Here is a 115,343-nt window from a genome sequence, read left to right on the forward strand (position 1 = left end):
TAACCCGGTTCAATTTCAATCCGCTGTGCACAATGACTACAAACCTCTTTTGTATGCTGAATATTCCAACCGTACATACTGCCTGTAAAAATATCACCTCTACGGCAATGCGGACATTTACAATGTATAATAGCGTAAAGCTTGGATGTTCCCATTAATAATGTCCTTTTACAGAAATAATATAAACAATATCTGAAGAGACTTCATAAACTAAACGATGTTCATTATTTATTCTTCTCGACCAGAATCCGGAAAGGTTATGTTTTAAAGCCTCTGGTTTGCCTGTACCTTCAAATGGATGTTCAGAAAGTTCGGTTAATAAATTCAGGAGTTTCTTTAAAACAGCCTTATTACCTGCCTTTTTATGATCATCTATCTCACTTTTAGCTTGATCGGAAAAATCCAGATGAAAACTCATTATAAACCCAATAAAGCTTTCAGATCTTCCTTTTCTACTCTTGTTACCTTACCAGCTACAACCTCTTGTTTACTCCGTTTGATTTTGTTAACAAATTCTGAGTTATATGGTGTTTCAGTTACTTCAAAACTTATTTCCAGGGCTTTAGCAATAGCTTTTAAAGCTGTTAATTGTACTTCATTTTTAGGGTGTAAAATAAGTGTTTCCATAAGTACAAACTTACATATTCAACGAATTGTGTTTAAAATCAACTGCTAGTTTAAATTAAATGGTTCTTTCTTCATATCAAGATGGACGTTTTTCTTGCGATATTTTTTATACCAAACCACACCAACCACAATGGCCATGAGGTACGGAATGGCCAGAAGATAAATTACACCAGTGTTTAAACCGGCAGAAACAGTGTTACCGTTTTTATTACCCTGCTCTGCATTGATACTGCACATGGCGCACTGGGCGTTCGCTTGTAACACCGTTACAAAGTTTAGCGCCGCCAGAAATAAGACAAAAATAATTTTCCTTTTCATGTTCACAAATATACTGATTTAACGACTGGAGGAGGTTAAAAATTATGTCATAAAATCGGCTTTTAAAGGTTTCGTCTACCAAAAAACCTTCGTGAACTTCCAAAGGAAAATATGTAGCCGCTGAAAAGGTAACCATATAGGGAAATTTTCCTAATTTTCTGTATCCATAGGCTTGTTTCTATTACAACTATGCAGCAGCAACTAAATTAGAGCATTCCTACTATTAGATTACCTTTTAAACTTATTAGCTATTCAATGTTTTGTAACTATTCAACCAGATAGAATTATATTAACTGGTTGCCTCAAGAAATGAAAGCCAATATACGACCTCGAAGTGAAAATACCTAGATAGGACGTGTAATGCAAATTGTGTCAGTTCAGATTGATTTGCCAATAAATACACAATTAAATAAATACCTCTTCAAAATAGAGGCGTTCTGTAATGGAATTTGATATAAAAATACTTAGATCTAATTCTACCACCAATTAGGTATAGGAAGTTCTTCAAATTCTCGCCAAGGTTTTATTAATAAATAATTTACGGCTTCTTTGCCAATGCCTATTTTCATAACGTTTCCATCACTGAAAGCGTAAACATTATCTAATTCATCAATTGCTAAATACGAAGAACCATCTATATTGCCTATAGGTATAATACTTTGACAACCTATCAATTTTGGGTAGTCTTCAATAATACATAATCATATCGAATAGCTTCTTTTATGTCAAAATTTATTTTTCAGTTATTTTCATTAACATCAATATCTAAAAATAAATTTCCAAACTCTTTGTAAAATCGAATAAAAGAAGACGATAGAATATACCCTCTTTTCTCTAAAATTTCTATATCACTATCTATTTTTATACTTCTATTGGGATACCAACCTGCTTTTTTAAGAGTATCTATTATTTGACTTTCCATAATTAAACTTTTTATGGCTTCCTTATTTTAAAATGCATTTAGAAGTTCTAACGCTATTCTGTCAAAATCTACCAATTATTATAATTATCAATATCAGTTAATACAATAACTTGTGGAAAATCATTTTCAATTTCTTTAATTGTTGTTAGAGTAACTTTTACCGAATTTATAGTTTTTTCAAACTTCAATAGTCCTTTTTGTTTATTATAAAATAATCCAAATTCCTCATCTTCTTCGGTTTCAACAAAGCCCAATAGAAAAGTTGTATCTAAATTCAAATCCTCATCTAAAGCAATATTTCGAATATCTTGCCATTCTGTTAATAAAAGATTAGTTAGTTCTTTTACTTCTTGTTTATATAAATTAATATCTAGCATATTACTTCTTATTAGAGCCTGTTTAAATTTTAATTCAAATTAATTTTTTAGAAGGCAGAGACACGTTACTTGAGAATAACCAAATTTTCTCTCCACACACCATTATTAAAATCTATAAATTTTTTAAACAGTTTCTTAATTCTTTAGATTCAGGATGATCTAATTGTTATCGCTATGTACCTATTCTTATGAATTCCGTTCATAAACTTAAATACATACATTAATATTCAAGAAAAAACCAATTGCTCAATTAAAAGAGTTGATGGGTATATAATTCATAGGTTCATCAAATTTTCCTTTCCAACTTTCATTTGGCAGGTACTCTTTAACTTCAATATCGTAAAATCCATTAACGTAAATTTTACTGTCAAAATCAATAAAAAATGTAATTCTGGAATCTTCCGAAGAAAAATTATCAACTATATTGATATATTCAGTATTTGAAATTTTGTCCTCTTCAATAGCATCTAAATATTCTTGTATTTTATTATCAAGCACATTTAAAACACCTTGTCTAAAATTTTTAAAGCCGCTTTCATTTAACTGAATAGTTGGATCATATTTTACATAGTTTAAAATCCACCATGCAATCGGCATTAGATATAATGTAAATTCATTGTTATATTTTATACAACCTAATATAAAATTTTGTTTAAATTTTTCTTTAAATGTTTTCATCCAACTTTAGTTTTTAGGGTTGTTCAATTTTTCCACTTCCTTTTATAGCTTGAGCTTCGATTTTTTTTATATATTCTTCTGGCAATCCAAAAGCACCAGATGATTTACTTGGATCTGAAATTTGAGGTTTATTCATCTTTTAAACAAAGTCCGGCATAGAATCATTTTAATCGTTACTCTTTATCCAAATTATTGTTTTTCATAAAATCACGTAATTTTTTCAGATAAGTAAAAATCTCTTCATTAGAAAAGCTGACTTTGGAAAATATTGGAGAAATACTTTTAAAATCATAATTTGGGTTAGACATTGCCCATTCAAGAGCTTCAAACTGTTTTGTTCTTCTTTCGAAATCATAATCTCTTCTAAACAGGATAACATCTGTTGTGTCGTAGGTGATGTCTTCTATTTGTCTTTCTGTAATAAGACGATACATGGGTATAATTAATTGTCCTTTCATAATTGTATTTTAATAACCTTCTATTTTTATATCTGTTATATCTACTTCTCTACTTTTAAGTTCTTCAAGTACCTGAGCATTTGTTCTTTGATCAGGTTGATAATGACCACTTCGATTCGAAATTTCCGTTACCTTACCATTATCTACAACAATTTCTCCAGCTCCGGCAACAGGTTTGCCACCACCCAAACTAGAGTGATGAAATTCTCCCACAGCATGGGTTTTTGACGCATAGATTCGTCCATTTTCGTCCATTACAAAAATGGATTTTCCTTTACCACTATGTGCTGTTCCTGCATTTTTAGTGTCGTACAAATTACCCTTCGCATCAACTATTTTTCCATCTTTAACAAAAAGTTCATATGGAGCCTTTTCTGCAGCAGACAAATATTTAACTTTAGTACCAAATGGTTCTACCCAACCCTCACCCAGTTCTTCCCCTATATAATCATTCTCTAGTGCTTTAGTTTCATATACCGATTTCTCATGCGCCCCATTACCCTTTTTCTGGCTTTTTAGCCTTTCTCTAAAGTCTCTAGCTGCATTTTTTGCTTTTATAAGTTCATTGGCTACTTTCTCACCTGCATTCTTCCAACTATCTACTGCTGCATTTCCTTGTGCCTTTACATCAGCCAGCCCATTGGCATCTTTGCTATTCCTTCCAGCAGGTATGCCACCTAGACTTAATAATAGCGCTATGCTTTGAGGATCTCTTTCGGTAACGGCATGATAAGCTGCCATCTCTGCAAACCCAAAGCTTTTACCTGCATCTGTAAATACTTCTTCTGCATGAAAACCCTCTGTACTGGAATTAGAATAGGCACTAAAACCACCCCATGCGCCAAAAACTGTACGCCCTGCAAAACCAGCCACAGAAACAGTCTTTAAATAATTTACACCAAAATTAGCAAAAAACTGTAGTGGTTTGGTAATCAACATTCCTGCTCCTCTAAATGCATATACATACATAAAGCCTTCGAGACCTGTCATTAAGGTGTTTCCTGCAAACAGAACCAGTGCATGAAATTCACTTTTTACATTAGGTACGTAGGTTATCTGGCCTGAAAATGCATTACAGATCATGTGTACACCGGGTTTGTTTGCCACGGCATTGTGTTCCCCTAATTGCGCATCAGTTTTTATAGCCACCCAAACCCGCATAATTGCCGCCATATCTCCACACATTGCAGCACCCAATGCAGCCCCAACACCAGCTCCAATTATGGCTGCTAAAAGTACCCATCCTGCAGGGCAGGATAATAATAATGCTAATGCAGCAGCAACAATGGCATATAGCAGTGCAACCCATTTACAGGAAAAATCGATAGCGTAACATTTTAAGCTATATTCGGTTAAGTAGTACTTGCCGTCTTCTCTCTTAACAATGTTTTGATTACTCTTCATCGATGCGGGTTTTAGCCCACCGGAGCATACAAAGTAATGGCTTTCATCAAATATCTCATCCATAATTAAGGCATTTGTATGATCTGAAACTTTAATTTATGGTATAGCAAACTGGAATTGACCGTTTCTTCCAGATTAACGTAAGCTTCTTTTATAAAACCTGTTACCGGATCAAATTTATATTCTCCCTCAATTTTAAAATTTGGCGTAAATGGTATTCCTGTTAAAAAGGGCATTTTTCCATAGGCTTGATCAAGCCATTTATTATCTGGCTTAAAAAAACCATTTACCGACATCGTAATGCCGTCTGAATTGGTTTTTGCTTCGTAATCCATCTGCCAGTTTATCTGGTTTGATCGAAATGCATTATCTCTTTTGATCTGCTTTCTACGTTGAAAGGAATGTCCGTAATTTGCCAAATCGAAAAACAGAAAGAAAAACTCCTGCTCATTAAGCATCTGTTTCCAGAAGCTTTGATTATTCATTGTTTCATCATTTAGCTTGAAGAAACTTTCTATATCTGTACCCTCATTAAAATAGGTTACCAGTTCGTTTTTGATCTTTTTCCACTTCTGCTGTAAAAAATCTAAATTTTTAATTTCGATTATTTCACCTGACTGATTAATAACCGCTTCAAACTCGTCATATAATTTTTCAAGCTGTCTGGTTACCAGAAACATTTCTTTGAAGCCCTGATTGTTACAGGAGATCATCTCTTTATCATAACTGATCAGATTTAAAAGAATCTCTCCGTCGTCAAAAATATTCTTTAAATGAAAGATTAGATTGTTTTCTACCTTGCTCGTAGTATTCATGGAGTTAATCTGCAATTCTCCAACAAGAGTTATTTTATATTTTTGGATTCCAGTTTTCCGAAAATTTATCGTTTTTCTTAAAATTTCGTTTTCAGTTTTTTTAGATGCATTATCTTCTGAAGGATTGTCGGTATTTTGGTCATCCTTATCATCAAAAAATAGAAAGCTGAATTTCTTTTCATTTGGTTCATTCATATTCTTTTTTTTAATTGATTATAATTTTTCCACCTGCCCAGTTTCCTTTTCCTTTGATTTGAACATCACCACCACTAATTTCAATGTTCGCGCTAGATAATGATATTTTATCAGCAGTAATCTCAATCATTGACCCTGCTACAACGAGGGAGATATTTGTCTCTCCGGTAATTGTTAAATTCCCTGCATTGTCCATTTTAACCACACTTTTTCCCTCACCCACATTAATGGTTTTGGTTGTTGCAGCATTGGTGGTGGCATTACCTGCCCCATCAAAATGAAGGTTAGCGCTTCCTTTGTCCATTAAATTTATGCTGCCATCATTATCATTTAACAGCAATTTATTACCACTTCTTGTTGCAATGCTTTTTAGGTGGTTTTCATTCGATCCACCAGAGCCATTCTTACCATGGAAGACAGACCCCAGGACAATTGGGCGCGCAACATTGCCCTCTTCAAAAGCAATCACAACCTGATCTCCTTTTTCAGGCACAAACGCAAAACCACGGTTCTTGCTTACCTTCTCACTGCTCCCTGCATCTGGCGTAATTACCCTCAGCCATTCGGTAACGTCATTTGTTTTACACTCCCATTTAAATTTCACTTTGATGCGGCCATTTCCCTGCGGATCAGCATTGTCGATCACATCGGCTAGTTGCATGTCAGGATTTGGCTTATCATAATTTTTAACCAGAATCCGTTCGGTGTCAGAGACCACACCTTCGAAAGTGTTGTGATATTTACCAGTTCCATCCAGGTTATGGGTAATGCTCGTAATTAAAAATCGACCAAGGCTTTCAGTCGCGAATGCAACGTCTTGCCTAATGCTCATGGTAATTTCAGCCAGTGTACCGATGCCGAGTTCACAATTATCTCCACTAGCATTTACTTTTAAAAGTTCGCTGATATGTGCCTTTTCTTCGTTTTCTACATGGCTTTTAATGTCGCTGCTATTATCAACCCTGATCATGGATGGCTGATTAAAGGTTTTGCTGTACATTAGGTTTGATGCATTTATCGCATGTGCCAGATCAGGATTGCCATTTGCTTTACCACTGCTTTCGCTTTGCAGCATTTCATCCTGCTTAGGGTTATAGGCAAAACGTTTGTTTTTAATGGGCGAAACCTCCATGGCATATTGCAGGTTGTGTACATCCCTGCCATAAAACAGCGCGATATCCTTCTGATCGTCTGGCTTCCCGAAATTGAGTTGCTGACCATCATAATACAACCATTCATGGTATTCGCCCGATAAACGGTTCAGAAATTCCCAATCGCTTTCCTTATACTGTATCAGGTAATCAATAGTGGATTGGCGGCTGGCATTCGCAACAATTTTCAAATCGTTGGCTGGCGTATCATTGGTGGCTAGTTTCACAATCGTATCCAAATCTTTATCCAGATAAGAACCCAAATCTTCGCCACGATCTATTAAAATCGTCGGACTATACCCGCTCACAATTAATACGCCATGATAGCCATGGCTTTGAGCCAGCTCAACCCTTGTGACCAAACCCATAAAATTTTGAAGATGCTCCTGGGAATAACCAAAAGACGCAGTTAAGGTTTTCCCTACAAAACCGCGACTATCATCCAAATTAATTAAACCCGGTGCACCCATTTGATCGTGGTTAAACCGCAATTCGAAATAATGGTGACTGTTAAATGCCTGTTGCAGGCTGAAGCTGGCGAAATGAGTAATGGCCTTATCTTCTATGTTAATGTCGGTGATGAGTTTCTGTTCCATATTTATTTCAAGCTTGGTTGGAACAATGATGAGAAAACCTCATTCTTTTTTGTTGTTCCATCTACCAGTGTAAAATGAAATGCAAGTCATTTCATGTGCAAGTGAGGTTCTATATAAAATCTAATATCCAACTGATGACCGTTGGAAAAAAAATGTAATAGGGATGCAATATCTGGTTAAAGGGGACATGAGTAGCGGGTTAATTTAGATAAGCATTATCGATAGATAAAACTAGATGTGTAAACTAAAAAGAGACTGGCATTACCAGTCACTTTTTAATTTATAATATTTTGAAAATTATGCTTTTGGCCAGTCATTCTCGTGTTCTGCATTACCCAGCTTCAGTTTTCTGGCTGATACCACGAAAGTAAGCGTCATTGGGGTATTGTCATTTACGGCAATACCTTCGCTGTATTGAACGATGTAACCATCTTCGAAAGTTAGTTCCTTCATCTTGGAATCTTCTTCCCCTTTTTTGAAGGTAATGGTTCCTGATTGTGGTTTGTACTGGTTGTTTACCATTGATTCAATCACCGAAGTATCTTCAGTTGATTCGATTTCAATGTTGATTGTTCCGCCATATACACCTGATGATGGACGACCTTTTGCATCTACATCTCTGTTTAATGAAAAACTGCACTGTAATACATCAAATTCTTTCGAACCTAATGTTAATCTGGTTTTAAATGCCATAATAATTTCTTTTAATAATGAAAAATAAATGTTTTTGAAGTAATTAAAGGTTGAATTGGTTAGCGGGTTAGCAGTTTAGACAATTACTAATCAATACTAAATTTTAAGTGGTTAGCGGGTTAGATTGATTTCTAAACTATCCTAAACCCTAACCAATACTAAACGTTTACGTGGTTAGCAAGTTAGATCGATTTCTAACCTATCCTAAACCCTAACCAATACTAAACGTTTACGTGGTTAGCAGGTTAGATCGATTTCTAACCTACCCTAAACCCTAACCAATACTAAACGTTTACGTGGTTAGCGGGTTAGATTGATTTCTAAACTATCTAAACCCTAACCAATACTAAACGTTTACGTGGCTAGCAGGTTAGATCGATTTCTAAACTATCCTAAACCCTAACCGATACTAAACATTAAGTGGTTAGCAAGTTAGATTGATTTCTAAACTATCCTAAACCCTAACCAATACTAAACGATTAAAGAGGTTAGTGAGTTAGAAGTATGTATCTAAACAATCCTAACGCTCAACCCTAACCAATGCTAAACTTTTCAAACCTACGCCTTCGGCCAATCGTTTAAATGCTCTGCGTTTCCAAGTTTCAGCTTTCTGGCTGAGATCTGGAATTTAAGCGTCATCGGGTGATCGCCGATAATGTTGATCCCCTCGGAATACTTTACAATGTAGCCATCTTCAAAATCAACTTCTTTCATTTTGGCATCTTCTTCAGATTTCTTAATCAGAAGCGTTCCGGTAATGGGCTTGTACTGGTTATTTACCATTGCTTCGATAATGGAGGTGTCTTCGGTTGACTCGATCTCAATATCAATGGTACCGCCGTAAACTCCAGAAGAAGGTCTTCCTTTAGCGTCTACATCGCGGTTTAACGCATACGCGCAATGAAGTACATCGTACTCCTTGCCCGAAAAATTCAATCTAGCTTTGAAAGCCATAGTTTTAGGGTTTTGGTTAAAAATTTGTTCTTTATAGCTTACGCTACTATGCTAAAAGTTAACCAAATATCAAGCCATCAATACTTTAAGTTAATAAAACGGGAAAGGGAAATATTACAAAAATTGGAAAAAATCGGAGTAATCGCCTTTTACGACTTATTGAAGCGAAACTATTAGCAAAACAAATGTGTATAAGTTTTACAAAAATTTTATTGATTAACATACATGACTTAAAAGATAAGCACACAAAAGCGTAGTAATTCCACACAAATTGTAACACTTTAGGGAATATTTTCTACAATAAATCTAATATAATGAGATTTATGATATACTGATTTAACGATTGGAGGAGGTTAAAAATTATGTCATAAAAAAACCCTCGCTGATGAGCGAGGGTTAGTTGAGAGACAATTAATGAAATTAATTTAAAATAAAGATCCGGAAAAGGTGAAATTCGGATTTTGTACGCTTCTAAACTGTCCTAGAATTTCACCCGTTGTCGGGTTTGTAAAATATGAAAGCGTAAAAGTATCTGCATTAATCCGTTGTGTAGTTAACGGAGCCATTTGCGTTACAATTAATGAAGCATTTCCAGTTGGCGCAATGCCAGTGAATTTATAAAGGCCAGCAGTTGTTTTTGTAAATGTATAAGAGAAATCGGCAACAAATCTATTTGCACCCTGATAGATATCGGCACTCAATAACATGGTATTATTAATGGTATTGAAATTAAAAACCATCCTGTCTAATCGCAGATTATATCCAGATGCTAGGGTTCCTGCAGCGGCAGCGGCTCTGCGGGTAACAAACTCTGTTCCCCAGCCAGGATAATTTGTAGCGTTCGGAACCACTATTGCAGAATACTGTATCCCGATTAATAAATGTAATGGATAGAGCGAAGTTGGAGAAGACAAAACTTCAAGTCTTGCTCCATCTACTGTGGTAAAGAATAGGTTTTTTACCGGGTCCCAGGTGAGTTCTTTTATAGATTTACCTTTGTAAATTAAAGCTTCCTTAAATCTAATACCCGTTAATGTGAATGCAAATCCCGTTGAAGCAGTACTTACACCTCCACTTCCATCATCCCAAATGAGTGTGATTACTTTTTGATTATAATTAATGGAGGTTTGAACTTTTATTGCATCCACTAATGTGAAGTACAGGTTATTGTTATTGTCCACGTAATCAACTGAAGTTAAAATAGAATTGAGTAAGCCTTCAGCATTATAGAGATTTTTCTCTGCCAAAGTAGCCTTTACCAACACCAGTTTACTTTTCAGCAATTTACCAGTAAGCATAATGGAATCACCCACCTGCTTATCAAATGTAAATTCGAAATCGGAAAAAGAACCCCAGCCGGCAACACCTCCAAAAGTACTTGGATCAGGGTCGGCCAGAATATGCAGATAGCTATAAGTATCGAAGGATAATGTTGGGTTTTGTAATGCTTTTACCCTGAAGGTACTCTCCATACTTTCTCTAGCCGGATCAACATCCAAATCAGCATACATGCTAACTTTATTGTCTTTGGTAAAATTGAAGTAGAACGAATAACCTGCTCCGCCTTCCGGGTATAAAAATGCCTTCCAGCCATTGGTGCTTCCGGTTAATTCGTTGGTGTATTTGTTTACTGCCGCGGTAGTTCTTTCTTCTGGTCTTTCACCATCTATCAGTACCTCTTCCTTTTTACAGCCCGTAAACAAGGCTAGAGATAAGAGTGTATATATTAATATTTTTTTCATGTTAATTCCCTCTTAAGTTATTGACCCATTGTACCATAAAAATATGAATTGGCATTAGTGGTTTTATAGAATGCACCTAATGAACCTACAAAGCCGATATTTCCCGGAATAATTTGATTAATCCAGTTAATTCTAAATGTTCCGGTTGTTAAATATGTATTTATGGAAGACACCCCTGGTCTTAAGGTATTCATATTACCATAGGTAGCAGCAGTGGGCTGTGTAGCATTCAAAGTTATTAAAGCCACTCCGGTCGTTCCGTTTACTACCATAGTATAGTCTGCATCTGCTTGTACAGCAGCACCAGTCGCATTGAGATAGTTATATCTAACCGTAAGTAAATTATTTGCCCCAAAAATTAATTGCATATTGATTAACTGCCTACCTGCTCCTCCAATTGCAGGTACAGCTGTTTTTGCTGTATTCCATGCAGCTAAAAATTCAGCAGACTGGTTCGGATCTACTGATGGGTTGGTTAATAGCGTTGTATAACCAATTCCCGGGCCTAGCATTCTATGTAAAACCGGAGGCGAAATTTTGAAAAGCGCTTTCTGTACCTCCCCTTGTAACTGATAGAAATCAATATTAAATGCGGTTTTGAAATAATCTACTACATACTGCTCCTTTTTCTTCAACTTAACCTGAGCATCGGCCGGTAAGGTGGCTACAATTGCATTATATTGAACCCGTCCCATCATCAACATATTAGATGACTGTTCTGCAAAATCTTCTCCGGGAGAAACCCTTGCATATTGCGTAATGAAACCTAAAGAATATGCTTCTGCTAAAGATCTCTGTGTCCAGTTGGCTTCATAACCACCCCGGGAAACGGTTTGATATTCCGTAGAGAAATCAACAGTTTGATTTAATATATGCGTATACTCATGTTGAATAACCTGAATCATCTGCTTTACTGCAGCCAGACTCGTTTTATCAAAAGAGTTAATCACATAAAGAACAATTTTTCTTCCACCTTCAGCAGTTCCCAAAGTGATGGTTCCATTACTGTTGTATTCTGCACTACCTGCTAAAACAAACTGCTTTGGGGATATTTTCTTTATAAAATCTGCCCCTCCTGCAGCTTCGAAAGGCCTGATCCATACATCGCGAACCATTTCCATTGCAGGAATAACCTGCTCAACTACTGGTGGCGTAATGTTTTTTCCGGAAGGCAGTTCAAAGCGATCAAATCTATATTTCGCTTCAATATTGTACGGATTTAAAAAGTTTTGGTCTAACCAAATGTCTGTACTGTTTTTATTAGTAATAATGTTTTGATCAATAGCATCTAAATTCGCATTCAGCGTTTCTTCTTTTTTACAAGATGCAAGGACTGTTAACATGGTTAATGCAACAAATCCATTTTTTAATATCTTTTTCATAATTATCTTGGATTTTGGGCTATACCAGAAAGTGTAACCTGATTCGGTAACTGAAATAACTTACGTGGATCATCTTCTGTAAGGGTAATCGTTTCAAATGAACCATTAACCTTATACACCCTGTGCTGCACCGGCAATTTGTATCTTAAAATGTCAAACCATCTCAGTCCCTCTTGTGTAAATTCCTTCTTTTTGAAATCTAATATTGTAGCGATTAAACCTGCTTTTGGATCAGCTACACCATAAAAGGCAGCAATTTTCGCCAAGGTAACAGCATGTGTTGTTGAATTATAATTTAAGATCCTTGTACTACAATAGGTATTTAAATCTGCGAGAGCGGAAGCATTTTGTCCGGCAGATGCATAAGCTTCAGCCCTATTTAATAAAGCTTCATCTGCAGTTAATACTGGCACGATGCTATATGGGAACCCAATTGTAGCGTTCGGGCTTGTTCTTACAAAGTATTCATTCCACTTTAACATCGTATAATGTGGCACTCCATAATAGGCAGATTTGTAAGCCCAACGTGCTCCGGTAACATTTGGCGTAAACATTTCATCGTTTTGAATCTGGCCAAAACCATATCTAGGCGAGGTTGTCCTTGCCCATGCTGACGCTGTTTCTATTAACAATAAGGTTGATGGTTCACTAGCCTGGGTAAAGTTGATGACCTGTTCATCTAAAGTGTAAGTATTGTATCGGGTGTTCCATGGCCTGAGGATTGTTGCAAAAGCATTACCTGGCGAAACTGCGCTTGCATACTGAATCACTTTTTCATAATCCTTCTTGAACAAGAAAAACCTTGCTGCAAATGCATTTGCAGCTGCTACGTTGAAATGATATTTGGCTACTTTATAAGCTGTATTCCTGATTAAAGGTAAGCCTTCCAGTAAATCTTTTTCAATACTGGCATAAACGGAAGCAACTGTACCCCTGTTGTATTGAGCAGAAACCACTTTCTCTGGCGTGGTAACATAAGGAATACCAGGAGAATCATTACTTCCTGCCGGATCATAAGCCTTTGAATATAAGGTCACCAGCATAAAATGAGCGTAAGCACGGGCGACCAATGCTTCACCTTTGTATGGAAGTACAGCACTTCCTAAATTGTTTAGTTCAATTGCTTCTAATGCCGCATTTGCTGCCGCTATAGCTTCATAACAAGAATTCCAATATTGTGTTGGCGTATCTTCGACATTATCATCATTATCCAACCAATAGTATGGCTGCGTAATCGTTCTGCCTTCTGTACCGATTCCAGGACCTTTATCTTCAGCATTATCAGAAGAAGTTTCCGTAAATGCGATGTAATTACCTTCGGGGTAAGCACTGGTAAGCAATTCCGCAACCTTTTCAACAGTATTTATTTGAGTTCTTTGATCTGGAGCCTGCTCTAAAAACTTTTTACATCCAGTGGTAGATATAAGTGCTAAAGCAATGATCGATATATATATTTTTTTCATGATATTTTATTTAGAATCCTACCTTTAGAGATAATGTGAATTGACGAGGTATTGGCAAGGCTACACCTCCCGATCCAAAGAATTCAGGATCCTGACCGTTCAATTTTTTATCGGAATAGATTAAGAATAAATTATTACCAACAGCACTAATTGAGGAATTAGTTAAGCCTAATTTTTTGGTATACTTACTTGGAATATTATAACTTAAGATAATCTGTTTCATCCGAACAAAGCCACCATCTGCAACACGTTCTGTAGAATAATTATAGTTATTATAAGCATAATTGCTACCAAAGGCCTGCGCTTCCAATACATCTAAAATAGATGGAACATTCGTTAGTAACTCATCTCCTTGCATTTCCCAGCGACTTAAAAAAGCCTTTGGCATTGCATCAAGATCAGTATAACTTGTTTTAAAAGATGGTGTTAAACGCACTTTATTTCCAGCAGCAAACGTAACCAAAGTTGATAAGGTGAAATTTTTATACCTGAATGTATTGGAGTAACCACCGGTATATCGCGGATCAATTGGTCCTTCATACTTTAAGTATTTAATTACGTCACTTTGCAAATAAACATCACCACTAACAATGCCTTCATCATTAATAAATTTTGGAGAACCGTTTAAAGGATCTAAACCCTTAAAATCAAGCGAAAACAAACCCCTTTGAGAATAACCCTCGAGTGGACCACCATCAGGACCAATTAAACCGAAAATAGAGGGTTGGTTTTTTAGGTTGGTAATCTCGTTACGGTTGTAACCAAATATTAATTGTGTAGACCAGTTGAAATCGGAAGAAGTAATCACTTTTGCGCCTAATGCAGCTTCTATACCTTCTGATTTCATATCAGCATAGTTTGCTTGTTTAATTGCTTCTCCACCTATACCTGAAGTTCTAAAAGCGCCTATCAAATCAAAACTTTTTCTCTTATAGGCATCAACCGTTAATGTTAAACGCTCTTTAAACAAACCTAAATCCAGGCCAATATTTAATTCATTTAATTTTTCGAAGGTTAATTCAGAGTTTTCAAGACCTGAAATGTATAATTTCGTTTCTTTTTCACCTAAATACGGACGGCGGGTACCCATACTTTGTACCACTAAACTAGAGTTTGTTGCAGAGCCCATACTTGCCACCAAACCATAGGTTGCTCTCAAGGTAGCGCGGCTAACAATGCGTTTAAGCCGCTCGTTTTGCATAAAGTTTTCGGTATCGATATTCCAGGCTCCAGAAACATTCCAGGTAGGTAACCATCTTGCTGTTGGTGATTCTCCTAATAAATTCGAACCATCATAACGACCGGTAGCATTGATGCTATATTTTCCTTTATAGGAATAAGCTGTTCTTAATGAATAGTTTAAATAACGTTCATAACGATAATTCATGCTGTAGTAGTTAAAGCCACCTTCAACATTTTGTTTCACGATGTTCGGATCAATAAAAGGAACTCCCCCTTTATCATATTGATATCCATAACCATCGAAAATTTTGTTCTGACGATTAATGTAACGCATCTCCTGAGCTGCAAAAACATTGAATAAATGATCTTCATTAAATGTCTTATCGTACTCTAAACTGTTACGCACATAATAGTTAGTAATGTTATCATCGTTGGTTTTATAAAACCCACCATAAGGCAATACAGATACGGGTAAAGCATTTGGATTATCAGGATTGCGATATAAAAATTTATTACTATTTCTCACAGTTGCATCATCAGGACTGATACCTGCACGGTATGCCTGCGCCATGTTGGAGTTTTCAGTAATTTTATGCTCCTGACTGGTTTTAGCAAAACGATAAGCCCCGTCAAATGAATATTTTAAATTTTTGGTGATTTTGTATTTTACCCCCCCTTGTACTTTAAAATCAATAAGTCCAAGCTCCAAAGTATTATTCTCTAATTCATTAAGAATATTAAATGGGGCATAATTTTGAGTGAAGAACTCTCGATTGCCATTCGCATCATAAGGTGTTAATGCGCGACTGGTATTTAAGGCATAGCTAAACGGATTAATATCAAAATCACGATCGTATGTGCCATAAACAGGATTACCGTTTCTACCCAAGGTACCTGGCGCTTGCTGATCGCGGATTGATCCTTGCGTAATTAATTCGAAACTTAGCTTGTTGTTAATTTCAAAATTTCCACGAAAATTTCCAGTGAACCTTTTTACCTGATCAGCAATTGTCCAACCGTTATCCTGTAAAAAACTTGTTGAGGCATAAATTTTTGATTTTTCAGTTCCTGTAGCTACACTAACTGAATGTTCTTGCATTAGCGATTGCTTAAATAATACATCGAACCAATCAGTATTGGCATTTGCGTAACGTTGCAAAAATTGTTTTTGACTTTGCGCATCGTTTTTTAAACCATAGGTTCCTGTTGCAGCATCATACTTATACATTTCGTTGTACATTTTGGTAAATACACCACCATTCGCACTACGCGATGAACTCGAGTGGTTTAACCAACCCTTATTTTGCATTTCCAGATAAACATTCATCTGATCTGCAGAATTTAAAATATCGAAATTATCATATGATGGTTTCATGTAACTGGAGAAGTTACCTGTATAGGAAATAACTGGTTTTCCATCTGTATTTCTTCCTTTTTTAGTGGTAATAATAACCACACCATTCATGGCTCTCGCACCATATTGAGCTGTTGCTGCAGCATCCTTCAAAATATTGAAACTCTCAATATCATCAGGATTAAGCCCTGCTACCGAAGATCCAACCAAAGTTGAAGGATCACCTGTAGACAATTGTTCGTTGGAAATATTGACTACATCTTCGAGTATAATCCCGTCTACTACCCATAATGGCTTATTATCACCAGAAATAGAGGTTGCGCCACGAACCCGAATTTTAGGTGCCGCACCAAAGGTTCCGGATACGTTTTGAACAGACACACCAGCCACGCGACCTTCCAGCATTCTGCTTACATCTGTAATACCATCTCTTTTTACATCAGAAGCCTTTAATGATGTAGCAGCCCCGGTAAATAACTTTTTATTCAATTCCTGGTAACCGGTAGATACTACATTAACTTCGCTAAGCTGTTCTGCATCCTCTGCTAAAACAACGTTTACAACTGTCTTACCATTAACAGGAACTTCCATGGTTTTATAACCCACATAACTAAAAACTAAAACAGCACCTTCTTTTACGGTGATGGTATAATCTCCGTTTGTAGTGGTAGATACTGCATTTGCGGCTCCTCTTTCTCTAACGCTAACACCCGGAAGTACAGCGCCAGACTTATCCTTCACCTTACCTGTAATCTTTACAGCAGCAAAGTAATCAACCACCTGATCTAAAATTGATTTATCCTCATGTTTAATCAGTATGGTCTTATCTTCAATAGTATAAGTTAAATCCCTACCGGAAACGATTTTGGCCATTACCTCGGCGATAGTTGATTTATTGAAGTCTGCATTAAATGTAGCTGTACTTTTGATCCTATTGGTTGATAATAAAACATCGTAACCAGATTGCTTTCTGATTTCTTTGATCATTCTCTCCAACGTAACATTTCTTTCCTTTAAGGTAATCAGTTGACCAAACGAAGCTGCACTAACCTGCATCAGGGAGGCAAGCAATATGACCGTAATTAACTTCATCATCAATAGCAATTTAGGTATGTAGCGGCGATGCGTACATAAAATTCTTATATAAATTTTGTACATTTAATAGTCTGTTTTTTTTTGCGGGACACAATATTGTTTAAGCGCATTTTGTGCCTTTCGCGGTTATCCAAGAAATAATTAATATTAAATCGATTCCGGTTTACCGGAATAGCCAGACAGATAAATTAAAGGGGTGTTGCAAGCACTCCTTTTTTTATCTCATTGGCTTTCGAACGTCAGTGCTGTTGTCGAAGTTTTTGCATAGTTTGTTTGGTTTAGGTTAAGGTTGATTGTTAATAGTATTTTTAGAGATAGCAGTTAGTTACTCTACCATCTTTTCTTCGTTAATCTTTGTAAACAATAAGCTTGTTTCCCTGCATTTCGAAACGAACTTCGCCGGTTTGTTCAAATTTTCTTAACACCTGAGAAATTTTATCAAATCTGCTTACTGTACCATAGTACATTACATCTTTGGCTTCTTTATCGGCATATTCTACTTTGACATTATACCACCGGGCAATTTTACGGAGGATACTCTCTTGCTTTTCGTTGTTAAACATAAAATATCCATTTTTCCAAGCTACAGATTCATCAGTATCTACCGCCTTAATTTTAATTCCATTTTCAGATAATACCGATTGCTGACCTGGTTTTAAAACCTGGTATTCATTTAAGTTCTGAATTGCTGAAATCCTTACACTTCCTTCCAGCAATGTTGTTTTAGTCAGACTTTCGTTCGTATAACTATTGATGTTAAAATGCGTACCTAAAACTTCTAATTTTTGTTTATCCGTTTCAACTATAAAAGGATGCTTGCTGTCTTTAGCAACCTCAAAGTAAGCTTCGCCTTTCAATTTGACTTTCCTAACGGTTGTTGTGCCAATGTTTAGTGGGTATTCCAGTGAAGAAAGTGCATTCAGCCATACCAGGGAACCATCAGGTAAACGTATTTGCCACTCTCCACCATTTGGCGTTGAGATCACATTAACCTGTTGATCATCCGCTATAGCACTATTTTTTTCAATATTATATACCAATTGTCCATTAGTGGTTTTGGAAATAGATAAGCCCGCTTCTTTAATCAAATCGCCATTAGCGATATCGTTTAAGGAAATTTTCCTGCCATTGGCTAGTGTTAAGGTAGCCTTATTCCCGCCAGGAGCAATATCCGTTAAGAAAACATGCTTTTTTGAGCTGTGGTTTTGAATGCGTAATGTTACGGTTAATGCAAGTGCGAGCACAGCTGCTGCAGCCAACCCCTTATAGTAGATCTTGATTGATCTTTTTTTAGGAGTCACCAGCCGATCTACCGATAAAATGTGATTAATTACCTGGTTCCATTTATCGAAGTCAACATTTTCCGAATCTGATGTGGCCTGAGTAGATTCAAATGCATTAAGCATATTGGTTATTTCTGCAGATACAATGGAGGGGTATTCGTCTATCAAACTAAGTAATTCAGTTTTCTCATCCGTAGCCAATTGACCAGACTCGAATTTTTTAACCAGAAATATTACTCTTTCTTCCATAGATCTTATACTAAGAAGCCAAGGAAATGATTTAGGACTATCGGAAAATTATTTTTTTATTGTTTTTTTTCAAAGATCTCTAGCAAAAACAATAAACTTAACGAAATACCATGCTGAATCAGGTTTTCCCGAATGGTTTTCAGGGCAATAACCAGGGCATTTTTAACGGTGCTCACTGATAATTCTAAAATCTCTGCAATTTCAGGAATAGTTTTACCCTCACCCCTGCTTAATTCATAGATTTTTCTTCTTTGTTGGGGTAATTTCCCTACTGCAGATGCAATTAATTTATTTATTTCATTCAGATGAATAGCATCCAGCGTAACATTATCAAAATCGGAGTGGCGGCTCTTTAATAAATCAATAGCCCTATCTTCTTTTAATTTCTTCCGAAGATAGCTCAGGCATTCATTAGATACATATTTATATAAGTAGGCTTTTACGTTTTCAACGTGTTCTAACTTATCGCGGTTTAGCCAGATCCGAAGAAAAGCATCCTGAATAACTTCTTCTGAAGCATGTTCAGACTTCGTAAACTTAAAGGCAAATGATTGTAAAACAGGAAGATAATTAAAAAATAGAATCGAAAATGCTTTTTCACTCCCCTCAACAATTTCTTTAATCAGTTCTCGCTCTTTATCACAATCCTTAAAAGCCATATTTCAATTGGTCATCATTCGTTTTAAATAAGTAAATCACGAGGATATCAAATGAGATATACCTAAGCGATCTGAATAGAAGGCCTAAGCAAGTACCAATAATACAAAATATTGTCTATTGTTTAGTAAAAAACAACATTAAAAACCTGAATATTTTTAATGCTGATAATATGGTGAGATCATCAGGTAAACCACTACACCTGTAATGGCTACATATAGCCACAAAGGGAACGTAATTCGTGCAATTTTGCGGTGTTTATCGAAACGTTGAGCTAAAGCCCTTACGTAGGTAACCAAGACCAATGGAATAATCGCGATAGAAAGTAAAATATGCGTAAGCAGGATAAAGAAATAGGCGTATTTAATTGCCCCCTCACCACCAAATTTAGTAGAGGGTGTTGTCATATGGTAGGCAATGTACATTACCAGAAATAATAAGGAACAACCTATGGCAGATTTCATTAAATTCTGATGAAGTACAATCTTCCCATTTTTAATGGCCCATACGGCAATAACCAATAATACAGCAGTAATACCATTAATGGTGGCATAAATAGGCGGTAAAAAAGGAAGCGTAGGTGCATCGATCCCCAAATCCTTAAGCTTCACTACAAACAAAAATGCAACTGCTACGGGTATGAAGATGGAAAGAATAATAATCCATTTGCTATATTTTTTCTCAATTGAAGAATTTTCCATGAGTTTAAGATATTAATATTTTATAGTACTGGTCGAGAACAATTGCATTGATATGGTTATCTGATCATCGTGAAATGATAACTGTAAACTCCTAATTGAAAACTGTTAACTAAAAACTGCCAACTGAAAACTGTTAACTGTTAACTGTTAACTGAAAACTGCTATCGTCCGTCTTTAACATTCCTCAGATACTCGGCAATCAGCACTTTAATTTCATCTTCCAGGCGGGCGGTAGATTCCGGGCTATCGGTTTCGTAAACACCCCTTATACGATGCTGCACATCGATCAATAATATTTTATTGCTAAAAATATAACGCGGTTTTTCCTGACTTTCATCGCTCACTATATCTAATAGAAGACCCTTGCGGATGAGCGGATAAGTAATGCTGGTATCTCCGGCAAGTACATTCCACTTGTCCGGCTTAGCACCCAGTTGAGCAGCATAAGCTTTAACGTTGGTTACATCAGCAGGATTTACAGACAAGCTTAAAAACTTTACCAGCGGCTTCTTTTCATAGCCTTCTGCTAAGGTTTGGAGATACTTAGTTACCCCTGCATTTGGTGCTTCGGTATTAACCAGGTTTAATACGGTGATCTTATCTTTCAAAGTTGCCCAGGAAACGCTGTCGCCACTTTGATTGATGAGTTTAAAATCAGGTATCTGATGATAAATCGTATCAGGTATCTTTTTACCCTTTACGGTATGAAAAGTTGAGGCAACGACCTTCTCTCCAAAAACTGGGAGGCTCTTATATCTGTTCTTCGCGAACTGAGGCAATAAGTAAAAAAACAAAAATCCCGGTACAGCTAATGTGCTTACCAGGATTATTGCTTTTTGGATGGATTTCCCTTTCATTAATGATTCATCATGTGGATATTCAAAAATCCACCTTCAATTAACATTAAAACAATAAAGTAAATAATGAAAATTAACGATAATGTTAAAGAAAGCTGAAAACCTAGTTTCTCATATTTCAGGTGCATAAAATAGGCAACAATATAAAATGCTTTTACTAATGTTAAAGCGATATAAACGAAGTTACCGACTGAATGACTCATGTAACGGTTTGGTAAAACCCACAGTGCTACTATGAATTCGATTACTGTGATCAATAAAAGGATACCAAACACTTGCCAGATTTTACCTTTTGATAAACCTGCGTGCTCTTCGTGCCCTTCTGTATGTGTGTGATGTTCTGACATGATAATATTTTATAAATGTGATGAATTAAACCAAATAGAAGAATGTAAATACAAACACCCACACTAAATCTACAAAGTGCCAGTATAAACCAACTTTCTCAACCATTAAATAATGACCTCTCTTTTCAAACGTACCGTTGATAGTCATGATCAACACAATAATGTTAATGATTACGCCACTGAATACGTGGAAGCCGTGAAATCCGGTAATGGTGAAAAACAAGTTAGCAAATTGCTGTGCCGCAACTACAGAAACATCGCCAGTGAAGAATTCCTTCAATTTCTCAGCTGTTGGAATTTGAGCAAACCAAAACCCTTCATGGTGTAAGTGTGTCCATTCTAAAGCCTGACAGCCCAAGAACATGAAACCACCAATAATGGTTGCAACCATCCACCAGATTACTTCTTTCTTTGCTCGGCGGTGTCCAGCCTCTACAGCCAAAACCATGGTTACAGAACTCATGATCAGGATGAAGGTCATAATCCCCACAAATACTAGTGGAGCACCAGAATCAGTGATACCTGGAACGGATTGGAAAACCAAATCAGGATCAGGCCATGTTAATTTAGAAAAGCGCTGCGCACCGTAATAGATTAATAAAGATGAAAAGGTAAAAGCATCTGACAAGAGGAAAAACCACATCATGATTTTGCCATATTCTACCGACCACGGAGAACGGCCACCATTCCATGGCCCGGTTTTAACTTGATCTAATTGTGATACTGAATTCATTTGGAAATAGTATAATAGTTTGTTAACAAATTTAACGGTTCAAAAGTAAAAAAACATACAGATATATCCATAATATATCTATAAAATGCCAAAAAATAGAAGCAATTTCCATTCTATATTTGCTTTTAGCAGGTGAGATGTTCTTGTAGCTACCTACCAGGGCATTGATAATGAGTCCAACGCCAGCTATAATGTGCAGTAAGTGTAAACCAGAAACCACATAGATAAATGAAATTGCGGCGTTATTGCCTACTAGTGTTGCTCCGGTTTTAACCATACTGCCCCATGCATTAAATTGCATTACACCAAAAGCAATCGCTAAAATTACGGTTAGCCATAATAGGTTGCGCTGCAGGCTGAAGTTTAGTTTCCTCATCGCTTTAGCTGCGAGAACAAGTGAAATGCTACTGGCAATAATAACCAGGCTGCTATAAATAAAGGCATCAGGCAATACTAAACCATGACCTTTACCTTTAGATGCTGCAAATACGAGGTAATAACTAGTAAACCCACCAAACATAATGGTGGAAGAAACCACAAAAAGCCACACAATAAACTTGCGGGGTTTTGGGTCAAATGTATCTTGGATCTTTTCCATTGTTAGCACCATAAAATTATTTTGCTATAAAATTTAATAATAAACCCAACTGTACAGCCGGGATGTAAAAAAAAGAGCAGAACATTACTTTCCTTGCATCTGCAAGATCCCTGCTCAATAAAAGTTTCAATGCAAGCCAGCTAAAAATGAGTCCGGCAATTAGCGATAAGCCTGCAATGTAATAACCTCCAAAACCATAAAAGGTTGGAAGCAGACTCACCGGAATTAAAATTAGCGTAGTTAAAAAAGTAAGCAGAGCTGAAGTCTGATCTCTTTTTTTAGTAGGCAACAGTCTAAAACCAGCTTTTTTATAATCGTCATCCAGTACCCAGGCAATCGCCCAAAAATGCGGAAACTGCCAAACAAACTGAATCAGGAATAGAATTCCGGCAATATAATAATCAATCTCATGAAACATTTCGGCCTTCAAGCTACCAAATGCAGCCAAATAACCAATTAGTGGTGGCAAAGCTCCAGGGATAGCGCCTACAAATACTGCTATTGGAGATTTTCTTTTTAGCGGTGTATAAACAAATGCATACAGCAAGATAGAGAATACGGAAAGCAAACCTGTTTCGAGATTTAGTTTTCCTAACAACCAGGTACCCAAAAAAGCCATAAAGACTCCAATAATTAAGCCCTGCCCAGTCGTCATCCTTCCTGCAGGCATTGGTCTATCCTTAGTTCTAGACATCAACTTATCCAGATCCTTTTCAATAATCTCATTAAAACAATTGGCTGCAGCAGTAACCAAAAAGCCACCTGCGATAAGTATCAACCAATCTCCCCAATTTATTGAAGGAATATGTTCCCTTCCTACCTGCATCTTCTGCCCGATCAAAAAGGAAATTGATGCCGAAAACACGACCGTAAACGATAGCCTGAATTTGATGAGCTTAGAAAAATCTGAAAAAAACTGTTTCAACTTCCTTAAATATTATTGCTTATAAGTACTGGTACGGTAAACCAACAAGTACAAATAAAACTGTAAACTAAATAACAACGTAGAGAATAATATATGCAATGCCTGTGCTGCTGGTGGAAACGAAAAATAAGCAAGCGCAAAACCACTTAATAACTGAATCAGCAACGTAGCCAGAATAAATCTTGCCGTTAAAAGCGGTGCTGCTTTCCCACTAAAACGATCAATTACCATTTTATATACAATCACATTTGCGATCACGACCAATATGGCCAAATCTCTGTGGTATTTAAAAATGGAACCTAATCGTGAAATCCAGGTATCCCTTAAACCATTTGATAGCGATTTCGCTACTACATCAACAGACTCTCTTACCTCTGTACCTAAAACAATCTGAAGGATACTTAAAAATACGGTGAACAATAAAAAGCCCTTCAACCAAAGAATCCGGTACATAATTACCGAAGGTGTTTTATTCAGTTGCTTCGCGTAATTGTAGGTATAAATTGCTATTGCTAAAATAACCAGCGCTAAAAGCATGTGCACCGTAACCACCCATTGCGCCAGGTTTGTAGAAACTACTATCGAACCTAACCAGGCCTGATAACCAACTACTAAAATATTCAGTCCGCTTAAAATAATAATCCGCTTCGCAGTCTTTCTATAGGTGAAAGAGTAAACCAATGTTAAAAGTAAGAAGAGCCCAGCCAAAACGCCTGCCAACCTGTTGACATACTCTACCCAGGTTTTAGTTGCATTAAATTCCTCAGGCACCGTAATGCTTTGATCGTGTCTGATCGAATCTGCCAGAGCCACTTTGCCCATACTCTCTAAGTACTTGGCAAACTTTTCATTCTTCTTTAACCGGCCTGCTACGTACTTTTCTTTATAATCTGCAGGTAACTGCGATATATCCGTAGGCGGAATATACCGATCGAAACATTTTGGCCAATCAGGACAACCCATGCCAGATCCTGTACTTCTTACAATACCGCCGGCAAGAATAACCATTAGCGTAACGATAATAGTTATTAAATTAATCCTGATGAATCGTTGTTCTGATCTGCTGATCATTATACTTTTTTATGTGAAAGGGGTATCTGGATAAGCAGAAACTTAATCAGATACCCCTTTTAAATTGTATTAAAGCTTTCTAATTAGCCTTTATTTTCTTCAATCGGATTAGCCAATTCCCAATCTTGCTGTATTTTTTCTGCTTCTGCATTACCTTCAAAATCGTGAGGCAAGTTAGAACTCATTGTTTGAGAGAAAGGAACCGTTTGCGGAATAAAATCTACATCATGACCAGGTTTACTGTAGTCATATGGCCATCTGTAAACTGTAGGAATTTCTCCCGGCCAGTTACCGTGAAGATGTTCCACTGGTGCTGTCCACTCTAAGGTATTTGCTTCCCAAGGATTTTGAGGAGCTATTTTTCCTTTGAAAACGGAATAGAAGAAATTAAATAAGAAGGCTACTTGTGCTAAGGCGGCCATAATTGCTGCCCAGGTTACAAATACGTTAACTGTTAACCATTTTTTCATGAACTCGAATTCAGTGAAAGCATAGTAACGACGAGGTACACCATCTAAACCCAAAAAGTGTAATGGGAAAAATACCAGGTAAGCTGCAATGAAGGTTAACCAGAAGTGTAAGTAACCCAATTTAGGATTTAACATTCTGCCGAACATTCTTGGAAACCAGTGATAAACACCCGCAAGCATACCGAAGATCGCTGCAGAACCCATTACCAGGTGGAAGTGGGCAACAACAAAGTATGTATCGTGTAAGTTAATATCTAATGATGCGTTACCTAAGAAAATACCAGTTAAACCACCTGAGATAAAGAATGAAACTAAACCGATTGCAAATAACATCGCTGGAGTAAAACGAATATTACCGCGCCATAAAGTAGCCAGGTAATTAAAGGTTTTTACTGCAGATGGTACTGCAATAATTAAAGTGGTAATCATAAATACACCACCTAATAAAGGATTCATACCTGTTACAAACATGTGGTGACCCCACACAATGAACGAAAGTACAGTAATACCAATTAATGAGTAAACCATTGCATGGTAACCAAAGATCGGCTTACGGGAGTTTACTGAGATTACTTCTGAAGAGATACCCAATGCTGGCATAATTACTATATATACCTCAGGGTGACCTAAGAACCAGAATAAATGCTGCCATAAAATTGGAGATCCACCTTCATTAGGTAGAATATCAGTACCCATAACAATATCAGATAGATAGAAACTGGTACCAAAACTACGATCGAATACCATTAACACTACCCCAGCTACAAGAACAGGGAAAGATAAGATACCCAGGATAGCAGTTAAGAAAAGTGCCCAGATGGTTAAAGGCATTTTCCAAAGATCCATCCCTTTAGTACGCATGTTTAAGATGGTACTTACATAGTTAATACCACCCATTAAAGATGAGGCTACAAAAAGAACCATACTCACTAACCATAAGGTCATCCCCATACCTGATCCAGGCATTGCCTTCGCAATAATAGATAATGGCGGGTAAACTGTCCAACCACCAGATGCCGGTCCGGTTTGAACAAAGAATGAAGACATCATAACCACACAAGCCATAAAGAACAACCAATAAGAAAGCATGTTCAAAAATGGCGATGCCATATCTCTGGCGCCTAATTGTAGTGGAATTAATAAGTTACTAAAAGTACCACTCAACCCCGCTGTTAACACGAAGAATACCATAATGGTACCGTGAATGGTTACTAAGGCTAAATAAAAATCAGACTTGATACGACCGCCTTCAGCCCATTTTCCCAAAAATGTTTCTAAGAAAGGGAAGCTTTTATCTGGCCATGCCAATTGAATACGGAATAAAATTGATAAGCCCATCGCAATCACTGCCATGATAATACCTGTAATTAGATATTGCTTAGCAATCATTTTATGATCCATGCTGAAGATATACTTGGAAATCAAAGTTTCCTTGTGGTGTCCATGATCAGCGTGATCGTGATTGTGTTCGTCGTGTAATGCTATTGTTGACATAATTCTTTCGCTCTGCGGTAATATTATTTATTTAAAGCCATTTGGTTTGTTTTCACAGCTGATGAATCAGTAGCTGATGAATCTGAAGCCGCTTTAGGGGCAGCAGGAGCAACCGGCAAATTAAATTCTTTTCTCAAATCGTCATTTAAATATGTTTTCTGTTCTGCCAGCCACGTTTTGTATTCTGCATCAGAAACCACCCTTACTACTTTCTGCATGTTGTAGTGACCAGATCCGCAGATTTTAGCACAAAGAAGAATAAACTTAAAATTAGGATCGTTTGTTTCTTGCTGCACCTGTGCAGTAGTTTTTGTTGGCGTAAATTCAAAGAATGTTCTCATACCTGGTACAGTGTTCAACTGAATTCTGAAGTGAGGCATATAGAAACTATGAATAACATCTTTACTAGTTAAGATCAATTTAACTGGTTTTCCAACCGGAATAACCATCTCATCAGCCATTTCATCATCACGAGAGTGAATATCTTTGAAATCGATACCTAACTGATTCGTAGCTGTTGTAAGTTTATAATTTTTCTCACCGACAATTCCATCAGCTCCAGGATAACGGAAAGACCATTTAAACTGCTCTGAAGTAACTTCAATTTGTAATGGCTTATTATTTGGATCTTCTGTTTTGAAGAATATTGATCTCCAGGTCAAGAAACCCATTAATACCAATACGGTTAAAACCAATGCAGGAACAATAGTCCAGATTTTTTCGATCGTATTATTGTGTGGGTAATAATATGCTTTTCTTTTAGCAGAATATCTGTAGATATAAGAAAATCCGAATAATAGAATGTGTGTGAAAACGAAAACGATGGTCGTAATAATCAACGTAAGGTTGAACATTTCATCGATTTTCTTTCCATGTTCAGAAGCCGCATCAGGAAGCAACATTGAACCATGAACGGTATATTCCCAATACACACCGTATAAACCTAAAACCAGGAACAATGCAAATAAACTCGCATGAACCCTGTTCCAGTTAATACCTACCGGCTTACCTTGCGCTTCGCGGCTTAACTCATATACTTTTATTGATTTCCCAATAATGGCAATGAATAAACATACGGCAAGGAAAATCAGAATATAAAAAATTACTGACTTATAGATCTCACCCATATCAACTTTCGGTACCGCGGCGGCACCTGCTACTGATGCGTCCTGCGCAAACGCGCTCGTGTTCGCTAAAACAGTAAGTAGTACTGCTAAAGCTGCGGTCGTTTTATTCGTGATAAACTTTCTTAAACTCATTTTCTTAAAAGTAGTACGCTGTACTGCTAATTATAATAATAATATAAATATTTGCCCTTATAATGTCACCTGCTAAAGTTGGTGATGCAAACTTTCTTGTAATAATGGGTGATTTTTTGCAATCAAAGGTTTTTTACTCAATGATGTTAAAACCGTAAAGGTAAACAATCCTACGAAACCAACTGCAGTTCCGATCTCGATTACACCAAATCCATTATGACCATCTTCTACTGCACCTGGCATAATCATTTGATAATAATCAACCCAGTGGCCCAAAAGAACTACAATAGATACGAACAATAATTTCACATCTGTTCTTTTATTATCTCTATCCATTAACAATAATACAGGAGCTAAGAAATTCATGGCCAGGTTTAAGAAAAACCAAAACTTGTAATATTCAAAACGTCTGTAGAAATAAACGGTTTCTTCAGGCATGTTTGCATAGTAGATTAATAAGAACTGTGCAAACCAAACATATGTCCAGAAGATAGAGAAACCAAAAATAAACTGACCTAAGTTATGTAAGTGGCTATTGTTAACCCATTGCATATAACCAGCTCTTCTTAATAAGATCAGGATAATTGCAATCGTAGCTAAACTACTTACCCACATGGCAGCAAAGTTATACCAACCAAACATGGTAGAGAACCAGTGTGCCTCTAAAGACATGATGGTATCAAAAGCAAAGATCGGTGTAGTAAATCCGTAGATTACTAAAAAGATACAAGCATTTTTAAATCCTTTTCTATATGACTCAAGTCCACCTGCTAAATCTTCATTATAGGATAATTTAACAAAAAGCATTGCAAATATGCTATATACACCTAAAAATACAACCTGACGACCTAAAAAGAATGGAACATTTAAGAAAACGGCTTTACCTGCGATTAATGAATCATAGTTAGGGCTGTTTGGATCTGTTAATCCATCTGCATGCCAGTGATGATATAAGTTGTGCGTAAATAGACCTGCCGAAATAATTACAATCAGTAATACAGCTGCAATAGGCAAAGTTTTAGCCATTGCCTGCGGTACACGTAAAATAGATGCAGACCAACCAGCCTGCGCTACATATTGAACAGCAAGGAAAAACATACCAGACATACAAACGCATGCGAAGTAGTATCCCATAAGCAACAGGTTGGCAAAAGTACGCTCGTGCATTACTTTATCTCCAGCAATGAAACCGTAAGCAACAGCAGCAACACCTAAAGCGATACCGATTATACTTAAAGTTTTTACTTTACCTGTAAACTCAAATTGTTCACTAAAATTAATATTGTGAGTTCCCATTTATATTCTGCTTTACTATTGTCCTTTTTGTAATTGTTGAACATACATCACTACTTTCCAACGATCTGTTGGCGTAATTTGTGAAGCATGCGAGCCCATGTTATTTACACCGTAAGTAATGGTGTGATAAATTTTACCTGGTGTAAGATCTACCATGTTACCACCCCTTGATGAAGCACCTGTTTGATAAGCCGGAACACCGCTAAATTTCTCAATTTTTACTAAATGTCCTTGTCCATCTCCCTTATCGCCATGGCAAGGGCTACAAAACACGGTAAACAAATGTTTACCATCGGCCAGATTGATGGTATCAACTGGTAATGGATTTACCATGCTCACACCTGCTGCTTCATATCCTTCTTTGGTATTAGGATACTCATCGTATTCTGTAAAACCTACTGGTTTTGTATTTGCTGGTGGTAATTGAGCAGCATGCCCGCCAAAGCTTGGCACATGTGCGGTATCTACTGGCTGATCCGGATTTAAAGCAATCGGATCATACATATTTCTGGCATACTCTAAACCAGTACTGCGTTTATCTTTACAAGCTGTGAAAGTAGCTGCAAAAGCGATAGCTAAAAACGCGGTATAAACAAATTTATTCTTATTCATAGCTAATGTACTTCCTTTCATTATACTTTACTTCTAAAGCACCTGCATCTTTTAATAATCCATCAATAACAGTGTGTGCTGCATTATCCTTTGCATCAATAGCGATAACAAAACGATCGTCAGTTGCACGAAGATCCATTACTCTTGGCGATCTTCCTGGAAACAAATGCGTAGAAGCATAATAAGTTAACACCATTCCGAAAGCACAAAAAAGTACTGTTAATTCGAACATTATTGGAATAAAATCTGGCAAGGCAAAAGATGGCTTACCACCAATATTAACTTTCCAATCAATCACTGCACAGAAATAAATCAATGCAAATGCTGCGCAGGTTCCGGTGATACCAAAGCAAAATGCTGCAATATCAATTCTAGATCTTTTAATTCCTAATTTGGCTTCTATTCCGTGGATAGGCATTGGGGTATATACATCATAAATACTGATGTTATTTTCCTGAAGCTTTTCGATGCCATGCATCATTTCGTCAGGATCGCCAAAGCTGCCTAAAATATATTTGATATTACTCATTGTTATATTTTTGCGTAATCTTCTTGTTTAACACTATCAAATTTTTGTAAAGACTCTACGTATTCTGCAACGTATTCTTTATTCTCATGCCCTTCTTTAATCTGTTTCATCTTCGCTTGCTCACTTGCAGATTTCAATAATAACTTAACCTCTGCAATAGCAATTGATGGTAATACCCTTAAGAATAATAGGAATAAAGTAAAGAATAAACCAATCGAACCTACGAACACACTTACATCAACCCAGGTAGGCGAAAACATTGCCCAACTTGATGGAATATAATCACGGTGTAATGAGGTAACGATAATTACGAAACGCTCAAACCACATACCGATATTTACCACGATTGATAAAATCCAGGTTGCTCTGATGCTTAAACGGATTTTCTTAAACCATAGTAACTGCGGAGAGATTACGTTACAAGTCATCATCATCCAGTATGCCCACCAGTAAGGACCAGTAGATCTGTTAATGAAGGCATATTGCTCATATTCTGAACCTGAATACCAGGCAATGAAGAACTCGGTTAAATAAGCCACACCTACGATAGATCCAGTTAAGATGATGATTTTGTTCATCGATTCGATGTGGAACATGGTGATGTAATTCTCAAGACCTAACACTTTACGAGCCACCAATAATAAGGTTAATACCATGGCAAAACCGGAGAAAATCGCCCCTGCTACGAAGTATGGAGGGAAGATTGTCGTGTGCCATCCTGGAATTACCGATGTTGCAAAGTCCATGGATACAATCGTGTGTACCGATAGTACCAGTGGTGTAGAGATACCTGCTAAAATTAATGATACAGCTTCGAAACGTTGCCATGTTTTAACACTTCCACTCCATCCGAAAGAGAAGATAGAATAGATTTTTCTGCGGGTACCCACTGCACGGTCACGAATGGTTGCGATATCCGGTAATAAACCTGTGTACCAGAATAATAATGATACAGAGAAATAAGTGGAGATGGCAAACATATCCCATACCAGTGGTGAGTTAAAGTTTACCCAAAGTGATCCAAACTGATTTGGCAATGGTAAAACCCAGTAAGCTAACCATGGACGGCCCATGTGTGATACTACATAAGTTGCTGCGCAGATTACGGCGAAGATGGTCATCGCCTCTGCAGAACGGTTAATAGAGTTTCTCCAGTTCTGACGGAAAAGTAATAGTACTGCTGAAATTAGTGTTCCAGCGTGACCGATACCTACCCACCATACGAAACCGGTGATATCCCAAGCCCAACCAACTGTTTTATTTAAGCCCCAAGCTCCGATACCATTCCAGAAAGTGTAACTAACAGCTACTACCCAAAGTAAAGCACCTAAAGAGGCAACGATGAAACCAATCCACCAAGCTTTGTTTGGCTTGTTTTCTACCGGGCTCAAAATATCATCCGTAATCTTAGCATACGTGATATTATCGCCGGTAATTAATGGTTCTCTAAGTATTGATTCGTTATGTCCTGACATAATTTGTATTTTCTTTATGCTAAAGCTTACGCTTGTACTTTTGTATCTGTGTTTCTAATTTTAGTCATATATCCGATACCAGGTTTCACGTTGATTTCTTCTAATACGTAGTAAATACGCTCAGAACGTAAAGCTTTTGAAACTTCTGAATTAGGATCGTTTGAATCACCAAATATGATTGCATTTGCTGAACAAGCTTCCTGACAAGCCATTTTGATATCGCCATCTTTTAATGGACGTTTCTGCAACTTAGCTTCTAATTTACCTGCCTGAATACGTTGAATACACATTGAGCATTTCTCCATTACACCACGTGAACGTGCCGTAACATCAGGATTTAATACCAATTGAGTAAACTCGTTATTTAAGTAGTTATCGAAACGTGAATCATTCCAATAGTTGAACCAGTTGAAACGACGAACTTTGTATGGACAGTTATTTGCACAGTAACGTGTACCTACGCAACGGTTATAAGCCATGTGGTTTAAACCATCAGATGAGTGAACAGTTGCCAATACCGGACAAACCGTTTCGCATGGTGCGTGATCACAGTGCTGACATAACATGGGTTGGTGAACCACAGAAACGTGATCTAGATCTTCCAGATTAGCAATTTCCTTCTCTTTGGTTACATCACCTTCTGGTGTTTCGTAGCTGTAATAACGATCGATACGAATCCAGTGCATTTCACGACGACGACGAACCTCATCACGACCTACAACAGGAATGTTATTTTCTACGTTACAGGCAACCACGCAAGAACCACAACCGGTACAAGCATTCAAATCAATTGCCATTACCCAGTTATTACCTGGTTTTTCGTATTGATCCCAAAGATCGTAATCTTTATGCTCACCTTTTTCGTTACCAGCTGCAGGATCTTTTAAGAACTCTTTGAAAGTTGCTTCTTTAATTACTGCACGACCTTCGAAAGAGTGGTGTGTTTGTGTTTGTGCCAATTCGTAGTAACCGCCTGTTGGAGTAATGGTTACTGAAGTAGCATATTGCATCGTTCCGTTGGTGAATGAAACAAAAGGGAAAGCATTTTTACCTACATCGTTACCCGCTTTACCAACTTTGGTACGGCCATAACCTAAGGCAATTGATGCAGTTCCTTGTGCTTGTCCAGGTTGGATCAATACAGGAAGATCTATAGAATATCCGTTTGCTCCTTTAACAGAAACCACATCAAATTCTTTAATTTTTAATTTCTCAGCATACTTTGGCGCCAGGGCAACATAGTTATCCCAGGTTACTTTAGAAACCGGATCAGGTAATTCTTGTAAAAACGCATTGTTCGCATTTTTACCATCACGCATTGGGATGTTTTCGTAAACCTGTAATTCGATATCTTTAGCTAAAGATTTACTTCTGTTTAAAATGGATGCCGCAACCGGCGCAACAGATTGTGTAAATGAATAAGCTGCAGCAGGTTTCGGTGCAATTTTGATTACCCCTTTTTCTAAAACATCATTCCATTTTAAGCCAAGTGCAGGTAGCATTTTGGTTTCCCAGTTGCTACGAACAAATTGGTAATAATCTTTAACCGGAGCATCAGCCCAAACCAATAAGCTTTCTTCTGCCTGGCGGCTATTGAAAACAGGATTGATAGTAGGTTGAACGATTGAATAATAACCTTCGTATGCATTTGCATCACCCCATGACTCCAAATAGTTATGGTTAATGGCAACAGCATCACAAAGTGAAGCCGTTTCATCAGCACGATCGGCGAAAGAAATTTTAGCAGGAACACTTTTCAATGCCGTTTCGAATTTCTTTGCATCAATATAATCATAAACAGGATTACTGTTTAAAAATAATACTGCACCAACTTCTCCACGACTCATTTCGGCAACTAAGCTGTTAAATTCAGCATCGTTACCAGCATATAAATAACAAGGATTATCTAAATCAATTGTGGTACCGTAGCTTCCGATTGCACTGTTAATTGCGTTTACAAGAATCTGTGTAGACACATCATTTGATCCACAAACTACCAGTGCTTTGCCTTTATTTTGCAATAATTCTTTCGCAGCTAGCTTGATTACTTTATCAGCAGTGGTATTGTTACCTAATGTTCCACCAGGTAAAGACTGACCAGTAACTGCATTGTATAAAGCAATTAAAGCAGGACCTTCTTCTGATAATTTAATCGGCACACGGGTATCTGCATTAGTACCTGTTAAGCTCATACCACTTTCGAATTGAATGTGGCGGCTCATTTTTTTGCTTTCTAAAGATTTGTAGTTACGGTTAGCAGTATATTGAGAAGTAAACTCTTCTCCGCTAATCCAGGTACCTAGAAAATCGGCACCAAAACTTAGAATTAAATCGGCCTTGTCGAAGTTATATTTCGGTAATACGGCTTTACCAAAACTGTTTTGATTGGCCTGGATAATACCTGTATAAGAAACAGCATCATACTGAACCAGTTTAGCAGCAGGATATTTGGCAATAAACTGTGCTAAAACAGCATTTGTTGAAGGACTGTTAACTGTTGAAGCAACCACACGGATTTTCTTCCCTGAAGCTTGCGCTTTAGCCAGTTCAGTTTTCACAAAACCATCTAGTTTAGCCCAGGTTGTTTCTCCATTTTTAAGAAGTGGTGTTTTTAATTTAGAAACATCATATAAATCTAAAACTGAAGCTTGTGCTCTTGCGTCTGTTCCACAATTAAACTCACCTGCATTAGGATTTGGTTCAATTTTGATTGGACGGCCTTCTCTTGTTTTAACTAAGATACTCTGGCCGTTAAAGCTCGAGGTATAATAGTTAGGAATACCTGGAGTAACCTCTTCAGGTTTTACCAGGTAAGGGATAGATTTATGAATCGGGGCTGTTTGACATGCAGCCAAAGTAACGGCACCTAAACCAAAACCTAACGCCTTTAAAAAGTCGCGGCGTGGGGTAACGGTACTTAACCCTGCTTCATTTAAAACATCTTCTATTGGAAGTGGCTCGGCAAATTCGTTTTTGTTATTCTTAACAAAATCGGGTGTATTGTTATACTCCTCTAGGCCTTTCCAGTATTTTTTGTTGCTTTCCATTTAAGCTATATTACTGTTTATTCGAACGTTCTTACTAAACTCTATCTATTAATAGTGGCATTTACCACACTCTAAACCACCCAATAACGCTGGTGTGATTTTCTCGCCTTTTTTAATTTTCTCATGCGCTTCGATAACCTTAGCGTAGAAAGCATTATTTTTCTGACCAGAAATATCAGTTTCCTTGTGGCAGTTGATACACCATTTCATGGTTAATGGAGAATATTGATAAATTTCTTCCATCGTATTAACCGGACCATGACAAGCGAAACACACTGGTTCTGTTGGCTGAAGACCTTTTGCCTTACGAATTGCATCTTCTGCAACCACTACGTGTTGTGAGTGATTGAAGTAAGCAAAATCAGGCAAATTGTGCACACGTACCCACTCCATTGGTTTTGATTTGCTCTCATCGTATTTCTGAGTTTCAGGATCATAACCTAATGCATTGTAGATCTTTTTGATTTCCGGAGAAATTTCACCATCATATTTATCTCTTGCCTGTACTGCTTTGTGGCAGTTCATACAAACGTTTAATGAAGGAATCGTTGCATTTTTAGATTTAAACGCTCCATTGTGGCAATACTGACAATCAATCTGATTGATCCCGGCGTGCAACTCGTGAGAGAATTTAATCGGTTGTACTGGTTGGTAACCGGTATGAACACCAGTATTCCACATACCCATCCAACCAAATGAACCTAAGGCGATAATTAAACACAAGATGAAGAACATCACGAACTTCTTGTTTTTGAACATCTTGCGAATTCCTACTTTCAAAGGCACATCTTCTTCCATTTCGATGCCTTGTTTTTGTAGAATTAAGCGTTCCAGTAACTTACTGGCACGACCTAAGATCACTAAAATAACAATTGCAACAATTACAATGGCAATGATACCTGCAAGCGATAAACCTGAAGTTCCTTCTTCTTTCGCAGATGCACCAGCATCAGCAGTTCCAGGAGCTGGTTTAGGCTCACCCTCTTGAATATAAGCTAAAATGTCTTTTACTTTAGCTTCATCCAACTCAGGGAAAGAAGTCATTGCTACTTTACCATTGTCGTTGAATAATTTAACCGCCTCCGGATTTCCCGATGCGATCATCGCCTGAGAATTTGGAATCCATTTTAAAAGGAACTCTTCTGAATGGCGATCGGTTACTCCAGTTAAGGCAGGACCGACTAATTTCGCATCTAAGGCGTGGCATGACGAACATTTAGCTTTGAAAAGCGTTCTCCCCTCTTTAGCATCCTGCGCGTTAACAGTCGAAACTGCTATTACAGAAATTGCTGAAAATACGAATAACGACTTCCAAACACTTTTTAAAATCATCGAGATATCTCTCATAATGAACACTTTATACTTATTTAATTTACTTTTTGTTGTGAACTTGATGCATGAGCTATGGTAGCCCCATCAAAACTTGAACAAAAGTATAACTTATTAATAAATCCCATGACATAATAGTGACCGGAAATACAATTTATAATCATTCTAAACAAATGCCGATTCTGGCCCTTCAGGCAAGAAAAATGCCCATTTTTGACCTTTATCTCAAATGGGCATGATGAAATCTATTTGCTTTATTCGATTTTCCTTTTTATTGTTTCAATATCCAGGCGAACATTAACGGTGCAACGATAGTCGCATCACTTTCCACAATAAATTTTGGTGTATTGATATCTAATTTTCCCCAGGTAATCTTTTCATTCGGAACCGCACCCGAATATGAACCATAAGAAGTAGTGGAATCTGAGATCTGGCAGAAGTAGCTCCAGAAAGGAATATTTTCCATTTCCATATCCTGATAAAGCATCGGAACTACACAAATTGGAAAGTCGCCGGCAATACCACCACCAATCTGGAAGAAGCCAATTCCTTTGCCACCGCTATTTGCAATATACCAATCGGCCAACCAACCCATATATTCGATCCCACCTTTAACAGTGGTTGCGGTTAGTTCTTTTTTCATTACATAAGAAGCGAAGATATTCCCCATAGTAGAATCTTCCCATCCTGGTACAACAATTGGTAAATTCTTTTCAGCCGCAGCCAGCATCCATGAATTTTTAGGATCAATTTCATAGTACTGCTCTAAATCTCCGCTTAAAAGCATCTTGTACATAAATTCATGTGGAAAATAGCGTTCGCCAGCGGCTTCTGCATCCATCCAGATTTTCTGAATGTGTTTTTGCAAACGGCGGAAAGCCTCTTCCTCCGGGATACAAGTATCCGTAACGCGGTTATAATGGTTTTCTAAAAGATCCCACTCATCCTGCGGACTTAAATCGCGATAATTTGGTACACGTTTATAATGAGAATGTGCAACCAGGTTCATAATATCCTCTTCCAGGTTAGCACCTGTACATGAAATAATAGCTACTTTATCCTGACGGATCATTTCTGCAAGTGAAATTCCCAATTCTGCAGTACTCATCGCGCCAGCAAGGGTGATCATCATTTTACCACCTTCATCCAAATGCGTTTCGTACCCTTTAGCCGCATCCATCATTGCCGCAGCATTAAAATGGAGGTAATTACGCTCCATAAACTGAGATATTGGTCCTCTAGTATTGCTCATTTTGTTTTGTCTTATTTGCCGCAAAAATAGGCATTTAGCTTGAAATTTAGCTGTAAAGGCCGCAAAGTTTTTAGTGATACTCAGAAAAAGAATCATTTAAGTAAGCTATATTAAGATTTTATGCAGATGAGATATAAACTTGCAACAAGTGATCAGGGCTATTAACCAATGGACTACTGCCTAATGAACTATTGACCAATGACTAGTGAACTAATAAATCTTAAATAAAATTTCAGTTAATTTGCGGCGATGAAAAAATATTACCTGATCGTTGTTCTCGCCTTAATTTCAGGAAGCTCATTTGGACAAATGAAATTGATTAAAAAGCTACTTTCAAACGAAAAAGATACGCTGCGTAAAGCTAGTTTTTTACCCCTCCCCTCCTTTGGATATGCACAGGAAACAGGCTTTCAGTTCGGCGTTGGTGCCATATTGGGTTTTTATACGGACCGGATAGATACTACAAACCGTCCATCTTCGGTAACCCTCAATTTAAACTATTCAACATTGAAAGCTTATAACATGAGTTCGATGATTGACATCTGGGGGAAAGGAAACAAATTCCACTATATTGGAGAATTGCGATTTAAAAGAATGCCCTTCGATTTCTATGGCATTGGTAACAGCACTAAAGAAGCAAACGAAGACAAGTTAATTCAGCAACAAATAAAGGTGCTCTTTCAGGCCGAAAAACAATTATTACCAAAGGCTTATACAGGCGCATCAATAGGTTTTGAAAATTATAAGTACCGCGATTTGGTAGCCGATGGCATTTTTAGTCGCGATCCTTATTATAACAATAGACGGGGAAGTGTTTTTTATCTAGGCGTATCGCAGAGCTATGATTCTAGAAACAACAACAACTACACCACTAAGGGTCTTTTTGTAAGGGGAACCTACCAGTATGCACCCGATGTATTTTCGGATGGAAACTTTACCGGCAGCCAGATTAAAATCGACGCCAGAAATTTCTGGTCTTTAAATAAAAGCTTCGCTATTGGCGTACAAGGGCTATACAATACGGTTATTGGCAAAAACACGCCCATATATTTACTTCCGCAAATAGGAAATGATGAAATGATGCGTGGTTATTATGGTGGCCGTTACCGGGATGAAAATTTATTAGCCTTCCAGGCAGAATTGCGTTACCGTTATAGCAGTCGGTTTGGCGCAACGGTTTTTGGTGGTACGGGAACGGTTTGGGGGATTGACAACTTCTCTACCAAATCATTTAAACCCAACTACGGTGCAGGCTTCAGGTATTTCTTCGATCCTGAAAAAGGCATCAGCATTCGTTTAGATTATGGCGTTGGCGAAAAAAGGCCTAACGAAAAACGCCAGAGCGGGTTTTATATTAGTATAGCGGAGGCTTTTTAATAACCAAGAATATCTTTGCGAAGAAGAACAACTCGACAATCTTGTTCGGCAAATTTCATTTAAGCAATGAGGTTGCCACCAGCGATAACAAATCATTTATCGTTCCACAGCCGTCATTATCGGGCAATGAGTTGTGTACACTAATCAGTTTAATTGTTTCGCCTTCGCTCCTCCTCATTACCCATTTTCCGATCCGTTTGTTTCATCTTCTCGTTTCCAAAATTGAACCGGGCAGTAATTCTTAACTGTCTGGCATCGTAATAATTATCGTAATTCTGTTTAATATTATTGATTAAACTGCTAAACCGATACCTATTGGATTTCAGCAAATCGTTTGCACTTAACGATAACTGGAGTTTTTTATTGAGCAGCAAAGTCTTCACTCCAAAATCTAAGTTATACTGGCTTTTAATTTCATTTAACCCTTCAGCTGTCGGAAATTGATACCAAAAATTAACATCAGCAAAAAAAGTTTTCGATTTATTTAACGCAAATTGATTTAAGGTAGAAAAGTATGCGCCCATTCTGCTCAAATTCAGTTCTGTTTCCAAAATTGCCGACTTCGATACATTGTAAAAAACATCAAACTGATTAATGGTTTGCCAATTTCCGAATGGGTTCGACAATAGAGAATTACTAAACTGGTAACTATATCCGGTGATAAAGTTTACGGGTTTAGTGGCTTGGGTATTCGAATTTACATCGATAAAATTTACATCAGCAAAACCATTGGTGGCCCCGCTAAATGAAAAAGTACTGGTGAGCGCACTTTTGTAAGTGTGCGAAAGCTCGATGTTGTGGATATAAGACGGCTGCAAAAAAGGATTACCTTCAGTATAAACATATTGATTGCTGTACCACCGAAAAGGGTTTAACTTGCGGTAGGCTGGTCGGTTAATTCTACGCCCATAATTAATGCTCCATGCACTTTGATCGCTAGCACGATAAGTTGCATAGAAAGTAGGAAACAACTGCAGATACCTAGACTTTATTTCTTGATTGATTGAATTTCCATTTATCTGGGTATATTCCGAACGCAGGCCAAGTTGAAAATCCCACTTTTTAACGGTCTTATTCACATTAGCGTACAAGGCCTGAGTGTTTTCATGATAGGTAAATAAATTACTTTGACTCAAATCGACGGCAAAAATGTCATTCCGTTTTCTATAAAAAGCAATATTACTTTCGTTTCTAATAAAACTAAGTTTGGTACCGAACGAAACCTTGAAACTTTTATAGGGCAAATCAACATCAGCTTTTAGCGTATAGAGTGTAATTCCTTGTTTGCTCGTTGATAAATATTCTGCAAAAGATCCAGGGATTATAGTACCATCACCGAAAAAACTCTTGTTATTGAAAAACCTGTTTTTATCGTCGGCAAAAGTAAACCAGTCTGCATGTATGTTAAGCTGTTTGCCTGTTGAATCTAACGTTTGTTTTAAAAACAGATTTGCAGAATGATAGTGGGAGCTAATTTTTGCATTTGCGTCAGAATTTAGAACAGAATCTAACTGCTGATTGACGTTGGTTACCCTGGTTTTTATATTTTCTCCCGAATGAAAATTTGTATAACCGCCATTGTACGCAGCACCAAGCATTGTTTTTTTGGAAATGTTATAATCCAATCCAATTTGGCCACTAGGTACCGTTCTAAAATTTCGGTCTTTGTTAATTACATTCCAGCTTTGCGAAGGGTAGAAAATAGTACTTTGTTCGAAAGGTACAATGGAACCTTCTCTGATGTTAAATGTTGAATTGACGGTAATTTTATCTTTTCGATAACTCACATTTCCACCCATCGATGCCGTTGGATGTGATGCTTGGGTAAAAACTGTATTAACGGAACCTTTGAAACCTTCAGCTGTTGTTTTTTTTAGCACGATATTGATCAAGCCGTTATTCCCCTGTGCATCGTATTTTGCCGGAGGATTTGTAATCACTTCTATTTTCGAAATTTGATCAGATGAAATAGATTTAAGGTAATTTGACAAATCATCCTGACTCAGCTGTACCAATTTATCATTCACCATCACATTTACACCACCCTTGCCCACGAGTGAAACCTGATCATTTGCTACCCGAACGCCTGGAACTTTGGCTAATAATTCAAGCGCATCTGTACCGATTGCGGTTACGCTATTTTCTACATTAAAAATGGTTCTATCGATCTTTTTTTCAATTAGTGGCTTTTTAGAATTAATTTGAACATCGGCAAGCTCATTCGAAGCCGTTTCTAGTTTAATGTCAATAGAAGTATCTCTTCGTAGCTGAAAACTTTTCTGCTGTGTTTTAAAGCCAATCGCCGAAAAAGTAACTAAATACTTGCCTGCACCGAGGTTTGAGAAAGAATACCTACCCAAGGTATCTGATTGAGTATAAATTACCTTATTGTCAAGATCTGCCAATTTTATGGATACATTACGCTGAGAGGTAATATTATCATTCTCAACTTTTCCTGAAATTTTGAACTGTGCTTTACCTTGAAAAGCAAGCAATAAAATCAAAAGTGATAATATCAATTTTATCATTATCGATCTAGATCAGTGCCAAATAACTTAGCCTTCGATGCGAAAGTCATAATAAATACTATCTGCTTTAATAGGCTTTTGGTTTTTTAAGATAATCGTTGCATTGATTGCTTTAAGTAATCGGTCGGCAGAATTAATGAGAATTTTGCTACCCTTAATTTTTGTCTCATCGACCGAAGCTTCTGCATGCCCATAAATGTATGCTATTGACTTCCTCTTGCTAACTCTAACAGAATCTCCTTTATAATAAACTTTCGAGCGCTCAGTAAACGATTTGGATCGTATTTTTCTGATATCTATTTCTTTAAAATCTTGTTTACCCGAAAAGACTTTGTAATTTCCTTTATCTAAATCGAAAATAAATAACTTTGCAACAGTTTTATCGCCCAAATCATTGGTTAGCGAACCATTTCGAGCGGTTAAAATGTTCGTCACTTCATTCCATTCTACGCTTTCAGCCCTCAAAACATCCGATTTTATTTCAATCACCGCATCATGGATCAAAGAAATTTTGGTTTTGGTATCTCCAGTTATCTTTTTGAAAGACTTAATTTTAGGAATAACGGATCTTGATGATCTCTTTGCCGAATCACTTCGCAATATCTTTTTGATTTTTTGTTTCTGGTTTAAAATAGTATTTGACCTGGCTTGTGCTGAATCTATCACTTTAACATCTCCACTTTTCAATTTGTATTCGGGAACGACTCTTTCAGCGTAAACTACTTCCACCGACAATAGCCAAACCAGACCAAATACCACTGGCAAAGCCAACAAATACACTAACTTTTTCATACCCTTAGATTTTGAATTGAATAACATTTTGATCCGATCTTTGAGCGGGTTTTTAACAAAATTGAGCACCAATGGCATCTCGTTTTTAGTGATCGCTAATTTCAATAATAAATTTGCATAAGCATGATTGCCTACGTTAGCTGATGTCATTTCATCCGCCTCATATTCGTTCACTTGTTCCAAAGCCCAATCATAAAAATAAACAATAGGATTAAACCAAAGCAGCGATTTAACCATCACCAGCAGAAGCTTATCTACAGCGTGAAACTGTCTTGCATGAACCTGTTCATGCGTGATTAAAGCCTCTAATTCGGTCTCACTTAAACTGTCATGATCAATAAATACATAATTAAAAAATGAACAATTGGTAAAGCCAGTCTTTTTTGACACCAGTTTTAAACCTGCTTCATTTTTCACATAATTAGTTGTATACTTCAAGAGCATAAACAACTTGAGCAAATGGCTGAAAAGTATAAGTAGTCCAATTGCTCCATAAACATAAGGAAGCCATCCGAACCAATTTATCGGAGCGTTTATTTCATTATATTCAACTTTTAAAGGCTGACTGTGCTGTAAGGATGTGGCATTGTTAAATTTTAATTCGGGATGATAGGGTAAAACTTCTGCCTGTTTCACTGCCAATTCGCGCTGTAAATTAAACTGTAACGCAGGAATAATAAAACTCATTAACAATGTTCCCAGCAGATAAATTCTATTAAACCTGAAGAAAGTGAGTCTTCTCAAAACCAGGAAATAAAAGCCAAAAAACAACGTGGTGCAGGCGCTTACTTCAAGCAAATATTTTAACCATTCCATGCGATCCGTTTTAAATTAACAACCCGTTTTTACAAAAGACACGAAGCCGTCTAAAATGAGATTGCTCATCTTGCGGACGTTCTGCTTATCATTGATGAACTTTAAATTGCGCTCATCAGAAATATTACCCATTTCGATCAATACCGCAGGCACCTTAGATTCCCTTAACAAAAGTAAATTGGCATCCTTCAAAGCAGGTTTTACTTCAATGCCTTTCAGTTCATTTAGCTTGTTTAATATACCTGCACCGAGATTTTCGGCCACTTTAATGTTGCTGTTCAATTTTGAAACATAAACCTCTATCCCCTTTGAAGTTGTCTGATCATCAAGCGTCGCATTGTGGTGAATAGAAATAAAGGCAGTAGCTTTTTGCTTTGGCAGGCGATCTCGAAGTGATAAAAACTGATCATCAGATCTCGTTAAAATAACCTTTATCCCTCTTTTGGCGGCCTCTTCTTTCAAGATTTTAACCGCACGAAGGTTTAAATCTTTTTCCTTTTGTCCATCTAATGCGGTAACTGCATCATCCTTTCCTCCATGCCCGGCATCCACAACTAAAATCATATCCACCTCTTTAAAAGCAGATGCTGCGCTTGGATTCAAGTTAATGGCATGTTCAGAATAATCCATCGGGCTAACATTTACACCAGTTACTTCATCCTGATTTTTTGCAAACGCAGGCTTGCTAATCTCTACATCTTTGCGGTTTACAAAGGCAACCGAACAAACCAGGATCACTGGCACTATCAATAAATACGCAAGCTTTTGTAGCTTCGAATTGGATTCTTTGTACATCATCATAATCCTATTTTTTAATGGGAGTTTACTAAAATTATTGGTTGAAAAATGATTAGCAGGCATGGCCAGATTTAATAGTAAAGAAGCATAGGTATTTTTATCTGCTATCTTTGAAATCTCCCGGTCGGCCAAAAATTCATGGTTGTGGTCAATAGCATTTCTCCAGAAATAAATAACCGGATTAAACCAGAGCACAGCGGTAGCCAGATTAACCAAAACCTTATCAAGCGCATGGAATTGCTGCACATGAACGGTTTCATGTTTAATAACCAATGCCTTTTCACCGGGAGGCAAAGCCGAATCAATCACGATGGTATTGAAGAAAGAACAATTCTTTAGGGTTGATTGAGGATGAACGAATAAAGCGTCACCTTCCTGTGCTATGGTATGCTTGAGCAACTGATTTTTAATGTGGAAAAACACGAAAAGCCACCTCATTATGAAAATCGTAAAAACGATTACATAAAGATAATTAAAGATTTCCATCCAGTTTAACCCAGGATTTACTAAACCGCTTACTTCAATAACATCCTTTTCAAATCCGGGCTCATTACTATATAGCACTTTAGATTTAACCTCATTATCAGTCTTTTCAACATCGTGTAACCGTTCTACCGTTAATGCTGGAATGGTAAAACTCAGGAGCAACATCAGCAACAGGTAAATCCTATTTAAATTGAAAAATGTAAGCTTCACCAAAAACAGCTGGTACACCGCAAAAAACATTGCTGTACATGCAGAAACCTTTAGGAGATAGAATAAAATCATAGGTTCTGATTTTGGTTGATGATTTTCTTGATTTCTTCTATATCGCTTTCACTTAATTTTTCTTCTTTCACCATAAAGGATAAAAGGCTCGCTGGCGAATTATTAAAATAACCTGAAAATAGCTTAGAAAAAGTTGTCTTCGTATATTGATCTTTAGTAATGGCAGGGAAATACTCGTAAGTTTTGCCATAAGCTTTATAGTTAACATAACCCTTTTTTTCCAAAAGCCGAACGATTGATGAAATGGTGTTGTAAGGAGGCTTTGGCTCATCATCAAGTTCATCGATAATATCTTTTACAAAAGCTTTTTTTAGCTTCCATAAAACCTGCATAATGCGCTCTTCCGATTTGGTTAATTCTTCCATACCCAAATATATAACTTATTTTTCAGTTTTACAACTTAAAAATAAGTTATATAATTGAAAAATCAGTTTATAGTAAAAGCAGACTTAAAACAGATTGCAATAGGGGCATTAACGATATAGAGAAAAGCATGCCCAAAATCCAGATCATTTTCTCCGGTTCTTATACAATTGACAGGAATAACCTTTCTTCGCAAAATATATTTTTTACCACTCGCTGCCATAAAAAATCGCACAATCCTAATATATGTAATCATAATTAACTATATTAGGGTAATGAAAGGCGCGACCAATCCTGTTGACCATTAGTATAAGACAATCGGGTTATTTTGGCAACAGCCTCATACTCAAGTCCACCTCAAATCCACATTAAGTCCACCCTTAGGCTATTTATGCTTCATAACTACGTTACCTGTAACTAACGTACATCTGGGGATTAACCAACATGTAGCGCGCGAATAATCATATCTGCAAAGACATCGTGTTTTAAGATTGCATCATGCCTCCCAACGACGGAAATGGTGTAAAAACACCCAATATTATTGTTACGTTACAATTGGGAAGGAATTAGTGAAGCCGGACAAATCACCCCACCTTTCAGGCACCCCACCAGACGAGGGAAATTGCAATGCGTAGATAGCGATTGGTATAAATAGCTAGTAAAGCCAAACCACTGTTTCTTCGTTCTGCTCTTAGACTGGCATGGTCAATTTTTCGGTTGGCACTGACCCAGCCCCACCTACTGACTTCCATAGAAAAATTGTGAGCCGGCACTCTTGTTTCTTTTGGTGCCAGGAGAAAATAAGCCCGTCCGGCAAGGACAAAATAAAATTTAATTGCGGCAACCTGGGAAGGGATGTCGTTCGATAATTGATCGTTCAAAGTTTTATAGCTCACAGATGCTTCGTGCAACAGCATGCGATTGCTATAGCGATCGCATTGAGATTGCTTCGTCGGTGCGCCATGAACATCCGAATAAACACCTCAATTAATTTACTTTCCCAATCCTGCCAATGCATTAATCGTCAACGCCACAATTACCGTATTAAAAACGAATGCAATTAAGCTGTGGAGCAGCGATAATCGCCTGATTTTGCGAGAAGAAATCTCTACATCAGAAACCTGAAAAGTCATCCCAAGCACAAATGAAAAATAAGCAAAGTCGATAAAATCTGGCGCATCATCGCCTGGAAATTCAAGTCCGGATCCTTGTTTAGATGCGGATGGTTGATCGCTATCTTCATAAAAAAGATGCGCATAACGCATACTGAAAGTCGTGTGAACCAAAAACCAGGATAAAAACATTCCTGAAATAGCAATTACCAGATCAAGCGGCTTAACATCATGGTTGATCAATAATAAAACCACAGCAAGTAAGCCAGCAAAAGTAGATACTAAAACGATAGCGAAAATCTCGCCCCTGGTTTCGTCTTGCTTTACAGCCTTTAAACGGGTCTCTGCAGTAGAAGTATTGAAAAACATATACCAATGCAGGCTAATTAACATCAGACAGAAAATATCCCAGCCAAACATGATGTGCGTAAGTGTTTCTGTTTGAAAAAGCAGTGACGCAAAGAAACCTGATACGCCAACAAAAAGACTAATCAGCAATATATATAGCGCCGATAACTTTTGAATGCCTTTTAATTTGGGTTCGATTTTCACTGCTTAAATTTTAACTTGAAATGTTCTTTTGCCTGGCCTTTCTTAAAATACACCAGACCAATCCAGAATAAATCTACCGTTACGGTAACATCTGGATGGTTTTTAATTTCTGCCCAGGCTTCCTTCATGCCTTGGCTCCAATAAATATCATCAAAAATTAGCAAAGAATCTTCCGTTATTTTAGGTAAACACCATTTAAAATAATTCAGTGTGGCATCCTTTCTATGGTTGCCATCAATGTAAACAAAATCCAGGCTCGGTTGCCTGGCAATAATATCTGGTAAAATGCCATCGAAATTTCCTACATGAAGTTCGATATTATTTAACTCCAGGTCGTTAAAATTTTGCTTGGCTACTTCAGCTGTTTGCGGACACCCCTCTATGGTAACAATTTCTGCATCTGGGCAAGCTTTGGAGAGATATGAAGTTGTAATCCCTAAACAGGTCCCCAATTCAATTGCAGTTTTAGGCTGGATATCTTTAGCTAAACGATAAATTAACTTCGCTAAACGCGGACTTTTTAACGCATTTTTAGCGATCTGATTAACCTTCTTTGTTCTATTTTTATTAAGGTGAGAACCCGCACCCAGATCGGTAACCATGATAACCGATTCGTCAGAAAAAAGTTTTTTTCTTTGCTGTTCTATATTTTTGTATTCAGATTTGTCTGTAAAATCGTAAATTACCTCATCAGCGAGCTTGTACACAAATGGCGAGTGCGTTCCATGTCTGGTTTTAGCTGTTAATTGGTGTTTTAAGTAATCGGTAATGAATTGAAATAGCATATTGCAAAAGTAATTAATCGCCGCATACGGGTTATATGTTTTATGGAAAATATCACAGAGATAAGTGCTTTAGTTAAATTGCTCGATGATCCTGATGAAGAGGTTTATCATCATGTAGAGAAAAAACTGCTTGAATATGGTGGCGAGGTGATCCATTACCTGGAAAATGCCTGGGAGCAATCTTTCGATGGGCTTTTGCAGGAACGTATTGAAAACATAGTGCACCAGATTCAGTTTAGTGCAGTTAAAGAAGACCTCAACTTATGGTATTTAAGTGGTGCATTTGATTTGCTCCAGGGTGCCATGATTATAAATCGTTATCAATATCCCGATCTTGATGAACAAAAAATAATCAATCATATCGAAGAAATTAAACGGGATATCTGGCTAGGCCTGCAATATGAAATGAGTTCGGTTGAGAAAGTTAAACTCATTAACCATGTTTTATATCAGCAATATGGCTTCGGTGGAAACACAAAAAATCACCATGATCCTCAAAACTCTTACTTAAACCAGGTTTTAGAAAGTAAGAAAGGAAATCAGATCTCATTGGCAATTATCTATTCTACCCTCGCTCAAAAGTTAGACTTGCCAGTTTATGGAATCAATTTACCTCAACACTTCATTTTAGGATATATTGATGATAGCAAGCAGCAAGGAACAGATTATAGTGTTTTATTTTATATCAATGCTTTTAACCGTGGAAATATCTTTGGCAAACACGATGTAGACCAATTTCTTCGTCAGCTGAACTTAGAACCACTTCCTGAATATTACAAACCTTGCAGCAACACCGATATCATCCGCAGGGTGATCCGAAATTTAATTTCTGCCTATGAAAACGCCAGTGCGACAGAAAAAGTTAAAGAATTAAACGAACTACAAGATATTATTAAAGAAGAGCCAAAAACCAACTAACATTTAAGATGCAAACCAAATCCTTATTTTTCCTTTCGCTTACCTTCCTGTTTATTTTCTTCAGCACGAATCTTTCAGCACAAAAAACCAAAAAACCTAACGTAATTGCTTATCATACCGGCAATGGAACGGTAATCGACAGTTTTCCGATAGAAAAAATTAGTCACCTCATTTATAGTTTTGGTCATTTAAAAGGCGATAGTATGCATATCAGTTCAGCTAAAGATTCTGCATTGATTACCAAAATGGTTAGTTTAAAAAAACGAAATCCAGATTTAAAAGTGATGATTGCAATGGGCGGTTGGAGCGCTTGCCCGGACTGCTCTGAAGTTTTCAGCAGGGCCGATGGGAGAAAAATGTTTGCGAAGACCACTAAATCTCTGTTAGATTATTTTAAAGCAGATGGAATTGATATCGACTGGGAATATCCTGCTGTTGAAGGTTACCCGGGCCACAAATATATGGAGGAAGACAAGCAAAATTTCACCCTGCTGATTAAGGCCTTAAGAGATGAATTGGGCAAAAAAGCAGAAATCAGCTTCGCCGCTGGTGGAACCAAAAACTGCCTGGACTCATGTTTTGAGTGGAAAAAGGTAATGCCTTTAGTAGATCGGGTAAATCTGATGAGTTACGATCTGGTAGGTGGTTATGCAAAAACCAGTGGTCACCATACACCTCTCTATTCTACGGCAACGCAACAATTATCAGCAGATTTTGCCATTAAGGAAATGATTAAATATGGCGTTCCTGCCAATAAAATTGCTTTAGGAGCAGCTTTCTATGCCAGAATATTCGAAAATACCACCGATGCCAATCATGGTTTATATCAGCCAACTAAATTTTTAAGCGGCGTATCATCCAGAGATTACAAAACTTTTTTCAGCAAAGAAAGTGGCTATCAATATTATTGGGATGATGAGGCAAAAGCGCCATATTACTATAATGCCGCCACCAAACGTTTGGTAACCTTCGATAATGAAAAATCAATTGCATTAAAAACAAGATACGTCGTTGATCAAAAGCTGAACGGCATCATGTTCTGGGAACTGAACGACGATCCTTACAAAAACGGGTTGCTGGATGTGATTGACACCGAATTGAGAAAATAAATAAGGGCTTTATTGTAAAATTCAAAATTTAGTATATGCTATTGGTTAGGGGCCTAAATCAACTCAAACCTTTTTGAAATATTTATGGTATAATTCGGTTGGTGGAACACACAACCGGTAACAACACACGAATGAACGTTTCGGACGAAGTTTGAATATTTGCAAAAAGAGCTAAAATCTAATTCAATAAAAATTATTAAGGATTAAGCTGTTTCACAATTATAAAATTTGAAAATGCTTTATCAATTTCGATATATCTTCGTTGGGTTAATTCGAGGTTAATTCTCTTTTATCAATTTCAATACTGTAGTAAGCGCCTGGTCGGCAATTACCTCTTTATCAGGCTTTACGCCAACCCCTTCCCAGTTAGTTTTTGTTATCGGGTTGATCGCCCTCGAATTTGGGATATTAGCAGTAAAGCTATTACCTACTGGCTCTGGTGCAACAGGATGCGCACCGCCTCCGGTACGTTCACCAACAATTAGGGCACGGTGCTGGGCTTGCAGATTGTAAGCAAATTCCTCACCAGCCGAAAAGGTTTGCTTATTGGTTAAAATATAAATAGGTATTGTCTTAAGAGCTGCCAAAGTAGTATCCGGTGTCGCCCAAAACTCAGTATAAGAGCCATCTTTGCGGCAATAGAGATCATTGAGGTGAGTTCTTTCATTAAAAAAGAATCCGCAGACAAAACTCACAGCAGCCGGATCTCCGCCCATGTTATCCCGGAGGTCGATAACGAGTGCGTTGCTGTTACTTACAAACCGTAATGCAGCAGTAATCGTAGCCTTCATTTCTTGATCTGGAGGAAAAAAACCCCTCAACTTCAAATACCCAATATTTCCTTCCATAATCTCGGCCTTCTCCATTCCGAAATTTACTTGCTTTCTGAATTTAGGTCTTCGTGCTTTTTGTACTACGGTATCCGCTTCTTCTTCAGCATTCGCTCCAGGTGGATCATAGCTAATAGACAAGTGACCATCGTGATAAACCGACTGTAGGTCTGTAGTCAATTTATAAGCAAAAGCATTTTGTGAATGGATGGTATCGTAAGCACCAATTTTAAATTGCAGATTAATGAAATCTCCCATCCGCAGCGCAGTATCAAGAAAAATGTAGTTATCTTTAAGACTTTTCGAAATGTTAGCAACAGTTTCTTTTTTTATTCTCTTTGTGAGAACAGGATTTTGAGCCAAAGCTACAGTACAATACGACAAGATTATCAAAAGAAATAAGCCAAAGCGTTTCATATCAAACGAAAATAGACAATTATTGGGAGAATTAATTAATGTATTTATCCTTGCAATAATTTGCTACTACTTTATTTTAGATATTAAGATTGGTGAAATGTGAAGATACTTTCTGACAAAACCAACCTTTTTTTGACATCCATGAAAGGTGAATTAAAACGGCTTCCTTCCTGAACTTGATTCAGGATCTCCTCGCTTCCACCGCGTGGATAGGGTAGTATAAAGATTGTTAAAATAAGTAATTAACAGTTCTTAGACATGCTTAACATGCCAAATTGTGATAATTTTATATTTACGATGTAGCTGCAGTTTAGGTGCTATTTGCAATTGTAGATCATTTCATACTTATAGGTTGAAGTATCGGGTGTACCTGCACCACCATTGTTAAGTGTAGACGTACTTGTTATATTTAATACGGTTGCATTCCCCTTCGAATCAAACTGATATGAATATACGGAATTGTCTATCACCAAAGTATTCCCTAATGGATCAAATGAGGTGTAAGACTCTGAGGCTATGAAATTTTTTGAGGCTTTCCCAAAATAACCACCTTTCTGGTAATCAACGAAAGTTGTTAATGGGTCTGAACTAAGAGATGTATTAACCGCTTTTTCGCTTCTATAGGTGAATGTTGTGGTATTCTGGATTTCTCCGGTTGAGCCCTCTCTAATCACAGATTTAATTAAATTGCCATCTGCGTAGCTGAAAACGTTAGTTTGCACTAAAATTCCACTTTGATAGGTTTCAACTTTAGTAAGGTATCCATCTGCATCATAGCTGTACTTTTTGGTATTCTCAAATCTCGCAACGCCAGCTTCAATTACTCCCCCGCTTCCACTGGATATTGCCCTGCCATTAGATAATATCAACTCATCCACAACACCATCCGGATCAGTTGCCGTAATTTTATTCGCCGTAAAAACCCTTGTATACGTTTCACCCTCTGAATCAGATTCCTTTATTACACGGCCAATAGCATCATATTCCATGTTAAGGGTAAATTCCCCCGTCCCACTAATTAATTTCCAACTGGTTAACTGACAGCCATTACTATTGGGATCGCTATAGTCGATTTCTTTTTTACAACTTAGAATGGAAATAATGGCAACGAAAGCTACCATGAAAAATTTAATCTGCTTATTCATTTTTATAAACTGAGGACGTAAATTACTGGCTGCAAATATATTAAAAATTAATGCAAATAACAGTCAGTCTGTTTCGCAATCATATTTCCACAATTTTAGTGATTGGCAAATGTCATCACTTTTGCTTTTTAAGCCACACCGCCATTAAATTAAACCAATCTACATCAGAAGTTTTATTGATTAATCCAAAACCATGACCGCCTTTTTCATAAAGGTAAACGTCTGAATTAATACCTTGAGCCTTTAGTGCTTCACTCATCAAAATACTATTGGCATAAGGAACAGCATTATCATCTTTGGCGTGCACAAAATAAACCGGCGGCGATTTCTTATTAACGTTTTTATTGGCAGAGAAATAGTGTTTTAAGCTATCTGTTGGCGAGGCACCCAATAGATTTTTCATTGTTCCTGCGTGTACCGATTCTTCAAAGCTGATTACCGGGTATACCAATACTGCAAAATTTGGACGAAGATCTATCTTTTCAGGATTATCAATTTTTAAATCATTATAATGAGCTACTAAGGTTGAAGCAAAATGGCCGCCTGCTGAAAAGCCCAGGATTCCGATCTTATTTTTCTTAATCCCATATTTTTTAGCGTTTTTTCGAACCAGGTAAATTGCTTGTTGCGCATCCTGTAGCGGACCATAGGTTTTATCAACCATAATCTCATCGCTCGGCAAACGATATTTGAATACAAAAGCAGTTATACCAATGGCATTGAAACGTTTCGCAACATCTATTCCCTCGTGACTGAAAGCCAGCGCGCCATACCCCCCGCCAGGACAAATAATCACCGCAGTACCAGTCGCAATATTTTTCGGCGCTTCGAAAACGGTTAAAGTGGGTACCGACACCTTAGTAATGCTTAATGTTCCGTTTGATCTAACTTCTGTATTTTCTACATAAGTTGAGGGGGTAGATTTTGCTCCCGGAATGCTCCCGTTGTAGATTGGAATCACTTCCTGGGCTTCTGCCATAACAACTAGATGAGAAATGATCAAAATTAAGAAAAGTCTATTCACTGCTTTATAAATTATTTGGATTAATACATACTAGGGATTCAACTCTAGCGAAATCCTTATCATTATCGGCTATTAGCGTCATATTATTAATTAAACATGTTGCAGCAATCAATGCATCAGGTAATTTCAAATTATAGGTTTTTCTAACCCTTATTGTTTCAGGAATAATCCCATTTTCAAGAAATAATATAATCGAATTAGATACAAATTGTTTATAAATATTGATATCATCAGGATCCTCAGGATTCCATACTTGCAATTCAATTTCAGATATAAATGACAAAATTGATTCGACGTCTACTACATGATCCATAAATTGCAACCCCTTCAATGGAAAAGTCCCATTTAGATATTTTATGGCTGCTGATGTATCTATTAAATATCTCTCTGCCATTCTGCACGCAAATGGTTTAATTGCTCGTCAATAGTTCCAGCATTCATCGGACTTTTAATTTGATTTCTCAAAGCGGATATTTTAGTTGAATCATTAATTACCTTAATAAGGTTTAATTCTTCTAAATCCTTTAAAAGTTTATAAGCTTTCTGGTTGGTTAATTCTATCGTTAATGTATTCATAATGATCAAATTAATTATTAATACTAGCAAATCAAATATAATAAGAATAAGTTTAGCTAATCGAATGCCCCGAATTAAAATTCCATTAAATACGCTTTCAAAAACTCATTAATATCACCATTTAAAACCGCGTCCGGATTTGATGTCTGATAATTTGTACGGTGATCTTTTACCCTACGGTCATCCAAAACATAACTTCTGATTTGCGATCCCCATTCTATTTTTTTCTTCGAACCTTCTACTGCTGCAATGGCATCATTCCGTTTACGCTCTTCAATTTCATAAAGCTGCGACTTTAATAAGCGAATGGCATTTTCTTTATTCTGTAATTGCGACCTGGATTCCTGATTTTTGATAATGATACCAGACGGCTTATGATATAAACGAACAGCCGTTTCTACCTTGTTTACGTTCTGTCCACCAGCACCACCTGCTCTAAAGGTTTCAAATTCAATGTCTGCCGGGTTAATGTCGATCTGAATCGTATCATCCACTAAGGGATAAACGTATACCGAAGCAAAGGAGGTGTGCCTGCGGGCATTCGAATCGAAAGGAGAAATCCTTACCAAACGATGTACGCCATTTTCGCCTTTTAAATATCCATAAGAGAAATCTCCATCAAACTGAAGCGTTACCGATTTTATTCCGGCAATCTCTCCTTCCTGACTATCCTGTTCGGTAATTTTATAGCCGTTTTTTTCGCCCCACATGATGTACATCCGCATAAGCATGTATGCCCAATCGCAACTTTCTGTACCACCAGCTCCCGCTGTAATTTGCATTACGGCAGATAGCTGATCTTCCTTATTGCGAAGCATATTTTTCAGCTCCAGCTCCTCTACCGCTTGGGTACTGGCTTCGAACTGCTCTTTCATTTCTGCTTCTGACGCATCGCCAGCCTGGAAAAACTCCAGCATTACCGCAGCATCTTCTACTGCGTTATTGGTATCATTGAAACCATCTGTCCACTTTTTTTTGGAGCTGATTTCAGCAAGAATTTTTTCTGCTTTCTTTGGATCATCCCAGAAATCGGGTGCCATGGTTAATTTTTCTTCTTCGCGAATGGCGTAAAGTAGCTCATCAACGTCAAAGATGCCTCCTCAGGGACGTTACTCTGTCCCTTAAATCCTGCAAGTTTTCTTTTGTCATAACCGCAAATATATAAAATCGAATTGAGCATCGGGCATGGTGAGCGGCTCAATTCATATGATCAGGGTAAGTTATTTAAGATTAAAAAGATGCGTTCCTTTATTTTTTCATCCCCATATAATCCAGCGTAAGATTAGATAGCAATTTAACGCCTAATACAAAACCACTTTCATCAAGATAAAAATCTGGCGTATGGTGTGATGGTGCTTTTAGAGGGTCTTTGCCCTTCGGCATTCCCCCTAAAAAAACAAATAAACCAGGAACTTTCTCCTGGAAAAATGAAAAATCCTCTGCGCCAGTAACAGGTGGACGTAACAATACATGATCTGCACCAGCTGTAGCCTGCATGCTTGGCAACATTTTTTCCGTTAAGGCAATATTATTAAACGTAACCGGATAATGGTTACTGAATGGGATTTTCACATCAGCTGTTGCGCCATTTGCCTCTGCTGTTTTAGTGGCAATTGTTTTAATCCGATCAATGAACATGGCTTCATCTTCCTTACTAAAATTACGAACCGTGCCTAACATCTCTACCTTTTCTGGAATAATATTCGAACGAACACCACCGTTAATGGCACCAATAGTCACCACGCCCGGGTTTTCTGTTACATTCAAATTGCGGCTCACAATGGTTTGCAAATTATTAATAATCTGGGCTGATACCACAATAGGATCGATACTGCTCCACGGATAGGCTCCATGGGCCTGGCGGCCAGTAACTGTAATTTTCATATCGTTAACAGCAGCCATTGTGCCACCAGGGCGATAGGTTACATTTCCAACTTCTGTTTGAGAGTTGATGTGCAGGCCAAAGATGACATCGACTTTTGGATTTTCTAAAACACCTTCCTTAATCATTAATGCCGCCCCACCTTCATCACCAGCAGGTACACCTTCTTCTGCAGGCTGAAAAATAAATTTAACGGTGCCCTGAATATCTTTTTTCATGGTGCTCAACACTTCTGCAACCCCCATCAATATGGCTACATGACTATCATGACCACAAGCATGCATCACGCCAACTTCCTGCCCGTTATATTGGGTTTTTACCTTTGAAGCAAACGGAACATCTACACGTTCAGTAACTGGTAAGCCATCCATATCTGCACGCAATGCTACCACCGGACCAGGTTTGCCGCCTTTTAAAATTCCTACCACACCAATTTTTGCTACGCCAGTGGTTACAATGAAACCTAAAGAAGTTAAGTGTTTAGCAATAATACCAGCAGTTCGCATTTCTGTATTTCCTAATTCTGGATGTTCATGAAAATCTCTTCGCCAGGTGATTACTTTTTGTTCGATCGCATCTGCCTTTTTAGCAACTTCTGCCCTTAAAGGCGATTTCTGAGCGAATAAATTAAAAGACAGGAAGAATAATCCGGTGAGGTAAATGTATCTCATGAAAAGAATTGATGTTTAGGTTAAATGGTGACCTAAGCTAAGAATTTTTGATAAATAATGCAATCAGGTTAACCCCTGCTAACTCGCTTGATCAAAGCATTAAATTTATCAGCTAGATGGTGGCTTTCTCAACATGCCTAAACAATCCTTAAAATATTAAAAAAAACCATAATTTTTGAACATTAAAAAGACCGTTTTAAATTTTTGCTTTGTTACTTTTACAAAAAAACAAAGATTATGTTACCGAAAATAAATTTTACAGAAACAGCGGCTTACAAATATTTGGCCGATCATTTTATTGATATTAATCAGAAAAGTATTAAAGACCTCTTCGCTGAAGATGCAGATCGTTTCAATAAGTTTTCTGTTTTTTTTGAGGATATCTTATTAGATTATAGCAAAAACCGCATCAGCGATGAAACCCTTGCTTTGCTGATCCAGCTTGCCCGCGAATGTAAATTAGATGAAGCCATCAAATCGATGTACGCCGGAGATAAAATTAATGAAACGGAAGATCGCTCGGTATTGCATATAGCCCTTCGTAATTTAAGTAATACGCCAATTTTAGTTGATGGTAAAGATGTGATGCCTGATGTAAATGCAGTGCTCGCTAAAATGGAGAAGTTTAGCAACAGCATCATTAGCGGCGACTGGAAAGGTTATACCGGCAAAGCCATTACCGATATCGTAAATATAGGTATCGGAGGTTCCGATTTAGGTCCGGTGATGGTTACTGAAGCGCTGAAACATTATAAAAACCACTTAAATATTCATTTTGTATCTAATATCGACGGTACACATATTGCAGAAACGCTTGCAGGTCTGGATGCTGAAACCACGTTGTTTTTAGTGGCTTCAAAAACTTTTACTACACAAGAAACCATGACCAATGCACATTCTGCACGTTCATGGTTCTTAGAGAAAGGTGGTAATGAAAACGACATTGCGAAGCATTTTGCAGCATTATCTACCAATGCGAAAGATGTATCTGCTTTCGGGATAGATACCGAAAACATGTTTGAGTTCTGGGATTGGGTTGGCGGTCGTTATTCTTTATGGAGTGCAATCGGTTTATCAATCTCTTTAAGCATCGGCTTTGATAACTTTAAAGCGCTTCTTGCAGGTGCACATGCTGCAGACAATCATTTTAAAACTGCCGAATTTGAAAACAACGTTCCGGTAATATTAGCTTTGCTAGGGGTTTGGTACATCAATTTCTATAACGCAGAAACGCAGGTTATTTTACCTTACGACCAATATATGCATCGTTTTGCTGCTTATTTCCAACAGGGCGATATGGAAAGTAATGGTAAACATGTAGATAGAAACGGAAATGAAGTAGACTATGAAACCGGCCCTATTATCTGGGGAGAGCCAGGAACCAATGGCCAGCATGCATTTTACCAACTGATTCATCAGGGAACAAGAATTATTCCTGCTGATTTTATCGCACCTGCACAAAGTTTAAATCCGCTTGGTGATCACCATCCGATTTTACTTTCGAATTTCTTTGCACAAACAGAAGCGTTGATGAATGGTAAAACAGAAGAAGAAGTGGTTGCTGAGCTGAAAAAAGACGGCAAATCTGAGGAGGAGATTTCGAAAATTGCACCGTTTAAAGTTTTTGAAGGCAATCGCCCAACCAACTCTATCTTGCTGAAAAAAGTAACGCCATATACTTTAGGTAGTTTAGTAGCGATTTATGAGCATAAAATTTTTGTTCAGGGCGTAATCTGGAACATCTTCAGTTTCGATCAGTGGGGTGTGGAACTTGGAAAACAGTTGGCCAAGAAAATTCTTCCGGAGTTAGATGGCAGTGAAAATGTAGAAAGTCATGATAGTTCTACCAACGGCCTAATTAATCAATACAAGGTCTGGAGATAAAAAAACAAGAAAAGCGAGTTTAATACTCGCTTTTCTTGTTTTAAACCTATAATTTAGGGCAATTAAACACTCACATTTTGTGAATCCAAATTAACTTATTATTGAAATAATCGCTCGCACTCGCTTTGATCGTTTCGAATCACTAAAAAACAATTACTAATGAAAAAAAGATTTCTTTTTGCCTTGGCTATTTCCGGCCTGTACTTTAGCGCATCCGCTCAAAAGGTACAGTTTACGGAATTTGACCTAGACAATGGCCTGCATGTCATTCTCCACCACGACAAAACAGCTCCAGTTGTTGCCGTTTCGGTAATGTACCACGTTGGCTCAAAAGATGAAGAAACAGAGCGTACGGGTTTTGCCCACTTTTTCGAGCACTTACTCTTTGAAGGTTCACCAAATATAAAACGCGGTGAATTTATGAAATTGGTGAGCAGCAATGGTGGACAAAACAATGCCAATACCTCTCAGGATCGCACCTTTTATTACGAAGTTTTTCCGTCTAACCAATTAGAATTGGGCTTATGGTTAGAAAGCGAAAGAATGTTGCACCCGGTAATTAATGAAGTTGGGGTTAAAACACAAAATGAGGTAGTAAAAGAAGAAAAGCGTCTTCGCGTAGATAACCAGCCTTATGGTAAGTTTACAGAAAAGATTTTCTCGCATTTGTTCTCTACTCATCCATACCGCTGGCAGCCAATTGGCTCTATGGATCACCTGGATGCCGCAAAGCTCGATGAATTTATTGGTTTCTTTAAAAAATATTATGTCCCAAATAACGCGGTGTTAACCATTGCAGGCGATTTAGATATTGATAAAACCAAAACGCTGGTAAAGTCTTATTTTTCAGAAGTTCCTAAAGGCTCAGCAATTGTTCGCAAGAAATACGAATTACCTGAGATTACCAAAGAAATCATAGATACGGCTTACGATGCCAACATTCAAATCCCCGCAATTTTCGCGGCTTATCGCGTGCCGGGAATGAAAAGCAGAGACAGTAAAGTTCTCGGCATGATCAGTTCCATTTTATCTGGCGGAGGAAGTTCCAGGCTGAGCACCAAAATGGTAGATGAAAAGAAAACCGCGCTTCAGGTTGCGGCATTTAATTATTCACTGGAAGATTATGGTGCCTATATCACACTCGCACTTCCAAATAAAAATACGCCACTCAATGACCTCCTGAAAGATATTGATGAAGAGGTTTTGCGCTTACAAACGGATTTAATCAGCGAAAGCGATTATAAGAAACTTCAGAATAAATTTGAAAACGATTATGTAAGTGCCAACAGCAGAATGCTTGGAGTAGCTGAAAATCTATCTTCAGGTTATACTTTCCATGATAAAGATACAGACGATATCAATAAAGAATTGGAAGTAATCAGATCGATTACTAGAGAAGAGATCAGAGATATTGCTAAGAAATACCTGAATAAAAACCAGAGAGTTGTATTGTATTATTTACCTAAGAAATAAGCAGCGCGCATTTCATATTAATAGTTAAAATCATGAAGAAAATATTTATCATCGCTGCAATCTCCTTATTTACGCAAGGTATTTCAGCACAAACCATAAATAGGAGTCAAAAACCAAAGCCAGGTCCTGCTCCGGTAATTACCATAGGCGACCCTGCTATCTTTAAACTGGCTAATGGCATCACGGTGTTGGTGGTCGAAAACCACAAACTTCCAAAAGTATCGGCAAGTTATAGTATTGATGCCGGCCCCATTACCGAAGGAGCTAAAGCCGGCGTCTTGAATTTAATGGGAAGCATGTTAAACGAAGGCACAACCACAAAAACTAAAGCACAGTTTGATGAGGCAGTGGATCAGTTAGGTGCTGATGTGAGTGCAAACTCTAGTGGTGGTTCTGCATCTGCATTAACCAGATACTTTCCAGATGCTTTTGCGTTGATGGCAGAAAGTATTCGTAAACCTGCCTTTCCGGAAGCATCATTTGAGAAATTGAAGTCACAAATGATCACTGGTTTAAAATCAAATGAAAAAAATGCAAAAGCTGTGTCCGCTCGTGTGGTAAATGCACTTGCATACGGAAAAAACCATCCAAGTGGGGAGTTCGAAACAGAAACATCTGTGAATGCCTTAACGCTTGCAGATGTTAAAGCTGCTTACACCAAATATGTTACACCTTCACGTGGCTATTTAACTTTTGTTGGCGATATCAAACCAGAGGCTGCAAAAGCATTGGCAGAAAAAGCTTTCAGCGATTGGAAAGGTACATCCCTTGCCCTTCCTGTACTGGCAAAGGTTGCTAATCCAACAAAAACAGAAGTAGATGTGGTTAATGTAAGTAATGCTGTTCAATCAGAAATAACAGTAGTTAACTTAATTGATTTACCAATGAGCAATCCTGATTATTTCCCTGTTTTATTGGCCAATCAAATTTTAGGCGGTGGTTCAGAGTCGAGGTTGTTCAATAATTTAAGAGAAAAACACGGATTTACTTATGGTGCTTATTCTTCAACAGGTGCCGGCCGTTTCCAATCTAAATTCTCTGCTACAGCGGCAGTAAGAAATGAAAAAGTGGATAGCGCAGTGGTAGAATTTTTAAAAGAAATTAATACCATCCGCACGACAAAAGTAACAGCAGAAGAATTGCAAAATGCGAAGAACCTGTATAACGGAAGTTTTGCTTTAGGTTTGGAAAACCCCGCCCGGATTGCTGGTTTCGCAAGCAGTATTTTAATTAATAACTTGCCTAAAGATTTTTACCGCACTTATTTACAGAAACTAAATGCTGTAACTACGGATGATATATTAAGAATAGCTAAAAAATATTACAACCATGATAATACCCGCGTGGTGATTGTTGGTAAAACAGAAACCTTTACGCCAGGCTTAAAGAAAGCAGGCTTCAGCGTAAGTGAATTCGATAACCTGGCAGAACCAGTTAAAGCTACCGCAAGCACGGGTACCACAGCAACTAAATCAGCTAAAGAAATTGTAGACAGCTATATTGCCGCGATTGGCGGAGCTGCTGCGATTAAGAAAATTACTTCCCTACAACAAAATGCCGAAATGGAAATGCAGGGCCAAAAGCTTACAGTTACCATGAAAGATATGGCACCAAACCTAAGTGTTATGGAAGTTTCCATGATGGGGCAAACCGCAATGAAGCAAGCTTTCAACGGTACCACTGGCTATCAGATGCAGATGGGGAAAAAATCAGAATTAACCGGTGATGATTTAACGGAAAAGAAAGAAAGCAAAGGAATTGTAAGCCAACTTTACTATGCTACTGATGGCACAAAATTAGAAGCTGCAGGAACGGCTAAAGTCGGCGCAGCTGATGCATACAAATTAACTGTGACTTCACCATCTGGTAAAAAGAAAACTGAATATTATGATGTAAAATCCGGCTTACTTTTAAAAGATGAAAAAACAGCAACTAAAGGTACGATGGAAATTACGCAATCTACCGAATATGGTGATTATAGAAAAGTTGGCGATGTATTGTTTCCACACACTTTAACTCAAAATATTCAAACTGCACAAGGCTCACAGGAATTTGCAATTAATATCAAGGAAATTAAAATCAACCCTCCTTTAAAAATGGACGAGTTTAACTAACCTCATTGAATTGAATATGAGCGCCATCACATTCCCCAATGTGATGGCTTTTTTTATGATCAAATGTCATGTCCATCACGAGCGACTAACTTCATTTTTTGAATTGCGTACCTTATAATTTATAATTGCATGTGTTTATGGAAATGGCTAAACCCATACATCTTTAAATTGTTATCATACTAAACACAACATCATGAAATATTTTAAATTAGTTTTGAGTATCGCTTTGTTTGCCTTCACTATGCAACTTTCGGCTCAAACAAATAAGGCGACAACAATCAGGATTATTGAGGAAAAAGAGTACACATTTGTTGCCAACTCTGCGATACCCATGTCGAACATGGACGTTTCGCAAATTCTATCACGCATGCCTGGATCACAAGGTGGTGGAGTGATTAATTTAACCGGAAGCCAATATGATTTTAAGATTACCAAAGATAGCGTGGTTGCTTATCTGCCTTACTACGGTCGCTCATTCAGCGCTCCAATGAACCCAAATGAAGGTGGCATCAAATTTACATCCAAAGATTTCAGTTATAATGAAAAGAAAAATAAAAAAGGTAATTATACTATTCAGATCAATACTAAAGATTTGAATAGAGAGAATTTCAGGCTTACCTTGAGCGTTACACCAAATGGATATGCCACACTAATTGCCAGCGGTTACAACAAACAACCCATCACTTTTAATGGCTATTTAAGCGAATCAAAGAGGAAAGATCAATAATGATTCAGGGGTTGTACCATACTTTTTAATTTCCTATTGTGATTTGTTATGATAGGCTTCTCGAAGTAAATTAAAGATATTCTTTACCATTCCTTCGAAAGGCTGAAAATGACAATGATTTAAATGCTAATGCCTCGTAGTAGCGTCTCAATACGACTTGAATGTTTCTGATCAATAGACTTTTCTGGCTTGCCTCGGCTGGCCGCCGAAGGGCTCTTACTTTTTTGCTTGATCAAAAAAGGTAAAAAAAACCGAGCTTTTCTGCAAGCTCATGAATGCCTATAAAAACATGTGCAACTGATGAATAAATCAAGGCTTGGAGCTGATGTTGGACTAGCGCGTTGAATTTAAGAGGCGATAGCACAAGGGTTCGATTAGATTTATAGTAAAGATTTATTTTTAAAGCCGTTCGCGCTACCTTGGGCTGGGGGTATTGGAACGTTGGCACAAAAATTTCAACGGCTTCTCCTTCGATCATTTCCTAGGCCGGAGAGCAAGGTGCATTATTAGATTTATGAGGTTTACTCGTTTGTGTTTGTTTATAACGAGTGGTGTATAGCTATAGCGATGTAATATGAAATTAACCTCGTCAAAGACGAATGGATATTCCACGCTCGTTCGGAAACGAGCGTGAGCATATTCGAAGAAAAAAGACAAATAACGCGAAAAGCCAGATTCAAAAAAATCTGGCTTTTCGTTTTTAACGTTTAGCCCTATTTTTTGGAAATCTTTATTTCAAAAATATGCGGCCATTTTTTACCTGTTACAAAGAGTCTTTTAGCGGCTTTATCATAGGCAATTCCATTTAGCACATTGTTTGCCTTTTCATCCTCTGTTTTGAAATAATCTGCAGGAAGCAATCCTGCTAAATTGATTTTACCTTCAACAGCACCTGTTTTGGGATTGATGATTAAAATGTTGTTGGTGGTGTAAACATTGGCATAAATTTTTCCATCAATAAATTCCAGTTCATTTAATTGCTGAATGGCTCCTTTATTGTCAAAAACTTCTATTTCACCAATTGGCTTGTAAGTATTTTTATCCAGAAAGAATATTGTGCTGGAGCCATCGGTTTTTAAGATTTTTTCTCCATCGAAATTTAATCCCCAACCTTCCTGCGTACCACCGCTGTAAGTAAATTCTAATAATTTTTTAAAGGTATTTTTATCGTACACAAAGCCCGTTTTTTCCCGGTAGGTTAACTGAATAACCTTATCACCTACCACCGTCATTCCTTCTCCAAAATATTGCTTATCCAAATCAGCTTTTAACACTACTTTACCAGAGGTTGGCTCTACCTTCCTCAAGCTCGAATGACCGTAATCACCAGCACTCTCGTAAAAATAACCATCGTGATACTCCAGGCCTTCCACATAAGAAGAAGTGTCGTGCGGAAGGGTTTTGATTACCTTGTAGGTATATTCAACAGGTGCCTGAGCAGCCAATACGTTTATGTTAGACGTTAAGTCTTCTGACTTTCCATCTCTATATATTTTAGCGGTTATAATATGATTTCCCAACTTCAGCCCCACGCTTTTTATTTTGATTGCCGAGGTATCGGTTTTAATATCCATTTTAGTGCTGTCGATCAGGTAAACCACTGAATCAACTTTACTTTCCTTCCCAAAAAGGACTTTTACCTCGAACTCGTTCCCGGAAGCAACATTGAGTCCCATCATAGGGGAAACAAATGAGCGGTAAGTTTTTGGAGCATCATCTTTACACGCACCTAAAAAGGCAATTGTGATTCCGAAAATTAAGAGGATTCTGATTTGTTTAGTCTTCAGGCCAAAAAGCATCTTCAATGTGATTTAATGTATAATTATTTTTTGTAAAGGTAATCGCAATTATATCAAAACGAATATCATTTTGATGATTCATAATTTCAATATATTCCGCAGAAGCCAATTCCATTTGCTTTTGTTTGGCTTGGTCTACAAAATCTTCAGGTTCACCAAAGGCGATAGAAGTTCGGGCTTTAACTTCCACAAAAACCATAATGCCATTTTTGTAAGCAATTAAGTCCAGCTCTGCTTTCCCATACGTCCAGTTTTCATCTAAAATTTCATAACCATTGGCTTCCAGATGGGCTTTGGCAATTGCCTCGCCTTGTCTACCTAAATCGTTATGCGTGGCCATAAGAGAAATTATTAAATGAGTGAGTTATTGAATGTATAAATCTTGAATAAGTGAATGTTTATTTCAAATGCATTATAAAAATGATAAATATTAAATGTTCTGTGTACCCACTCAATCCTTCAGTTATTCCATCATTCTCCCATTCAGTCATCCAAACCTTCAATCCTTACTTCACAATAACAGACCCCAGGAACTTATTAATTTCTCTTTCCACACCCTTAATTACACTATATCTCTGCATCAGGATGATCTGATTATCGGCATCTTTTTCATCTTTAATTTCTTTCAATAAGTTAGATAAAATACGATCTACTTTCCGCTTCTTTAAATGAAATATCCCACCCAGAATGGTCGCTTTAAGATTCATGGATTCATCCTTTACGTAAATTAAGTGTTTGTTCAACCAATTTTCACTTAATGCATATTCAGATGTAGATAAGGTAATGGCCAAATCGGCAATATCCCGATCTTCATGCTTGATAAAGTGATTTGCTGTGGGTAATCTGCCGTTATCAATTTCAGATTTATAGTATTCGATGATACTTTTGCAAAGCTGGTTTTCAAATTCAACATCAGCCAGGTTTTGCATCACGAAAGAGCCAATGTACATGTCATCGATACTATCCCAATTTACAAATTCGTGTCCGTAGGCAAGTAATAACCTTACAATCTCTCTTTCCTGAATTTCATCGGTATCAACTTTTGGTTCTCCGTACCCAGATGGTCCTGCCTGATCATCCCATAAGTCATCTGGTGGGCCGAGTGGTTCTGGCGCACCAGAGCCATATGAATTTGGCTGACTGCTTTGTGCATTTGCCCTTTGCGTACTCTCAAAATTCTTTTTTACCTTGCCAGAGCGGATTTTATTTAATTCAGCGAGTAAGACACTTTCCTCAATCTCCAATAAGCTACTGCTTTCTCTGATGAAAACGGAAGCTTTAATCTGATCTGGGATCTTAGCAATACTTTCAACAATATCCCGGATAATGCCCGCTCTTTTAATGGGATCATCGCCAGCATCTTTGAGCAAAACATTGGCCTTATACAGGATAAAATCTTTTCGGTTATTCTCCAGATAAGTTTTGAAAGCACCCGCACCTACGTGATGCATGTAAGAATCAGGGTCATGTCCATCAGGGAAAGAAACAATTTTAACATTGAGTCCTTCTTCCAGAATCATATCTAAACCACGTAAAGAGGCTTTGATCCCTGCCGCATCACCATCAAATAGTATGGTAATGTTTTGGGTAAAACGACCAATTAGCTTAATCTGCTCTACCGTTAAAGAGGTACCTGAAGAGGCCACCACATTTTCTATTCCGGCCTGATGCACCGATAACACATCTGCATAACCTTCTGCCAGGTAGCAGTTATCTAAATCCCGAATGGCTTTTTTTGCATGAAACAAACCATAAAGCACATTCGATTTATGGTAAATCTCACTCTCTGGAGAGTTCACATATTTCGGAACGTTTTTATCTGTCTTCAGTGTTCGTCCACCAAACCCGATAATTCTTCCGGTAAAATTATGGATCGGAAACATCACACGACCGCGGAAACGGTCGTAGATTTTTCCATTATCATTTTTAATTGATAAGCCCGTTGACTCTAAAAATTCTAATTTATGACCAGCATTTGTAGCATTTTGAGTAAGCGCATCCCAAACATCGGGCGAATAACCGACTTCAAATTTTTTGAGGATATCTTCTCTGAAGCCACGTTCTTTAAAATAACTTAAACCAATTCCTTTACCTTCACTGGTTTCCCAAAGTTGCTTTACGAAAAAGGCCGCGGCATATTGAGACACGATGTAGAGACTTTCCTTTGCACTTTGGGCTTCAGCAGCCTCCGGAGAAAGTTCTGCTTCTTCTACCTCTATGTTATATTTGTTGGCTAAAAATTTAAGCGCTTCAGGATATGAATACTTCTCATGATCCATAATAAAGCGTACCGAATCGCCACCTTTTCCACACCCGAAGCACTTGTAGATACCTTTGGTTACCGATACGTGAAACGACGGTGTCTTCTCTCCATGAAAAGGACAATTCCCAATTAAACTGGTTCCGCGTTTCTTTAAGTGCACAAAATCCCCAACTACCTCCTCTATCCGGGCGGTATCCATTATCTTATCTATCGTTTCGCGGTTTATCACTTTAGCATCATGTATTTAGTATCAAGACAAGCAGGATTTTAAATTCTATAGGTGATTAGCGCCCCGACCTATAACTTATAACCTATAACATTTAACTTATCACCTTCAACTACTTTACCAACGGCAATAACTGATCTGCTACCAATTTATTGCCGATATCGTTAAGGTGAACACGATCATTTGTTAAAACACCTTTTTCCTTATCCTCCGGATTATTTTTAGCTTCGTATTCACCGAAAGCTTTTCTTAAATCGCAAAGCGGAAGATTATTTTTTGCAGCCAACTCCCTTATTCCCGCTGCGTACTTGTTTAAATCGGCATCCATATCGTTGGTACCATCTTTTTTCTCTCCAATTACAGATGGCGTACACAGCACCACTTTACTTCCAGCTCCCTGAATCTTATTAATCAAAGCCTGATAAAACTTAAAATACTTATCATAATCGGTTCCCGTATGCGAGGTCTCTTTATGCCAGACATCATTGATACCAACATAAATAACCACCAGGTCTGGTTTCTTATTTAAAACGTCATCTTCTAAACGCAGGTATAAATCATAAATTTTATTTCCACCAATTCCGGCACCAAGTACTTCGTATTTGGTAGAATCGAGCGATTTTTTAATCAGGTTTACATATCCATTTTTAGATACGCCCATTTGTGTAATCGAATCACCAAAAAAGATAATTCGTTTTGGTTTAAACGTCATTGATGTGAATATAATCAGGCAAAAGCCAATTAAAATTGTGGTGCTGAACAGGGTTTTCATCTTGTATATTTTGGTTAGTTATTTTGATGTATTTTTCTTGAAATCCAAATCCTGAAAATCGAAACTAAAATCTGTTAATGGTGAGATGGCTTCAATTTTAAATCCATTAGCGGCGGCACTATTATCTAAACTGAAATTAACAAATGCATCGGCATCCAAACTTCTATCATACCATTTCACAATAAACGTATTGCCTTTGTAATACGTCATATCGCCACGCAACTTGGGTGCATTTTTAGCTTGAAAGTGCATTTTACCATTTACATCGCTGATGGTAACGTCGCCGAACCAGGCATCGTGATAAGTACCGTAATAATTTTTAAGATCGGGTTTTGTGGAAGTGGCTTTTTGCTGCGCCGCAATATCAGTCCAAAGTTTAGTTACTATTTCTTTGGCTTCTTTCTCATCGGCAAGACGGCCATCGTTGGCAGATTTAATTCTATCCCGACCTTTTATCCCAAGGTAGCCGTCTTTAATGGAATTCGTTACTGCATTAAAGGCTGCGCCAGATTGTTGATTAGTTAAAACAATGATACCTAATTTTAATTCTGGCAAAATGGTTATCTGTGTTACAATTCCAGATAAGCCACCGGTGTGGGTAGCCTGAAACTTACCATTGTAGTTACTGAGGAACCAACCCAATCCGTAGCTATTAAAACTTCCCTGATTGCCACCTGCAATGATGGTTTGTGGAGTCCAAAGTTCGTGAGCTACTGCCTCACTAAATAACTTCTGATCCAGTTTTTCACCATATTTTCCACTATTAATCATTGCCAGCACCCATTTACTCATATCGGTTACACTAGAGTAAATCCCACCTGCTGCATTTGCGATCTCACCAAAACTCAATCCTACAGGTAACAATTTACCTTCATAGGGCGCGTGGCCATCAATTACATTCGACTTATCTTTCAACCGATACCATGATGCAGCAGTTTTAGTCATACCTAAAGGCTTGATAATCCTGCTTTCAATAAAGTTTTCATAAGTCATTCCCGAAACCCTGGCGACTATATCACCTGCTACAATATACATTAGGTTATCATAGTCAAATTTAGTCCGGTAAGAGGATACAGGCTTTAAATAACGGAGGTTATGAATCAGTTGCTTTTTATCTACAGTTGAAGAATCTGGCCAGATCATCAAATCTCCCGCTCCTAAACCTAAACCGCTGCGGTGCGTAAGCAAATCGCGAATGGTGAATTCACTCGTTACATAGGCATCGTACATTTTAAATTCCGGAATCACATCAGTCACTTTTGTATCCCAGGTGATTTTTTTTTCATCCACAAGCATACCCAATGCTGCTGCGGTAAAGGCTTTGGTGTTTGATGCAACCCCAAAAAGTGTATTTTCATCTACTTTATGGTTGGTTTTAATGGAGCTAACCCCATAACCTTTCAGGTGAATAACCTTTCCATCTTTAATTACCGAAACTGCAATACCAGGAACGTTAAAAGTAGTAAGTGTTTTTTCTACAAGACTATCAATCTGTTTTGAAGACAGCACCTGAGCTTGTAAATTGTTATTTACAAGCAGCAGAAGTGCCAAAATAATTTTAAATACGGTACGGGAAGACGATTTCATTTTGCTGGTTTAAATAATTGCTTAAAGATAAGAATCTTTGATGTGCCAGCTAAATTCTATTTGCCCTTTTCCAGCTTATAGTCTTTATGCACGATTAGAAAACTTGCGCGCTCTTCTTTTTTAAAGGGATAATCCCAGTTGCCCTGGTACGTAATTTTGGTGGGCAATTTATTTTCTCCGAAATACCCCATTTCAATGTTCATCTGTACATTGAAATCGAATAACATATTGCCATATTTCATATCTACATACCGGCCGAGAATATTGAAATTACGTTTATCAAAAATCGTTACCAATTCCTTGATCATTATTCCATCCTTTGTCCAGCTGCTTAAATCTGGCTTAACCGAAACTTTAAAGCGGTACACCGGGATAGAATCGAGGTAAGTTCCGCTGGTAAAAGCGTAATCATAATACTGACGCATATTGGCGGTAAATATTTCTGTTTTACTGCCTATAAACGGCACCTTTATCGGGCGACCAGGATTAAATATTAATGTTTTGAGTTTGTCTTTATAACTTTCGTTTGTTCCGCCTTTGCCATCGCCGCTTGGTGCATTCGGTACAAAATCGGTATTGTAGGCATTCATAAAAATGTAATCAAACATTTCTACTGTATACAACTGATATTTGCCGTTTTTCTTATAAACCTTACCTGTATCCTGCTTTACCAGGTATTCCATTTTGTAAGGACCGTTATTATTATGTTTTATTTTACGATAAATCTTTCCATCTACCTTATTTTTTTTATCGTAAGTGTAAATCCTGTTTTCGGCGATAAAACTATAACGTTTCATATCCCTGAAGGATTGATAAAAGGAAGTATCGTTAATTACCTTATTGATAAAAGTTTCAATATTAAGCTTTTCTGCCTTGATGTTAACTGTAGAATCCAGTGTGATGGTTTTTATTGTATCCGGATTGAAACGCGGAATTTCCTGCGCAAAACCTTTATAAAACAAGGAGGCGGTAATCAGGACTAGTAATATTTTTTTCATGCTTATGTAGCTTGGCAAAAACGATGCCTTGTTTAATTTTAAAACGAGATAGCGCTGAACGGTATTAATTATCCAACTGTTTCAATGCAATATATGCCATTAATCCAGTGGAGATTTTCAATGCATCCTCGTCAATATCAAATTTTGGCGTATGGACAGAGTATTGTGTATCCTTTGCTGCATTTCCTGTACCTAAGCGATAAAAGCAAGCATCTGTTACTTGTGAATAAAATGAAAAATCCTCTGCAGCCATCCAGATATCCAGATCGACTACGTTTTCTTTACCTAAAAAGTCTTCTGCGAATGTTCTTGCATTTGCCGTTAATTTCTCTTCGTTAATTAAAAAAGGATAGCCTTTATGGATATCAAAATCGCAACTTCCGCCCATACTTTCTGCAATACCTTCTGCCATTTTTTTCATGCGCTTGTGTGCTTCAGCGCGCCAGTCTTCATCAAGTGTTCTGAAGGTACCCTCAATTTTAACTTCGTTTGGAATAATATTAGTCGCACCATTAGCCGTTACTTTCCCAAAAGATAAGACAGAGGGAATACGTGGATCAGCATTGCGACTAACAATTTGCTGCAAGGCGATAATGATATGCGAGGCAATCACAACCGGATCAATGTTTTGATGCGGTTGCGCACCGTGCCCACCTTTACCGGTTACCGTAACATATAATTCATCAGTAGAAGCCATGTAAATCCCAGAACGAAAACCAACTTTTCCTGCATCAATTAACGGCATTACATGCTGACCAACAATATAATCTGGTTTCGGGTTTTCCAATACACCTTCTTTAATCATGATACTGGCACCACCAGGAAGTAATTCTTCAGCTGGTTGAAAGATAAATTTGATGGTTCCGCCAAATTCTGCTTTTAATTGGCTTAAGATATAGGCAGTACCCAGCAATGATGAGGTATGCACATCATGCCCACATGCATGCATTACGCCAGGATTTTTAGAAACATAAGGTTTATCGCTGATCTCAGTGATGGGTAATGCATCCATATCGCCACGCAAAGCGATGACTTTATCTGATGGCAGATCTCCCTTTAGCAAAGCAACAACGCCGGTATTGGCACAACTTGTAAATTCTATTCCCCAAGCTGTTAATTTTTCTTTAACAAATGCAGAAGTTTCAAATTCATGATAGGATAACTCCGGGTTGGCATGTAAATGCTGGCGATAGCCAACAACATCATTGAAAATAGCCGTTGCTAAATCCTTAATTTTATCTTTGATCATCTGTGGTGATATCTAGTTGTGGTGCATTAATTTTTTCCCTGAATATAAATAACGTTGGGAAGGTTGGTCTTATTTCACTCATTAATCGCTGAGCTTCTAATCTGGTCCTGAAATCACCCACCCGGACGTAATAGTTGGGCTCTTTATAAATCAAATAAGTATTGAGTTTTGGGTATAATGATTTAAAACGGGCTTGCTGATTAAATACTTCCCTGCGGTCTGAGCCATAAAAAATTTGCACCCGATAGCCGAAAGATGAAACGATTGGTTTCCCTGGCTTTACTTCTCCAGCTGTTTTGTATACAGCCATCCGTTTGGCTATTAAGCTATCTATCAATGGATCTTTAATAACGATAACCTCTCCTTTTTGTGCAAAAGAAGCCTTAAATAACAATAAACAAAAGATGATGGAGTAAAATATTTTCATGATGATATTACAGCGGACAAACGAAAATTGTTTTAAAACAAGAATGCCGAATTCGCTGCAAAATTCGGCATTCTTTATGGGTTGTGCAAATGCTGGACAATCTTAGTATTATTATCCCTTGGTGATTCGCTTTGCCGAAATAAAATAAACATAAGGAGGCTTATTCATTTCGATAATCTTAACTATTTCAATCCAATGTTTAATAATTACCTGTGTTTTATCCCAATATCGATAACCTTTTGGCAATTTTAAAAAGAATGCGCCAATATTATGTTTAGTCAAAAGTGCTGCCTGTAATCTGGTTGAATAGATTCTTAAATCCTGAGAAATAAAAATGCCCGATTGATTTCCCCAATCTGGAATCCAATCTTCATCTTTTATCCCTCTAAAAAACTCTTTTTCAATTGATGTTACTTCAATACCATTCCCAAGAGGATACTGTAATTTGTTTAAGCCATCGGCGAAATATTTTGAAAGATTCTCATCTATTAGCACTTTTATCATGCCACAGCTCTACTATTGAATAATTCAATTGCACAAACCACATCTATCTCCCGAAGATCATAGAGCCTTGTTAAGAAAACTACAGATTCTCCAGCAGTGTATAAATCATATAACGTTTGTGCCAAAACATTCGTTTCCTCTATAACTGGTTGCCCAAACTGGTGATGGGGATCTATAATAATATGTTTTTCTTTCCCTAATGGATAAAATCTCTCTGCAATATCAAATTTGGAGAATTCAATTTTCTTACAAAAATCTTCAATTATTTGTTTAAAAGCCGCTTGTCTAGACTTGTCTGCATTAACAACCGTACCATCATTTAATGTAAATAAGATACTCTTACCATCTGATAATATCTTTGAACTTGCAAATGGATATGCTGTTTCTAATAGCTCAGCCATTTCTTGATGAGCTGCTATTATTTTCTTGACACTAACATTGATTTCTCTTAATTGATAAAAAACATAAAATTCTATTAATGTAAAAAAATTTGTACCCTTTTCACGACCAGTTCCCCAAGAGTATTCAACATAATTACTTTTGGAAAATCTGTCATCCCAAAAGTCCTTCATCCATCGGCGTACTTTAGCTGTAGGCAGCTTTAAAATAAAAGCTACTTCAGGAATGGTATATATTCCACCTCCAAGTTCTTGATTTAAGTTTCTTTTTTTCATAGCTACCAACAAATATAATACTAATTAACTTAGTTTTACCTAACAAGACTTATTCAATAATAGGTAGTTAACAAAAATCCATCAGTAAAACTGATATTAGATTATTTTTTTAGCCATTCAGTTATTTCATCATTAAGCGTTGCATGGTCTATAGACAAGCCATTTTCAATTTGCTTCTGGGATGAAATAATTTCTTGCTGCTGCTCAGGGGAAAACAACAACGGTTTATTTTGCGCATTTGCGCTCACAATAGTCACACCAAACTCTTCCAAAACTTGCCTAACAATCGTACTTTTATCTTCTGGAATGTTAATAGTTAATGTTTCCATTTATCAAAAAAAATAAAATTAAAAAACAAAAGAAAAGCCAAATTTCTTTCAAAATTTGGCTTTTCCAAAATACGAATTAGACTTTTTCTTATCTAATTGAATCTCGTAAACTTTAGGATTATACTTCATCATTGCGCCAGTTGCGGCATCAACACCCCAGCCAATCAAACCTATAAAATTTAATACTGATACAGCATTGAAATCTGTGGTTGGTTGAAACATCTTCGTCTCATAACCTTCTAATTTAAGACTTACTGTTTGGCCGGTAAATCCTTTCTTCAATGAAACAGCCATTGGGGTAACGCCTACTTTAAGGCCATCTACCTCAATGTCTGCAGCTGGAGGAGAAGAGTTAATTTGAACATTCTGCCTGGTTCCGGTAAAAATTGTTGCGCAGCTCGAAAACATCAATGTTGCCGAGACAGCGACTACGGTAAAAGCTTTTTTCATTTGTGTGTGATTTATTTGTGTGTCTTACTCTTATGGCCTTTCAGTTCCGCCCTGTTTTAATGGTTTCAGCTCCATATTTTCTCATTAAGGTATCATGATAAATTGCCTACCAATTTATTATGACTTGTTATTTCAATGAAAGTATTCGGTTAGATTTAGTGGAAAACATAGAAATCTTACGTCAATAAATATATAAACATTTACCACTATTAAAAATACTGAAGTAAAAAAAAAGGCCTGACGAAAGTCAAGGCCTTAATAATGTGTTATATAATTTATCTTACAAATTTGCGCCGTGGCAGTTTTTGTATTTTTTACCACTTCCACAAGGGCAAGGCTCGTTACGACCAACAGTTGCTTCTTTACGAACAGGTTGTTGCGGAACGGCTTCGCGGGTATCACCAAATTCAATACCTGGTTCTTCTCTACCAAACTCTTGCTTGGTGGTTTGTAACTTAGGTTGTTTTACCGGTGCTGGTGCTTCTCTCAAGTCTTCAGCCTCTTGCTGAACCGGAATACCACCTTTATACAAGAAACTCACTACTTCTTTATTCACCGCATTAAGCATGTTTTTAAATAAGTTGAAAGCCTCCATTTTATAAATTACCAGTGGATCTTTTTGTTCGTAAACCGCATTTTGAACTGATTGTTTTAAATCATCCATTTCACGTAAATGCTCTTTCCAGCTGTCATCAATTAACGCAAGAACAATGGTTTTTTCGAATGAACGAACTACTTCTTTTCCTTGGTTATCAATCGCTTTCTTTAAATCAACAGCCACCTGAATACCACGAATACCATCGGTAAACGGAACAACGATTTGTTCGATATGCTCACCGCGTTCTTCGTAAACCTGCGTTAACACTGGTAAAGACTGCTGAATTACAGCCTCTGATTTACGGGCATAGAAAGTTTCTGCTTCATCAAATAACTTTTCTGTTAATTGTGCAACATTGGTTGATGAAAATTCTTTTTCAGTGATGGCAGTATCTAAAGAGAAATTTTTAATCACTTCTAATTTGAAACCTTCATAATTTGCTTCTTCTTTGTACTCCGTTACGATATCTTCTGCAACATCATAAACCATATTGTTCATATCTACGTCTAAACGTTCGCCAAACAAAGCGTTTTTACGTTTAGCATAAATTACCGTACGTTGTGAGTTCATTACATCATCGTATTCCAATAAACGTTTACGAATACCAAAGTTATTTTCTTCTACTTTTTTCTGTGCACGTTCAATTGATTTGGTAATCATCGAATGTTGAATCACTTCACCGTCTTCAATCCCCATCCGCACCATAATGCCAGAGATTCGTTCAGAACCGAATAAACGCATTAAGTTATCTTCTAATGACACGAAGAATTGAGATGATCCAGGATCGCCCTGACGACCAGCACGACCGCGCAACTGTCTGTCTACACGACGAGACTCATGGCGTTCTGTACCCACAATTGCTAAACCACCTGCTTCTTTAACACCAGCACCTAACTTAATATCCGTACCACGACCAGCCATGTTGGTCGCAATGGTAACGGTTCCTGCCTGACCAGCCTCAGCAACAATATCTGCCTCTCTCTGGTGCATCTTCGCATTTAATACATTGTGTTTAATTCCACGAAGCTTAAGCATTCTGCTTAATAATTCCGAAATCTCAACGGAAGTAGTACCCACCAATACCGGGCGACCAGCTTGTGTTAATTTCACAATCTCATCCGCTACGGCATTATACTTTTCCCGAACGGTACGGTAAACGTAATCCTGTTCATCTCTTCTGGAGATATTTCTATTGGTTGGAATTTCTACTACATCTAATTTATAGATCGACCAGAACTCACCAGCTTCGGTAGTTGCAGTACCCGTCATACCGCAAAGTTTGTGGTACATCCTGAAATAATTCTGCAGGGTTACGGTTGCATAAGTTTGGGTAGCATCCTCAACTTTAACATTTTCTTTTGCTTCAATCGCCTGGTGTAGCCCGTCAGAATAACGACGGCCATCCATAATACGACCTGTTTGCTCATCTACAATTTTAATCTTTCCTTCATCGATGATGTATTCTACATCTATTTCAAATAAAGTATAAGCTTTTAATAATTGGTTTACAGAATGAATACGTTCTGCTTTCACAGAATAATCACGCATTAAAGCATCTTTGGTGGTTACTTTTTCCTCTAAAGGCAAGTCTGATTTTTCTAATTCTGCAACTTCTGTACCCACATCTGGTAATACAAAGAAAGTTGGGTCTTCACCAGATTGGGTAATGAGTTCAATCCCTTTTTCTGTTAACTCTACCTGATTGTTTTTCTCATCAATATAGAAATACAATTCTGAATCCACCTTAGGCATATTCTTAGACTGATCTGCCATGTAGTAGTTCTCTGTTTTTAACAGTAAACCACGAACACCGCTTTCACTTAAGAATTTAATTAAAGCTTTATTTTTCGGCAAACCACGGTAAGCACGTAATAATGCTAAACCACCTTCACCTTCTTCCGTACCGCTATTACCCGCGTTAATTAATTTTTTGGCTTCATTTAAAGCCTGACTAACATAAGCTTTCTGCGCGTTAACCAAACGCTCGATGCGTGGTTTCAACTCATAAAATTCGTGCTGATCTCCGTGAGGAATCGGGCCTGAAATAATTAAAGGTGTACGGGCATCATCAATTAAAACTGAATCGACCTCATCCACCATGGCAAAGTGCTGTTTACGTTGCACCAATTGGTCTGGCGTTTGCGACATATTGTCACGCAGGTAATCAAAACCGAATTCATTGTTGGTACCATAAGTAATCCCCGCAGCATAAGCCTTTCTTCTTTCTTCAGAATTTGGCTCGTGTTTATCAATACAATCAACACTTATTCCATGAAATTCGAACAATGGGCCATTCCACTCACTATCCCTCCGCGCCAGGTAATCATTCACGGTTACGATGTGCACCCCCTGATCTGCTAATGCATTTAAGTAAGCTGGCAATGTACTTACCAGGGTTTTACCCTCACCAGTAGCCATCTCGGCGATTTTACCACTGTGTAAAACGATACCACCAATTAACTGAACGTCGTAATGAACCATGTTCCATACCACTTCAGTTCCGGCAGCATCCCAACGGTTTGCCCAAATGGCTTTATCACCAACAATTTTAACATTGCTTTTGCGTGCTGCATAATCCCTGTCATGTTGTGTTGCAGTAACTTCCAGAAACTCGTTTTCACTTAAACGGCGTGAAGTTTCTTTCACTACGGCGAAAGCCTCAGGAAGGATTTCCAATAATACTTTCTCTAATTCCGCATCGCGGTCTTTGCCTAATGCATCAACCTGATCGTAAATAGCTGTTTTTTGATGAAGATCTAAATCATTGCTTTCTGCATCAGCTTTCAAGGCTGAAATCTTTCCATCAATATCAGTTAAAAAAGTAGAAATTCTGCCTTTAAATTCAATTGTCTTGGCTCGCAATTCATCATTGCTAATCGAAGATAACTTAGCATATTCTTCATTTATTTTTACAACCAGGGGCTGTATCGTTTTTATGTCTCTATCTGATTTACTTCCGAAAATCTTCGCTAAAAATCCTAACATTATTATATTTTAAATCGTATTTATATTAAAAAAAGAAATGCACAACAACCAAGCCATTGTCTTATTAAAGTCAGATTGACAGTTATTGTGATAAATGAGGGTAAAGAAACCCTGTATAGACTTACCTAATAGTATTATGGACTATTGTTTTTCGGCTTTTTTCTGATGGTTAAATCAGCGATAACTTGATTTGAATTGATGTACTTGGCAACTTTTAAAGGACTTTGAGTTCCTATCAGTGCAAGCCTTGTATACGATAGTAAATAAGGATTCCGTTCTTCATTAAGCCGAACAGCGCCATTTTCTACGCTATTAACACTTGTACTATATTCATTACAATATTCATTTAATAATCTTAGCCCTTCAATGCGTTCGGCTTTGGCCAAATGCGTTAAGCTAAAAAATACAAGTGATATGGTAACAAGGTGTTTCATCAATAGCGGCAAAGCTAGTTTTAATTTTTATAAAAAGAAACTTCAACACCTCAAAAATTGTACCTCAGCTTATTCACTTTATTTTTCATGCTCCTCGAGTCTAAAAATTTTTACTTTTACCCCTTGTTAAAAACGATTATCACGCTTTGTTACTGAAAAACTACAGATAACCCATGTTATACCGATTTAAGATTCAACTTATCTTAAGCATCCACACCACTAAAACCATTAATTAGTTTATGGACATTTCTTCAGGAAAAATATACTTTGCCAACCAAAGAGGCCTAACTGAAACTGCCACGGTTAGAAGATACAGCACTTTTAATTTTGATCAGTATCACAACGAACATAAAGAAGCTTTTGGAGATTTATTTATTTGCAATGATGAATATTTAGCAGGCGGAAAAATGGCTTTTTTCTTATCGAAGGCAGACTCCTACCAAATATTTATCCCTGTAACTGGTGAAATTGACATTGTGCAGGGCAACAAAGAATTCACAGTAAAAACCGGACAAATTCAGGTTTTGAACCTGGGTAAGGGCGAGGTGTTGGAAATCAGTAATTCTAATCCAGTCGATACTGTTAATTATATCCAGCTCGGATTAAAGACCGATTTGTTTTTGCTTAAAGCAAGTGAAATGTTATTCAACTTTGAGTTGGAAAACAAACAGAATCAGCTTTTCGACCTAATCTCTAGTCCTAAACTTCCATTTCGATTAACCGCAGGCCTTCTTGCAGGGCATAAAGAGGTGATTTACCAATTAAAAAACAAACAAAACAAATTCTACACCTTTATTATTGATGGCACCTTTGAAGTTGAAGGCCAATTGCTGCATACCAGAGATGGCTTGGCCCTTTGGGACTTAAACCACGTTGAATTGAAAGCGCTTAGTGATCATGCCAGCATCATTACGCTGGAAATGTCTCCATTATTCTAAACCAGCATAACGAAAAACGGTCAAAACGGCCAACAATAAATGCCCCTTTCACCTCCTAAATATGACATCGCGCTTAAATTAATCCAGATCGAAACTTTTACCTTCGGATATCCGTTATTAAAAGCACATGAGAGGTTTTCGTTTTTCTGATTACAAGCCTGGCGATACGCCAAAAGGTGGGTTCGATGAGTTGCTGAAATTGTTTAGCGAATTGCTAAACTATACAGCAGGAGATGCAGCAGAGGCTTTAAGCTGGCTGAACGAACTCGACAAGCAATATAAATTAACAAATAATGATTACGGCATTGGCGATTTTATCGATGAACTGAAAGATAAAGGCTACCTGACAGAAGATAATCAATCGGGAGAATTTAAAATTACAGCCAAAACTGAACAAACAATTCGCAAATCTGCCCTTGATGAAATTTTTGGGAAACTGAAAAAATCTGGCCGTGGAAATCACAACAGCAATCAATCTGGTATTGGCGAAGAGAAGAATGCCGACAGGCGCGAATATAACTTCGGCGATAGTTTAGACCAGATCGACATGACAGCATCGATTCAGAATGCGCAGATTAACCACGGTATTGGCGATTTTACTTTAACTGACAGGGATCTGGAAGTAGAAGAAAAGGATTTCAAGACCTTAACTTCTACCGTACTGATGATTGACATCTCACATTCCATGATTTTGTATGGAGAGGATCGGATTACCCCCGCGAAAAAGGTAGCAATGGCATTAGCCGAATTAATCAAAACCAAATACCCGAAAGATACTTTGGATATTGTTGTTTTCGGGAATGATGCCTGGCCAATTACCGTCAAAGATTTGCCTTATTTGCAAGTTGGACCTTATCATACGAATACGTTCGCTGGTTTAGAACTGGCTACCGATTTATTGCGGAGGCGTAAAACGCATAACAAACAGATTTTCATGATTACAGATGGGAAACCAACCTGTTTGAAAGAAAACGGTAAGTATTACAAAAACAGCATGGGCCTGGATAGAAAAGTGATTAATAAAACACTGAATATGGCGGCGCAGTGTAAACGCTTAAAAATTCCAATCACTACATTTATGATTGCGAAAGATCCATATTTACAACAATTTGTCCGTCAGTTTACAGAAATTAATGGCGGAAGAGCTTTCTACAGTTCATTAACTGGCTTAGGCGAATACATTTTTGAAGATTACATAAAAAACAGAAGAAAAACAGTAAAGTAAAAGGAAGGCCGGAGGTATAGCGTAAAACCCAAGCCAACAAATTAAAAACTGATATCTTATTAAAAATAAAAGACAGCTTTAGACTACAGTTCTGCACAAGGCAAGACTTAAAACCTAAACCTCACCATAAACCTCAATATGCAAAATACCACTTTAGGACAATTAAAAACCACAGGATATAAATCAAGATCGGTTAAAGAGGAACTTAGAGAAAATCTGATTTCCGTTCTCCGGGATAAAAAAACAGAATTTGAAGGAATTATCGGTTACGATGAAACCGTAATTCCAGAATTGCAAACGGCAATCCTTTCCCGCCACAACATCTTACTTTTAGGTTTACGCGGACAAGCGAAAACGCGGATAGCCCGTTTGATGGTTAACCTTTTAGATGAGTATGTGCCTTACGTAGCCGGAAGCGAAATTTTTGATGATCCGTTAAACCCTATTTCCTGGTTCGCGAGAAATGAAATTGCCACCAAGGGTGATGATACCGAAATTGCCTGGTTGCATCGCAGCGATCGCTATACAGAAAAATTAGCTACGCCTGATGTAACCGTTGCCGATTTAATTGGTGATGTAGATCCGATCAAGGCAGCAACTTTGAAGCTAACATATAATGATGAGCGGGTAATCCATTTCGGGTTAATTCCACGTGCACACCGAAGCATTTTTGTAATTAATGAATTGCCTGATTTGCAAGCACGAATCCAGGTGGCATTATTTAACATGCTACAAGAAAAAGACATCCAGATTCGTGGTTTTAAACTGCGTTTACCTCTAGATATTCAGTTTGTATTTACTGCAAACCCAGAAGACTATACCAACCGTGGAAGCATTGTAACGCCGTTGAAGGATAGGATTGAAAGTCAGATTTTAACCCACTATCCAAAAAGCATCGAAATCTCGCGTAAAATTACTTTCCAGGAAGCTAAATTAACAGATTCACAGCGTGCCAATATCGAGGCTGATGGCTTGGTAAAAGACCTAATCGAGCAAATTGCTTTTGAAGCGCGCAAAAGTGAATACATTGATCAAAAATCTGGCGTTTCAGCAAGGTTGACCATCTCGGCATACGAAAATTTAATCAGCACTGCTGAACGAAGAATGTTGATTTCGAGTGAGAAAAATACATCCGTTCGCTTATCAGATTTAGCTGGAATCATACCGGCCATAACTGGAAAAATTGAATTGGTTTATGAAGGTGAACTGGAAGGACCTGCACATGTAGCCACTACTTTGATTGGTAAAGCCGTAAAAACTCTATTTGCCCGGTATTTCCCAGATCCTGAAAAGGCGAAGAAGACAAAAGATACAAACCCTTACACAGAAATTACCGAATGGTTTACGGAAGGAAACAATGTTGATGTTACCGATAGCTTAACCAATATTCAATACAAAAAAGCATTGATGCTGGTACCAAACCTGTACGATACTGTTAAAAAGTTTCATCCAAAATTGAGCGAAAATCAAACCTTGCTTTTAATGGAATTTGTATTGCACGGATTAGCTGAGTACTCACAGTTGAGCAAAAACTATCTGAATGGTGGTTTCGGTTTCAGCGATATGTTTGGCAGTTTGTTTAATGCAGAATTTGATGAAGAAGAGGACGAAGACGATTTTAGATAATTCTATATTTAGATTATAAATTCTTTAATTTTAGGCAGGCCAAAAACCTGCCTTATTTTTTAACTAAAATTTCAAAACCCGATTATGGGAAGATTACCTTTTATCATTGCCGCCTGTATTTTTATCCTCGCCTTCGATGTTTATTGTTTCAAAGCGATTATCTCGGTTTTCAAAAAATGGAAACCATCAACAAAAAAAATCTTCACTGTTGCATATTGGAGTTACAGTATATTGCTGATTATTGGCGTTTTTGCCGGAATTTACCTTAATCTCTTTTTAACGCTAAGAGCGATTATTCTCGTGGCATTCTTTTTAACGGTAGCCTGCAAAATGGCCATGTTGCCTTTTTTAGTTTTGGATGATATCAGAAGGCTGTACATTAAAATATTCAGAAAGAAAGCCGTAATTAAAGATCAACCAATCAACGAAACAGATCAGATTTCCCGTTCAGAGTTTCTGGTTAAAGCAGGTTTGGTAGCAGCTGCTGTACCGTTAACATCCTTAAGCTGGGGTATTATTTCTGGTGCTTACGATTACCAGGTGAGAAGGGTGAATTTAATTCTACCAAACCTGCCAAAAGCATTCGATGGGATCACCATGGCACAAATTTCTGATATCCACTCAGGTAGTTTCTATAATAAAACTGCCGTGAAAGGTGGTGTGGAATTGCTGATGGCAGAAAAACCAGACTTTGTTTTCTTTACCGGCGATTTAGTTAACAATCTCACTAATGAAGTAAGAGACTATCAGGATATATTTTCGAAGGTGAAAGCACCGCTCGGCGTTTACTCTTCGCTCGGAAATCATGATTATGGAGATTACTATTTTGGAAAAGAATCTTCACCTGCCAAGGTTAAAAACCTCAAGGATATGGTAGACGTGCATAAACTAATGGGCTATGACCTTCTAATGAATGATCACCGCAGGCTAAAAGTTGATGGAGAGGAAATCGGTATTTTAGGAATTGAGAACTGGGGCATGGGCCGCTTTCCTAAATATGGTAAAATGGAACTGGCCGTTCAAAACACGGACGATTTACCGGTAAAATTATTATTGAGTCACGATCCTTCACACTGGCGAGGAGAAGTATTAAAAAAATACCCACAAATAGATGCCATGTTTAGTGGCCATACACACGGAATGCAGTTTGGCGTTCGCCTGAAAGAATATCAATGGAGCCCGGTGCAATACATCTACAAGGAATGGGCAGGTTTGTACCAGGAACAGAAACAACAGCTCTATGTAAATGTAGGCTATGGTTTCTTAGGCTATCCGGGCAGAGTTGGTGTGTTGCCGGAGATTACATTGTTTACGCTTAAAAGGGCTTAGATAATTTTGAATGAGAAAATGATGGAATGAGAGAATGGGCGATACCCTAACCATTCTCCCATTCAAAACTCAATCATTCAATCATTTTCTTATCCCGCATTAAAGCGATAGCCCACACCACGAACGGTTTGCAGCAATTGCGGGTTATCCGGATTCAATTCTATTTTCTTACGTAAGCGAACAATGTGCATATCTAACGTACGTGTATTTACATCAGAGTTATAACCCCAAACCACCAACATCAATTCATCGCGGTTAATCACTTTGCCCGGGTTTCTTAAGAAATAAAGCAGGATTCTGTTTTCTAAAATCGTAAGCTCAATCTTTTTCCCATCTCTGAATAGCGTATGGATATTTGGATGGTGCTCCATATTACCGAAACGATGAATCTCGGCCGTATCTTTATTTACAATGAACTTCACCTTACTCTCCAGCATGGCTACCAAAACATCCATATTAAATGGTTTGGTAATATAATCTGATGCACCAAAGTTATAGGCATCAATTTTATCAACATCCTGTGCCTTTGCCGTCATCATGATTACCAGATTTTCGAACCCCTGTTTACGAACACTCTCGCAAACTTCGGCACCTTGTTTTCCGGGCATCATCCAATCTAATAAAACAATATCAGGCTGATCAGCAATAATCATGCGCTCGCCCGATTCGCCATCATTTGCTTCTAATACATGATAGCCTTCAGTTTTTAAACGGTGTGCAACTAAAAAACGAAGATTTTCATCATCTTCTACAATTAATATTTTTACTTCTTTAGACATTTATATGTGTTTATATGTGGTAAAGATTAAAGGTTGAAAAGATTAAAGGTTGTCAAAACCACATGATAACTTTCAAACTTTCTACTATATCCAACGTTTCAATTACATTTTAACTATTATACGGCAGTACTATTTTAAACTCTGTGCCCATGCCCACTTTACTTTTAACAGAGATTTCTCCTTCCATAAAGTTAACCAGTTCTTTGCAAAATGCCAAACCAAGGCCTACACTTCCCATTTGGTTATATTCGTTTTGAATCCTGAAAAACTTCTTAAAAATATTATTTAATTCTCCTGAGGGAATTCCAATACCCTTATCTGCAAAACGGAACACCAGCACACCTTTAATTAACTTGGCACTGATGTGAAGCTTCTTATTTTCTGGTTTTGAATACTTGTAGGCATTTTCTGCCAGATTATCGAACAGGCTACCTAATAACACCGGATCGGTAATGAAGGTTTTAAATCCGACCACTTCATAAGTCATCTTAAAATCGGGATGTTTCAAAGTGTGCGATTCGATAGTACTTTCAATAAAATCGCTGATATTTACCGTTTCCTGGTTCAATTTAATGGCCTTATTTTCAATCTGCGTAAAGGCCAGTAACTTATTCATCAAGCCATTTAGTTTATCGGCTTCTTCATCTAATATTTTACCATAAAGCTGTTGCTCTTTCTGGCTCAGCACCGTTGCACTCTTAATATTATTTCCTGCTATTTTTATCACACTAACCGGTGTTTTAAACTCGTGCGTAAGGTTATTTACAAAATCGTACTGGAGTTTAAACATTTTACTATTGATGTTCAAGTTGCGGTAGATTAGAAAGGCTACTAAAAGCAACACTCCATAAACCAATAGCAAAACCAATGCAATGGGCATAAAATAAATAAAGGTTTCCCTTTTGATATAGGATTTAGAACTGGTAAAATACAATTTAAAATCAGAGAAAGCACCAGGCAGGGCAATCTCAGTAGTCATATTCTCTTCCGAAGTATCAATCGGATCGTATGTTAAAGGCTCTACCTGAATTTTTTGGTATAACAGTGGCCGGGTATTTACGACTCTTATTTTATTGGGGTCAAGCTGAAAAACCAACATATCCTGTTGATAAACCGGGAGCAGATTTAGCTTGCGCCGCATCATGTCTTTATAAATCTTTAAATCTTCTCTTCGGGGAATATTTAGATAGGTGATTTTGTTAGAGTTAACCACTGAAAAGTTCGTAAAAAGTTCTTCCTGGGTTGGAACAGCAGTGGTATCCAGCTGATCAACGAAGGTTACCAATTTATAAGCCATGGCATTGAAATCATCCCCTACTTTGAAAGACCGTGTATCAGATTCAGAAAATAATCGGATAGAATCTACTGAGATACCTCTGCCAAACTGAAAAATAGACTTAGGGCCAATAGACAAGTTCCCTACATTCATTCCATCCTTTACGGCAACATTTTTTACTTCAGTATCGTAAAACGTAACCCTGGAAACAAATGGATATTTAACAATAATGGTATCTACAAATTTTGCCGCTGTGGCTGAGTCGAGGAAGCCATTATAATATGAAATCTCCGGCATTTTGTTTTGAAAAAAATCGTTGTATGGCTTAATGCTTTGCTCCAGAACATTTACTTTTTCTGATACAAATTCATTTTCTATGGATTTTTTACTAAAGTTGAACGCCAGAAATAGAGAGAGTATAAATAAGATTGAAATCAATACAATGAACGTAACACCCAGCGAGAAATTTTTGCGATAGCCGCTTTTCTTATCCAGCGCCATACCTTACTTCTTACTGATATTAGTCTTTAAAAATTCCTCTAACGCTTTGTATAAGGCAGTTCGCCCTTGCTGTCTTTTAATTGGGTTTGGTCCCTCTTCCTTTTCAATATAAGTTACTGGCACATTTCGTTTTTTCAGTTCTTTAATAAACTGAACACCTTCGGCCACATTTACCCGGGGATCTTTAGGATTCTGAGCGATAAAAATCGGAGATTTAAACCGATCTGCATGGAAAACCGGAGATGCAAAGCGCAGGTAGTCTGTATCCGTTACCGGGTTGCCAATAATTTCATAATACATCTGTAAATTCGACTTTAGGAATGGTGGAATTCCTTTAAGGTAACTAAATAAATTAATTACACCAGAATTAGATCCTCCACAACTATAAATATCAGAATTTTTATACAAACAATTCAATGCAATATATCCCCCAAAACCATTCCCATAAATGGCAATTTTTTTTGGATTAGCGATCTTCTGATCAATCAACCAACGTGCACCATCATTCACATCTTCCTGAATTTTATCACTCCATTCCTTAAAACCCGCTGCATAGAATGATTTACCATACCCGGTTGAACCACGATAATTTACCTGCAACACGGCATAACCACGATTGGCTAAAAACTGTACTTCTGCATTATACCCCCATGAATTTCTTCCACCTGGCCCATTATGCGGCAAAACAACTACCGGTAAATTGGTTTTCTTTTTTCCTCTTGGTAAAGTTAAATAGCCATTAATGGTTAAGCTATCTGAGCTTCTGAAACTAATGGGTTTCATAGCGCTCATCATTTCTTCCTTTATGGATGAGTTGATATCTGTAAGTTTCTTAAGCTTATTTTCGCTGGCTGTATATAGATAATACGAACCTGGATTTTTATCGGTAAATGTCCTTAATATGAATACATTATCCATCTTATCTTTATCCATGATACGCCACTCTGTACCCGGCAAAAGCCTATCTATTTTACTATAGGTAAATTTCGAACTGTCATCAAGGTAATATTTCTGCTTTTTCCAAGTCTCACAGGTTACGAACATAATTTTATTTTGAGTTCTGGAATACCTGGTTTCTACAACGTTAAGTGTATCATTGGCAAACAAAACCTTTTTCTCTTTACCTGTTTTCAAATCCAATGCCACCAAGGCATTTTTATCCCGGTTTGCGTTAGAGATTGCATACAAAACATTAGGCTCATTTTCTGGAAAAGCAACTGGCTGAAACGTTGTTTCAAAATTATTGGTAATTACCGGTGCGAAAGGTCTACTTTCATTTTCACGGTAAAGCAGTGTTTCGTTCACGCCATCACTTGCAACTGCAATTTTTAGAATCCCTTTGTTATCGGTCATCCATTCGGTAATATTACCTGGATTTTTTGCTGCGATTTCCATTTTCCCATCGCGCACATTTAAGCGATAAACATCGAAAACAGTAGAATCTCTCCTGTTCGAAGCAACGATAATATACTTATCATCAATCAGTTGATCTTCAATAACCCGCACCCGGGTTTTCTCGTTCGAGCTCAGTTGAACCTGTTTACTGCCATCCTTATTAATTACAAAAAGATCAGATCTGCGCTCTTTGGTATCATCTTCAGTGTAGTAAATCAATTCGTTGTTGCTGGTCCAGAAGTGGAAACTGATGGATTTTTCGGTGAGGTGCGTGAGCTGAACACTCTTCCCGCTGGCAAGATTTTCTACAAAAAGATCTAGTTTTTTATCCTGCAGTTTTAAGTAAGACAGGCTTTTGCCATCCGGCGAAATGTGGTAATAAGCTTTATCCTGCGTTTTAAAGAAATCATCTACCGGGATAATATTTACCTGATCCGAACTTTTACAAGCACAGATTGCGGCAATAAAAATCAATAGAATAATTCGTTTCAGCATAAATAATTCCTCACCAGGACCACAAAAATAGGTATCACAATCACTTAACCACGCTTTACACTAACAATGTTACTTACCGTACAAATGCTGGCGTGCTGGTGAAATTAGTATTTATCGGCAACGGACAAAACAAAATAGAGGTAACAATTTTATTAAAATAAACAAGCATGCCACTCACTGCCAGCTAAATCCATTTAGTTATTCTTTTATTGTAAAACTTTTACCTTTGAAGGCTTTTTGCTACATTTAAAATTTACAACCAAGGATTATGAATCGCTTAATAGTCTTCGTTTTTTTTCTTTTAAGCTTCAGTGTGAAGGCACAGATTTCCCGCAATAATCAATCTTTTATAAATGACGAAAGTGCTTTAGCTATCCAATATTACCGGGATGGCGATTATGAAAAAGCAGTTGTATTATTTGAAAAAATTCTTCTTAATCCCAGCAATCAGGGATATTTCGATGTTTATTTCAATACATTAATTAAACTTAACCGATATGATGCTGCCGAGAAATTAGTTAAAAAATTTGTAAAGCAAAACCCGGGAAACGATGCTTATCCGATAGCCCTTGGCAAGCTTTACCAGGAAAAGGGTGATGTTGGCGCGGCGAATAAAATCTTCAATGAGATCATTGCGAAACTACCTAAAGAAGAATTTAAAATCAGAAATCTGGCAAATAACTTTTATCGGTTTGAGAACTATGATTTAGCCGTACAGACGTTTAAACAGGGAAGAAAATTGTTAGGCGACGATAAACTTTTTGCGCCAGAACTATTAAACATCTACCGCTTCAAAAAAGATAAACCAATGCTGATGCAGGAATACCTGGATATCTTAGCCTCTATTCCACAATTGCTGCCACAAGCAGAAAGTACCCTATCGATGATTTTTGAGGATAAAAATGATTATCAGGTTTTTCAGACTGCCATATTAAGAAAAATTCAAAAAGAACCTGATGCAGAAGTTTATATTAATTTATTAACCTGGAATTATATTCAGCAACAGGAATTCGACATGGCCTTGCGACAACTAATTGCTTTTGACAAACGTACGAAAGCAGACGGAGGGACTTTATTTAATGCCGTCTCCACTTTCGTAGATAATGGTGCCTATGAAACCGCTGTAAAAGCTTATGAATACCTGTTAACCAAAGGAAAAGAAAGCCTCTACTATCTTCCGGCGAAGATTGAAATGTTAAATACGAAATATAATCTTCAAACTTCTGGCAAATATACAGCAGTTGAATTAGCAGTACTAGCTAAAGATTATCAGGTTTTGCTGGAAGAAAACGGGAAAAATAAAAATACATTATTTGCCATTAAAAAACTGGCTAACCTACAGGCATATTACTTAAATCAACCAGGTAATGCAGAGAAAAGCCTGGAAGAGGCACTCCAGCTCCCTGGAATTAATTCATCAGATATCGGACAGCTGAAGCTTGATTTAGGAGACGTTTACATTTTAACAAATCAACCCTGGGAAGCATTTCTGGTTTACGAGCAGGTAAGCAAGCAATTTGAAGGACAACCTATTGGAAATGAAGCCAGATTTAGAAGTGCTAAACTTTCATTTTATCAAGGTAATTTTGATTACAGCAACGGCCAATGCCAGGTACTGAAAGCTGCAACTTCACAATTAATTGCCAATGATGCACTTAACTTAAGCTTGCTGATCTCTGATAATATTCAAACCCCAACAGATAGCAACGCATTAAAAATGTATGCAGATGCAGAAATGTTGTTGTTCAGAAATTTACCTGTGCAAGCCGTAAAAAAACTGGATAGCATCGCGGTTGCTTATCCTGACAATGGTTTGGCAGATGCAGTTTTGATGAGTAAGGCAAGAATCTATATTAAGTCTGGCGATTTTCAAAAAGCAGCTGATTTACTAAAAAAGGTGACAGATAATTTTAAAGATGGCATCTGGACCGATGACGCCCTTTTTACATTGGGAGATTTATACGAAAAGAGACTCAATGATATGGCGCAGGCAAAAAGCTATTTCCAAAAACTGATCACCGACTATCCAGGCAGTATGTTTAGCGCCGAAGCCAGAAAAAGATTTAGAAATTTACGTGGAGACGGTGTTTAGTCATTTCTAACCAAAATTTTCTCAAGGATTTAATTAACTCCAATCCCAAACCACCACATTCCATTCCGTATTCGTGTGATCTGTATAAGTGTAAATAGTTTTAAAGCCAATTCGTTCATGCGCACGCATGGATCTTAAGTTAATACTTGCAATTTCGGTAATCGCAAAATCGAACTTTTCTTTAAAATGGTCTTGATAAGCCTCATAACAGCTATCAAATAACCCTTGCCCCCGGTAATTCTTGTCTACGCAAACTTGCCCCACTACAATATAGTTGTAATCGGCAACAGACTTTCCCTTATATTGAATGTGATCAAAACTCTCATACATTTCTACTAATCGGGGAATATCATTTTTAGATTGCTCCGTCATTCCTAATACATAGGCAATAATATTGTCACTATCTTTTGCAATAATGTTTTTCTCATGAAGATGCATTTTCTCCAAATCATCAAGTGTATGAGAAACAGTAACAAACCCCTGTTCCTTAATTTCTTCGGTAGATAAATCTGATTTTAGATTCTGCTTCTGAAGTGAGATAATGCCTTTGAGGTCTGAAGTGGAAGCAGATGTTGTAATTTTTATCATTGTTAGTGTCAAAATAGTAAACTGACGAATATAATCATTCCATTTTTTCTTCCGTTTAACTTGGTTATCTTTGCAACATGCTTTTATATAATGTTACGCTGATTTTAGAAGAATCTGCAGCTGATGAATGGTTGCAGTGGATGCAGGAAACTCATATTCCAGAGGTAATGGCGACCGGAATGTTTGTGTCCAATCGCTTGTTAAAAGTTTTAGATTCACCCAATGAAGGTGTTACCTATTGCACACAATATGTGGCAGAAAGCATGGAAAATTACGACCAATACCAACAGGTATACGCGCCAGCTTTACAAGAAGATTTAAACGAAAAGTTTAAAAATCGCTTTGTAGCATATAGAACATTAATGGAGTTTGTACCACCAACCTCCTAAAGGGGTTTGAAAGGCTCAAGTTTATGCAAGCAGGTATATAACTATGGCTATCACTTCTTATTTAAACGACAGACAGGCAAGTCCCTTTTAGGGGATTTAGGGGTTCAACTTCTTATTATCCTTGTGTCGGTTTGCATCGCGGATGCTTTTCTTTTCCAGATTTTTTTCAAAAGCCGCTGTTAAGTTGATGCCGGTTTGGTTTGCTAGGCAAATTAGCACGAACATTACATCGGCCATTTCATCGGCAAGGTTTACATCTTCATCGCTTTTCTTGAATGATTGCTCGCCGTATTTCCGGGCCATAATCCTGGCTACCTCGCCAACCTCCTCCATTAAAATTGCGGTGTTAGTGAGTTCATTAAAATACCTGACCCCCGTGGTATTGATCCACTGATCTACTGTTTCTTGCGCTTCGTTAATGGTCATGTTTTTCTTTTAATATTTACTGGGTTAAATTTCATAATTTAGGCTGATATAAAGACTTTATTTCTCAAATAATACGCTATCAAAATTGATCCTATGACTACGCTCTTCAGTGAAAAACAACAAAAAGCAATGGAATCTATTTGGATTTTAGGTGCAATTGTAGCCTTTCTGCAAATTAGTTGCTATTTCATCAATAGCTACGGGCCCGAGACGGTTACCTATGATTATTTATGGAGGGTGCAAACCTGGTTCCTGGAAAGTTTGATTTTTGCATGGTATTTTTACAAAAACAAAATGTTCTCAAAAGCGATTATCATCCAATTATTATGGTCACCTTATTATATTTTCAAAGAAGATTGGCCAAGTTTTATCGATTATCATTTTGATTTTGGAGATAGTACCTTAATTTATCACTTTATTGATATTCTTTGTTTCTTTTTACCAATTCTCGTATTTGCTGTGTTTTATTTCAAAGAAGAAGGTAAAATCAATAGTATTTCAAAAATTAAGGCAACGCTGATACAAATTATTTTTACCTTAATATTCAGTGTAACCATCTCTTCTGATCCTGATTCTTTATACAACATCATCGGAAGCTTTAGCACGAGCAATCTTTATTTAAAAGATGCTATAGTATCTATTATATTCATAATTGTATCACTTAAAATGATTTCTGTTTTAGTTGGTTTCTTTTATCTATCCAATAGAATCTATCACGCAAAACAGGTTTTAAATCCGTTAGATGAACAGCCCGTTTCGACCAGTTTTTTTAAATGGAGTTTTTTAATTAGCTATCCTATCTTGCTACTATCCGTATTAGATATGGGTGCATCAGCATTAACGGTTTCTTTCTCTTTTTCAGCTATAGAATTCTCGACATTATTCTATATTTCCGCTAATTTGGTTGTGCTTTTCATCTGTGGAAGGTTTTTTGCCACCTTAATTCAATATAGAAACTTTACGTTAAAACGTTATTTCGGGGTGGTGAATGCATTATCAGTTTTACCTGTAATCAATCTGGCATCCTTTTTCACCTTACTTTTATTTAAGCAAAACCCAGAAACGACAGGTAGCTATATTGATAAATTAAAACAGAACAGAAACGTACATTTAATTATATATTGTGCGCTGCTCATTTTATATTATAGCTATAACTATCTTTCTGCTAAACCAGATTATAGAACCTTTGATCCATTATATAAATTGGTGGTGTTTGCTATATCTATTATGCTGCTGGCCAGATTTAAATGGAGTACAAAGGTAATCCCATTTTTAGCTGTGATCATTCTGTGCTATGCTGATCTTAAAGATTTTTTCGACTTCGCAGATGGCCTCTGGCCTTTTATTCAGAAAAAATTAATCTCTTTTGTATGGATTGGAACCGTGGCCATGATGGTTACTTACTACATTATAGACTACATTCTTCATAAGTGTTTTTACACCCCATATTTTGAAAAGCAAAGCCGAGAAGATTTCGAAGTTTACATCAATAAGTTTAATAATTAAGATTTTCGAAGTATTATTCCCAGTTTATCCCCAAATAAACTCCTATTACTTGAACGGTCAGTAAGCTTGAAATCGAAAGTGTATTTTCCATCAGCTGGTGCGGTAAATTTCTTACTCTCCGTTTCATACTTATGCACGGTATAATAAACAGTACTGTCGCCAGTAGAACTGCTTTGATTATAAGACTCTTTTGTTGTTGTTGAGTTAATGATGTGGTCTTTAGCAGTTACATCTAAGCTATCAAGAAGAATGGATTGCCCTCTACTTTCGATATTGAACTTAATCTGGAATGCAACATCCTTGTCTTCACTACTCTTAGAAACTTTAGTCCAAATGGTAATCACATCACCTTTTTTTAAACTTACGTTCTCTTCAGATACAATTTCGCCGCTTGTTAATTCTAGTACGGCTAACTCCTTGCCAACAGGGTTGCAAGAGCTAAAACCTAGAATAAATAGAATAGGAAATAAATAATTTTTAGACATAGCAGAGCGGAATTGTTATGGGTTAACATTTGTATTTAAAGTATAGTATTTGCTAAAATGGCTAAACATTTTAACAAAAAAATCAGCGTGAGCAGGTGTTAGCTCTTTATCTGTTTTTAGGATAAAAGTTCTGCCCTTGTAATTAACCGGACAAAAAACAGTAGTGAAAGTATGAGCGGAATATCCGTCTCTCATCTTTGTACTATTCGAAACGACGTAACAGCCTGCTTCTTCTCTTAATTGATAAGTGTATTGGTTAATTAAGTTTAGAATCTCATCTCTGGAACCGTATTCTGATTCAATAACCTGATTGGTTTTAATCTGATCAATACCTTTATTGAAATTGCGTAACGTTTCTGGCGATGGGCTAAACAACGCTACAAAAGTATAGTTATCGGGCGTTCTTGGCGAAACCTGATCATCTTTATTCAGAAAGTATTTAAGTTCTTTCTCAATCTTAGTGAATATATTATTTACCCAATTCACTTCTAAAACCGGCATATTTTGAACATAATCACTCCATGATTCGAATTTAGCTGGCGAATAATTGGTTGTCATTAAGCTTTTTGCATGTTTTAACAGGTGTACAGAAAGTTCCAGCTTTTGCTTTTTAGGATATTTTTGAGTCCAGCTGATTTCAGCTTTGTAAAAAAGGAAGCATTTTTTCACCTCATCATATTGAATGCAATAGGTAAAAAAAGTTTCACCATCATTGTAAATAATACTGTTTTCATCTTCATAATAAACCGCATCTATTCTTTTGTCGCCAGCTTTAAGATCCGCTATCGAAAAACGTTTTGGATCATTTGCAGGGATGATGTAAACCTGCTCTGAATATAGGCCTCCATGTTTGGTAAAAATATCCCCAAAATTTATACTTAGCAAACTGGTGTCGATTTTTGAAAGGTCTATATTGCCCAGTACCACCTCTTCAGGCGTAACTTTCTCCACTTCAAAATCACAGCTTTCGGGAATGGTTAAGGAATATGTTTGATCAATTAAAACCGTTTTCAAAGGCAGTTTTAAATTCATGACTCTTTGATAGTCTGTTTTTGACACTTCTTCAATATCATCAACTGTAGGATCTTCACTGGCATCCGTTTTAACAATTCGTTTACATGCATAAAAACATGATGCAGCTAATACTATAAAAATAAAGAATTTTTTAACGAAGGAATTGGAGCGTATATTCATCATAATTTTTTTGAAGATAATCAAATATAGAATAAACCTGCTAATTATATCTTATCCGCTGCACAACGTTTTTACGTCGCATTAGCTTGCTTAATTATTTCATTCTTTATTTTTTGTATCGATGATAATCGTAACTGGTCCATCATTTATCAAAGCAATTTTCATGTCGGCCCCAAAAATGCCTGTTTGAATTTTTTTACCAGTTAAAGCTGCTAATTTATCAATCATTTTTTCATACAATGGAATTGCAACAGCAGGTCTTGCTGCTCTGGTAAATCCTGGTCGGTTACCCTTTTTAGTGGCAGCAAATAAAGTGAACTGACTAATCAGCAAGATATCACCTCCAACATCTGCCAGCGCCTTATTCATCATTTCGTTTTCATCATTAAAAATGCGCATGCCTACAATCTTTTGTGCCAGCCAATCTAAATCTTCCATGGTATCTTCGGCTTCAATACCTAACAGCACCAGGAAGCCCGTTTCAATCTGACCGGTAACTGCTCCATCAATCGTGCAACTTGCCTGGGTAACTCTTTGTAAAACTGCTCGCATTTTATATTACTTTTGGATCGATAAATATAGTATGCGCAAGATAAGTATTTTAGTGATGGCTACGGTTCTGTTATTCTGTTGTAAACAGAAATCAATTGTTCATCCAACCTTTTACTATTGGAAAACGGATTACCATAACGATAAATCTGAAAGCAATTATCTTGATCAGTTTAAATCAAAAGCATTATATGTTCGGATCATGGATGTGGATTTTGATCCAGACCGTCAACAAGCCGTTCCTGTTTCCCCGATAAAATTTTCCGATCCACTACCACCGCAAGTGGAGATTATTCCTGTAGTTTTTCTGGTTAACCGAATATTTAATGATACTGATTCTGGTAAAACCAAGCTATTGGCCAACCGGATCGCCACTTTTGTAGATGCCAAAATAAAGCAAGCTGGAAAACAAAATTACGCAGAACTTCAGATTGATTGCGACTGGACTAAAACCACCCGCGATCAGTATTTTAATTTTCTTAAGCAACTGAAAAACCAACCCTTGCTGAAAGGGAAACTCATTTCCGTTACACTTCGCTTACACCAGGTAAAAAATGTGGTCACCAGCGGAATTCCTCCTGTAGAAAAAGCGATGTTAATGTGTTATAATATGGGGAACCTGCGTAAATATGGTGATCAGAATTCTATTCTCGATCTACATGAAATGGACATTTACCTGAAGGATTTTCTTGAAAATTACCCATTGAAACTGGACGTCGCACTCCCTATTTTTGAGTGGGCAGTAATATTTAGAAATAAGCAATATGCAGGAATTTCAAAGCGGCTTAATAAAAGCCAGCTGCAAGATAAAAAGCGATTCAGACAGAGAGGAAATTCTATTTTATATAACCTTTTATCAGATTATCCGGCTGCAGGACTAAAACAAGGCGATGTAGTGAGATGGGAGGAAGTTTCGGCTAAAGATTTACTTGCCACATCTACATTTTTATCGCGATATTTGAAACCAGGAGAACGAAATCTTGTTTTCTATCATCTTGAAACCGACCTTTTAAAACATTTTACGCATGAAGACCTTCAAAAAGTTATCGCTAATTTCTAGCGTTTTCCTTTTTACATTTTTTGGCGAAATCGCTGTTAACATCGCCTGCGGTGGAGAAGTAGATCCTTATGACTACTATATTTCCTATTTCCATAATAATGTGCAGGGCGATGAATACACACCTTTCGCATTCAACCAAATGGCCTATTTAAATGGGGAAGAAGATGTGGTGAGTGAGTCTGAAATTAACAGCCAGGAATGGGCTAAATACCTGGACGCTAAACCAGAAGACGTTCATGAAGTTATGTATAAGGTAGATAGCGCTACAAGTATCAAGTTAGCTAATTTCGATGGCGAGGTTTCATCTTTGCCAGATAGCTTACAGAAGAACACTTTTATCCAGGCTATAGTTAAAAATAAAAATGCACTAAGGTATTACAATTTTGCAAAAAGCACCGAACCTTTTGCCAATGTGAATTTCGATCTCTGGGATCCAGCACCAAGAGATACCACGGCCATGAGCGACCTGGCCACAACAGCATTAAAATTAACGGAAGTAGAAAAAGATAGTTTTTTAAAACTCCGCTATGCTTACCAGGCAGAAAGGATGTTTCATTATGCGGGTTTGCATACCGAAAGTAAAAACATATACGATAAATTCGTCAAAACAAATAAAACCAAAAGTGCAGTTAAAGGATGGGCATTAGCACTTTATGCCGGATCAACCAGAAGATTAGGCAATCCAGAAGAGTCTGCTTTTTTATTTTCGAAAGTTTTCACCAGTAATCCTGAGCGAAGAATCCAGGCCTATAAAAATTATTATTACAACAGCGCTCCTGTAAATGGTGCGCTTAAATATGCCAAAACAAATGATGAAAAGGCAAGCATCTGGGCCATCAATGGCTTTGGAAATCCGGATTTTAATATCGAAAGCTTAACTAAAGTTTATCAATACGAACCGAAAAGTCAATTAAATGGTGCGCTTCTCGTACGGGAAGTAAATAAGTTGGAACAAGCTTTGATCAGGGATAGCGACCTCGCACAAATATCTTATCAATATTATTTTAATAATAGCGATAACTCAAAATACATGGATAGCGTTAAAAACCTGAACATGAAACAACTTCTCGAGGTTAAAAGCTTTGCACTTAAACTAGCCGCTGAAAATAAATATCCACAGCCTGAACTTGGCACTTTAACGGCTGCCTATTTATCCTGGATGGAAAATAAAGACCTCGAAGCATCGAATTATTTAGCAAAATTAAATCCAGCTAAGCTTTCAGAAAAACTACGTGACCAATACCGGATTACCGATTTACTGATCAAAGCTAAAAACATTAAAAAAGGAAATCCTTTTAATGAGAATGCGCTTTTGCCTTCTTTGAAATGGTTGGATGAAAAGCGATTTGCAGAAAACAAAACTTTACGAAACGGGCAATATGATAACTGGGCAAATGAGGACAAACGCTTCACCAGAACGACAAGAAATTTTTACCAGCAAATTTTATCGCCTGCTTACCTCAAACTGGGCGATACTGCAAAAGCCGCGCTTGCAATGGTGAAAGGTGATTTATCATACAACCTAATAGAAAATAATTCACTTTTTAAAAACATGAGTTATCAGAGCACTTCGTTCTGGCAACAAAACTTAAGTCCGAGGAGTATGCAGGCCCTTGCAAACTATAAAGCCAAGGCCAATGGAGACAACGTAGTTGCCTTATTGGCGAAGGCGTTGAATAAATTAAGCAATGACGAATTTTATGAACTTTGGGGTACTACCTATTTAAGAACGCATCAATATGATAAAGCGGTTCAAATGTTTGCAAAAGTATCACCAACATATAATTATCCAAACCCAGAGAACTGGTATGCTGATGATGCAAATGGCAAATTGTATTCGAATCCTTTTATTCAAACCATTAACGACTATCCAAAACAATACGTGGTTGCGAAAGCATCCATCACTAAAAAAACCTTTGCCGCAGAAATGTTGCGTTTACAAAAATTAACGCTCAGCGATAAAAAGAATGCGGCGCTTTACTATTACAAAATGGCGAACGCAGTTTATCAAACAGGTTATTTTGGTAACAGCTGGTTCCTGATCAGTTATGACTGGTCATCTTATGATAATGCAAGTGCTGCAAAATTTGGCTATGACGTAGATTATAAAAAAGCGCAGACTGCCAAAAACTGGTATCTGAAAGCCAGAGCATTGAGCTCAAATGCAGATTTCCAGGCGAAATGTACTTTCATGCTGGCCAAATGCGCACAGAAGCAAATTATCTTAAATTCAAAATTAAATTCCTTCAGCTATTGGGACAAAAAAGACGTGAAATACAAAAACTTCATCAACGCAAATTATAACAATCCCTACTTTAAAGAAATGAAATTGAAATATAGTAAAACTCCCTTTTATCAGGTTGCCACCGGAGAATGCAGTTATTTAGGAGATTTTATTGCGAAGAAATAGTGGAAAGAGCAAGGAATAAAGAGCAAGGAGCAAGGAATAAAGACCAAAGCTTAAAGACTAAAGCTTAAAGACTATAGCCTAAAACCCATCGAACAACTATTTAGAAAAAAAACTTATTAGATCTGTGTAATCAAAACATCTGTGTAATCAACCCGAAGGAGATTAAAGAATAAGGAACAAGGAATAAAGACCAAAGCCAAAAGGCTATAGCGTAAAACCCACCGAGTAACGATTTATAAAAAACACTCATTAAATCTGTGTAATCAAAACATCTGTGTAATCAAGCCGAAGGAGAAATCAAACCGAAGGCGAAAAAGATTAAAGAACAAGGAGCAAGGAATAAAGACCGAAGCTTGAAACCCACCGATAACTATTTATAAAAAACACTCATTAAATCTGTGAAATCAAAACATCTGTGTAATCAACCCGAAGGTGAAATCAACCCGAAGGTGAAATCAACCCGAAGGTGAAAGAGATTAAAGAGCAAGGAATAAAGACCAAAGCCAAAAGACTAAAGCTTAAAACCCCTCGAACAACTATTTATAAAAAATACGCTACCAGTCAAATCTGTGAAATCAAAATATCTGTGTAATCAAACCGAAGGTGAAAAAGATTAAAGAATAAGGAGCAAGGAATAAAGACTAAAGCTTGAAACCCATCGAACAACTATTTATAAAAAACACTCATAAAATCTGTGAAATCAAAACATCTGTGTAATCAACCCGAAGGTGAAATGGACAAAAAAAGATTCTTCGCTACCACCTAATCAAGGCACTGGCCCAAGCGAAACCAGATCCAAAAGCAGCAAGGCAAACCAGATCGCCATCTTTAATTCTCCCCGCTTCCCAGGCTTCGCATAAAGCAATTGGCACAGATGCCGCCGTGGTATTCCCATACTTTTGGATGTTATTAAAAACCTGATCGTCATTTAAGCCCAACAGATTTTGCACATACTGACTGATGCGAAGATTGGCCTGGTGCGGCACGAGCAGATCAATATCTTTTTCAGTAAGATGATTAGCGACCAAAGCCTCACGAATTACTTCAGGGAATTTAACAACTGCTTTCTTAAAAACTGCCGGACCATCCATATAAGGTAGAACAACACCGCTAGCTAAAATTTCTGGTGTCATAAATAATCCACCCAATTCCTGATCCGGGAAAGCCGGCTTATCTTTCACCCATTTATTAGCGTGAGAACCTGGGTAATGCATCGCCAGCATTTCGGCATCCGCACCATCACTATGCAAATGTGTACTTAAAATACCTTTACCTTTTTCATCTGTAGGCTGTAACACCACTGCACCTGCCCCATCACCAAAAATTACCGAAACATTTCTGCTACGGGTTTCAAAATCCATAGCGAATGAGTGTTTCTCACTCCCCACTACCAAAACATTTTTATACATCCCGGTTTTAACAAACTGATCAGCCACTGAAAGGGCATAAACAAAACCCGAACACTGGTTGCGAATATCTAAGGCACCTATTTCGCCCATTCCCATCTCACGTTGTAATAAAACACCGCAACCAGGAAAATAATAATCAGGACTCAGCGTAGCGAAAACGATAAAATCGACCTCTTTAACAGTTATCCCCGCACGTTGAATGGCAATTTTGGCTGCTTCAATTCCCATGGTGGTGGTCGTTTCTTCATAGCGGTCTGCAAAACGACGTTCCTTAATACCCGTACGCTCCTGAATCCACTCATCATTAGTGTCCATAAAACGACTCAAATCGCTATTAGTATAAACATTTTTTGGAACGTAATAACCTATTCCTGCTATTTTGGATTGATGCATGTGTTAATTGATAATTTGGTTAAACAAAGTTAATCATTTATTGACTAAGGCATTATTCTTCGCAAAGGAACAAAATCTTAATACTTGATACCAAATACTTAATACTAATGTTTATTTTTGCACTATGTCTACAGAAACCAAAGAAGAGACCTTTACGCTCGAAGAAATTTTAACTTCCATAAAAACCGTACATCGCCTTATTTTGTGGAATGATGATATCAATACTTTCGATCATGTGATTTATTGCATGATGAAGTACCTGGATTATAACGAATCTCAATCAGAAAAAATTGCCTGGAAAGTGCATAATGATGGAAAATGCCCGGTGTTGGAAGGTTCCTTTACAGAGATGGAAGTTTACCGGAAAATTTTACAGCAAGAAGGATTAACGGTTTCTGTTGATTAATTTGATTTCTTTTAAATCAATATATTTTTAATACTTTAACTAAAGTTAACGCTAACTACATGAAAAACAACGCTCTCTATATTTTAACCTTTGCTATAAGCATTACACTATTATCTTGTAAAAAAGATAAATCTTTCGATATCGTTAATTCAGAATTTAAAGCAGTTTCAATTACTAAAGATAGAGCTTTATCTTTTTACGGCAATAAGGGATCAAGTATTACAGACTCAAAAACCATCCAAGATTTTATTAAAGATATTAATATGTTCAATCTTGATACAGATATTGATAGCAAACCAAGGGGTGAAATAATAAAATTTATAAGTGCAGATTCTGCTTATTTTTATAATTCAGAAAAAACCGTTTATCTGAAATGTGCTTTCAAGAGAGATGGAAATACGATATTCTTTTATGAAACTATATATAATTATATTAGAAAAGATGCTAACACAGAAAAGCTTTATAACGATATCGTTAAATATCAGCCTAAAATATTAAAATCATTAGCATTGCCCACAGCTGGAGGATTAATGTATGTTGAAACTCGAGAAAATACAATGGTTGGTTCTATAAACGATCAGGAATTAAAGTTATATCGATTTGCTTTTAAATTAAATAAGGTTTTAGGAAATTCAGGTTGGCAAAATGTTACTGGTTTGCCATTTAATCAATTTAACGAGAGTTTTCTGCAAAGTTTAGGTGATAAAGATATGCTTGCCATACAGCCTTATACTTTTAACTTTAAAAATTGATCTGATAATTTTCTAAAACAAAATGGCTGGATTTAATTCCCCTGCCTTTTTGTTATCTTATTTTCTCAAAAACGCTTTTCAACTCCGCCTGCGTACTTTGTGTTTTATCTTTTGCATACCAACTATGCAGTTTTTCAGCCAAAACTGGCATTTCAGTTGTTTCTTTTTTCCACTCTCTCAAAAGTTCCTGTAAAACCTTTGGTCTCGGTGCCCAGGTAGCTAACACCTGATCGGCTGTTTCATTCAACACAATTAAAACCGGAATTGCTCTGCCACCATTGGTTAAATGCGCATCAATTAATGGTAGGTTTTTATCCCGAAGCACAAATTTAAGATCGATTTTACCTAAAGACGCCACTGCTATTTTATTAAACACCGGAACAATTTGTGCAGCATCTCCACACCACCCTTCTGTAATCACTAAAAACTTATAATTTTCTTTAAGATGATCAATGGTTGAAGATAATTCGTCTGTTAAACTTACAGTCTTATCTACACGAGTCATTCTTTGCACATTCATTTTGGTATAATGCAAATCATAACTAGCCTCACTGGTGGATTTACCCTCTAGTAAAAGTTGGTCGACCAGGGCACGATAGGTTTGATAATCCATTCCTTGTGCATTGAAAATTTCGCTGTAATTAACCATGATATTTTAGAATATGACGCAAAGGAAAGCAGAAATTAAATCATTATAATCACAAAATTGCAAGAAATCGCTTCGCATATGATTCCACAGATTTTGGGATTACACCGATTTTTTTTCTTGATGTAATCATCTCGAATTTATTTCGGCGCTAACTCCATAAGTATGTCAATAAATTAATTTTTTAGATTTTTACAATCTGCGATCTGTGGCTAAATTTAGAGCACCATCAATTTACTTAAATGCTGCGTTAAAGCCACGAAATCATCAACCGTTAATTGCTCGGCACGTTTCTCAAAATAAATATGATCATCCATTTTATCCTTTGGCATTACTGCAGAAACCGCGTTGCGCAATGTTTTTCTTCGTTGGTTAAAACCGGCTTTAACTACACGCCAGAATAGTTTTTCGTCGCAATCTAGTGTCTCCACCTCGTTGCGGGTTAGGCGGATAACCGCAGAATTTACTTTGGGTGGTGGGTTGAAAGTGCCAGGCTTAACCGTAAAAAGATATTCAATTTTATAATAGGCCTGAAGAAAAACGCTTAGTATTCCATATTCCTTTGTGCCTGCCGGCGAAGCACACCGTTGTGCAACTTCTTTTTGAAACATGCCCACCATCTCCACAACCTTATGTCGGTTATCTAAAATCTTAAATAAAATCTGAGAAGAAATATTGTAGGGAAAGTTACCGATAATAGCAAACTGACCAGGAAAGTTGGCTTCAAAGTCTAATTTCAGAAAATCACCATTAATTAACCGATTACCCAGTTGCGGGTATTTTTCGTTTAAGAAATGATAAGACTCTGTATCAATGTCAATTAAATAAGTTTGTAAATCTTCACGTTTCAACAAAAAATCAGAAAGAATTCCCATTCCCGGTCCAACTTCTAAAACCTGATTATACTTGTCGGTATTGACCAAACTTTCTACAATCCGGTTCGCAATGCCCTTATCCGTTAAAAAATGCTGACCTAAATGTTTTTTCGCTTTAACTAAACTCATACCCCAAAATTTACCGAATGTTTAACCGTAAAGTGCGCCAAGATTTCGACGTTAAGATCGCAAAGATAGACTTATTATTGCTTTGCGAATAACTTAGTGTTCTTTGCGGTTTCATTTTTTTTAAAGTCTTTAGCCGAAAATCAGTAATTTGCGCTAAAATTTTCCAGTAATTATGAGCGATAAACTTAAAATAGGCATCAGTATAGGCGACGTGAACGGTATAGGTTTAGAGGTAATTATCAAAACATTATCCAATCCGGCAATTTTAAATTACTGTACACCAATTGTTTATGGTCACACCAAAGTTTCGTCTTTCCACAGAAAAGCAAATAACCTTGGCGATTTTAGTTTCAACGTGATTAACCATGCCAATCAGGCTCAGGCTAAGAAAGCAAACATGATCAATTGCTGGGAAGAGGATGTAAAAATCGAACTCGGACAGGTAACCGCTACGGGCGGAAAATATGCATTGCTTTCGCTAGAAAGAGCCACTGCAGATTTAGTAGCAGGAGAAATTGACGCTTTGGTAACTGCTCCAATTAACAAACATAACATCCAGTCGGAAACTTTTTCTTTCCCCGGACATACAGAATATCTGCAGGAAAAAAGCGGAAGTAAAGATGTGTTGATGTTCTTAATTAGCGAAAATTTACGCGTAGGTGTAGTTACCGGCCACATACCAGTAAAAGATGTTCCAACTTCCATTACCAAAGAAAAAATCCTCAGTAAGCTAAAATTAATCAACGAAAGCCTGAAAAAAGATTTCTGGATCGAAAAACCGAAAATTGCAGTGTTGGGTTTAAATCCTCACGCCAGTGATAACGGTTTATTAGGAGCGGAAGAAGCAGAAATCATTACACCTGCCATTCAGGAGGCTTATGATAAGGGATTGATGGTTTTCGGTCCTTACCCGGCTGATGGCTTCTTCGGAAATGGCAGCTACAAAAAATTTGATGCTGTTTTGGCCATGTATCACGATCAGGGTTTGATTCCCTTTAAAACTTTAGCTTTCCATAATGGTGTTAATTATACTGCAGGACTAAATTTTGTACGTACTTCTCCCGACCATGGAACAGGATATGATATCGCAGGAAAAGATCTTGCAGATTCGACCTCATTTACAGAAGCATTATTTTCTGCCATCCACATTGTAAAAAACCGTAGGGAACAGGAGGAAATGTTAAGCGGCCAATTACGGGGCGGCGGTAAAGTGGTAGAAACGCAGTTCGATATTAAGGATGATGCTTCTTAAGGTAGAAGGTTGAGGGTAGAAAGGGCGAAGGTTTTTAATTTTAAAGAGCAGAAAGACCAAAGCAGATAATCAGTGGTATAACAAACTTGGCCCCTGACTTCGGATACCCGACCCCGGACTTTCTAAAAGGAGTTGAAAGACCAAAGATACATTAAACCTCAGATGCACTAAGGTGGCTTAGGTGGTCATTTTTTTTTTGTAAAGCAAGGCCTTGTGTTTCATCGGTTCTGAAAGCCCTGCTATCCGTTCCAATCTTTTTTGTGATTGTCATGCTGAGCTTGTCGAAGCACCATATCAAAAAGTATTTCCACTTCTATCAGGTTTATTTTAGTTAAAATTGTGCATTAAATTAAAAATGAGCGACACTAAAAAAACCAATTCCATTCTCCCTACAATTGTTATTTCGCAGTTTCTCTGTACGTCTTTGTGGTTTGCTGGCAATGCGGTATTACCTGATATTGTTAAAAGCTTTCCAACAGGAACTAACCTTTTGGCCAATCTCACCAGCATGGTTCAATTTGGCTTTATCAGTGGAACATTGATTTTCGCTGTTTTTGCCATTTCGGACATTTTTCCGCCATCAAAAGTTTTCTTTACCTGCGGACTGTTAGCGGCAATATTTAATCTCGCCATTTGCTTTGCAATCTCAGATATCAAACTGTTACTCTTATTTCGTTTTTTAACTGGCTTTATGCTGGCAGGCATTTATCCAGTCGGGATGAAAATAGCAGCAGATTATTTTAAAGATGGATTAGGGAAATCTTTAGGTTTTTTAGTTGGCGCACTCGTTCTGGGAACTGCCTTTCCACACTTACTAAAAACATTCGCTAGTCGTTTCCCATGGGAATATGTGATTTATGCCACCTCATTTCTATCTATGTTAGGGGCATTAGTTATTTGGCGTTTTGTACCCAATGGCCCATTTAGAGTGGCTGGACAGAAATTTAACCTAAGAGAATGTTTTAGTGGATTTAAGGATGCTGATTTCCGTTCAGCTGCATTTGGCTACTTTGGCCATATGTGGGAACTGTACACCTTCTGGGCCTTCTTACCGGGCATGTTGTTATTCTACAACGGTAAGCATCCAAATGCATCACTAAATGTTTCCTTATTCTCCTTTCTGGTCATTGCTTCTGGAGCACTTTCCTGCATGGCCGGAGGATTACTTTCCCAAAGATTCGGGGCAAAAAAAATTGCTACCATTGCACTAGCCATCTCTGGTTTATGCTGCCTGCTCTCATCGGTTTTTCTTTCAATTGATTCAAGTTATGCATTCTTGATTTTCTTATTCATTTGGGGCTTAAGCGGAACAGCTGATTCTCCACTATTTTCATCTTTGGTGGCTAATCACGCACCGGAAAAGTTAAAAGGAACCTCGCTTACATTAGTAAATTGCATTGGCTTTGCCATTACTATCATCAGTATTCAAATTATTAATCTTTTAGCTAAAGAAACCAATTCTCATTATATTTATGCGGTATTAGCCATCGGCCCAGCATTCGGATTATTTGCACTTAAAAAATAACAGATGCTTTATAAGATTGGGGGTTCGTTCCTGACATTGGCTATTTGTACGTTTTTATATGGCGTATCATCATTTGTTTCCAGGGGAAACATGAGTCAGTTTACCAGGGATTTAGCCGAGTATTCCTTTGTGCTATGGTTTCCATTACTAGTACTGGGCATTCTTTTAATCGTAATTTCAAAAATAATAAGATAAAAAATGAAATCTCTATCACCAATCATAAAACCTGAAGATTTAACCTGGTTAAATCAGGATGAAGAAATCGTTATTGTTGATGCCAGTGCAGGGTCGAAATCTCGTTATGAAGAACAACACCTATCGGGCGCATTATTTGTTGATGTAAACGAGGATTTGGCTAACATTGGAGATTACGCTATAGGCGGCCGTCACCCCTTACCTACTGCCGAACAATTTGCCCAGGTTCTACAGAAGTTAGGCATCACAGCGCACACTCATGTTATTCTTTACGATGATAAAAATGCCGGTAATGCTGCAGCCAGGTTATGGTGGATGCTGAGGTCAATCGGGCATGAAAAGGTGCAGGTAATAGACGGAGGGTTCCAGGCAGCTGTTCAGGCCGGGTTTCCGACTACAAATAAGGTAGAAATTCCAAAATCTGTTGAACCTTATCGGGTATCATCATGGAACCTGCCGCTTTCGGACCTAAATGAGGTAGAAAAGGTATCAAAAACTGAAGATCATATTGTGATTGATGTACGGGATGCCAATCGCTTTGCCGGCTTAACAGAGCCTATAGATACGATTGCCGGCCATATTCCGGGTGCCACGAACATTCCCTACACGGAAAACTTAGGCACCGATGGCCGTTTCCTTACACCAGCAATATTGAAGGATAAATACGAACACGCTTTAGTCAACATTCAACCAGAAAACGTGATTGTTCACTGTGGATCGGGCATTACCGCCTGCCATACACTTTTAGCGATGGATTATGCAGGTTTGCCCATCCCTAAGCTTTACGTGGGTTCATGGAGTGAATGGAGCCGGAACAATAAGGAAATGATTTTGGCTAATTCCTAACCGTTCACTGATTAGTTTGAAAGCAATAAGCGCCTGAAATTTCAGCCAACATTCTTAAATCTCAAGATTTTAAGATCAACAATTTTCAAAAAACATTTTTAATCTAATTATTTTATCCATACATTTGCAGGCTAAAATTTTACAGTACTTTGAACCCATTAAAACAATTTTCTATACCGTTTACCGGACTAAAATTGGGAGCCCATCAGTTTGATTATGAGCTTGATGATAGTTTTTTTAATGCTTTTGAGTATTCGTTAATAAAAAGTGGTAATTTAAAAGTTAACCTGGAACTTGATAAACAAGAGACCATGTTGCTTTTAAAATTTAGAATTATTGGAACTCTAAATTTGGATTGCGATAAATGTTTATCGGAGTTCTCTTACCCTGTTAACCTATACGAAAGACAAATAGTAAAGTTTGCAGAGGATGAATTGGAAAGTGATGATGAGGAGATTATCTCATTGAGCCGTAAAGATTCTGAAATTGATATCTCGGGGCCATTATACGAAATGATAAACGTAGCTGTACCTTATATCAAAAACTGCGAGCAGGCAGATAAAGAGTGTGATCAGGAAATGATTGATCGCTTAGCACAACTCTCTATTGAAAAGCAGGCAGAAGAAAATGAACAAACAAGCGACCCACGTTGGGAAGCCCTTAATAAGTTAAAAAAATAATTAGATTATACACCAATGGCACATCCAAAACGGAAAATCTCGAAACAGAGAAAAAATAAAAGAAGAACACACTATAAAGCAGTGACGCCTTCTTTAGCAACTTGCGCAGCAACAGGTGCTATCCACGTACCTCATCACGCGTATAACGTTGATGGTAACCTATACTATAACGGTAAATTGGTTATCGAAAATACTCAAATCGGGTAATTTTCTTAAGAAATTGTTTGTGTTTTCAGCGGCTTTAGTTATACCTTAGTCCACTGAAAATTTAGGATTTAACCTAACTTAACACAAACAGATTTTTTCTATGAAAATAGGCCTCGACATAATGGGCGGAGACTATGCTCCCAAAGCAATCGTTTTGGGAGCAATAGCAGCCCATCAATCGCTAAACGCTGGAGAACATTTAGTTCTTATCGGCGATACCGAACAGATTAAACCCATTCTCTCAGAAGAAGGCTTTAATCCGGATCATTTTGAATACGTTCATACTGATGAAGTTATTGGTATGGGCGAACATCCTACAAAAGCAATCGTTCAGAAACCGAATTCGAGCATTGCAGTTGGTTTTAACCTTTTAAAAGAAGGTAAAATTGATTCCTTCGCAAGTGCTGGTAACTCTGGGGCTATGCTGGTTGGCGCAGTATTTAGTGTTAAAACTATTCCTGGCATCATTCGCCCTTGTTTATGCTCTATTCTTCCAAAGCTTAAAGGCGGCACTGGTTTATTATTAGATGTTGGTGCCAATGCAGATTGTAAACCCGATATTTTATTGCAATTTGGCGTGTTAGGTAGTTTATACGCAGAAAATTTATTTAAAATAGATAACCCTAGGGTTGCTTTAATGAATATTGGCGAAGAAGATGAAAAAGGTAACATGTTAAGCATGGCCACCTTCCCTTTAATGAAAGAAACCAATCTTTTTAATTTTGTAGGCAACGTAGAAGGAAGAGATCTTTTTAATGATAAATCAGATGTAATTGTTTGCGATGGTTTTACTGGAAATGTAATGCTTAAATTAGCAGAATCGTTTTATGTAATTACCATCAAAAAAGGGTTGAAAGATGAGTTTTTTGATCGATTTAATTACGAGCAATACGGTGGAAGCCCGGTTTTAGGTGTTAACGCTCCTGTTGTTATCGGACATGGAATTTCTAGTCCGCTAGCGGTTAAAAATATGGTTCTTCAATCCAGAGAAATGATCACCACGGGATTGGTAGAAAAAATTAGAATGGCATTTAAATAAAAATTCTTAAAATGAGTAAAATTCATGCTGCTATTACGGCAGTAAATGGTTACGTCCCCGACTATGTACTCACCAACACGGAGTTAGAAACCATGGTTGATACTTCTGATGAGTGGATTACGAGTAGAACGGGTATTAAAGAGCGTAGAATTTTAAAAGGTGAAGGTTTAGGAACATCAGATATGGCGGTTCATGCCGTTAATGGTTTACTTAAAAAAAGAGGAATTGATGCATCAGAAATCGAACTTATTATTTTTTGTACTACTACTCCCGATTTCACATTCCCGGCAACCGCTAACGTATTAGCAGATAAAATCGGTGCAAAAAATGCATGGGGTTACGACTTGCAGGCAGCATGTTCAGGCTTTATTTTTGGATTGGCCACTGGTGCTTCTTTCATAGAATCAGGAAGGCATAAAAAAGTATTGGTTGTTGGTGGCGATAAAATGTCTTCCATCATTAATTATGAAGACCGTACAACCTGTATCATTTTTGGAGACGGTTGCGGTTGTGCTTTACTGGAACCAAATGAAGAAGGTTTGGGTGTGCAGGATTCTATCCTTAGAACTGATGGTGCAGGCCGAAATTTCTTAGGTATGAAAGGAGGCGGTTCAGTTCAGCCTGCTACGCACGAAAGCATTGACGCTAAATTACATTATGCCCACCAGGAAGGCCCTACCGTATTTAAATTTGCGGTTACCAACATGGCAGATGTTGCCGCAGAAATTATGGAACGCAATAACCTTACACCAGATGATGTGGCCTGGTTAGTTCCTCATCAAGCAAATAAACGCATTATTGATGCTACTGCAAACCGGATGGGGGTAACGACAGAAAAAGTAATGATTAACATTGAGCGTTACGGAAACACTACAAACGGAACTATCCCATTATGTTTATGGGAATGGGAAGGAAGATTGAAAAAAGGAGATAACATTGTATTGGCTGCTTTTGGTGGTGGATTTACATGGGGTTCGATTTACCTGAAATGGGCATATGATTCAAATTAGTCCTCAGTCGGAAGTCGAAAGTCTTCAGTCTGTTAACTATAAAATTTAAAACAAAAAAAGTATAACTTAGTTAATTCATTAACACTATTTTTTACATAACGAGGATTAAAAAATGGATATCAAACAAATACAGGAACTAATTAAATTTGTTTCTCGTTCTGGAGTAAACGAAGTTGCTATTGAGCAGGAGAACTTCAAGATTACGATTAAAACAAACCAGGCACCAACCGTTGTGCATGCTACCGTACCACAAGCACCGCTTGTACAGGCAGCAGCACCAGTTGCAACAGCCCCTACAGCACCAATTGCTGCTACTCCAGTTGTTCCTGCAGCAGAAGATACATCAAATTATATTACCGTTAAGTCGCCAATGATTGGTACTTTCTACCGCTCAGCAAGCCCTGATAAACCTATGTTTGTTAATGTTGGTGATGAAATTGGCGTGGGTAAAGTGGTTTGTATTATCGAAGCAATGAAACTTTTCAACGAAATTGAAAGTGAAGTTTCAGGTCGTATCGTTAAAATTTTGGTGGATAATGCATCGCCAGTGGAGTACGATCAACCGTTATTTTTAGTAGAACCTATTTAGAAATTGATTTCACAGATTTAAGATAATTGCACTGATTAACATTAATTATAATGATCATAAAAATCGGTGTAATCTTTTCCATCGGTGTAATCATCAATTAAAAAATTATGTTTAAAAAAATACTAATTGCCAACAGAGGAGAAATCGCTTTGCGTATTATCCGTACCTGTAAGGAAATGGGCATCAAAACGGTTGCTGTTTACTCTACCGCCGATCGGGAAAGTTTACATGTACGTTTTGCTGATGAGGCTGTTTGTATTGGCCCTCCTCCAAGTAAAGATTCTTATTTAAATATTCCAAATATTATATCAGCAGCAGAATTAACCAACGCTGATGCAATCCATCCAGGCTACGGTTTCTTATCAGAAAATGCTAAATTTTCTAATATATGCCGTGAATATAACATCAAATTTATTGGTGCAACGCCAGAGCAGATCAATGGCATGGGCGATAAAGCTTCGGCTAAAGAAACCATGAAAATTGCCGGCGTTCCAACTATTCCAGGTTCTGAAGGTTTGCTTTCAAGCGTAAAAGAAGGTATCGCAATTGCCAATGAAATGGGTTATCCGGTTATTCTTAAAGCTACTGCCGGTGGTGGTGGCCGTGGGATGCGTGTAGTTTGGAAAGATGAGGATTTTGAAAATGCGTGGGATAGTGCCCGTCAGGAATCTGGTGCTGCATTTGGTAATGATGGCTTATATTTAGAAAAATACATCGAAGATCCGCGCCATATTGAAATCCAGATTATTGGTGATCAATTTGGTAAAGCCTGTCACTTATCTGAGCGTGATTGCTCTATTCAACGTCGTCACCAGAAATTAGTAGAAGAATCTCCGTCTCCATTTATGACAGAAGAACTTCGCGTTAGAATGGGTGAAGCTGCAATTAAAGGTGCAATGGCTGTAAGTTATGAAGGCGCGGGTACAATCGAATTTTTGGTTGATAAACACCGTAACTTCTATTTCATGGAAATGAATACCCGTATTCAGGTAGAGCATCCGGTTACGGAAGAGGTTATTAACTTTGATTTAATTAAAGAACAGATTAAAGTTGCTGCCGGAATTCCAATTTCAGGTAAAAACTATTTCCCGAATATGCACGCTATTGAGTGTCGTATCAATGCAGAAGATCCGGCTAATAATTTCCGTCCTTCTCCTGGAAGAATTACCAATTTTCACTCTCCGGGTGGACATGGTGTTCGTGTAGATACGCATGTATATGCCGGTTATTCTATTCCATCTAACTACGATTCGATGATTGCAAAGTTAATTTGTGTGGCACAAACCCGCGAAGAAGCAATTTGTACTATGGAACGTGCCTTAGGCGAATTTGTAATTGAAGGCGTTAAAACCACTATTCCTTTCCATTTGCAATTGATGAAAGATCCTAACTTCAGAGCAGGTAATTTCACAACTAAGTTTATGGAAACGTTTGAATTTTCAGAAGAATAATAATTTCGATATTTAATACTTATTTAAAGCTGCTTCAAAATATTGGAGCAGCTTTTTTTTTGCATTCATTTTTTTTATAGAATTGAACTAAACTTCAATATTCACGGCTGCTAACCAGCGCCCAGATGATCAGTTATAGTCAATCAAAACAACGTTGAGTAAAGATATATTCTATTTTTGCAGGCAATTCTGAAAATAATCTAAACTATTTCTATATTTAACACGTAAATACCATTCTATTCATTTAGAATGGTATTTTTGTTTTCAACATGAGCGACACTACAGAAAAAACATCCCTTAAAAAAGCAATTGGACAGAAGAGTACAACCCTTGAGGCAGAAATGTCTTTCTTCGATCACCTCGATGTACTCCGCAAACATTTAATCAGAGCCGTAATTGCCATCGGCGTATTTACCGGTATCGCCTTTTACTTCAATGAGTTCATTTTAGATAAGATTATATTTGGACCAAAAAAGCCCGATTTTTGGACATACAGGATGATGTGCCAATTGGTTGATAAGTTTCCATCCCTTGGTGCGGATATGTGTATCACTAAGATAAATGGTGAAATCATCAATACAGAAATGGCAGGCCAGTTTAACTTGCAGTTAAATGTGTGTGTAATGTGTGGCATTGTTGTTGGCTTCCCTTATTTACTTTGGGAAATTTGGCGCTTTATTAAACCGGCTTTACATGAAAATGAAAGAAAATCTGCCAGCGGTTTTGTATTCTTCGCATCATTTCTTTTTATTGTAGGTATTCTTTTTGGATATTTTATTGTTTGTCCACTTTCTGTTAACTTTTTAACAGGTTACACCGTAAGTGCTGAAATTAAAAATACGTTCACTGTCGATTCTTATCTTTCTTCGGTGGCTACATTAACGCTTGGAACAGGAATTATTTTCGAACTTCCGGTCATCATTTTTATCCTGTCAAAACTCGGATTAATGACACCAAAATTGATGAGATCCAGCAGAAGATATGCCGCAGTTATTATTTTGATTATCGCAGCAATTGTTACCCCAACACCAGATATCATGACGATGTTAATCGTGGCAACTCCACTCTTCTTGTTATATGAGCTGAGTATATTTGTATCTGCATACATCGAAAGAAAAAAGATAAAGGCCGAAAAAGCATTCTACGCTAACTAACAAAAACATTACGAACAGATTTTATTATTCTGTATAAATTTGCACATGTCTGAGGTAAAAGTTAAAATCGCAATTGGCGGAGATCACGCAGGCTTTGAGTATAAAGAGATATTAAAGGATTTTCTAAAAGATTATGATGTAAAAGATTTTGGAACATCTTCTTCTGCCTCGGTTGATTATCCGGATTTTGCTCATCCCCTAGCGGCTGCTGTAGAAAATGGCGAATTTGATTACGGCATTTTACTTTGTGGCTCGGCTAATGGTGTAGCCATTACGGCGAATAAACACAGTGGAATCAGGGCCGGTTTATGCTGGGAGAATGAAGTGGCCGCTTTAGTTCGTAAACACAACAATGCAAATATTTTATGTATCCCTGCTAGGTTTGTCTCAGAAGCACTGGCAAAAGAAATTACCACAACGTTTTTAAATACTGTATTTGAAGGCGGTCGCCATCAAACCAGAGTGGAAAAAATTTCTTGTTAATAATAAACTAATCTAACTTATTCAATAATGAACAAAAAATTTCTAACCCTTGGCATAGCGTCATTCTTTGCGCTGAGTTGCTACGCACAGGTTAAACCGCTTGTACCAAACAAAGATGCCATGCGTTTCAGCAAGGCCATAAATAAAGATAATGCTTATAAACATCTTTCTGTATTGGCTTCTGATGCCTATGAAGGTCGTGAAACTGGCAAAAAAGGCGCCTGGATGGCCGCAGATTACATCCGTGATTATTTTAAATCACTAGGTTTAAAAGGTCCTGTTGATGGAAGCTATTTTCAAAAAATAGATTTATCGAGTTATGCCGTAAGCGAAAGCATGTTAACCATTAACGGGCAACCAAAAGTTGCCTATAAGGATTTTGTTATTGCCAGCAATGCCGTTGGGGTTAAAGGCTTTACTTTTAGTGGCGATGATTTGATTTTCGCTGGTTATGGAGTAACTAATGATAGCTATAATGATTACGACGGGATAGACGTTGCAGGTAAAATTGTGGTAATTTTCGTAAACGGAGATCCAACTAAAACCATTGACCCTAAGGATCGCCGTGCTACGATGATGGCAAGATCAAAGAAGATCAATTACCTGGCCCAAAACAAAGCGAAAGCGGTAATTTTAATAGACCCAACATTAGATAGCTTGTCAGAAGAACGAAAAGCAGCTTACCAGTCTGGCCAAATGGTGATGAAATCGAAAGAAACTTTAGAGCGGATGGAAAAAACGAATCCATTCACCTCCATTTCAATATCAACGGCTACAGCAAACGAAATTTTAAAAGTAGCGAACACCTCGGTTGAAGCTGTTCAGAAAAAAATTGCAGACACGAAAAAACCGGCGTCTCAAACCATTAATATTGCTTTATCTGCAAGTGCAATGAAAAAGGAAACCCCTCTTCGCTGCGAAAACGTATTAGGCTTTTTAGAAGGTTCTGATCCAAAGTTGAAAAAAGAAGTGCTGGTATTAACTGGTCACTATGATCATATTGGCATCACCCCGGAAGCACCAGGTCCTGATAAAATTAATAATGGTGCAGATGATGATGGTTCTGGAACCACAGGTGTATTGTTAATGGCGAAGGCATTTTCTGACGCAAAAAAAGCTGGAAAAGGTCCGAAACGGAGCATATTATTCATGACTGTTGTCGGTGAAGAAAAAGGGCTTTGGGGTTCAGACTGGTATTCTGAAAACCCAGTATTCCCGATTGAAAATACAATTGCAGATTTAAATACCGATATGATTGGCCGTATTGGCGAAGAGTATTTAGGCAAACCAGATTCTGCGAATTATATTTATTCTGTAGGTTCAAAAATGTTAAGTTCTGAACTTGGCTTGTTGAGTGAACGCGTAAATGCCACCTATACAAAAATGAAACTGGATTATAAATATGATGATCCACAAGATACACAACGCATTTATTACCGCTCAGATCACTATAACTTCGCAAAGTTAGGTATTCCAATTATTTTCTATTATGATGGAATGTTAGAACAGGATTACCACAAGCCTGGGGATGAAGTAAGTAAAATCAACTTCCCATTGTTAGCTAAAAGAGCGCAGTTAACTTATTATACCGCCTGGGAGTTAGCTAATGGAGCGAAAAGACCGGCTGTAGATTCAGATGGAAAAGGTAATTTAAAGAAATAATTTTTTATTAAAATATTAAGCCCCGATAACTTATCGGGGCTTTTGCTTTAATGCCCTTTTCTAATCATTTGAAATATTATTTATAAATTATTATTTTTGATTAAATAGTCGGTCATGAGTCAAGCTAAAATTTTTGAGAAGATAAAAATGATACCTGTAGCTTATCAACAAGAGGTAGAGGATTTTATTGATTTTATTTTGCAGAAAAATAACAAAGGTATTCAGGAGGAAAAGAAAAAAAGAAAGATTGGATTGCTTAAGGGTAAAATGAAAATGAGCCCAGACTTTGATGAACCGCTAAATGATTTTAAAGATTACATGTAGTGAGGTCATATCTGTTAGATACGCATACTTTACTATGGATGCAAGATGATAATAAGACGCTATCTACAACAGCAAGAGAAATTCTTGAAGATAGTAGATGCAATTTATATCTTAGCATTGCAAGTTTCTGGGAAATTTCTATAAAACAATCTCTTGGTAAACTGCAGTTAGAATATACATTAGATGAACTTTCAGAATCCTGTTTATCAAATAATATACTCGTTCTTCCAATACAATTAAGTGCACTTAACATCCTTAAAAACTTACCTTTTATACATCGAGACCCTTTTGATAGAATTATTGTCTCCACAGCAATAGACATGAACTTTAATCTTATTACAAAAGATTTAAATTTACATAGATACGATGCCAATATAGTCTGGTAAATCTATAAACCAGGATATTACCTCGAAATTATTCAATTAATTGAGTAAACCGAAGTCTAGAATATTAAATTTTCTGAATATTAACTCACCTCGTTTCTTATCTTTGATTTATGATGAAAAC

General features: G+C 37.3%; 109 protein-coding genes (2 of these 109 running past the window's edge). 33 read left to right on the forward strand and 76 right to left on the reverse strand.

The window, feature by feature from the left end; all coding sequences use genetic code 11:
* The 37 genes from SOM16_RS01650 to SOM16_RS01830 all read right to left on the reverse strand — a co-directional run.
* A protein-coding gene (locus SOM16_RS01650) for a DUF983 domain-containing protein (protein WP_320462242.1) crosses the window boundary here: on the reverse strand, positions 1-155 show its 5' portion. The gene continues 235 nt to the left of window position 1, outside the view; 155 of the gene's 390 nt are visible here — the first part of the coding sequence; the start codon lies at positions 153-155; the stop codon falls past the left edge of the window.
* Entirely contained in the window at positions 155-418 is a 264-nt protein-coding gene (locus tag SOM16_RS01655; RefSeq protein WP_320462243.1) for a Txe/YoeB family addiction module toxin, read from the reverse strand. The genes SOM16_RS01650 and SOM16_RS01655 overlap by 1 nt, the downstream gene beginning before the upstream one ends.
* The gene (locus SOM16_RS01660; RefSeq protein WP_320462244.1) at positions 418-627 is read right to left on the reverse strand and encodes a DUF2683 family protein; all 210 of its coding nucleotides are present in this window, start codon (positions 625-627) and stop codon (positions 418-420) included. The genes SOM16_RS01655 and SOM16_RS01660 overlap by 1 nt, the downstream gene beginning before the upstream one ends.
* Positions 628-672: 45 nt before the next feature.
* Positions 673-945, reverse strand: a complete 273-nt coding sequence (locus SOM16_RS01665; RefSeq protein WP_320462245.1) for a hypothetical protein — start codon at positions 943-945, stop codon at positions 673-675.
* Between the two features lie 476 nt (positions 946-1,421).
* Positions 1,422-1,619 carry a hypothetical protein gene (locus SOM16_RS01670; protein WP_320462246.1) on the reverse strand — a complete coding sequence of 66 codons (198 nt, stop codon included), beginning with the start codon at positions 1,617-1,619 and terminating at the stop codon, positions 1,422-1,424.
* 65 nt (positions 1,620-1,684) lie between these two features.
* Positions 1,685-1,867: an SUKH-3 domain-containing protein gene (locus tag SOM16_RS01675; protein WP_320462247.1), complete on the reverse strand. Its 183-nt coding sequence runs from the start codon at positions 1,865-1,867 to the stop codon at positions 1,685-1,687.
* A gap of 68 nt (positions 1,868-1,935) precedes the next feature.
* Positions 1,936-2,244, reverse strand: a complete 309-nt coding sequence (locus tag SOM16_RS01680) for a hypothetical protein (protein WP_320462248.1) — start codon at positions 2,242-2,244, stop codon at positions 1,936-1,938.
* 246 nt (positions 2,245-2,490) lie between these two features.
* Complete coding sequence (locus SOM16_RS01685) at positions 2,491-2,922, reverse strand: hypothetical protein (RefSeq protein ID WP_320462249.1); 432 nt, start codon at positions 2,920-2,922, stop codon at positions 2,491-2,493.
* Positions 2,923-2,935: 13 nt separating this feature from the next.
* Positions 2,936-3,058: a hypothetical protein gene (locus tag SOM16_RS01690; protein ID WP_320462250.1), complete on the reverse strand. Its 123-nt coding sequence runs from the start codon at positions 3,056-3,058 to the stop codon at positions 2,936-2,938.
* Positions 3,059-3,095: 37 nt separating this feature from the next.
* A complete protein-coding gene (locus tag SOM16_RS01695) occupies positions 3,096-3,380 on the reverse strand; it encodes a hypothetical protein (protein ID WP_320462251.1) in 285 nt (94 codons plus the stop codon).
* 9 nt (positions 3,381-3,389) lie between these two features.
* Positions 3,390-4,847 carry a hypothetical protein gene (locus SOM16_RS01700; protein WP_320462252.1) on the reverse strand — a complete coding sequence of 486 codons (1,458 nt, stop codon included), beginning with the start codon at positions 4,845-4,847 and terminating at the stop codon, positions 3,390-3,392.
* Positions 4,848-4,849: 2 nt separating this feature from the next.
* Positions 4,850-5,794: a hypothetical protein gene (locus tag SOM16_RS01705; RefSeq protein ID WP_320462253.1), complete on the reverse strand. Its 945-nt coding sequence runs from the start codon at positions 5,792-5,794 to the stop codon at positions 4,850-4,852.
* A 10-nt stretch (positions 5,795-5,804) separates the two neighbouring features.
* A complete protein-coding gene (locus tag SOM16_RS01710; RefSeq protein WP_320462254.1) occupies positions 5,805-7,541 on the reverse strand; it encodes a type VI secretion system Vgr family protein in 1,737 nt (578 codons plus the stop codon).
* 297 nt (positions 7,542-7,838) lie between these two features.
* Positions 7,839-8,234 (reverse strand): type VI secretion system tube protein TssD, encoded by a 396-nt coding sequence (gene tssD, locus SOM16_RS01715; RefSeq protein WP_154279629.1) that lies wholly within the window; start codon positions 8,232-8,234, stop codon positions 7,839-7,841.
* Between the two features lie 558 nt (positions 8,235-8,792).
* Complete coding sequence (gene tssD, locus SOM16_RS01720) at positions 8,793-9,188, reverse strand: type VI secretion system tube protein TssD (protein ID WP_320462255.1); 396 nt, start codon at positions 9,186-9,188, stop codon at positions 8,793-8,795.
* 425 nt (positions 9,189-9,613) lie between these two features.
* Complete coding sequence (locus tag SOM16_RS01725; protein ID WP_320462256.1) at positions 9,614-10,930, reverse strand: DUF4302 domain-containing protein; 1,317 nt, start codon at positions 10,928-10,930, stop codon at positions 9,614-9,616.
* A gap of 17 nt (positions 10,931-10,947) precedes the next feature.
* Positions 10,948-12,312: a putative zinc-binding metallopeptidase gene (locus SOM16_RS01730; RefSeq protein WP_320462257.1), complete on the reverse strand. Its 1,365-nt coding sequence runs from the start codon at positions 12,310-12,312 to the stop codon at positions 10,948-10,950.
* 2 nt (positions 12,313-12,314) lie between these two features.
* Positions 12,315-13,775 (reverse strand): RagB/SusD family nutrient uptake outer membrane protein, encoded by a 1,461-nt coding sequence (locus SOM16_RS01735; RefSeq protein WP_320462258.1) that lies wholly within the window; start codon positions 13,773-13,775, stop codon positions 12,315-12,317.
* A gap of 10 nt (positions 13,776-13,785) precedes the next feature.
* Positions 13,786-17,406 carry a SusC/RagA family TonB-linked outer membrane protein gene (locus SOM16_RS01740; RefSeq protein ID WP_320462259.1) on the reverse strand — a complete coding sequence of 1,207 codons (3,621 nt, stop codon included), beginning with the start codon at positions 17,404-17,406 and terminating at the stop codon, positions 13,786-13,788.
* A gap of 347 nt (positions 17,407-17,753) precedes the next feature.
* Complete coding sequence (locus SOM16_RS01745) at positions 17,754-18,938, reverse strand: FecR family protein (protein WP_320462260.1); 1,185 nt, start codon at positions 18,936-18,938, stop codon at positions 17,754-17,756.
* 56 nt (positions 18,939-18,994) lie between these two features.
* On the reverse strand, positions 18,995-19,597 hold the full coding sequence (locus SOM16_RS01750; protein WP_320462261.1) for an RNA polymerase sigma-70 factor: 603 nt from the start codon (positions 19,595-19,597) through the stop codon (positions 18,995-18,997).
* A gap of 156 nt (positions 19,598-19,753) precedes the next feature.
* A complete protein-coding gene (locus tag SOM16_RS01755; RefSeq protein WP_320462262.1) occupies positions 19,754-20,296 on the reverse strand; it encodes a DUF420 domain-containing protein in 543 nt (180 codons plus the stop codon).
* A 161-nt stretch (positions 20,297-20,457) separates the two neighbouring features.
* Complete coding sequence (locus SOM16_RS01760) at positions 20,458-21,153, reverse strand: SCO family protein (protein ID WP_320462263.1); 696 nt, start codon at positions 21,151-21,153, stop codon at positions 20,458-20,460.
* Positions 21,153-21,500 carry a cytochrome C oxidase subunit IV family protein gene (locus SOM16_RS01765; protein WP_320462264.1) on the reverse strand — a complete coding sequence of 116 codons (348 nt, stop codon included), beginning with the start codon at positions 21,498-21,500 and terminating at the stop codon, positions 21,153-21,155. The genes SOM16_RS01760 and SOM16_RS01765 overlap by 1 nt, the downstream gene beginning before the upstream one ends.
* Positions 21,501-21,525: 25 nt before the next feature.
* Positions 21,526-22,233 (reverse strand): cytochrome c oxidase subunit 3, encoded by a 708-nt coding sequence (locus tag SOM16_RS01770; RefSeq protein ID WP_320462265.1) that lies wholly within the window; start codon positions 22,231-22,233, stop codon positions 21,526-21,528.
* Positions 22,234-22,264: 31 nt separating this feature from the next.
* Positions 22,265-22,831, reverse strand: a complete 567-nt coding sequence (locus SOM16_RS01775) for a cytochrome c oxidase subunit 3 (protein WP_320462266.1) — start codon at positions 22,829-22,831, stop codon at positions 22,265-22,267.
* A gap of 16 nt (positions 22,832-22,847) precedes the next feature.
* The gene (gene cyoE / locus SOM16_RS01780; RefSeq protein WP_320462267.1) at positions 22,848-23,756 is read right to left on the reverse strand and encodes a heme o synthase; all 909 of its coding nucleotides are present in this window, start codon (positions 23,754-23,756) and stop codon (positions 22,848-22,850) included.
* A gap of 12 nt (positions 23,757-23,768) precedes the next feature.
* Positions 23,769-24,827 (reverse strand): COX15/CtaA family protein, encoded by a 1,059-nt coding sequence (locus SOM16_RS01785; protein WP_320462268.1) that lies wholly within the window; start codon positions 24,825-24,827, stop codon positions 23,769-23,771.
* An 83-nt stretch (positions 24,828-24,910) separates the two neighbouring features.
* On the reverse strand, positions 24,911-26,791 hold the full coding sequence (locus SOM16_RS01790; RefSeq protein WP_320462269.1) for a cytochrome c oxidase subunit I: 1,881 nt from the start codon (positions 26,789-26,791) through the stop codon (positions 24,911-24,913).
* Between the two features lie 23 nt (positions 26,792-26,814).
* Entirely contained in the window at positions 26,815-28,050 is a 1,236-nt protein-coding gene (locus SOM16_RS01795) for a cytochrome c oxidase subunit II (RefSeq protein WP_320462270.1), read from the reverse strand.
* A gap of 72 nt (positions 28,051-28,122) precedes the next feature.
* On the reverse strand, positions 28,123-29,346 hold the full coding sequence (locus SOM16_RS01800; protein WP_320462271.1) for a quinol:cytochrome C oxidoreductase: 1,224 nt from the start codon (positions 29,344-29,346) through the stop codon (positions 28,123-28,125).
* A 15-nt stretch (positions 29,347-29,361) separates the two neighbouring features.
* On the reverse strand, positions 29,362-29,979 hold the full coding sequence (locus tag SOM16_RS01805; RefSeq protein ID WP_320462272.1) for a cytochrome c: 618 nt from the start codon (positions 29,977-29,979) through the stop codon (positions 29,362-29,364).
* Positions 29,951-30,487, reverse strand: coding sequence for a DUF3341 domain-containing protein (locus SOM16_RS01810; protein WP_320462273.1), 537 nt, complete (start codon positions 30,485-30,487; stop codon positions 29,951-29,953). Before SOM16_RS01810 ends, SOM16_RS01805 begins: the two co-directional genes overlap by 29 nt.
* Before the next feature lie 2 nt (positions 30,488-30,489).
* Complete coding sequence (nrfD, locus tag SOM16_RS01815) at positions 30,490-31,962, reverse strand: NrfD/PsrC family molybdoenzyme membrane anchor subunit (protein WP_320462274.1); 1,473 nt, start codon at positions 31,960-31,962, stop codon at positions 30,490-30,492.
* 26 nt (positions 31,963-31,988) lie between these two features.
* On the reverse strand, positions 31,989-35,009 hold the full coding sequence (locus tag SOM16_RS01820; RefSeq protein ID WP_320462275.1) for a TAT-variant-translocated molybdopterin oxidoreductase: 3,021 nt from the start codon (positions 35,007-35,009) through the stop codon (positions 31,989-31,991).
* 48 nt (positions 35,010-35,057) lie between these two features.
* Positions 35,058-36,356, reverse strand: coding sequence for a c-type cytochrome (locus SOM16_RS01825; protein WP_320462276.1), 1,299 nt, complete (start codon positions 36,354-36,356; stop codon positions 35,058-35,060).
* 253 nt (positions 36,357-36,609) lie between these two features.
* Positions 36,610-37,590, reverse strand: a complete 981-nt coding sequence (locus tag SOM16_RS01830) for a deoxyhypusine synthase family protein (protein WP_055903284.1) — start codon at positions 37,588-37,590, stop codon at positions 36,610-36,612.
* A 249-nt stretch (positions 37,591-37,839) separates the two neighbouring features.
* On the opposite strand from SOM16_RS01830, the gene SOM16_RS01835 reads away from it, so the two are divergent.
* Positions 37,840-38,967, forward strand: a complete 1,128-nt coding sequence (locus SOM16_RS01835) for a polymerase (RefSeq protein WP_320462277.1) — start codon at positions 37,840-37,842, stop codon at positions 38,965-38,967.
* A 149-nt stretch (positions 38,968-39,116) separates the two neighbouring features.
* Here SOM16_RS01835 and SOM16_RS01840 read toward each other — a convergent pair whose 3' ends face one another.
* The 7 genes from SOM16_RS01840 to SOM16_RS01870 form a co-directional block, all read right to left on the reverse strand.
* On the reverse strand, positions 39,117-41,495 hold the full coding sequence (locus SOM16_RS01840; RefSeq protein WP_320462278.1) for an outer membrane beta-barrel family protein: 2,379 nt from the start codon (positions 41,493-41,495) through the stop codon (positions 39,117-39,119).
* 27 nt (positions 41,496-41,522) lie between these two features.
* Positions 41,523-43,103 (reverse strand): M56 family metallopeptidase, encoded by a 1,581-nt coding sequence (locus SOM16_RS01845; protein ID WP_320462279.1) that lies wholly within the window; start codon positions 43,101-43,103, stop codon positions 41,523-41,525.
* Positions 43,104-43,118: 15 nt separating this feature from the next.
* Positions 43,119-44,669: an N-acetylmuramoyl-L-alanine amidase gene (locus SOM16_RS01850; RefSeq protein ID WP_320462280.1), complete on the reverse strand. Its 1,551-nt coding sequence runs from the start codon at positions 44,667-44,669 to the stop codon at positions 43,119-43,121.
* The gene (locus tag SOM16_RS01855; protein WP_320462281.1) at positions 44,666-45,034 is read right to left on the reverse strand and encodes a BlaI/MecI/CopY family transcriptional regulator; all 369 of its coding nucleotides are present in this window, start codon (positions 45,032-45,034) and stop codon (positions 44,666-44,668) included. Before SOM16_RS01855 ends, SOM16_RS01850 begins: the two co-directional genes overlap by 4 nt.
* A 594-nt stretch (positions 45,035-45,628) precedes the next feature.
* Positions 45,629-45,913 carry a hypothetical protein gene (locus tag SOM16_RS01860; protein ID WP_320462282.1) on the reverse strand — a complete coding sequence of 95 codons (285 nt, stop codon included), beginning with the start codon at positions 45,911-45,913 and terminating at the stop codon, positions 45,629-45,631.
* Between the two features lie 111 nt (positions 45,914-46,024).
* Positions 46,025-46,696: a DUF1345 domain-containing protein gene (locus tag SOM16_RS01865; protein WP_320462283.1), complete on the reverse strand. Its 672-nt coding sequence runs from the start codon at positions 46,694-46,696 to the stop codon at positions 46,025-46,027.
* Positions 46,693-47,481 carry a class I SAM-dependent methyltransferase gene (locus SOM16_RS01870; RefSeq protein ID WP_320462284.1) on the reverse strand — a complete coding sequence of 263 codons (789 nt, stop codon included), beginning with the start codon at positions 47,479-47,481 and terminating at the stop codon, positions 46,693-46,695. Before SOM16_RS01870 ends, SOM16_RS01865 begins: the two co-directional genes overlap by 4 nt.
* A 42-nt stretch (positions 47,482-47,523) precedes the next feature.
* On the opposite strand from SOM16_RS01870, the gene SOM16_RS01875 reads away from it, so the two are divergent.
* Complete coding sequence (locus SOM16_RS01875) at positions 47,524-48,399, forward strand: transglutaminase-like domain-containing protein (RefSeq protein ID WP_320462285.1); 876 nt, start codon at positions 47,524-47,526, stop codon at positions 48,397-48,399.
* A gap of 8 nt (positions 48,400-48,407) precedes the next feature.
* Complete coding sequence (locus tag SOM16_RS01880) at positions 48,408-49,508, forward strand: glycoside hydrolase family 18 protein (protein WP_320462286.1); 1,101 nt, start codon at positions 48,408-48,410, stop codon at positions 49,506-49,508.
* A gap of 278 nt (positions 49,509-49,786) precedes the next feature.
* Here the strand turns inward: SOM16_RS01880 and SOM16_RS01885 are convergent, their stop codons facing one another.
* The 7 genes from SOM16_RS01885 to SOM16_RS01915 form a co-directional block, all read right to left on the reverse strand.
* Positions 49,787-50,722: a S41 family peptidase gene (locus SOM16_RS01885; protein WP_320462287.1), complete on the reverse strand. Its 936-nt coding sequence runs from the start codon at positions 50,720-50,722 to the stop codon at positions 49,787-49,789.
* Between the two features lie 350 nt (positions 50,723-51,072).
* Positions 51,073-51,900: a DUF4595 domain-containing protein gene (locus SOM16_RS01890; RefSeq protein ID WP_320462288.1), complete on the reverse strand. Its 828-nt coding sequence runs from the start codon at positions 51,898-51,900 to the stop codon at positions 51,073-51,075.
* A 115-nt stretch (positions 51,901-52,015) separates the two neighbouring features.
* Positions 52,016-52,879 carry an alpha/beta hydrolase gene (locus SOM16_RS01895; RefSeq protein ID WP_320462289.1) on the reverse strand — a complete coding sequence of 288 codons (864 nt, stop codon included), beginning with the start codon at positions 52,877-52,879 and terminating at the stop codon, positions 52,016-52,018.
* A gap of 49 nt (positions 52,880-52,928) precedes the next feature.
* Entirely contained in the window at positions 52,929-53,318 is a 390-nt protein-coding gene (locus SOM16_RS01900; RefSeq protein WP_320462290.1) for a type II toxin-antitoxin system VapC family toxin, read from the reverse strand.
* The gene (locus SOM16_RS01905) at positions 53,300-53,500 is read right to left on the reverse strand and encodes a hypothetical protein (RefSeq protein ID WP_320462291.1); all 201 of its coding nucleotides are present in this window, start codon (positions 53,498-53,500) and stop codon (positions 53,300-53,302) included. Before SOM16_RS01905 ends, SOM16_RS01900 begins: the two co-directional genes overlap by 19 nt.
* Positions 53,501-53,574: 74 nt before the next feature.
* Positions 53,575-54,649 (reverse strand): peptide chain release factor 2 gene (gene prfB, locus SOM16_RS01910; RefSeq protein ID WP_320462292.1). Its coding sequence is split into 2 segments (ribosomal slippage): positions 53,575-54,588 and positions 54,590-54,649, totalling 1,074 coding nucleotides; the frame shifts between segments, so codons are not numbered across the junction.
* Positions 54,650-54,748: 99 nt separating this feature from the next.
* Positions 54,749-56,053 (reverse strand): amidohydrolase, encoded by a 1,305-nt coding sequence (locus tag SOM16_RS01915; RefSeq protein ID WP_320462293.1) that lies wholly within the window; start codon positions 56,051-56,053, stop codon positions 54,749-54,751.
* Positions 56,054-56,290: 237 nt separating this feature from the next.
* Here SOM16_RS01915 and pgi point away from each other — a divergent pair, with 237 nt between their 5' ends.
* From pgi to SOM16_RS01935, 4 genes are all read left to right on the forward strand, one after another.
* Positions 56,291-57,937: a glucose-6-phosphate isomerase gene (gene pgi, locus SOM16_RS01920; RefSeq protein ID WP_320462294.1), complete on the forward strand. Its 1,647-nt coding sequence runs from the start codon at positions 56,291-56,293 to the stop codon at positions 57,935-57,937.
* A gap of 159 nt (positions 57,938-58,096) precedes the next feature.
* Positions 58,097-59,410: a pitrilysin family protein gene (locus SOM16_RS01925; RefSeq protein ID WP_320462295.1), complete on the forward strand. Its 1,314-nt coding sequence runs from the start codon at positions 58,097-58,099 to the stop codon at positions 59,408-59,410.
* A 32-nt stretch (positions 59,411-59,442) separates the two neighbouring features.
* Entirely contained in the window at positions 59,443-61,524 is a 2,082-nt protein-coding gene (locus tag SOM16_RS01930; RefSeq protein WP_320462296.1) for a pitrilysin family protein, read from the forward strand.
* A 193-nt stretch (positions 61,525-61,717) separates the two neighbouring features.
* Positions 61,718-62,251 carry a DUF4251 domain-containing protein gene (locus tag SOM16_RS01935; RefSeq protein WP_320462297.1) on the forward strand — a complete coding sequence of 178 codons (534 nt, stop codon included), beginning with the start codon at positions 61,718-61,720 and terminating at the stop codon, positions 62,249-62,251.
* Positions 62,252-62,964: 713 nt separating this feature from the next.
* Here SOM16_RS01935 and SOM16_RS01940 read toward each other — a convergent pair.
* The 14 genes from SOM16_RS01940 to SOM16_RS02005 form a co-directional block, all read right to left on the reverse strand.
* Positions 62,965-64,050: a glutaminyl-peptide cyclotransferase gene (locus tag SOM16_RS01940; RefSeq protein WP_320462298.1), complete on the reverse strand. Its 1,086-nt coding sequence runs from the start codon at positions 64,048-64,050 to the stop codon at positions 62,965-62,967.
* Positions 64,028-64,390: a YraN family protein gene (locus SOM16_RS01945; RefSeq protein ID WP_320462299.1), complete on the reverse strand. Its 363-nt coding sequence runs from the start codon at positions 64,388-64,390 to the stop codon at positions 64,028-64,030. Before SOM16_RS01945 ends, SOM16_RS01940 begins: the two co-directional genes overlap by 23 nt.
* A gap of 166 nt (positions 64,391-64,556) precedes the next feature.
* Positions 64,557-66,542, reverse strand: a complete 1,986-nt coding sequence (dnaG, locus tag SOM16_RS01950) for a DNA primase (RefSeq protein WP_320462300.1) — start codon at positions 66,540-66,542, stop codon at positions 64,557-64,559.
* Between the two features lie 109 nt (positions 66,543-66,651).
* Entirely contained in the window at positions 66,652-67,311 is a 660-nt protein-coding gene (locus tag SOM16_RS01955) for an SGNH/GDSL hydrolase family protein (protein WP_320462301.1), read from the reverse strand.
* 18 nt (positions 67,312-67,329) lie between these two features.
* Positions 67,330-68,898, reverse strand: coding sequence for a serine hydrolase (locus tag SOM16_RS01960; RefSeq protein ID WP_320462302.1), 1,569 nt, complete (start codon positions 68,896-68,898; stop codon positions 67,330-67,332).
* Positions 68,899-68,954: 56 nt separating this feature from the next.
* Positions 68,955-69,896, reverse strand: coding sequence for a hypothetical protein (locus tag SOM16_RS01965; protein ID WP_320462303.1), 942 nt, complete (start codon positions 69,894-69,896; stop codon positions 68,955-68,957).
* 64 nt (positions 69,897-69,960) lie between these two features.
* Positions 69,961-71,145: a M20 family metallopeptidase gene (locus SOM16_RS01970; protein WP_320462304.1), complete on the reverse strand. Its 1,185-nt coding sequence runs from the start codon at positions 71,143-71,145 to the stop codon at positions 69,961-69,963.
* Positions 71,132-71,572 (reverse strand): SPOR domain-containing protein, encoded by a 441-nt coding sequence (locus tag SOM16_RS01975; RefSeq protein ID WP_320462305.1) that lies wholly within the window; start codon positions 71,570-71,572, stop codon positions 71,132-71,134. Before SOM16_RS01975 ends, SOM16_RS01970 begins: the two co-directional genes overlap by 14 nt.
* Before the next feature lie 111 nt (positions 71,573-71,683).
* Entirely contained in the window at positions 71,684-72,076 is a 393-nt protein-coding gene (locus SOM16_RS01980; RefSeq protein WP_320462306.1) for a hypothetical protein, read from the reverse strand.
* Positions 72,073-72,750, reverse strand: coding sequence for a DUF433 domain-containing protein (locus tag SOM16_RS01985; protein ID WP_320462307.1), 678 nt, complete (start codon positions 72,748-72,750; stop codon positions 72,073-72,075). The genes SOM16_RS01980 and SOM16_RS01985 overlap by 4 nt, the downstream gene beginning before the upstream one ends.
* A 101-nt stretch (positions 72,751-72,851) precedes the next feature.
* On the reverse strand, positions 72,852-73,079 hold the full coding sequence (locus SOM16_RS01990; RefSeq protein WP_320462308.1) for a hypothetical protein: 228 nt from the start codon (positions 73,077-73,079) through the stop codon (positions 72,852-72,854).
* 48 nt (positions 73,080-73,127) lie between these two features.
* Complete coding sequence (locus SOM16_RS01995; RefSeq protein ID WP_320462309.1) at positions 73,128-73,529, reverse strand: PEGA domain-containing protein; 402 nt, start codon at positions 73,527-73,529, stop codon at positions 73,128-73,130.
* A 280-nt stretch (positions 73,530-73,809) separates the two neighbouring features.
* Entirely contained in the window at positions 73,810-77,112 is a 3,303-nt protein-coding gene (secA, locus tag SOM16_RS02000; protein WP_320462310.1) for a preprotein translocase subunit SecA, read from the reverse strand.
* 134 nt (positions 77,113-77,246) lie between these two features.
* A complete protein-coding gene (locus SOM16_RS02005) occupies positions 77,247-77,546 on the reverse strand; it encodes a hypothetical protein (protein ID WP_320462311.1) in 300 nt (99 codons plus the stop codon).
* A gap of 239 nt (positions 77,547-77,785) precedes the next feature.
* On the opposite strand from SOM16_RS02005, the gene SOM16_RS02010 reads away from it, so the two are divergent.
* The 4 genes from SOM16_RS02010 (at position 77,786) to SOM16_RS02025 (ending at position 82,664) form a co-directional block, all read left to right on the forward strand.
* Positions 77,786-78,484, forward strand: coding sequence for a hypothetical protein (locus SOM16_RS02010; RefSeq protein ID WP_320462312.1), 699 nt, complete (start codon positions 77,786-77,788; stop codon positions 78,482-78,484).
* A 127-nt stretch (positions 78,485-78,611) separates the two neighbouring features.
* Entirely contained in the window at positions 78,612-79,709 is a 1,098-nt protein-coding gene (locus tag SOM16_RS02015; protein ID WP_320462313.1) for a vWA domain-containing protein, read from the forward strand.
* Positions 79,710-79,847: 138 nt separating this feature from the next.
* Positions 79,848-81,335, forward strand: coding sequence for a sigma 54-interacting transcriptional regulator (locus SOM16_RS02020; protein WP_320462314.1), 1,488 nt, complete (start codon positions 79,848-79,850; stop codon positions 81,333-81,335).
* A gap of 84 nt (positions 81,336-81,419) precedes the next feature.
* Entirely contained in the window at positions 81,420-82,664 is a 1,245-nt protein-coding gene (locus SOM16_RS02025) for a metallophosphoesterase (RefSeq protein ID WP_320462315.1), read from the forward strand.
* 89 nt (positions 82,665-82,753) lie between these two features.
* On the opposite strand, the gene SOM16_RS02030 is transcribed toward SOM16_RS02025, so the two are convergent.
* The 3 genes from SOM16_RS02030 to SOM16_RS02040 form a co-directional block, all read right to left on the reverse strand.
* Entirely contained in the window at positions 82,754-83,443 is a 690-nt protein-coding gene (locus SOM16_RS02030) for a response regulator transcription factor (protein ID WP_154280404.1), read from the reverse strand.
* A gap of 109 nt (positions 83,444-83,552) precedes the next feature.
* Positions 83,553-85,220, reverse strand: coding sequence for a HAMP domain-containing sensor histidine kinase (locus SOM16_RS02035; protein ID WP_320462316.1), 1,668 nt, complete (start codon positions 85,218-85,220; stop codon positions 83,553-83,555).
* Between the two features lie 3 nt (positions 85,221-85,223).
* Entirely contained in the window at positions 85,224-87,110 is a 1,887-nt protein-coding gene (locus tag SOM16_RS02040) for a S9 family peptidase (protein ID WP_320462317.1), read from the reverse strand.
* Between the two features lie 268 nt (positions 87,111-87,378).
* On the opposite strand from SOM16_RS02040, the gene SOM16_RS02045 reads away from it, so the two are divergent.
* Positions 87,379-89,202, forward strand: coding sequence for a tetratricopeptide repeat protein (locus tag SOM16_RS02045; protein WP_320462318.1), 1,824 nt, complete (start codon positions 87,379-87,381; stop codon positions 89,200-89,202).
* Between the two features lie 33 nt (positions 89,203-89,235).
* Here SOM16_RS02045 and SOM16_RS02050 read toward each other — a convergent pair whose 3' ends face one another.
* The gene (locus SOM16_RS02050) at positions 89,236-89,790 is read right to left on the reverse strand and encodes a GNAT family N-acetyltransferase (RefSeq protein WP_320462319.1); all 555 of its coding nucleotides are present in this window, start codon (positions 89,788-89,790) and stop codon (positions 89,236-89,238) included.
* Positions 89,791-89,867: 77 nt separating this feature from the next.
* Between SOM16_RS02050 and SOM16_RS02055 the strand changes: the two genes are divergently transcribed.
* Positions 89,868-90,179, forward strand: coding sequence for a DUF4286 family protein (locus tag SOM16_RS02055; RefSeq protein WP_320462320.1), 312 nt, complete (start codon positions 89,868-89,870; stop codon positions 90,177-90,179).
* Positions 90,180-90,275: 96 nt separating this feature from the next.
* Here the strand turns inward: SOM16_RS02055 and SOM16_RS02060 are convergent, their stop codons facing one another.
* The gene (locus tag SOM16_RS02060) at positions 90,276-90,605 is read right to left on the reverse strand and encodes a nucleotide pyrophosphohydrolase (RefSeq protein WP_320462321.1); all 330 of its coding nucleotides are present in this window, start codon (positions 90,603-90,605) and stop codon (positions 90,276-90,278) included.
* A 93-nt stretch (positions 90,606-90,698) separates the two neighbouring features.
* On the opposite strand from SOM16_RS02060, the gene SOM16_RS02065 reads away from it, so the two are divergent.
* Positions 90,699-92,111 (forward strand): hypothetical protein, encoded by a 1,413-nt coding sequence (locus SOM16_RS02065; RefSeq protein WP_320462322.1) that lies wholly within the window; start codon positions 90,699-90,701, stop codon positions 92,109-92,111.
* Here SOM16_RS02065 and SOM16_RS02070 read toward each other — a convergent pair.
* The 3 genes from SOM16_RS02070 to dtd form a co-directional block, all read right to left on the reverse strand.
* Complete coding sequence (locus tag SOM16_RS02070) at positions 92,108-92,596, reverse strand: hypothetical protein (protein WP_320462323.1); 489 nt, start codon at positions 92,594-92,596, stop codon at positions 92,108-92,110. The two genes, SOM16_RS02065 and SOM16_RS02070, sit on opposite strands and share 4 nt — an antisense overlap.
* 15 nt (positions 92,597-92,611) lie before the next feature.
* Positions 92,612-93,793: a hypothetical protein gene (locus SOM16_RS02075; protein ID WP_320462324.1), complete on the reverse strand. Its 1,182-nt coding sequence runs from the start codon at positions 93,791-93,793 to the stop codon at positions 92,612-92,614.
* Positions 93,794-93,889: 96 nt separating this feature from the next.
* A complete protein-coding gene (gene dtd, locus SOM16_RS02080; RefSeq protein ID WP_320462325.1) occupies positions 93,890-94,342 on the reverse strand; it encodes a D-aminoacyl-tRNA deacylase in 453 nt (150 codons plus the stop codon).
* A gap of 31 nt (positions 94,343-94,373) precedes the next feature.
* On the opposite strand from dtd, the gene SOM16_RS02085 reads away from it, so the two are divergent.
* Complete coding sequence (locus tag SOM16_RS02085; RefSeq protein WP_320462326.1) at positions 94,374-95,399, forward strand: hypothetical protein; 1,026 nt, start codon at positions 94,374-94,376, stop codon at positions 95,397-95,399.
* Positions 95,365-97,809, forward strand: a complete 2,445-nt coding sequence (locus SOM16_RS02090) for a hypothetical protein (protein WP_320462327.1) — start codon at positions 95,365-95,367, stop codon at positions 97,807-97,809. Before SOM16_RS02085 ends, SOM16_RS02090 begins: the two co-directional genes overlap by 35 nt.
* A gap of 755 nt (positions 97,810-98,564) precedes the next feature.
* Here SOM16_RS02090 and SOM16_RS02095 read toward each other — a convergent pair.
* Entirely contained in the window at positions 98,565-99,611 is a 1,047-nt protein-coding gene (locus SOM16_RS02095) for a beta-ketoacyl-ACP synthase III (RefSeq protein ID WP_320462328.1), read from the reverse strand.
* A gap of 124 nt (positions 99,612-99,735) precedes the next feature.
* On the opposite strand from SOM16_RS02095, the gene SOM16_RS02100 reads away from it, so the two are divergent.
* On the forward strand, positions 99,736-100,017 hold the full coding sequence (locus SOM16_RS02100) for an ATP-dependent Clp protease adaptor ClpS (protein WP_320462329.1): 282 nt from the start codon (positions 99,736-99,738) through the stop codon (positions 100,015-100,017).
* Positions 100,018-100,076: 59 nt separating this feature from the next.
* Positions 100,077-100,769 (forward strand): hypothetical protein, encoded by a 693-nt coding sequence (locus SOM16_RS02105; RefSeq protein WP_320462330.1) that lies wholly within the window; start codon positions 100,077-100,079, stop codon positions 100,767-100,769.
* Between the two features lie 52 nt (positions 100,770-100,821).
* Here the strand turns inward: SOM16_RS02105 and SOM16_RS02110 are convergent, their stop codons facing one another.
* Entirely contained in the window at positions 100,822-101,418 is a 597-nt protein-coding gene (locus SOM16_RS02110) for a thioredoxin family protein (protein ID WP_320462331.1), read from the reverse strand.
* Between the two features lie 215 nt (positions 101,419-101,633).
* On the reverse strand, positions 101,634-102,419 hold the full coding sequence (gene rsmA, locus SOM16_RS02115; RefSeq protein ID WP_320462332.1) for a 16S rRNA (adenine(1518)-N(6)/adenine(1519)-N(6))-dimethyltransferase RsmA: 786 nt from the start codon (positions 102,417-102,419) through the stop codon (positions 101,634-101,636).
* A gap of 172 nt (positions 102,420-102,591) precedes the next feature.
* On the opposite strand from rsmA, the gene pdxA reads away from it, so the two are divergent.
* The 15 genes from pdxA to SOM16_RS02190 form a co-directional block, all read left to right on the forward strand.
* A complete protein-coding gene (gene pdxA, locus SOM16_RS02120; protein ID WP_320462333.1) occupies positions 102,592-103,671 on the forward strand; it encodes a 4-hydroxythreonine-4-phosphate dehydrogenase PdxA in 1,080 nt (359 codons plus the stop codon).
* A 355-nt stretch (positions 103,672-104,026) separates the two neighbouring features.
* The gene (locus SOM16_RS02125; RefSeq protein WP_320462334.1) at positions 104,027-105,196 is read left to right on the forward strand and encodes an MFS transporter; all 1,170 of its coding nucleotides are present in this window, start codon (positions 104,027-104,029) and stop codon (positions 105,194-105,196) included.
* A gap of 198 nt (positions 105,197-105,394) precedes the next feature.
* Complete coding sequence (locus tag SOM16_RS02130) at positions 105,395-106,237, forward strand: sulfurtransferase (protein ID WP_320462335.1); 843 nt, start codon at positions 105,395-105,397, stop codon at positions 106,235-106,237.
* Positions 106,238-106,386: 149 nt separating this feature from the next.
* A complete protein-coding gene (locus SOM16_RS02135) occupies positions 106,387-106,917 on the forward strand; it encodes a DUF177 domain-containing protein (protein ID WP_320462336.1) in 531 nt (176 codons plus the stop codon).
* A 15-nt stretch (positions 106,918-106,932) separates the two neighbouring features.
* A complete protein-coding gene (gene rpmF / locus SOM16_RS02140) occupies positions 106,933-107,124 on the forward strand; it encodes a 50S ribosomal protein L32 (RefSeq protein WP_320462337.1) in 192 nt (63 codons plus the stop codon).
* A 100-nt stretch (positions 107,125-107,224) separates the two neighbouring features.
* Positions 107,225-108,163 carry a phosphate acyltransferase PlsX gene (gene plsX / locus SOM16_RS02145; RefSeq protein ID WP_320462338.1) on the forward strand — a complete coding sequence of 313 codons (939 nt, stop codon included), beginning with the start codon at positions 107,225-107,227 and terminating at the stop codon, positions 108,161-108,163.
* 11 nt (positions 108,164-108,174) lie between these two features.
* Entirely contained in the window at positions 108,175-109,173 is a 999-nt protein-coding gene (locus SOM16_RS02150; RefSeq protein WP_320462339.1) for a beta-ketoacyl-ACP synthase III, read from the forward strand.
* A 112-nt stretch (positions 109,174-109,285) separates the two neighbouring features.
* Entirely contained in the window at positions 109,286-109,762 is a 477-nt protein-coding gene (accB, locus tag SOM16_RS02155) for an acetyl-CoA carboxylase biotin carboxyl carrier protein (protein ID WP_320462340.1), read from the forward strand.
* Between the two features lie 107 nt (positions 109,763-109,869).
* Complete coding sequence (gene accC / locus SOM16_RS02160) at positions 109,870-111,213, forward strand: acetyl-CoA carboxylase biotin carboxylase subunit (RefSeq protein WP_320462341.1); 1,344 nt, start codon at positions 109,870-109,872, stop codon at positions 111,211-111,213.
* A gap of 269 nt (positions 111,214-111,482) precedes the next feature.
* Positions 111,483-112,367: a twin-arginine translocase subunit TatC gene (tatC, locus tag SOM16_RS02165; protein WP_320462342.1), complete on the forward strand. Its 885-nt coding sequence runs from the start codon at positions 111,483-111,485 to the stop codon at positions 112,365-112,367.
* A 45-nt stretch (positions 112,368-112,412) separates the two neighbouring features.
* Positions 112,413-112,850: a ribose 5-phosphate isomerase B gene (gene rpiB, locus SOM16_RS02170; protein ID WP_320462343.1), complete on the forward strand. Its 438-nt coding sequence runs from the start codon at positions 112,413-112,415 to the stop codon at positions 112,848-112,850.
* Between the two features lie 27 nt (positions 112,851-112,877).
* Positions 112,878-114,512, forward strand: a complete 1,635-nt coding sequence (locus SOM16_RS02175) for a M28 family peptidase (RefSeq protein WP_320462344.1) — start codon at positions 112,878-112,880, stop codon at positions 114,510-114,512.
* 114 nt (positions 114,513-114,626) lie between these two features.
* Entirely contained in the window at positions 114,627-114,836 is a 210-nt protein-coding gene (locus SOM16_RS02180) for a type II toxin-antitoxin system VapB family antitoxin (RefSeq protein ID WP_320462345.1), read from the forward strand.
* Positions 114,836-115,222 carry a type II toxin-antitoxin system VapC family toxin gene (locus tag SOM16_RS02185; RefSeq protein WP_320462346.1) on the forward strand — a complete coding sequence of 129 codons (387 nt, stop codon included), beginning with the start codon at positions 114,836-114,838 and terminating at the stop codon, positions 115,220-115,222. The genes SOM16_RS02180 and SOM16_RS02185 overlap by 1 nt, the downstream gene beginning before the upstream one ends.
* 110 nt (positions 115,223-115,332) lie before the next feature.
* Positions 115,333-115,343, forward strand: partial view of a LutB/LldF family L-lactate oxidation iron-sulfur protein gene (locus SOM16_RS02190; protein ID WP_320462347.1) — the 5' end (the start) only. Its footprint extends 1,378 nt past the window's final position; 11 of the gene's 1,389 nt are visible here — the first part of the coding sequence; the start codon lies at positions 115,333-115,335; the stop codon falls past the right edge of the window.

This window comes from Pedobacter sp. CFBP9032 (genome assembly GCF_034045265.1).
Taxonomy (GTDB): domain Bacteria; phylum Bacteroidota; class Bacteroidia; order Sphingobacteriales; family Sphingobacteriaceae; genus Pedobacter.

Coding starts and splice junctions, on each gene's coding strand:
- SOM16_RS01740 (WP_320462259.1), bottom strand. CDS start 17,406: ATGATGAAGTTAATTACGGTCATATTGCTTGCCTCCCTGATGCAGGTT.
- plsX (WP_320462338.1), top strand. CDS start 107,225: ATGAAAATAGGCCTCGACATAATGGGCGGAGACTATGCTCCCAAAGCA.
- SOM16_RS02005 (WP_320462311.1), bottom strand. CDS start 77,546: ATGAAACACCTTGTTACCATATCACTTGTATTTTTTAGCTTAACGCAT.
- SOM16_RS01840 (WP_320462278.1), bottom strand. CDS start 41,495: ATGATAAAATTGATATTATCACTTTTGATTTTATTGCTTGCTTTTCAA.
- SOM16_RS01975 (WP_320462305.1), bottom strand. CDS start 71,572: ATGAAAATATTTTACTCCATCATCTTTTGTTTATTGTTATTTAAGGCT.
- SOM16_RS01820 (WP_320462275.1), bottom strand. CDS start 35,009: ATGGAAAGCAACAAAAAATACTGGAAAGGCCTAGAGGAGTATAACAAT.
- SOM16_RS01805 (WP_320462272.1), bottom strand. CDS start 29,979: ATGAAAGGAAGTACATTAGCTATGAATAAGAATAAATTTGTTTATACC.
- SOM16_RS02050 (WP_320462319.1), bottom strand. CDS start 89,790: ATGATAAAAATTACAACATCTGCTTCCACTTCAGACCTCAAAGGCATT.
- SOM16_RS01880 (WP_320462286.1), top strand. CDS start 48,408: ATGCAAACCAAATCCTTATTTTTCCTTTCGCTTACCTTCCTGTTTATT.
- SOM16_RS01765 (WP_320462264.1), bottom strand. CDS start 21,500: ATGTCAGAACATCACACACATACAGAAGGGCACGAAGAGCACGCAGGT.
- SOM16_RS01825 (WP_320462276.1), bottom strand. CDS start 36,356: ATGAGAGATATCTCGATGATTTTAAAAAGTGTTTGGAAGTCGTTATTC.
- SOM16_RS02085 (WP_320462326.1), top strand. CDS start 94,374: ATGCGCAAGATAAGTATTTTAGTGATGGCTACGGTTCTGTTATTCTGT.
- SOM16_RS02060 (WP_320462321.1), bottom strand. CDS start 90,605: ATGACCATTAACGAAGCGCAAGAAACAGTAGATCAGTGGATCAATACC.
- SOM16_RS01730 (WP_320462257.1), bottom strand. CDS start 12,312: ATGAAAAAGATATTAAAAAATGGATTTGTTGCATTAACCATGTTAACA.
- SOM16_RS01935 (WP_320462297.1), top strand. CDS start 61,718: ATGAAATATTTTAAATTAGTTTTGAGTATCGCTTTGTTTGCCTTCACT.
- SOM16_RS01930 (WP_320462296.1), top strand. CDS start 59,443: ATGAAGAAAATATTTATCATCGCTGCAATCTCCTTATTTACGCAAGGT.
- SOM16_RS02055 (WP_320462320.1), top strand. CDS start 89,868: ATGCTTTTATATAATGTTACGCTGATTTTAGAAGAATCTGCAGCTGAT.
- SOM16_RS01850 (WP_320462280.1), bottom strand. CDS start 44,669: ATGATTTTATTCTATCTCCTAAAGGTTTCTGCATGTACAGCAATGTTT.
- SOM16_RS01665 (WP_320462245.1), bottom strand. CDS start 945: ATGAAAAGGAAAATTATTTTTGTCTTATTTCTGGCGGCGCTAAACTTT.
- SOM16_RS01655 (WP_320462243.1), bottom strand. CDS start 418: ATGAGTTTTCATCTGGATTTTTCCGATCAAGCTAAAAGTGAGATAGAT.
- SOM16_RS01775 (WP_320462266.1), bottom strand. CDS start 22,831: ATGGAAAAGATCCAAGATACATTTGACCCAAAACCCCGCAAGTTTATT.
- nrfD (WP_320462274.1), bottom strand. CDS start 31,962: ATGTCAGGACATAACGAATCAATACTTAGAGAACCATTAATTACCGGC.
- SOM16_RS02075 (WP_320462324.1), bottom strand. CDS start 93,793: ATGATGAATATACGCTCCAATTCCTTCGTTAAAAAATTCTTTATTTTT.
- SOM16_RS02130 (WP_320462335.1), top strand. CDS start 105,395: ATGAAATCTCTATCACCAATCATAAAACCTGAAGATTTAACCTGGTTA.
- SOM16_RS02100 (WP_320462329.1), top strand. CDS start 99,736: ATGTCTACAGAAACCAAAGAAGAGACCTTTACGCTCGAAGAAATTTTA.
- SOM16_RS01695 (WP_320462251.1), bottom strand. CDS start 3,380: ATGAAAGGACAATTAATTATACCCATGTATCGTCTTATTACAGAAAGA.
- SOM16_RS02095 (WP_320462328.1), bottom strand. CDS start 99,611: ATGCATCAATCCAAAATAGCAGGAATAGGTTATTACGTTCCAAAAAAT.
- SOM16_RS02015 (WP_320462313.1), top strand. CDS start 78,612: ATGAGAGGTTTTCGTTTTTCTGATTACAAGCCTGGCGATACGCCAAAA.
- SOM16_RS01760 (WP_320462263.1), bottom strand. CDS start 21,153: ATGAAAGGGAAATCCATCCAAAAAGCAATAATCCTGGTAAGCACATTA.
- SOM16_RS01725 (WP_320462256.1), bottom strand. CDS start 10,930: ATGAAAAAAATATTAATATATACACTCTTATCTCTAGCCTTGTTTACG.
- SOM16_RS02180 (WP_320462345.1), top strand. CDS start 114,627: ATGAGTCAAGCTAAAATTTTTGAGAAGATAAAAATGATACCTGTAGCT.
- secA (WP_320462310.1), bottom strand. CDS start 77,112: ATGTTAGGATTTTTAGCGAAGATTTTCGGAAGTAAATCAGATAGAGAC.
- SOM16_RS02010 (WP_320462312.1), top strand. CDS start 77,786: ATGGACATTTCTTCAGGAAAAATATACTTTGCCAACCAAAGAGGCCTA.
- SOM16_RS02040 (WP_320462317.1), bottom strand. CDS start 87,110: ATGCTGAAACGAATTATTCTATTGATTTTTATTGCCGCAATCTGTGCT.
- SOM16_RS01915 (WP_320462293.1), bottom strand. CDS start 56,053: ATGAGATACATTTACCTCACCGGATTATTCTTCCTGTCTTTTAATTTA.
- pgi (WP_320462294.1), top strand. CDS start 56,291: ATGTTACCGAAAATAAATTTTACAGAAACAGCGGCTTACAAATATTTG.
- rsmA (WP_320462332.1), bottom strand. CDS start 102,419: ATGAGTTTAGTTAAAGCGAAAAAACATTTAGGTCAGCATTTTTTAACG.
- SOM16_RS02150 (WP_320462339.1), top strand. CDS start 108,175: ATGAGTAAAATTCATGCTGCTATTACGGCAGTAAATGGTTACGTCCCC.
- accB (WP_320462340.1), top strand. CDS start 109,286: ATGGATATCAAACAAATACAGGAACTAATTAAATTTGTTTCTCGTTCT.
- SOM16_RS02070 (WP_320462323.1), bottom strand. CDS start 92,596: ATGTCTAAAAATTATTTATTTCCTATTCTATTTATTCTAGGTTTTAGC.
- SOM16_RS01900 (WP_320462290.1), bottom strand. CDS start 53,318: ATGGCAGAGAGATATTTAATAGATACATCAGCAGCCATAAAATATCTA.
- SOM16_RS02030 (WP_154280404.1), bottom strand. CDS start 83,443: ATGTCTAAAGAAGTAAAAATATTAATTGTAGAAGATGATGAAAATCTT.
- SOM16_RS02110 (WP_320462331.1), bottom strand. CDS start 101,418: ATGGTTAATTACAGCGAAATTTTCAATGCACAAGGAATGGATTATCAA.
- SOM16_RS01680 (WP_320462248.1), bottom strand. CDS start 2,244: ATGCTAGATATTAATTTATATAAACAAGAAGTAAAAGAACTAACTAAT.
- SOM16_RS01705 (WP_320462253.1), bottom strand. CDS start 5,794: ATGAATGAACCAAATGAAAAGAAATTCAGCTTTCTATTTTTTGATGAT.
- SOM16_RS01985 (WP_320462307.1), bottom strand. CDS start 72,750: ATGAAAAAAAGAAACTTAAATCAAGAACTTGGAGGTGGAATATATACC.
- dtd (WP_320462325.1), bottom strand. CDS start 94,342: ATGCGAGCAGTTTTACAAAGAGTTACCCAGGCAAGTTGCACGATTGAT.
- SOM16_RS01800 (WP_320462271.1), bottom strand. CDS start 29,346: ATGGGAACTCACAATATTAATTTTAGTGAACAATTTGAGTTTACAGGT.
- SOM16_RS01660 (WP_320462244.1), bottom strand. CDS start 627: ATGGAAACACTTATTTTACACCCTAAAAATGAAGTACAATTAACAGCT.
- SOM16_RS01940 (WP_320462298.1), bottom strand. CDS start 64,050: ATGCTTTTTGGCCTGAAGACTAAACAAATCAGAATCCTCTTAATTTTC.
- SOM16_RS01960 (WP_320462302.1), bottom strand. CDS start 68,898: ATGAAATCGTCTTCCCGTACCGTATTTAAAATTATTTTGGCACTTCTG.
- tssD (WP_154279629.1), bottom strand. CDS start 8,234: ATGGCATTTAAAACCAGATTAACATTAGGTTCGAAAGAATTTGATGTA.
- SOM16_RS02105 (WP_320462330.1), top strand. CDS start 100,077: ATGAAAAACAACGCTCTCTATATTTTAACCTTTGCTATAAGCATTACA.
- SOM16_RS01970 (WP_320462304.1), bottom strand. CDS start 71,145: ATGATCAAAGATAAAATTAAGGATTTAGCAACGGCTATTTTCAATGAT.
- SOM16_RS01795 (WP_320462270.1), bottom strand. CDS start 28,050: ATGAGTTTAAGAAAGTTTATCACGAATAAAACGACCGCAGCTTTAGCA.
- SOM16_RS01830 (WP_055903284.1), bottom strand. CDS start 37,590: ATGAGCAATACTAGAGGACCAATATCTCAGTTTATGGAGCGTAATTAC.
- tatC (WP_320462342.1), top strand. CDS start 111,483: ATGAGCGACACTACAGAAAAAACATCCCTTAAAAAAGCAATTGGACAG.
- SOM16_RS02045 (WP_320462318.1), top strand. CDS start 87,379: ATGAATCGCTTAATAGTCTTCGTTTTTTTTCTTTTAAGCTTCAGTGTG.
- SOM16_RS02020 (WP_320462314.1), top strand. CDS start 79,848: ATGCAAAATACCACTTTAGGACAATTAAAAACCACAGGATATAAATCA.
- SOM16_RS01895 (WP_320462289.1), bottom strand. CDS start 52,879: ATGGCAGAAGCCCAGGAAGTGATTCCAATCTACAACGGGAGCATTCCG.
- SOM16_RS01995 (WP_320462309.1), bottom strand. CDS start 73,529: ATGAAAAAAGCTTTTACCGTAGTCGCTGTCTCGGCAACATTGATGTTT.
- SOM16_RS02090 (WP_320462327.1), top strand. CDS start 95,365: ATGAAGACCTTCAAAAAGTTATCGCTAATTTCTAGCGTTTTCCTTTTT.
- SOM16_RS01710 (WP_320462254.1), bottom strand. CDS start 7,541: ATGGAACAGAAACTCATCACCGACATTAACATAGAAGATAAGGCCATT.
- SOM16_RS02175 (WP_320462344.1), top strand. CDS start 112,878: ATGAACAAAAAATTTCTAACCCTTGGCATAGCGTCATTCTTTGCGCTG.
- SOM16_RS01965 (WP_320462303.1), bottom strand. CDS start 69,896: ATGAAAAAAATATTACTAGTCCTGATTACCGCCTCCTTGTTTTATAAA.
- SOM16_RS02125 (WP_320462334.1), top strand. CDS start 104,027: ATGAGCGACACTAAAAAAACCAATTCCATTCTCCCTACAATTGTTATT.
- rpiB (WP_320462343.1), top strand. CDS start 112,413: ATGTCTGAGGTAAAAGTTAAAATCGCAATTGGCGGAGATCACGCAGGC.
- SOM16_RS01955 (WP_320462301.1), bottom strand. CDS start 67,311: ATGAAAACCCTGTTCAGCACCACAATTTTAATTGGCTTTTGCCTGATT.
- SOM16_RS01745 (WP_320462260.1), bottom strand. CDS start 18,938: ATGGAAGAAAGAGTAATATTTCTGGTTAAAAAATTCGAGTCTGGTCAA.
- SOM16_RS01785 (WP_320462268.1), bottom strand. CDS start 24,827: ATGATCAGCAGATCAGAACAACGATTCATCAGGATTAATTTAATAACT.
- SOM16_RS02065 (WP_320462322.1), top strand. CDS start 90,699: ATGACTACGCTCTTCAGTGAAAAACAACAAAAAGCAATGGAATCTATT.
- SOM16_RS01770 (WP_320462265.1), bottom strand. CDS start 22,233: ATGAATTCAGTATCACAATTAGATCAAGTTAAAACCGGGCCATGGAAT.
- SOM16_RS01700 (WP_320462252.1), bottom strand. CDS start 4,847: ATGGATGAGATATTTGATGAAAGCCATTACTTTGTATGCTCCGGTGGG.
- SOM16_RS01755 (WP_320462262.1), bottom strand. CDS start 20,296: ATGGAAAATTCTTCAATTGAGAAAAAATATAGCAAATGGATTATTATT.
- SOM16_RS01790 (WP_320462269.1), bottom strand. CDS start 26,791: ATGTCAACAATAGCATTACACGACGAACACAATCACGATCACGCTGAT.
- SOM16_RS01980 (WP_320462306.1), bottom strand. CDS start 72,076: ATGATAAAAGTGCTAATAGATGAGAATCTTTCAAAATATTTCGCCGAT.
- SOM16_RS01855 (WP_320462281.1), bottom strand. CDS start 45,034: ATGGAAGAATTAACCAAATCGGAAGAGCGCATTATGCAGGTTTTATGG.
- SOM16_RS01925 (WP_320462295.1), top strand. CDS start 58,097: ATGAAAAAAAGATTTCTTTTTGCCTTGGCTATTTCCGGCCTGTACTTT.
- SOM16_RS01835 (WP_320462277.1), top strand. CDS start 37,840: ATGAAAAAATATTACCTGATCGTTGTTCTCGCCTTAATTTCAGGAAGC.
- SOM16_RS01990 (WP_320462308.1), bottom strand. CDS start 73,079: ATGGAAACATTAACTATTAACATTCCAGAAGATAAAAGTACGATTGTT.
- SOM16_RS01875 (WP_320462285.1), top strand. CDS start 47,524: ATGGAAAATATCACAGAGATAAGTGCTTTAGTTAAATTGCTCGATGAT.
- SOM16_RS01845 (WP_320462279.1), bottom strand. CDS start 43,103: ATGGAATGGTTAAAATATTTGCTTGAAGTAAGCGCCTGCACCACGTTG.
- SOM16_RS01750 (WP_320462261.1), bottom strand. CDS start 19,597: ATGGCTTTTAAGGATTGTGATAAAGAGCGAGAACTGATTAAAGAAATT.
- accC (WP_320462341.1), top strand. CDS start 109,870: ATGTTTAAAAAAATACTAATTGCCAACAGAGGAGAAATCGCTTTGCGT.
- SOM16_RS01870 (WP_320462284.1), bottom strand. CDS start 47,481: ATGCTATTTCAATTCATTACCGATTACTTAAAACACCAATTAACAGCT.
- SOM16_RS01890 (WP_320462288.1), bottom strand. CDS start 51,900: ATGAATAAGCAGATTAAATTTTTCATGGTAGCTTTCGTTGCCATTATT.
- SOM16_RS01905 (WP_320462291.1), bottom strand. CDS start 53,500: ATGAATACATTAACGATAGAATTAACCAACCAGAAAGCTTATAAACTT.
- SOM16_RS01690 (WP_320462250.1), bottom strand. CDS start 3,058: ATGAATAAACCTCAAATTTCAGATCCAAGTAAATCATCTGGTGCTTTT.
- rpmF (WP_320462337.1), top strand. CDS start 106,933: ATGGCACATCCAAAACGGAAAATCTCGAAACAGAGAAAAAATAAAAGA.
- SOM16_RS02035 (WP_320462316.1), bottom strand. CDS start 85,220: ATGGCGCTGGATAAGAAAAGCGGCTATCGCAAAAATTTCTCGCTGGGT.
- SOM16_RS01735 (WP_320462258.1), bottom strand. CDS start 13,775: ATGAAAAAAATATATATATCGATCATTGCTTTAGCACTTATATCTACC.
- pdxA (WP_320462333.1), top strand. CDS start 102,592: ATGAGCGATAAACTTAAAATAGGCATCAGTATAGGCGACGTGAACGGT.
- SOM16_RS01675 (WP_320462247.1), bottom strand. CDS start 1,867: ATGGAAAGTCAAATAATAGATACTCTTAAAAAAGCAGGTTGGTATCCC.
- tssD (WP_320462255.1), bottom strand. CDS start 9,188: ATGGCTTTCAAAGCTAGATTGAATTTTTCGGGCAAGGAGTACGATGTA.
- SOM16_RS01945 (WP_320462299.1), bottom strand. CDS start 64,390: ATGGCCACGCATAACGATTTAGGTAGACAAGGCGAGGCAATTGCCAAA.
- SOM16_RS01810 (WP_320462273.1), bottom strand. CDS start 30,487: ATGAGTAATATCAAATATATTTTAGGCAGCTTTGGCGATCCTGACGAA.
- SOM16_RS01685 (WP_320462249.1), bottom strand. CDS start 2,922: ATGAAAACATTTAAAGAAAAATTTAAACAAAATTTTATATTAGGTTGT.
- SOM16_RS02025 (WP_320462315.1), top strand. CDS start 81,420: ATGGGAAGATTACCTTTTATCATTGCCGCCTGTATTTTTATCCTCGCC.